The sequence below is a fragment of the Rhizobium sp. EC-SD404 genome (assembly GCF_902498825.1).
In the GTDB taxonomy this organism is placed as follows: Bacteria; Pseudomonadota; Alphaproteobacteria; order Rhizobiales; family Rhizobiaceae; genus Georhizobium.
On the sequence record NZ_LR701459.1, the window covers coordinates 2,964,779 to 3,079,164 of the forward strand.

Sequence of the window (114,386 nt, forward strand, 5' to 3'; positions counted from 1 at the left end):
GCGACGGCGCGAACGATCTCGCGATGATCGAACGGGCCGGCGCAGGCGTGGCACTCCACGCCAAGCCCTCGGTCGCCGAGCGCGCGCGCTACCGTATCAACCACGGCGACCTCACCGCCCTCCTCTACATGCAGGGCTACCGTAAGACGGATTTCGTGACATGACACCCATCGAGACCGACCGCCTGATCCTCCGCAACTGGAAAGATAGCGACCGTGAGCTCTTTCACGAGATCAATTCGGACGAAGCCGTCATGCGGTTCTTCGAGTTTCGGCGTGACCGCGCCCAGGCTGACGCCAAGATGGACGAGATCAAGGCCGAGATCGACGAACTCGGTTACGGCTTCGCAGCGGTGACGGTAAAGACGACCAGCGAGCCGATAGGATTTGCCGGCATAAGGCCTTGTTCGAGCCTGCCCCATTATGCAGCGGATTGCGTGGAAATCGGGTGGCGTCTCGTCGAGCGGTTTTGGCGCAAAGGTTATGCCAGCGAGGCAGCGGAGGCCTGGTTGCGCTACAGCTTCGAGACCTTGCGTCTCGCCGAGATCATGTCCTACGCCGTCCATGACAACCACGCCTCGACCGGCGTGATGCGTAAGATCGGTATGCGGGCCCTGCCGCAATACACGTTCGATTATCCGGGTATTCCCGACGAGCTGGCCCATCTGCGCCAGTGCGTCGTCTACCGCATCACCCGCGAAGAATGGGCCGAGCGCCGGCCAATTCCTGCTTCCTGACAGGTAAAACCCACCAAGCCCTGCTGGTGGCTTGGATCAGTCCATCCGCAAGGTCACGAACCGCAGAGTCCCGTCCGCCTGCGCCACCATCAGAAGCGCATTGCGCCGCCCCTCTTCGCGCAGCTCGGAAATGCGCGCCTCGACATCCGCCGGCGTCGCCATCGTTTCCTGGGCGATTTCGACGATGACCTCGCCGGCCACGACGCCCTTCTCTTCGGCTTCCGAACCTTCGGACACTTCGGCGATCAGCACACCGTTGACGGCCGCATCGATGCCGAAGGCATTGCGATGCTCGTCATCCAACTCGCTGAGCGTCAGTCCGAGAAGATCGACGGTGGCGCTCGGCTCCTCCGCGCCGTTTTCGTCGCCTTCGGTACCGAGTTCGGCCTCTTCCTGACCGCTTTCAAGTCGACCGAGAGTGACCTCTACGGTCTGCTCCTCGCCATTGCGGAGGATCAGCACGTCGACCACGTCACCGACGGGGCTTTCAGCCACGATGCGCGGGAGATCGCGCATGTCGTTGATCGGCTGGCCGTTGAACTCCAGAATGACGTCCCCCGGCTCGATCGTGCCGTCGTCAACGGGTCCGCCATTAATCACACCCGCCACCAGGGCACCGCGTGCGCGGTTCATGTCGAGGCTTTCCGCGATCTCGTCGGTCACTGGCTGGATACGAACGCCCAGCCATCCGCGGCGAGTTTCGCCGAAATCACGCAACTGGTTGATGACGTTGACGGCGAGGTCAGCCGGCACGGAAAACCCGATGCCGATGGAGCCACCGGTCGGCGAAATGATGGCCGTGTTGATGCCGATCACGTCGCCATACATATTGAACAATGGTCCGCCCGAATTGCCCCGGTTGATGGCCGCGTCCGTCTGGATGAAATCGTCGTAGGGGCCGGCGTTGATGTCGCGGCCGCGCGCCGACACGATGCCGATCGATACGGAGCCACCGAGACCGAACGGATTGCCGATGGCCATGACCCAGTCGCCTATGCGCATGGCGTCGGAATCGCCGAACTCGACATGATCGAGCGGCTCGGCCGGCTCGACGCGCAGCAGCGCAAGATCGGTCTGGGGATCGGTGCCGACGATTTCAGCCGATAGCGAGGTGCCGTCGGCGAAGTTCACCTCGATGTCGTCGGACTGCTCGATCACGTGATTGTTGGTGACGATCAGGCCGTCTGCAGAGATGACGAACCCCGATCCGAGGGAATTGACGCGACGGGACCGTGGAACCGGCGGCGTCTGGCCGTTCTCTTCACCGAAGAAGTCGTTGAAGAAATCCTCGAAGGGGGACCCTTCCGGAATCTGCGGCATCGGCGATGTCTCGTCGTCGCTGACGCGCTGCGATGTCGAGATGTTGACGACGGAATCGAGCAGGCCTTCCGCGAGGTCCGCCACGGAAGCAGGACCATCGACCGGCGCACGCGGCGGAACCGGGTCCGCCATCTCCTGTGCTGCGGCCGGAGCCGCAAGGATCGAGACGGCTGCAAGCAGCGAGAGCGAACGCGCCCATTTCGACGCTACGCTGATCGTGTTGGTCATGGCCGCCTTCTCCCTGCGATTGCATCCGGCGAGCCTGCCGGTTGCCTTGTTTGACTAAAGCATTCCGCCGCTGCCTTGCGGCGGAAATAGGGCTTGGTTACGTCAGCCGCGCACCAGCCAGATCACAAAGACACCCGCCGCAAGCGCCACCAAACCAGAAAGCCGGAGCGTCTGGTCAGACAGCTCCGGCAATCGTTCGGCCATTTTACGCATGGCAGTGGGGGCTGCAGCATAGACCAGGCCCTCGATAACGAGGACGAGACCTATGCCGACGAGCAGATCGCTCATGGAGCCCGCTTACTCGGTTGCGCCTGTCGAAGGCTCGATGGAGACCGGAGGCGCCGAAGGCTGAGGCGCTGCAGCCGCATCTCCTGCAGCATCTGCACCTTCGTCGGCAGGCTGCGTGACGGGCGGCTCGGCGCCATCTGCGACGGGGACAGTCCCGCCCGAAGCATCGCGGAAGTAGCGGAAGAATTCCGAGTCCGGCGACAGCACCATGGTCGTGTCCGAATCCTGGCTCAGGGAGACCGCATAGGCCGACATCGAGCGGTAGAAGTCGAAGAAGTCTTCATCGCGTGAATAGGCATCGGCGTAGATGCGGTTCCGTTCCGCGTCGCCCTCGCCTCGGAGGATTTCGGAGTCACGGGTCGCTTCCGAGACGATCTCGACGACCTGACGATCGGCAACGGCGCGCAGACGCTGCGCCCCTTCCCGACCGCGGGCGCGGATGAGTTCGGCTTCGGCCAGACGCTCGGCGATCATGCGTTCGTAGGTCTGCTGCGAAACCTGCTGGGTCAGATCGGTACGGCGGATGCGGACGTCTTCGATGCGCAGGCCGAGATTTTCGGCATCGGTGCGAAGCTGCGAAGCGACTTCATCCATCATCGATTGCCGCTCTTCGGAAAGAGCAGCCTCGAAGCCACGCAGACCGTAGGCCCGACGCAGAGCCGAATCGAGACGTGTTCTCAGCCGTGCTTCCGCCGAAACGATATCGGCCGAGACGGCCTGACGGAAACGCTCGGCGTCCTGGATGCGGTAAACGACGAAGGCGTCGACGTCGTAGAACGCACCGCCGGAGACCTGAACGCGGATGTCGTCGAGATCGAAGCGCATGGCGCGGTCTTCGACGAATTGCACCGTGTCGGCTCCGGCGAACGAGAACGGCAGCTTGAAGTAGAGGCCAGGCTCGGTGTGAACCGCACGAATTTCACCGAAGCGGGCGACGATTGCCTGCTCGCGCTCGTTCACGACGAAGATGGAGGAGAACACCGTGAAGACGATGACCGCCAGGACGATAATGATAGCGGGAAGCTTGTTACCCATTACTGGTTCCCTCCCTGATTTTGCGACTGCTGCGCTTGGCGATTGACCTCAGGAAGCGGCAGATAAGGAACCACGCCCTGACCACCCGTCTGCTCGACGATGAACTTGTTGGAATCGCGGAACACGTTTTCCATCGTTTCGAGGAACATGCGCTTGCGGGTCACTTCCGGTGCGGCAGCATATTCGTTGTAGATCGACACGAAGCGCTGCGCTTCACCTTCTGCGGCATTCACCACCTGATCGCGATAGGCAGCGGCCTCTTCCCGGACCTGGGCGGCTTGACCGCGTGCCTGACCGAGCTGCTGGTTCGCATACTGGTTGGCTTCTTCGACGAAGCGATCTTCGTCCTGCTCGGCGCGCTGCACTTCGTCGAAGGCATCGGCCACCTCACGCGGCGGCGCCGCATCCTCGATCGAGACCGTGTTGACCGACATGCCGGAGCCGTAACGGTCCATCGTCACCTGGATGACGTCGGTGACTTCCATGGCGATCGCTTCACGATTGTCACGGAAAACGTCCTGTGCAGGACGGCGACCGACGATCTCACGCATGGCGCTTTCGGCAACCTGACGCAGGGTCTCTTCCGGACGCTGCAGGTTGAAGAGATATGCCGCCGGGTCGGTTACGGAATAAAGAACCGAAAACTGCACGTCGACGATGTTCTGGTCGCCCGTCAGCATCAGACCGAGCGCGCTGTTGGCCTGGTCGCCACCGCCCACATTGATCTGGCGCTCGACGATCGTGGCGCGTTCAACCGTTTCGAAAGGCCAGAAATGGAAGTGTAGGCCAGGCATCGACATTTCGTCCTTCGGGGCACCGAAGCGAAGCTCGATTCCGCGCTCATCCGGTTGGACGGTGTAGATGGACTGGAACAGCCACAGTGCAAGAATGCCGACGCCGATCAGGCCGAGCACGGCCGGCGTGGACCCACCACCGCCCGGAATCGCATTCTTCAACCGATCTTGGCCACGCCGAATGATTTCTTCGAGATCCGGCGGACGATTGCCACCGCCGCCGCCTCCGCCGCCGTTGGGACGCTGAGGCCCCTGACCCCATGGGCCCTGGTTGTTGCCTCCTCCTCCACCGCCGCCGCCCCAAGGGCCGCCGCCGCCATTCTGATTACTCCAGGGCATTCAGTCCTCATTCTGTTGGAAGCGTCCTGCCGACTGTCGGGAACCACACGCCGGAACACGCATTTTTATCGTTATGTCTCAAATGCGTTATAGGTGTGACTGGGCCCTCTTTCAACGCGCTGGGCCAAAGGCGGCGGATGATTTCGGGCAGACTGTGCCGTGTCTAGCGCTGCTTGCGACGGTAAACCGCATAGCGGGTCGGTTCCGAGTCTGACGGTCCGACGGGAATGGACACTTCTTCCAGGCATTCCCAGTCCTCGGCATCGATATCCGGGAAGTGGGTATCGCCGTCCGGCATCGCTTCCACATGGGTCACATGCAGACGGTCGACATAGGGCAACGCGTGATCATAAATCTCGCCGCCGCCGATGACGAAAATCTCGTCGGCTCGTTCGGAATGGGCAGCCTGGCGCGCGAGGCGCAGCGCCTCCCGCATATCGCCGGCAGGGGTCACATCTTCGGCATGGAACGTGCCGTCGCGCGTCAGGACGATGTTGGTGCGGCCCGGTAGCGCCCGCCCGATCGATTCATGGGTGCGCCGCCCCATGATGATCGGCTTGCCCATCGTCAGCGATTTGAACCGCTTGAGATCGGTCGACAACCGCCATGGCATCTCGCCTGCGCGGCCGATGACGCCGTTCGAGGCCACGGCTACGATGATGGAGACGATGGGATCGGTCACACGGCAACCTTTGCGCGGATGTGCGGATGCGGATCGTAACCCGACAAGGTGAAGTCGTCGAAAGTGAAGGCGAAAACGTCGGCGACGCTCGGGTTAAGTTCCATCTTCGGCAATGGCCGCGGCGCGCGCTGCAACTGCTCGCGTGCCTGGTCGAAATGATCGGAATAGAGATGTGCGTCGCCGAGCGTGTGAACGAAGTCCCCCGGCTTCAGGCCGCAGACCTGCGCAATCATCATCGTCAACAAGGCATAGGAAGCGATGTTGAACGGCACGCCGAGGAAGATGTCGCCGGAGCGCTGGTAGAGCTGACAGGAGAGCTTGCCTTCCGCCACGTAGAACTGGAACAGGCAATGACAGGGCGGCAAGGCCATCTCGTCGACCAGCGCCGGGTTCCAGGCCGATACGATCAGGCGGCGCGAATTGGGGTTCGTCTTGATCTGGTGGATGAGATTGGAGATCTGGTCGACATGGCCGCCATCGGGCTTCGGCCAAGAGCGCCACTGATATCCATAGACAGGACCGAGATCGCCGTTCGCGTCCGCCCAAGCGTCCCAGATGGAGACGCCGTTGTCCTTGAGATAGGCGATGTTGGTGTCGCCTTTCAGGAACCAGAGCAGCTCATGGACGATCGATTTGAGATGCAGCTTCTTGGTCGTCAGCAGCGGAAAACCCTCCACCAGATCATAGCGCATCTGGTAGCCGAACACGGCACGCGTTCCGGTGCCGGTGCGATCCATGCGGTCGACGCCGGTTTCCAGCACGTGCTCGAGAAGATCCTGATACTGCTTCATGCCACTCACCGCAGGTCGCTTGTCGGGGTTCGACTATAGAAGCTTAGCGCCGCGAACGCACGAATTCAGCCCGTGCCATCAACAGGAAACCAAAGCTCACTCCGAAAGCGCCGGCCAGTTCGTCTGCGCCGAGCGGACATAGCCTGGAATATCGCTCTGCCAGGTTCGCTGAACGCCGCGACTGTAATTGAGATAGAGCCGGCCATCGACGATATCCCACACTTCCGGCTCACCCTTGGCTGTGTAGCCTTCAGCGACGGCGTAGGCGCAATAGCCGCCGAACTGCGGCGCGTAACGATCGGGATCGGCGCTGAAAGCCTGCCGGTTCTCGACGGTCGCGAAGTGGAAGACGGCGCCCTCATGCGTAAGCGCAATCGCCGGATCGCCACGCCGGGGCTGGCCTTCGGTGAAATAGGCCACGGGATCATAGCCGCCGACAGCGACACCGTCGACGAGCCCGGTGAACCAGCGATCGACCTTCTCGGCCTGCGCCTTCTGCATCAACGACCAGATGGCACCGACAGTCAAAGCAGCAAGGAGCATGCGACGTTTCATGACGACATCCATCCGCGACGAATTCCTCGACCATGGATGCCATCTCTTCGTGCGATATGCATCACACGACTTTTCACGAGCGCGTCACGTGCGATCTGCCGGGATGCAGGCGCATTCCCTCTTTCAATCGAGCGGCGGAAACCCTATATCTCGACTGTCGTCGCAAGGCGACTATGGCAATAAACGGGCGGTGTAATAAGCTCTTCGGACCCGGGGGCGGTACCCGGCGCCTCCACCATGAACCGACGGTCGCATGCGTACATGCCAGGCCGGTTGATGATGGGGGCGAAATAGGATCGACGGGAGTGTAAAGATCGACTTTTTGCCCGGCATGATACCACCGTTATCGGGTCAAACTTGTAGTTGCAAACGACAACTATGCAGAAGCTCGTCTCGCCGCCTAACGGCAGCGCGACAGTTTCAATTCAAGTCCTAGTCGGTATGCTCGGCTAGGCGGGGTCCGGAGGCACCTGGCAACAGAAGCCTCCACCTTCTCAACGATTTGGTCTATAGACGGCGCATACCGACTCGCACGGTCGGCCGAACCAGCGAATAAGAAAGACATGGCCCCATGGTGCAGGACCACATCCGGTACGACATCCTTGCGCAGGACGCGCTTCGCGGCGTGATCCGCAAAGTGCTGACCGAATGCGCAGCCACGGGCTCCCTGCCCGGCGAGCACCATTTCTTCATCACCTTCATGACGAACGCTCCGGGCGTGCGCATTTCGCCGGCGCTGCGCAAGAAGTACCAGGACCAGATGACCATCGTCATCCAGCACCAGTTTTGGGACTTGAAAGTCACCGAGACGCTGTTCGAGATCGGACTGTCGTTCTCCGACACGCCCGAAAAGCTCGTGATCCCGTTTTCGGCCGTGCGCGGCTTCTATGATCCTTCGGTCAATTTCGAGCTCGAATTCGACAGTGCACCGGGCGAGATGACGCTGGTCGGTGAAGATGACACTGCTGAGACTTTCGACCCCGTCGCTTCGTTGACGGAAGAGCTGATGGAAGGCCCCCTCGACGATGCGCCCGCAGCATCGGGAGAAGGCGACGACGACAAGCCCAAGGGCGGCAAAAAGCCTGGTGCCGACGTCGTTTCGCTCGACGCTTTCCGCAAGAAGAATTGAGCCGCGCCATGTCCGGCGATATCGTCAATCTGCGCCAGGCTCGAAAGCGTCGTAAGCGGGCAGAAGACGAAAGCCGCGCCGCTCAGAACCGCATCACGTTCGGCCGCACGAAGAGCGAAAAGCAGGCGACCTCTGCGCTGAACACGCTCGCCGAGAAACGCTTCGAGGCCGGCCGCCGCGAAGGGTCCGAGCCCGGCAATCATGAAGATGGAAGCTGACCCGACGGGTTTTCATTACGCTTCGGGCGCCACGGCATGATCCGTAAGCACTCGATTTCGCTGAGCGGCCATCGAACTTCGTTCTCTCTGGAAGACGCGTTCTGGACGGAGCTTCAGGTCCTCGCCAAAGCCCGTGGATTGCCGGTTGCAGCCTTGATCGGTGAGATCGATGCGGAGCGGGCTGCAGACTGCAATCTGTCCTCCGCGATCCGGCTTCACGTGCTGGCTTCGCTCAAAGCTTCAGCCGGCCACTGATCCGCCAATCATTCGACAGCGTTGAGATCGACCCCGGGAAGCGTCTGAAAATCAAGCGTCGGCGCAGGGTCCGCCGGCAAACCGTTTGCGGGTATGTCGCCCTGCGGTTGCGGGCTGATCGCCTGACCATCGAAGCTCTGTTCGTCGAATGGTTGATCCCATCCCTCAAGTGCCGGCTGTTGGCCCGGCACATCGGTCGCGGGCGGCTGAACAGGTGGCGGTGCGGGTAGCGGCACATCTGGTGGCGGAGCATCGCGCAATGCGTCTTCCGCTGCCTGTGCCTCAGTTGCACGCCGTGCCGCTTCTTCCGCCTGCCGCTCCGCTTCCCGCGCCAACCGCTCGGCTTCGGCTGCGGCGCGCTCTTCACGCTCGGTCGCCCGTGCGGCGATGTCGGCGCGCAGAAGCGCGGCTTCCCGGCGAAGCCTCTGCTTTTCAAGCGCCGCCGCCTGGACACGCTCGACCCGGCGCCGCTCGCGCTCATAAGCCCGCAACGACAGGAAGTTGGCCAGATCGATCGCCGTCAGTGAAATCTCCGGCGCTTCTATGGTGCCGCGCACCGCAACGTCGACAGCAGGCTGTGCGCCGGGCAGCGCTTCGTCTCCAGCTTCGAAGGCAAGATCGAAGGTCGCGTTGATTGCCATGGTGCGAAGATCGAAGGCGCCGTCACCTGATAAGGTTGCCCCTTCGCCACTCATCACGATGCTGGATGCGCGAGCAACGCCGCCGGCAACATTGACCGGCACGGCCAGAGGATCGGCGGTGAATGCGCCTGCGTCCAGCGCTTCAGCGGCCAGATCCGCCGCCGTCGTCTCATCGATGATGAAGCCTTGCGCATCCGCGCCGGCGAGAATGGCGGCAAGCGCGTCTTGATCGAAGCCGTCGATGCTGAGGCCGTCGAGCTGAAGTGTCGCCGATCCGCTGAGCGCTCCCACCACCGCCTGTGGACTTTTCCCGGTTCCGTCAAGCGCGATGGCCATACCCGCCCGACCGGAAAGGTTCGCGAGCGCGGGCTGGTCGGCGAAGATCCGCGAGATATCGGCGTCGACCAGTTGCGTCTGCAGCCGCACGACGCCGGTATCGTCGGCAACGCCGAAGGCCACATCGCCCGAAATGCTCCCGCCCAGCCACTCGCCCTCGGTCTGGGAAAGCATCAGCGTCCCGTCTTGGTAGCCAAGCCGCGTCGAGAGCGCGCGAGCAAGCTCGGCATGCCCCAACTCTGCCTCATCGGCCGTGAGGGTGACGTCCAGAATGAACGGATAAGGTGCCGTCTGCAGCAATTCCTGATCGGACCACTCCCCGGTTTCACCGGCACGAAGCGGAGCACCTGCCAGTGCTTCGGCGAGCCAAGGCAGGTCGAGGGTGCCGATGTCCAGCGAGCCGTCGATGCGGACATCTTCCTCTCGGCTGACGGTCAAGCTGGCCGATAGCGGGTTGTCCGCCACCTGTCCTTCGAGTTGCTCTATCGTCCAGAGATTGTCGTCGATGGTGACGCTGGCCCTGAGCTCGGCAGGCAGACCGCTGCCGAGTCCCGGCAGGCCAAGACCTGTCAGCAGCAGATAGGAATCGAGATCTTCCGCAGCGAGCACCACATCGAGCTGCCCCGCCGTGAGCCGCGACTGCGCAAACGAAGTGGCGCCATCGACACGCAGGGACAATCCCGGGCCGGCGAGCGTCGCTTCTATCGCCGCATCGTCCGCAAGAACACCGTCCAACGCAACGTCGATGCGCATCGGTCCGCCGACGTCGAACGGCAGAACCGGCAATCCGATCTGCGCCAAAAGATGATCGGACCGGGGGTGCTCCGCTTCAAACGTCACATCGAGCGGGACGTCAGCGCTGAATGTCGATGCATCGCTCGAAACGCTTGCCGCGATGGAGCTACCGCCGCTCAGCCCTTCGATATCGAGCGAATAGCCGCTGCTGCCATTCTGGCTCAACGCCTCGCGGGCCGAGCCGAGCGTGAGTTCGACCGTCAGGTCGGTCTCGCGGAAAAGCGCGGCGTTCTGGCGGAAATGCGACAGGTCGATCACGCCCCGCAACCGGCGCTCCGCCAAAGCCAGTGCTGCAGCCGGGTTGTCGGAGGAGACACGGATGTCGGCACGCCCCTGTGGCTCGATGAGCAGATCGGAGAAAACGCCGACGGCGGAAATCGTTGCGCCTTCGATGTCGCCGACCGACAACCGCTCGATGTCGAGAAGCCCGCTGCCATAGGTGAACGCGGTGTCGACATCGGACATCGCGATCCCGTCGGCCGTGAAATTCTCGGCCCGGAACCGCGCCGCAAGATCGTGTCCCGCGATGCCGGGCTGGCTCTCGCCATCTCCGAACAGCCCAACCAATGCCGATAGCGCGTCGAGATCGAGCGTATCGCCTGAAAGATCGACCGCCAGCGACGGCACTTCCGATCGCGTCACGCGCTCGAAGCGGCCCTGAAGCGTCGCCGGTCCGATCGCGAGTTCCAGGTTCTCGAAGCGCTGGAAACCCGTCGTCAGGTGAACGTCGGCCTGGAAGCCAGCAGCGGTGAGCCCGCGAATGGCAGGAGGCACGGAGCCGCGCAACCAGGATGCCAGACCACTCGGCTGGCTCGATGCCACGACGAGAGCGCCGGAAAAGCCGAAATCCTGTCCAAGCGCCAAGTCTCCCGACGCTTCGATCAGCGTTCGGCCCGGCAGCGATGCGCGGAACCGATCGACCCGCCAGGCGTCGCCATTGTCCGGCGCCGCCTCGATGCTCACATCGCGCAGCGTCGTCTCGCCGGCCACGACGGCGGGAAGGTTGAGGCTGACGCTGCCCGGAAGATCAGGGATGGGGATCTGTGCGATGATATCGCGGAAGGTCGCGACGCGTTCGGCGGCCGAAAGCGCGACCACAGGCACCTCGGTCTCGGACTCAGTCGCTGGAGTGTCAGTAGCCGCATCGCCGTCTGCCAGCGGGGCCGCATCGCCGATCCGGTCGACATCGATCTGCTGCCCGTCCGCGATAACCAGGAATTCAGGCTCGGGCCCGGTGTCGAGCGTCGCCTCGCCGGTAACAACATAGGGATCGTTCGCGGCACCGACTTCGAGGCGGTAATCGGGAATGCGAAGCCGGTCGCTCTCGGCCTCGAACCGGCCGCTTCCGCGTAGAGCCGCCGCTGCCGGCCCAGCCGCCACGGGCTCGGAAGCGCCTGCCGGCGCTTGCGCTCGCAGCATCTGGACCACGAAGTTGCCGGCATAGCGGGGCTGGCCATCGACGAAGCGCGCATCGCCATCGAGCTCGAGCGAGATCGGATGGCTGTCGGGCGAAAGCCGCGTCGTGACGCGGATCGCGCCCTCCTCGTTCGCGGGACCGGTTGTCACGGAGAATGCAGCACTTTCGTCGCCTCTCCGAGCCGTGCCGGTTACGCGCCATGGACCGACCAGCGCATCCGCCGAGACAGTCGCCTGGACATCCTCGATCTCGTGGACGCGTCCGTTCTGCCTGTCCTGGACGGTCAGATGGCCATTGGTGATCGCAACCCGCTCGAGAACGACGTTGGCTGTCGGCAGCGCCTGTTCAGCTCTTTGCGCCCAGTCGATCACGCCATTTTCGTCGAGTTGCACGGTCAGATGCGGATCTTCGATGCGCATGTCGAAGATCCGCACTTCCCCACTGAGGAACGGCGCCAGTTCGGCATCCATCGAGAAGCGCGCGATCCGCATCATCGCGTCTTCTGCCGGAACGCCCTCGCCGGCCGATCCGCCGACTTCCACATCGTTGAAGGTGACCGAAGGAAACGGCAAAAGCCGAGCGTCGGCGCTGCCGTGAACCACGACGCGCTGGCCGAGAATACGGCTCGCCTCACGCTCGAATTCAGCGCGATAATTGCTCCAGTCGACGAAGGGAGGAACGATCAGCGCCGCAAACAGAACGACGACGATCAGGCTGCCGATAAAGACGAACAGACGAGCCAGCGCAAATGTCTCCTTGAACCGCGGGTAACAATGACGATCCGTGACCGGCTACCGGTCAGATCCGGCTCCGCACTGATACGGGAGAATCACGTCAAATCAAAGATTTTACCGGGGTTCATGATATCGTGAGGATCAAGCGACCGCTTGATGGATCGCATCAGGTCCACACTGCCGCCGAGTTCCAAGGGCAGATAACGTTTCTTGCCCTGACCGATACCGTGCTCGCCGGTACACGTACCGTCCAAAGCGAGCGCCCTTGCGTTCAACCTTCCGATAAAGGCTTCCGCGCGCTCGATCTCATGGGCATCGGCCATGTCCATCAGCACCAGCACGTGAAAATTGCCGTCCCCCGCGTGGCCGACAATCGGCGCGATCAGGCCTGTCTCGATGATGTCGCGTTGCGTTTCCTCGACGCATTCAGCCAGCTTGGAGATGGGAACGCAGACATCGGTTGAGACGGCACCCGCACCCGGCCGAAGCTGCAGCGCTGCCCAATAGGCATTGTGCCGCGCCTTCCAGAGCCGCGCCCGCGCCTCCGGGTCCGTTTCCCAGGCAAAAGTGCCGCCGCCGCACTCTTCGGCGATGTCGGCGAACAGGGCTGCCTGCTCGCGCACGCCAGCTTCCGTGCCGTGAAATTCAAGGAACAGTGCCGGGGTCTCGGGGTAGTTGAGCCCTGAATACGCGTTGCAGGCCCGGATCTGCAGGGCGTCCAGCAACTCGATGCGCGCGACGGGTATCCCCATCTGGATCGTCATGATGACCGCCGAGCAGGCATCATGGATGGTTTCAAACGAGCAGACACCGCCGGACACGGCCTGCGGGATGCCGGCGAGCCGCAGCGTCACCGAGGTCAGCACGCCGAGCGTGCCTTCAGCACCGACGAAGAGCCGGGTCAGATCATATCCGGCGGAGGATTTGCGCGCGCGGCGTGCCGTGCGTATCTCTTCCCCACTTGCCGTGACGGCCGTCACCGCAATGACATTGTCCCGCATCGTGCCGTAGCGCACCGCGTTGGTGCCGGACGCACGCGTCGATGCCATGCCGCCGATGCTCGCATTGGCGCCCGGATCGATGGGAAAGAACAGGCCCGTATCGCGCAGTTGCGCGTTGAGCGCTTCCCGTGTGATGCCGGGCTCGACCGTGCAATCCATGTCTTCGGGATTGACCTCGATGATGCGGTTCATCCGCGACATATCGAGCGAAATCCCACCATTCGGTGCATTCACCTGGCCCTCCAGCGAGCTGCCGACGCCGAAGGGAATGATCGGGATGCGGTGTGCTGCCGCGACCTGAACGACTGTCCTCACGTCGTCCGCGCTCTCGGCGAACACCACGCCGTCGGGCAGTTGCCCGGCGATATAGGTCGTCGTGTGGGCATGTTGCGACCGCATCGCCTCGCCTGTCTGCAGTCGATCGCCAAACCGATCGCGCAAGGTCTGGAGCACGGCCCCGATCGCTGTCTCGTCGCGCGCACCCGCACGGATATCCGCCAAAGCCACTGATCTTCCTCCACCCGAATGCAACTGCCTGCCTTGCCGACACGGCCTCGACCGTTAAAGTGTCTTATGCACCTTGATACAATCGAAGCAGCGGGACGATCCATGCTTTTTGATAGTCCTGTCCTCGCGCCGCCCGAGGAAGTGCGCCAGGAGTGGATCGACTTCAACGGTCATCTCAATATGGCCTATTACAACGTCCTCTTCGATCATGCGGTCGACCACCTGTTCGGCCAGCTTGGGTGCGGAGCGGACTACGTGGAGCGGCGAAAGATGAGCTTCTTCACCGCTGAGGCGCATGTCCGATATGTCCGGGAACTGCATGCCGAGGACATGACGAGCTGCACGCTGCAAGTCGTGAACAACGACGCCAAGCGCATCCATCTTTACCAGGAACTGCTCCACGCCGATGGCTGGCTTTCCGCCACCAGCGAAACGCTGCTGCTGCACATCGACATGACAATCCGCAAGGTGACGGCGTTTCCGGACGACATCCGCCAGAAGATCGAAGTTCTCGCCGCCGCCCATCGATCGCTACCGCAGCCGACCACGATAGGGCGCGGCATTGCATTGAAGCCGCAGCAGCCTTGATGATGATTGCTCCAGAACGCCGGCGGAGACCGCGTTGAGACCCCTGCTGCCCGATTACGTCGCCGGACTTCCGCGTCTGCTGAAAAGTTGGGTCGCACCGAACTTCAACGCCTTTCGCCGCGATCGCTTGTCCCTCATCTGGCTGCTTTCGCTTTTGATCGGTATCGGCGTTGCGCTTGCGGCGATCGCCTTCCGCGAGGCGATCGGGCTCGTTCAGCTGTTATGGCTCGGTGATCGATCAGAGCGCGTCTTGAGCGCGGCGCGTGAGATCCCGCTTTACGTCATCTTCCTGGCACCAGTGGCCGGCGGCTTGGTCGTCGGGCTGATGTTGCAATACCTCATGCCATCAAAGCGCACTCAGGGCGTGGCCGATGTGATCGAGGCACGCGCGCTGTCGGGACGGCAGATCGGCTTTCGCGAGGGGCTTCTCTCCTCGATCATCACCGCGATCTCGCTTGGCAGTGGTGGCAGTGCCGGACGCGAAGGGCCAGTCGTCCACCTCGGCGCGACCCTTGCAAGCGGCATCGCGCGGCATCTGGCACTGCCGGAATGGACCCGACGTACATTGCTGGGCGCCGGAGTTGCGGCAGCCGTGTCGGCAAGCTTCAACGCTCCGATCGCGGGCGTCCTTTTTGCCCACGAGGTCATCCTCGGCCACTACGCCATGCGTGCCTTCGTACCGATCGTCATCTCGTCGACGGTCGCAGGCGTTCTGTCGCGTGTCTATTTCGGTGATACCGCTGCCTTCATGCTGCCGGCCTATGGCATCACCTCCTATTGGGAGTTCCCGGCGTTTGCCCTCCTTGGCGTCGTCTCGGCCCTCGTTGCCATCGGCTTTCAGTTCACGTTGTTTTCGGCGGACTTCCTCGCGCGGCGGATGACCGTGCCGCTCTGGACGAGACCCGTCATCGGCGGTGCTGCGATCGGCTTGATCGGCATGGTGCTGCCGCACGTGCTCGGCGTCGGTTACGAAGTCACCGATCTTGCGCTGTGGGGCCAGTTGCCGCTTGCTCTGATGCTGGTTCTTATCGTGGCGAAGACGGTCACGACCGCAATCACGCTCGCGTCCCGGTTCGGCGGCGGCATCTTCTCGCCGGCTCTCTATCTCGGGGCGCTGACCGGCGGTGCGTTCGGCATCGTGGCGGCAGCCCTCTTTCCGGACCTCGCATCAAGCCGTTCCCTCTACGCCATCCTCGGCATGGGCGCAGTCGCCGGCGCCGTGCTGGGCGCGCCGATCTCAACCACGGTGATCGTCTTCGAACTGACCGGCGGCTATGCGCTATCGGTCGCGCTCCTGCTGTGCGTCGCGATCGCCCATGGCATCAACCATGCGCTCCACGGCCATTCTTATTTTCAATGGCAATTGGCGAGCCGCGGTATCTTCGTCCAGGACGGGCCCCACCAGACCTTGCGCCACGCGATCAAGGTCATGGACTTCATGACGCCGATCGAGCCAGACGGCGAAGCGCCGTTCGACCGAGAAAAGCAGCAGGATTCCCTGAAGTCATCCGACACCCTGGAGCACGCCTTGCGCCTGTTCGATCAGGGCGGACACGCGCGCCTGCCGGTCCTCGACGAGAAAACCGGGACCGCCATCATCGCATGGGCAAGCCAGGTCAAGGCGCTCGAATATTACAACGCCCGGCTTGTCGCAGCGAGCGAGGAGGAGCACCGCTAGTCGGCGGCGCTCCCGCCGAACTTTCCTACACGTTGCGCATAGCAGCGGCGGCGTCGAGTTCGCCGAGCAATTTGGCTTCCTCGGCCGCGCGCGGCTTGCTGAACCGGGCAAGCAGCAAATAGGCGACCGGCGTGACGAACAGTGTCGCCGCAACGGCAAGACCGAGCCCGCCGACGATGATCCAGCCGAGAGCGATGCGCGCTTCCGCGCCCGCGCCCGATGCCACCACGAGCGGCACGCCACCGATGATCGTCGCGATCATCGTCATCATGACCGGGCGCAGGCGAATGGCACAGGCTTCCTCGATGGCTTGGCGGACGTTGCGACCCTGGTCGCGGAGCTGGTCCGCGAACTCGACGATCAAGATACCGTTCTTCGCCATGATCCCGACCAGCAACACCAGACCGATCTGGCTGTAGATGTTCAGGCTGCCGCCGGTGAGCACAAGGGCGAAGACAGCACACGCCAGACCGAGCGGCACGGTCGCCATGACGATCACCGCGCTGACGAAGCTTTCGAACTGCGCCGACAGCACCAGGAAGATGATCAGGATTGCGAAGCCGAAGGTGATGAGCATGCCGCTGGAATTCTCCTGCAGCGTCGCAGCTTCCGCGAGCGGGATGATGCGTTCTCCTGATGGGAGTATCTCGTCCGCCATTGCCTGAACTTCGGTCAGCGCTTCGCCGAGCGGGAAATCACCGACAAGGCCTGCATTGATCGTGATCGAGCGGAGCTGGCGTTCTCGGTCGAGAGAAGGCGCAATCGCGCGCTCTTCCACCGTGGCGATGGTCGCCATCGGCACGTTCTTGCCGTCAGCGGTACGGATGAAGATGTTTTCCAGATCCGTCGGGTCGTTGATCGGATTGGTGGTCGACTCGATCAGAACCGGGACGGCGCGGCCATCGACGAACACGTCGGCAAGTTCACGGCCGTCGACCATTGCCTGGATCGTGTCGGAAAGGCCCGTGATGTCGATGCCCAGATCGTAGGCACGATCGCGGTCGATCGACACGTAAAGCTGTGGCTGCGTCGTTTCGAACGACTGTCGGACCTGGTTGAAGCGCGGATCTCCTTCAAGTCGACGAACGATCTGATCTGCGGAGTCGGCCAGCGATTCGTATGTGTTGCCGACGATCGCGAATTGAAGGCCATTGCCGGCGCCGCGGATGCCGAGGCTGTTCGGTTGGATGGCGAAGGCGCGAACCGATGGAACCTGCGAGACGGCCGCGTTGATATCGGCCACGATCATGGCCTGGGTGCGCTCGCGCTCACTCCAGGGCGCCAGCGTCATCACAACGAACGCGCTGTTGGGCTCGCCGCCCTGCCCGGTATTGGTGAAGATGTTGCGGATTTCACCACTGTCCATCAGCGGCTGCAGCGACTGCTCGATCTTGCGCACCTGCACGCCCATGTAGTCGAGGCTGACACCCTGCGGCGCCGACACGCGCATCAGGGCGAAGGAGCGATCTTCCGCCGGCGTGAGTTCCTGCCGGACGCCCCCGAGCGCCAGGAGCGAAGCTCCGAGAAAGAGCACTGACACCAGGACCACGATGAACGGAGCGTTGAGGCAGGCCGCCAGCGCACGGTTGTATACCCTGGCGCTTGCCCCGGCGAAGCGCATCTTCAGCGACTTGCGGCTGCCCTCCATGTGAGGGAGTGAATCCTTCGTCAAAAGCAGCGATGCCAGCATCGGACACAGCGTCAGGGCGACGATCGACGAAAGACCGACAGCAATAGCGAGAACAAATCCGAATTCACGGAAGAGACCGCCCGTCTGGCCAGGCAGGAACGAGATGGGCACGAACACAGCCGCCAGCGTCGCGGTCGTCGCAACGACGGCGAAGAACATCTCGCGCGTTCCGATGACCGCTGCGGCGCGTCGGCCGACACCCTGGGCCCGGCGCCGCACGATATTCTCGAGAACGATGATCGCATCGTCCACCACGAGACCAGTGGCGAGCACAATGGCGAGCAAAGTCAGGATGTTGAGCGAGAATCCTGCGATATACATCGCGGCAAGCGTACCGATCAGTGCCACAGGCAGCGTCAGCATCGGGATCAGCGTCGCACGCCAGTCGCCGAGGAAAAGGAAGATCACGATCAACACAGCGACGATCGACACGACGAGCGCAATCTCTACCTCGTGAAGCGCGCCTTCCACGAAGACGGCATCATCACTGGTGATGGCGATCTGAATGTCTTCCGGCAACACATCCGCCGTCAGCTGGGCAACGGCAGCTTCGACGCCGGCGGAGATGTTCAGCGTGTTTGACTGTGCTTGGCGAATGATGCCGAGGCCGACCCCTGTGCGTCCATTGGAGCGCAGGCCGCTCGATCCTTCATCGGCCGCCAGCGTTACGGTTGCCACATCGCCGAGCCGCACGCGACCATCGATATAGAGCTGCTCGAACTGCTCCGGCGTCGTGACATCGGCCGTCGCCCGCACGACGAGATCCTGGTTGGCACTCGACAGCGAACCGGCGGGCACGTCGTAGGACACGGAATCGAGCACCGTCCGCATGCTGCCGACCGTCAGGCCACGCGCGGCCAATTCTGTCTGATCGACGTCAACGCGGAAGATCTTCTCCCGGTCACCATAAACCTGAACATCCGCCACGCCTTCGACGGCCGCGAGACGGTTGACCACCTCGTCTTCCACCAGAACCGTCAGGTCTTCGATACTCATCGTGTCGGCGGTCACTGCCAATCGCATGATCGCCTGCGCGTTGGCGTCTGCCTTGACGATGATCGGATCTTCCGCGTCGTCGGGAAGCTGGCCGAGCGCTCGACCCATGGCGTCGCGCACGTCTGACGCCGCGACATCCAGATTGACGTTGTCGTTGAATTCGATCGTTACACGGCTGTCGCCGAATTCCGAAGACGACGAGATGGACCGCACGCCCGAAACACGCGCCACCGCGCCTTCGACGACTTCAGTGACCTCGCGGTCCATAGTTTCCGGAGCGGCACCGGTAAACGACGTGCGCACCGTGATGACGGGACGGTCGACATCCGGCAGTTCGCGGATCTCGATGCCGACGAAGGCTGCAAGGCCGGCAACGATGATCAGCGCATTGAGCACGAAAGCGAAGATTGGACGACGGACAAAAAGCGCGATCCCACCGGTAGAGCGATTCGCGAAGAGAGCGTCTTCTTCGTGGTCGGCCATCGCTTCGGCTGCACGTTTTTCGTCGTTGGAACGGATTTCCGTCGGGCTCATCGGATGCGCTTTCTCGGAACAGTGTCTCAGGGCAAATTCTGGGACCTAAGCGTGCCCCGGAACAGCGATGCGAACGCGGGGTTCTCAGGAACCCGAAGGTGCGGCCGAAGGCTCGGCCGGGATGTTGCGTGCCACCGGCAGCCCATCGAGACCGACGGCGACAGCGTCGCCAGCCTCACCGGCATCGTCCGTCACAGTGACCACTTCGGCACCATCGCGCAGCTGCATCAAGCCTTCGACGACCACGTCGTCACCCTCTTCCAACTCTGCGTCGACGAGGATCGAGTCCGAATTGCGCTGAACGATGCGAACAGGGACACGCTGGCTGCGACCATCCACCACGCGCCAGACGAACGAGCCATCGGCACTCCACTGCAGAGCAAGCGGATCGACCGTGGGGAAATCATCGCCGTCGAAGGTCAGCTCGACCGAGAAGGACATGCCGGCGCGCAGACGATCGTTCTCATTCGGGATCGAAGCACGCACCCAAAGTGTGCGGCTCTGCAGGTCCACGCGATTGTCGACGGCACTGATCTCTCCCTCATGCGTCTGGTCGGGGCTCGAAATGGCGTTGGCCGTGACAGGAAGACCGACGGCGATCATGCTTGCGAAACGCTCAGGCACCCAGAAATCGACAAGCAGTTCGGAACGGTCGTCGATGCGTACAATTTCGGTCGTCGTGGTGACGTAGTCGCCCGGGTTGACTGAAACGATACCAATCACGCCACCGATCGGAGCGGTGATCGAGCGGCGCGAGAGATTGAGCTCGGCTTCACGCAGTTGGAGACGCGCCGTCTGAACGGCGAGTTCCGCCTGGGTGATCTCGACATTCGCGATCGCAGAAGCCGATGAATCTCTTAGGGTCTGACGTCGCTGCAACGTGGTCTCGGCGTCTTCCAGGTCCAGTCGAGCCCGTTCGACGGCGATCACCTGTTCGTCCGATGCAAGCTCGGCGATGACATCGCCCTCCTCGACGGACTGCCCAGATTCGACCAGCACTTCTTCCAGGTTCCCTGTCACGTAGGGCGTTACATTGACCGTCCGTACGGCCTCGCCGTTGCCAATCGCCGAAAGCCTGTCGTTCACCTGTGCCCGACCCGTGGGTTCGGTGATCACAAGACGCGCCTGAGAGGCCATACCGCCGCCACCTGCGGCACCAGCCGGAGCCCCGCCTGGTCCGCCCGCAGGCGTAGCTTCGTCGGCGCCGGTCGCTGCAAGCGCTGTCAGAGCCGGATGCGACACACCAACTTGCTCGAGCCTCGTCACCGCGTTCGGATCGAGCTTCAGCCAGGCAAAACCAGCCCCCGCCACGATGATGAGAGCGAAAGCCCCCTGCTTGAATGCTGACATCGATGATCCTCAAACCGCGAAATCGAATAAAAGTTTTCGTTTGCTGCGCTGCAAACTTAACACGCAAATGAATTTGTACAGATGTGCGATAGGGCAGCGAACCTGAACGCACCCTGAAGGAACATAGCCCGCCAAACTGAAAACCAAGTTGACGACGGCCTTACGCTGGCACTGGAGCGCTGGTTCAACGGGGATAATGGTCGATTTACCGTCGAATTGGCAATCTATCGATCAAATCCCGGCATTCGAAGACATTCAGAAATCTCTTCAATTGGTATAACTTTTTCGTGAGTCAAACGACGGATGCGTTTCAACTGTGCGGTCCGGCGTCGAATTGCCGTCGGAAGTCGCGAAAACTGGTTCGGTCCTTAAAGCTTATCCGGAGAAAGCCTTAAGCATGGTCTTGGTCAGAGACTGGCGCCAGGCTGCCGCGTCCGCCCAAGGGTCGGGCGCCTCGAGCCGCGCCGGCATGTCGTGCAGCCGGAACGCACTCGCCTCTTCCAGATCGGCCAGCTCATCCCATGAAACGGGCGTCGCCACAGGTGCCCCTTCGCGCGAACGCGTCGAATAGGGCGCAATCGCCGTCGAGCCCCGCTCGTTTCGAAGCCAATCGATGAAGATGCGGCCCTTACGCTTCGCCTTGGACATGGTCGCGACGAACCGATCTGGCTCTTCCTCGGCGAAAGCCGCGGCGAAGCTTTTCGAAAAGCCCTTCACTTCCGGCCACGTGGCACGCCGCTGCAACGGCACGATCACGTGCACGCCCTTGCCGCCGGTGACCATTGGCACGCTCTGCAGCTTCAGGTCCGCGAGCCGGTCACGCATCGCAAACGCGGCCTCGCGCACGTCGTCAAAGGTCAGCCGCTCATCCGGGTCGAGGTCGAACACCATGCGAACCGGCTTCTCCAGATCGGTCATGTTCGAACCCCAGATATGGAATTCGAGCGTCCCCATCTGAACGGCGGCGACCAGAGCTTCGGCGCTGTCCAGCACCATGTAGTCCTCGGTATCGCCAGAATTCTCCTTGATCGGCACGCGCTTGATCTCGGCTGGGAAGCCATCGCTGGCGTGCTTCTGGAAAAAGCACTGCTTGGTACGTCCCTGCGGACAGCGCACGAGCGACACGGGATGCCCGGCGACGATGGGCAGCATCCGTTCAGCAGCCACGGCGAAATAGCGCGCCAGATCGATCTTGGTGACGCCCTGCTTCGGGAAGACGACGCGGTACGGGCTGCTGATCTTGATGCCAAGCACCTCCTCCGAAGCGGCGCTTTTGGCGCGCGCGCTACCCTTTGGCGTGACGGGCTCGTCTTCCGAACTCATGTCCGTCTCCTTGTCTGAAGTGGCGCTTTCTAGGGTGATGTCGTCTGCCGCCTTGTCTTCGCGAAGGCCGAGATAGGAGCCATGCCGGATATGGCCGTCGTCGGTGAGCTCCGCATAGTCGACCTCCGCCACGAGATCCGGCGTCACCCAGACTGCATCACGCCGGAACTGCGCGTCGACGCTCTCGAAGGGCATCGATTTGCGGGTACGCGCCTTCAGGAGCGCGCCCAGTTCGTCCAGCGTGTCGCCCGTGAAGCCGGTGCCGACCCGGCCGCGATAGATCAGCTTGTCGCCTTCCCGCGTCCCGAGAAGAAGCGAGGCGAAGGCCCGGCCGCGCTTGTCGGATTTCGAATAGCCGCCGATGACGAATTCCTGCCGCTTCGTGCATTTCACCTTCAGCCATTCGCGCCCGCGCCGGCCTCGATACGGCGCATCCGCCTTCTTGGCGATGATGCCTTCCTGGCCTGCTTTGCAGATGGATCGGAAAACGCTCGGGCCGTGGCCGCGCACATGCTCGCTGTATTGCACCACCGGCGAGGCCGCGCTTTCCGAGATCAGCTTCGAAAGCGCCGTCTTGCGATCGATCAGCGGATCCTTCTTCAGATCCTTGCCGTTCAGCGACAACAGATCGAAAGCGAAGAAACGCTTGGCATCGCCGCTCTTGATCGCCTTTTGCAGTGCCGAAAACGCGGAGCCGCCATCCCTAATGTCGCTCGCCATGACCTCGCCGTCGATGAGCGCGCTTTTGCAGTTCAGTCCTTCGAGCGCCTTGGCGACGTCCGGAAATTTCTCCGTCCAGTCCAGCCCGGTGCGCGTATAGAGGGCAACGCCCTTTCCGCCGATCGCAGCCATCAGACGATAGCCGTCGAACTTCACCTCATGCAGCCAGTCCTCACCCTCGGGTGCGGCATCGACGAGCGTCGCCAGCATCGGAGGCTCAAAGTCCGGCATCGCGATGGAAGAGGACCGCTTCGGGCGTTTCGCTTCCGCCGCTTCGGCCTTCGCGGTCTTGAGAGCGGGTTTCTCACTGGACGACCAGACCGCATCGGCGGACGCTGCGATCTCCTCCATCGACCGGCCGGACGTGATGCTGGTCATGTTGGCGGTGGTGATGATGTCGCCCGTTTCGCCCTCGAAGCTTTCGGCGACGGCGTCCCGCTCCTTGATCAGAAGCCAGTTGTCGCGCTTCTCGCCCTTGCGCGGCTTGATCCGGACGAGAGCCCAGCCTCCCGTCATCCTCTCGCCGTGCAGGTTGAAGTGCAGCTTGCCTTCCTTGAGGCCCTCTTCCGGGTCGTGCAACGGCTCCCACGTGCCTTGGTCCCAGAGCATCACGGTGCCGCCGCCATATTCCTTCTTGGGGATCACGCCTTCGAAGTCGCCGTAGGACATCGGATGATCCTCGGTCATGACCGCGAGCCGCTTGTCGCCCGGATCGACGCTCGGCCCTCGGGTGACGGCCCAGCTTTTCAGGACCCCTCCCCACTCAAGACGGAGATCGTAGTGCAGACGCGTCGCATCGTGCTTCTGCACGAGAAAACGGAGCTTGTCCTTCCGCGTCCGCGCCTTCTTGCCCTTGGGTTCGCCTGTGCGGGTGAAATCCCGCTTGGCGTTGTAGGTTGAAAGCGGATCAGCGGACGCCATCGATCAGGGCCCTCAAGCCGATTTCTTGCGTGGAGCGGTCTTGGGTTTCGCCGCAGCTTTCGACTCGGTCTTGGTGGACCGAGAGGCGCTTGGTTTCGCGGCCGCGGCCTTCTTCTTGCCGTCGGACGTTTCCAGGCTCTTCTTCAGAGCCGACATGAGGTCGACGACATTGTCGCCGCCCTTGGCCGGCTTGTCGTCGTCGCCCGTATCGACGCGCTTCGACGTCTTGCTCTTCGTCTTGGAATCGATGAGATCGCGCAAGGCGTCGGCATAGTGGTCCTTGAAGACTTTCGGATCGAACTTCGCGGTCTTCCGGTCGATCAGCGCAGTCGCCACTTCGAGGAGTTCCTCGTCGGCGCCCGCTCCGCTGATTTCAGAAAACAGTGGGTCCGCCTTTCGGATTTCGTCGGCATAGTGCAGCGTCTCCAGCAGCAGACCATCGCCGCACGGTCGGATTGCACAGAGATATTCGTGGCCGCGCATGGCCAATTGGCCAAGGCCCACCTTTTCGGATTTGCGAAGCGCATCGCGCACGACGCGGTAGGCATCCTCGGCAAGTTCGTCGGTCGGCACAACGTAATAGGGCTTGTCGTAGTAGAGCGGCGAGATCTCGCACGACCCGACGAATTGTACCAGTTCGAGCGTCTTTCGCGTCTCGAGCTTCACCGCTTCGATCTCGTCCGGATCGAGCAGCACATAGTTGCCCTTGTCGTATTCGAAGCCTTTGACGATCTCGTCAGCATCGACCGGCCCGTGCCCGTCCACCACCTTTTCATAGCGGATGGGCTTACCCGTCGGTTCATGGATCTGGCGGAAACTGATGCGGGCGCCCGTTTTCGTGGCGCTGTACAATTCGACCGGGATGGAGACGAGGGAAAGACGCAGTTGGCCTTTCCACATAGCGCGCGCGACCATGGCATTCCTCTTGACGCAACACAGTTTTCAACAAAACGCTAATGTGACGCGCTCGTTCCCTCGGCTTGTTATAGGCTGAAGTTCAGCCCTTCTTCTTGTTCGGCAGCTTTTTGCGCTTCGTCTCCGCAAGCTCTTCCAACTCCTTCTCCGTCATGGATTCCACCATGTCTTTCGAAGCACCCTTGAGGTCGGATTTCTTGGTGTCGCCACGCTTTGCGGAAAGCGCCGCACCGGCGGCCTTCTGCTGTGCTTTCGATTTCGCAGGCATCGTCGATCTCCAGGAAGCAATTGCGATCTGCTGAAAATCGGCAATGTCGCGAATGTTCCCACGCCCCGATGGAACAATCGATGCGATGCTGAATTTCAGCGGCGAATGGATAGCATCATCGCCGACATGACCCAGCCCACCTTTCTGCCCGCTCCCGTCATCTGGGCGCGGTTCGTCGGAGCGCTGATTTTTGGGGCGGTTATCGGCTTCGAGCGGGAATTGCGGGCGCGTCCCGCCGGCCTGCGCACTCATGCACTTGTGGCCGTCGCTGCCAGCGCCTTCGCCATCCTCGCGACCGAGGTGATCCACTCCGACAATCTCGGCGACAATGCCGTCCAGATCGATCCGCTGCGCGTCATCGAAGCCGTCACGGCAGGCGTCGCGTTTCTCGCCGCTGGCTTCATCGTCTTTGCCAGGGGCGAAGTGAAAGGCCTGACGACCGGGGCCGGCATCTGGCTTGCAGCAGCGATCGGTCTCTCCATCGGCTTCGGCTACTGGACGATCGCCGTGCCGGCGACGGTTCTCGGCGTCGTCGTCCTCGCCCTGCTCCGCCGGTTCGAAGGCTTCGTCGATTTGAAAGCACCGCAATGATCGAGCGTATTTCAGCCGAAGAGCACGCCAAGGCGGCGCGTCTCATCTATGTCAGCGACGAGGCGCCCGGCTTTCGTCGCCGCAAGGCCGGGCGTGGCTTCTACTACCTGACGCCCGATGGCGATAAGCTTGGCGCCGGCGATCACATCGACCGCATCCGTTCGCTCGCGATCCCGCCCGCCTACCAGGATGTGTGGATCACGATCGAACCGCTCGGCCACCTTCAGGCAACGGGACGCGATCAGCGCGGGCGCAAGCAATATCGCTATCACCCGAAATGGAGTGAGTCCCGCGATGCGACGAAGTACGGCGAGCTCGCCGCTTTCGCGCAATTGCTGCCCACGATCCGCGAGCAGGTGGATTCCGATCTCCGCCGCCGGTCGCTGTCCTACGAGAAGGTCACTGCATCTGTGGTCTGGATGCTCGACAATCTTCTGATCCGTGTCGGCAACGAGATTTATGCGAAGCAGAACAAGAGCTTCGGCCTGACTACGCTGAAAAAGCGTCATCTCGACATTTCGGGCTCGGTCATGCGCTTCCGGTTTAAAGGCAAGTCCGGCAAAGAATGGAACCTGACCCATACCGATCGCCGGATCGCCAAGATCATCCGCACCATCCACGAACTGCCAGGCCATCAGCTCTTCCAGTACGAGACGGGCGATGGTGGACGCTCGACCGTCAAATCTGACGACATCAATGCCTATCTGCGCGAGATCACCGGCTCGGAGCTGAGTTCGAAGCTGTTTCGGACATGGTCGGGCACGAGGCTTGCCGCCATTGCCCTGTCGGAACTGGACGCACCAACCTCGAAGACCGATGCGTCCCGCAAGATCAATGCCGCGGTCGACGCTGTCGCATCGCGGCTCGGGAACACCCGTGCCGTCTGCCGGCGCTGCTACATCCACCCGGCAGTGGTCGACGCATTCGAGGCAGGCTCTCTTAGGGAGCAGTTGAAGGCCGTGCGTCCCTCACGCGGGGCCGCTTCGGAATGGATGGACGACACAGAGCTGCGCCTGATGCGCTGGCTCGAAAGCCAAGGCGACTGATCAGGAAAATGGATTCCTGTTCAGTCGCTTGGGCCAGTTCCCGGAATCAAAATCCTAGTCTGGGTTGATCGTCAGGCGGGCGTGGCGAGCTTCTCGTTAAAGAAATCCAAAGTCCGCTCCCACGCGACCGCTGCCGCGACGGGATCGAAGCGTGCGCTCGACGTATCGTTGTTGAAGGCGTGGTTGGCGCCTTCGTAAACGAACAACTGGTATTCGACGCCGTGTTCCTTGAGAGCAGCCTCATAGGCTTCGATGCCGGCATTGATGCGATCGTCGAGGCCGGCATAATGCAGCATCAGCGCGGCGCGGATATTCGGCACCTGCTCGACGGCTGCCTGCCGACCGTAATAGGCGACCCCCGCAGCGAGATCTTCCGAGGCGACGGCCAGATCGTTGACCATGCCACCACCCCAACAGAATCCTACCGCCCCGACTTGGCCGTTGCCGTTCTCATGGGCTTGGAGGAAGGCGACGGTCGCCGTCGCGTTGGCGATCGTGGCGGCACCATCGAGAGCACCGATCATCTCGCGTGCGCGTTCTTCATCCTCCGGCGTTCCACCGTCCGGCGAAAGGAAATCGGGTGCAAGCACGAGGAAACCCTGGAGCGCCAACCGCCGCGCAACGTCGCGGATATGGGGATTGAGGCCGCGGTTCTCATGGATGACGATGACGGAGGGCATGGGGTTCGCGGTATCGCGCATGTGCACCAGATAGCCCTGCATCTCCCCGTCGCCGCCCGGATAGGTGACGTCTTCCGCAACCAGGCGATTGTCGTCTTCCGGCACCTGCTGCGCCGCGGCGTTGCTTGCAGCCAGCATCGGCGCGATGGCGGCAGCCGCCGCTCCCGATCCCGCAAGCTTGGTCAGCTTCTCCATGAACCCACGCCGGTCGAGCGTGAGATGGGTGTATTCGTCATAAGCGGAAATCATGTCTTGGGTGATGGTCGGACGGGTCATGCTGTTCCTCCTGCGCGCTTCATGACGGCAAGCATAGGCTGCAATTAGGGCCACATCCCGATCCGGCCAGGATAGATGATTGGCGAGCCGCCCTATCGACAGATGCCTTCCGTCTGGACCAGACCCCACCCGAAAACGTCGTCACGCCCGGGATCGCCGAGATCGGCGGCTTGCGCCGCAAGGGCCGAAACCAACTGGGTGCTTGGCGTGTCCGGCTCGCGTGCACGCGCGACGGCCAGCGCAGCCGAAACGAACGGCGCAGCGTAGGACGTTCCGGACCGGAAGCGCCCGCCACTCACGGAGGCGGCCGTCCAAAGCTGGACGCCCGGACCTGCGAAATCGATATGCGGGCCGTTGACCGCGCGCCGATAGACCTGTCGCTCGCCGTCCACCGCAGTCACCGCCACGACGCCCTCATAGGCTGCGGGGTAGAGCGGCTCCGACTGAGGCCCGGCGTTGCCAGCAGCGGCAACGAGGATGACGCCGCGTTCGATCGCAGCATCCGTCACACGTTCGAGCACGCCGTTGGCCGGCCCGGCAAAGCTCATATTGATGACGGAGACGTCCTGCTGGACGAGCCGGTCGATGGCCCGGGCGATGTCGAATGTGTCGGCACGGTCCTCGCCATCGGTCGCCCTATGGAACGCTTCTGCCGCCACCAGCCTCACACCGCTCAGGAGGCCTGGCGTGCGCGTGTCGGTGCCACCGGCGAGAAGGATCGCGATCGCGGTGCCGTGAACGGCGCTGCCGACCGTGCGATCGGCGGCCAGGACCGGCACCTTGTCCAGTGCGACACCGGCCAGCGCCGCATGCTCGGCATTGACCGTCGTGTCGATCATCCCGATCGTCACACCCGCCGGACAGGCCCGCGCATCGTCGGTCCAGCCGATCAGTTGGAATGCCTGGCAATCGCCATCGGCGCAGGTGAGTTCGCCAGGCTCATAGAGATGATTGAGATCGAAGATCGCGCCCGGCACGAGCCCGGTGATCTCAGCCTCCGCTTCCACGACAGTACGGTTCGGCGGCAGCGTGAAGCGCCCCAACTCGAGCGTCACGATACCGATCGAAGCACGTTCGACCAGTGCGTAGCCTTGGGCTGCAATAAGATCGAGACCGCCCGCATCCGGCGTCGCGACGACGATTTCCGGTCGAGGCGGTGCTGGACGCGCCGCAACGCCCGAACCACTGCCGGATCCGGCCGAGCCACCTGAGCCGTCTGATGCGCGGGCACGAGTCACGCCGGTCAGCATCGGAGCCACGTAGACCGCCGAAGCGGCAATCCCCATGCGCCGCAGCAAGGTCCTGCGCGTTACGCGCGCCGATCGAGAGAAAGGCGATGAGGTCATGCAATCTCCTGTAGCCGTCTTGACGGCGCTCCGACCGACTTGGAGCCCGGACGAGAACGGATGACGAGGGACGTTTATTCCCCGTCTTTTTCCGCACTCAACCCAAAACGATCGACGACGCTCGGTTGGATCAGCTTGGAGTGAAGGGTGAGCAGGATCAGATCCGCATCCACACCCTCCCCCGCGTCGAGCGCGACACCGATGCGATCCTCGACCTGGCGGGCGCGATCGGGGCCGACCTCTCCCTCGAAGGTATCGTGGCCAAGCAGGCAATAGGCAATGAGGTCCGCGACGTGCGGATAGGTTGCCGGATCCGCGTAGCTTCCGCCGTTGTCGTCCTTCAGGAGATTGGAGATCGCGAGTTTGGCGCCCTCTGGAACAAGCGCAGGATGGAGACCCGCCCCACGCAAGGCCACATCCAGCTGGCGAAGATCCTCGGAGCGACCGAAAAGACCGAAAAAACCCATCGATGATCCGCGTCGCGTCAATTCGGCTTCCTCAGTGACCTCTAAATGGCGCCTCTGGCGAGCGGACGTAAAACGCTACCTAAGTCGCTCAATCGAGTAAAGTTCCGTGATAAATTGTTTCAATCCGTTACCTTCAATTGATCGAACGTCTGCCGAACCAAGTCCGATGTGCGCCGTTCCTCCACCATCGATCTGCCGATAACAAAATCGTGAAATCGCATCTCGACGGGTGCCGGCCGATCATAAAGAGGAGAAGACCATGAAACGCACGCTTCTTACATCGGTCGCCCTGGGGGCAATGTTCGCCGGCGCAGCCTTCACCAATCCCGCGATCACAGACAGCATCGTAAGCCCTGCAGCGGCTCAGACCGAGCCTGCTCCAGGTTCGGATGCAACGACTGACGAGCCTGCAGAAACGATGGACGACGCCACCGACAGCATGGGCGAAGCCGCCGATGATGCCGGCGACGCAGCCAGCGATGCAGCTGAAGATGCTGCCGACACGGTCGACGATGCGACTGAGTCCGATGCAGACATCGAAGACGGTGACGCAACCTCTCCTGTAACCACGACCGGCGATACGAACGACGCCAACAGCGGCACCATGGATGACGCCGATTCAACGGAAGAAGCTGACGACATGCTCAGCGACACCGACGATACGACGACCCCTGACACGGACGCAGATGCTCCGATGACGGACGACAGCGCCTCGATGGACGCTCCGTCCGGCGAGATGTTCATCACCATGCAGGAAGAGAACGAAGTCTCGGCCAACACTTATGTCGGCCAGTCGCTCTACAACATGGAAGACGAGTCGATCGGTGAGATCACCGACCTGATCTTCTCCGATGACGGCGGTGCACGCACGGCAGTCGTGGGTGTTGGCGGCTTCCTGGGCATTGGCCAGAAGGATGTCGGCGTGAACTTCGACATGATCACGATCGAGCAGCAGCCTGACTCGAGTGATGTTCGCCTCGTCATCGAAGCGACCCGCGAAGATCTGGAAAACGCTCCGGAATTCATGGACCTTGATGACCAGATGGCCGAGCAGGACGTTGCTACGCCGCCGGCCACCGACACCGGCGGAGCGATGGACCCTGCTCCGGCGCCGGCACCGGCTCCCGCGCAGTAACACTGCACTGATATGCTTGATTAAAACCGGCGGTCGCAAGACCGCCGGTTTTTCTATGTAGCTGGTCATTGAGGTCGATTGCTGGCCTTAGACGCCCGAATCACTACATTGGTGGCCATGATCGACAGCAGTAACGATATTCCGTTCTTCGGCGACAGCGAGCCTGTGAAGCGCCCCTCCGGGCTGGCGGCACGCGCGATGGCGGCGCGCAACCAGTCCGCACCCACCCCCGATTATCTCGTAGGTCTCAACCCCGAGCAGAGGCAGGCCGTCGTCACGACCGAGGGCCCCCTGCTGGTTCTGGCCGGCGCCGGAACGGGAAAGACGCGCGTGTTGACGACGCGTATCGCCCATATTCTGGCTACCGGCCTCGCCTTCCCTTCACAGATCCTGGCGGTGACCTTCACCAACAAAGCGGCGCGCGAGATGAAAGAGCGCGTTGGCATGCTCGTCGGCGGTGCCGTCGAGGGCATGCCATGGCTCGGCACCTTCCACTCCATCGGCGTGAAGCTTTTGCGCCGCCACGCCGAACTGGTCGGGCTGCGCTCTGATTTCACCATTCTTGATACCGATGACGTTATTCGCCTGATCAAGCAGCTGATCCAGGCCGAGGGACTCGACGACAAGCGCTGGCCCGCGCGGCAGTTCGCGCAGATGATCGATGGCTGGAAGAACAAGGGGCTTGCGCCGCACGAAATCCCCGAGGGCGATGCACGCGCCTTCGCCAACGGCAAGGGTCGCGAGCTTTACGAAGCTTACCAAAACCGCCTGAAGACGTTGAATGCCTGCGATTTCGGCGACCTGCTCTGCCACCCGATCCGCATGCTGAGGGCGAACCCGGACGTGCTTGCAGACTATCATCGCAAATTCAAATATCTGCTCGTTGACGAGTATCAGGACACCAACACAGCCCAGTACATGTGGCTGCGCCTGCTCGCCCAGCGCCCGCAATCGAAGGAGACCGGACAGCACGGCGGCAGCGTGAATGTCTGCTGCGTCGGCGACGACGATCAGTCGATCTATGGCTGGCGCGGCGCAGAAGTCGACAACATCCTGCGCTTCGACAAGGACTTCCCGGGCGCGACCATCATTCGTCTGGAGCGCAACTACCGATCGACCGAGCACATTCTCGGCGCGGCTGGCCATCTGATCGCCCATAACGAAGGGCGGCTCGGCAAGACGCTGTTCACCGAGCAGTCCGACCCGGAGCACGAAAAGGTTCAGGTCCACGCCGCCTGGGACTCCGAGGAAGAAGCGCGCGCGGTGGGCGAGACGATCGAGCAGTTGCAGCGTCCCGACGCCAATGGCCGCCGACACAATCTGAATGACATGGCGATCCTCGTTCGCGCGTCGTTCCAGATGCGGGAATTCGAAGATCGCTTCGTGACGATGGGCCTGAACTACCGCGTCATCGGTGGCCCGCGCTTCTATGAGCGGCAGGAAATCCGCGATGCGATGGCCTATTTCCGCGCAGTCTGCCAGCCCGCCGACGATCTCGCATTCGAGCGTATCGTCAATGTGCCGAAGCGCGGCCTCGGTGACGCGACGGTCCGCCAGCTGCACGATTACGCCCGCGCCCGTGACATTCCAATGATCGCCGCCGCACGCGACCTCGTCGAGACCGAAGAGCTCAAGCCCAAGGCGCGCAAGAGCCTCCGCGACGTCGTGGAGGGTTTCACCCGCTGGTCGGCAGCGCTCGAAAACACGCCGCACACCGAGTTGGCCGAACGGATCCTGGAAGAATCCGGCTATACGGAGATGTGGCAGAACGACAAATCCGCCGAAGCGCCGGGACGCCTGGAAAACCTGAAGGAACTCATCCGCTCGATGGATTTCTACGAATCCATGCGCGGTTTCCTCGAGCATGTGGCGCTCGTCATGGACGCCGAGCAGAAGGAGGAGATGGACGCCGTCAGCATCATGACGCTCCACTCAGCCAAGGGTCTTGAGTTTGAGACGGTGTTCCTGCCGGGCTGGGAAGAAGGTCTTTTCCCGCATCAGCGCTCGCTCGACGAAGGCGGCCGTTCCGGCCTCGAGGAAGAGCGGCGCCTCGCCTATGTGGGACTGACCCGCGCCAAGAAGCGTGTGCATCTCTGGTTCGTATCCAACCGCCGCATCCACGGACTGTGGCAATCGACCATTCCATCCCGCTTTCTCGACGAATTGCCGGAAGCGCACGTCGAGGTCGCCGAAGCCGAAATGTCCTATGGCGGCTACAATCGCTATGGAGGCGGCTCGTCAGGCTTTTCGTCGGGACGACAGAATCCCTATGGTGCGTCCCGCTTCGACAACCCGGAAATATTCGCCTCGACCTATGAGACGCCTGGCTGGAAACGCGCTCAGGCGAACCGCACCGACGCGACCAGCCGCAACTGGGGCAGCCGCTCGGGCCATCAGGTCGAGCGCGTTGGCTATGGCGAGAGCGGGCCCCGCGGCGTGCGGACGATCGAAGGCGAACTCGTCGCAAAATCGACCACAGATACGCCCAGCGCCTTCTCCATCGGCGACCGTGTCTTCCACATGAAATTCGGCAATGGCAACGTCGCGGCGATCGAGGGCAACAAGCTGACGATCGACTTCGACAAGGCCGGCCAGAAGCGGGTGCTCGACGGTTTCGTCACACCCGTCTGAGAGGAAGCTTCGCGAGAGACTTCCACATCCTCAGTTGGAACCGGATGCGCCAAGGCGCGTTCTTGAGCACTTCATGCTAAAATAACTTCTTAAGGACCACCGACCATGAACCGTGCCCTTCCCATTCTCCTTGCAGCGCTTGTCGGACTTGCCGCCTGCGGCGACGATCCCGACCAGGCTGGCAGCACCACGGCTCCGGGCATCGAAGAAAACGACACGTCGCGCGAAACCGGCGAAGCCATGGACGCGATCGGAAACGCCGCTCGCGAAACGGGCGAAGCAGCACGCTCGGCAGCTGAAGATGCCGCCGATGCCGTCGGCCCCGCTATTGATCGCGCTGGCGAAGCCGCGCGCGATTTCATGAATTCGGCCGAAGACACGGTCAACGATGCGACCCGCTCGGCAGCCTGCCAAACGGCGCGTGCTGCCGAAGACCAGGAAGGCATTCAAGCCAACTGCTGATCGTGATGAAGCGAAGGCGACCACAGATTTGCGGCCGCCTTTCGCATCTCATTCAGGGTGTAGAAGTGCGACTAGCTTTCGACCGCGCGCAGCGGGGGAGCCGTCCGCGGTGCCTCGCGTCCCAATCCCATTGATTTCGCCAGTTGCGAACGCTTAGCCGCGTAGTTCGGCGCCACCATCGGGTAGTCGGCGGGGAGGCCCCAGCGAGCACGATACTCCTCGGGCGAAAGGCCATACTGAGCAGCCAGATGGCGCTTCAGCGATTTGAACCGACGGCCGTCTTCCAGTGAGATGATATATTCCGGCGTGACCGATTTGGCGACCGGCACGGCAGGAACCAGCGGCTCGACCGGCACCTCGCCGGCGGACAGCTGATCGAGCGATGCGTAAACGTTTTGCAGCAGAGCCGCCAATTCCGACGACGGAATAGAATGTTTGCCGACATATGCGCTCACGATCGCGCCTGTCAGTCTTAGTTTATTTTCATTATCAATCTCGGACATGCCGGGACTCCCAATATGACGCAGCATTCCGCTCTAGAGTACTCGTCACAGTTTAGCCGCCCAGCCCGACAGCATAGATTTTATCACCAGCACCCCAGGATGGACACCCATCAAATATAGCGGGTTACCAAAGGTTTATCTTGAACAGGCCCGCTTGGCCGATCGGTCCCGATTCGGGACATTTCAGCCACGATTTTGCTTCGACTTGCCCTTGAACCGCGCCGTTTCGCCCGAATCATCGGCACATTCGGCCAAGTTCGCCTGGCGATAGCTCTCGACGTGCGCGCCGCCCTTCGCGAGCTTGTACCAAAGCGGAAGATTAATCGCCTTGACGGGTTCCGCGAAGTGGCTGCTTATTCGTCCGCCCGGTGGTGGAGCACCGGTCTTGGGAGGAAAACATGAAGACCAAATTGATCTGTGCCGCCTTGGCGGCGAGTGCTGCCTATTCTCTGCCCGCTTTCGCACAATCCGACGACACGCTGGAGCGGCTTGGCAGCTTCCGTACGACGGGTACCACCGAATTCATCACTGTGGATCAAAACAGCGAAAGCGCCGATGCGATCCGCTCGACGCTCGAGCGCATCGAATTGCCCGATGGATTCTCCATCGATCTCTACGCCCTCGTTCCGGATGCTCGCCACATGGCGGTCGGGCCGCAGGGCATCGTCGTCTTCGTCGGCACCCGCAAGACCGAAGTCTGGGCCGTCACCGATCGCGACAAGAACCGCGTGGCCGATGAAGTGAAGAATTTCGCGCCTTCGCTCGCCAAGGCGATCCCGAACGGCCCGTGCTTCTCGCCTGAAGGCGTCCTGTTCATCGCCGAGCAGAACCGAGTCCTGCAATACCCGGCAGCAGAGTTCTTCTACGAAAGCCCGGACGTCGTTGCCGTTCCGGTCATCGCCGATGGCGAACTCGTGCCGGAGGAAGAAGTCAGCTACAACCACACGGCGCGCGTCTGCGACATCGGCCCGGATGGCAAGGTCTATGTGTCGCTCGGCCAGCCCTATAACGTGCCGCCGGCTGAAAAACTGGAACTCTACAACGAGCAAGGCATCGGCGGCATCATCCGCGTCAACCAGGATGGGTCGGATCGCGAAGTCTATACCCACGGCGTGCGCAATTCCGTCGGCCAGGACTTCCACCCCGAGAGCGGCGAACTCTGGTTCACTGACAACCAGGTCGACGGCATGGGCGACGACATTCCGCCCGGCGAAATCAACCGCCAGACCGAGGCCGGCCAGAATTTCGGCTTCCCTTGGTACGGCGGCGGATCGATCCGCACCAACGAGTTCAAGGACGCAGAAATCCCGGCCGACGTCGTGATGCCTGCCGTTGAGATGCAGGCGCACGCAGCCGATCTCGGGATGATGTTCTACAGCGGAAACCAGTTTCCGGATGAATACAAGAACGGCATCTTCTCGGCTCAGCACGGCTCCTGGAACCGCACGGAACCGGTTGGCGCACGGGTGATGTTCACCCCCGTCGACGCCGAAGGCAATGTCGGTGAGACGGTGGCCTTCGCCGAAGGCTGGCTGGACGAGAACGGTGAATATCTCGGACGTCCGGTGGATGTGGCACAGCTGAGAGACGGCTCCATTCTCGTCTCGGACGACTTGGCAGGCGCGATCTACCGCATCTCGTACGAAGCACCCCAGGCACAGTAATGCGTTCCGGCGGCGGGCAGGATCATGCCCGCCGCCATTCTCAGCCAGGATAAGACAAATGCGTTACATCATTGCTTTGACAGCCCTTCTTGCCGCCTCTTCGATCGTTTCTCCTTCACTGGCACAGGATGCAGCATCCGGCCGCACGCTGGCCGGGCAATGCCGGACCTGTCATGGCCTCGACGGCATTGCGCAGATCCCGATCGCGCCGAACCTCGCCGGCGAAAGTCAGATCTATCTCGAAAAGCAGCTGAAGGCGTTTCGCAGCGGCGAGCGCGAGAACGAGATGATGAGCGTCGTCGCAAAAAATCTGAGCGACGAGCAGATATCGGACCTTTCTGCCTGGTATGCCTCGATCAAGATCACCGCGACGATGCCGGAATGAGACTTGCGATCCAGCGCCAAAATCGCCACATGCGATAGACACGTGTTTACGCGAGGCGCTTGGAAACCATGGCAGAGACCGTCACCGTCGAGATCCCCCACCGTCTGACGAAGCTTGAGGCACGGCAGCGCCTGGAAGGCGGCCTTCAGCGCGTCCACGAGCAGGTGGCCGGTCGCGCCGTGAACGTCGAGCAGGAATGGTCCGGCGATCATCTCGATTTCAAGGCCGGCATGATGGGCCAGACGATATCGGGTCGCCTCGACGTCGAGGACAACGTCGTCAAGCTTGAGCTCGACCTGCCGTGGCTCCTCGCCTCGCTCGCCACCACGATCAAGGGCCGGCTTCAGAAGGAGGGCACGCTGCTTCTCGAAAAGAAGTAGTGCACGCCCTTCCAAGTCGATTTGCCGCCAAGGGTTGTGCCCCATGGCTGCTTCCTGCAGTCTTGCGCCCGATTTCAGGCCAGACAGCGAGGAAGACCATATGATCGACCAGACGTCGACGCCCACCTCTGCGAACTCCACCGCGAATGGGCAAACCGACATCACGCCAAACGGCTTCAATCTTGCCGACCCCGATCTCTATCGGGACCGTTCGTTCGTCGGCGGCCGATGGATCGACGGCCAGGACGGTGCAACGCTGGACGTGCGGAACCCTGCCGATGGGTCGACGATCGCCACCTTCCATGTCCTCGGCCCTGATGGCGCCCGCGCCGCGGTCGATGCGGCCGACGCGGCCTTCGATGGATGGGCCGACCTCCTTCCCCAGGACCGCATGGCGATCCTGCGGCGCTGGTACGATCTCGTCCTCGCGCACAAGGAAGATCTCGCCCGCATCATGGTGCTCGAACAGGGCAAGCCGATATCGGAAGCCCGAGGCGAGATCGACTATGGCGCGTCCTTTCTCGAGTTCTTTGCCGAGGAGGCCCGGCGGCCCGACATCATGAGCGTGACATCCCATCTGCCTTCGGCGGAAGTGGAAGTCTGGCGCGAGCCGGTCGGCGTGGCAGCACTGGTCACCCCGTGGAATTTTCCCATCGCCATGATCACGCGCAAGGCCGCCGCAGCGCTTTCGGTCGGCTGCACCGTGGTGGTCCACCCATCCAAGGAAACGCCGATCTCGGCGTTGGCGCTCGCCGTTCTGGCCGAACGCGCCGGGTTTCCATCCGGCGTGTTCAATGTCGCCATCGGCGAGCCGGCACCGATCGTGGGCACGTGGACGAGCGACGCGCGCGTCCGAGCCCTCTCCTTTACGGGATCGACGGAAATCGGCCGGTTGCTCTACGAGCAGAGCGCCCCGACCATCAAGCGGTTGAGCCTGGAACTCGGCGGCCACGCGCCGTTCATCGTCTTCGCCGATGCCGATCTCGACAAGGCCGTCGACGAGGCGATCAAGGCCAAGTTCGCGACATCGGGACAGGATTGCCTCGGGGCCAACCGGTTCTATATCGAACGGTCGATCTATGGCGCGTTCTGTGAGCGCTTTGCCGAACGTACGAAGGCGCTGACCGTCGGCTTCGGCATGGACGATCCCGACATCGGGCCGCTGATGAACGAGGCCGCCGTCGCCAAGCAGGTCGAACAGGTCGAAGACGCCATCGCCAAAGGCGCAAAAGTGCTCTGCGGCGGCAAGAAGCATGCAGCCGGCTCCCTCTTCTTCGAGCCGACCGTGCTCGTCGATGTCCCGGCCGATGCGAAGATCACGAGCGAGGAAACCTTTGGTCCTGTCGCTGCCATCACTGCATTCGATAGCGAGGAAGAGGTCATTCGGGCAGCCAACGCTACGGAATACGGGCTCATCGCTTATGTCCACACGATGAAGCCCGCCCGCATCTACCGGCTGTCGCGCAAGCTGCAATACGGCATGATCGGCGTGAACCGGACCAAAGTGACCGGCGCGCCGATCCCCTTCGGTGGCATGAAGCAATCCGGGCTTGGACGCGAAGGCTCGCGCCATGGCATCGAAGCGTTTTCGGACGTCAAATATGTCTGCCGCGACTGGTCGTAGAGCTTCTCCGGGCAAAGCGATCCGAAGCGTCGCCATACGACCCTAGCGACCGGCCTCTTCCCACTTGTCGAGGAATGCGTCGATGGCAAGCGCCTGCATGTCCACAATGGCAGCGTGCAGGCGCTCGTCCGGCCAGTCCCACCACGCGAGAGCAAGCAGCCGGTCGATGACGGCGGGCTCGAAGCGCGTCCGGAGCGGCTTCGCCGGCATGCCGGCGACGATGGTGTAGGGATCGACGTCGCGCGTGACGACCGCATTCGCGCCGATGACGGCACCCGTCCCGATCGTGATGCCCGGCATTACCACGGCCCCGTGACCGATCCACACATCATGGCCGATCGTCACCCGCTTCGAGCGGCGACGATCGCGGAAGCCGTAATCGATGCCGTGAAAGCGCAGGAACTCGTTCGGGCGATAGGTCACCTTGTGCGTGGTGACCCGCTCCATCGGATGTTCGAGCGCGTTGATCCGCACATTGGCGGCGATCGAGCAGAACCGGCCGACATCGGTGTAGATCGCTTCGCCATGGCGCTCGAAATAGGAGAAGTCGCCGACCGTGACATCGCGCATCACCACGCGCTCGCCGATCACAACGAACCGGCCGAACGTGCAGTCCTGCGCGGTGGCGCTGCCATGCACCTTCGGCGTCGGGTCCTTGAGGAGATCATCGTCTTCGTCCATGGCCGGCCTTTAGTGGCTCCACGGAGCGTCGGCAAGAGCGCACCAAGTCTGGCGCGAAGGCGTAAGCCGCGGTAGGCTACCGATATGGACGGAACCAACATCAACAATCGGGTGCTGATCGTAGCGATCGCGTTCTCGGCGATCATGACGGGCGCAGCCTTCGCCGGCTGGTCGGCCTATGGCACCGATATGTTCGTTTCGATGGTTCAGAGCGGGCTCGCCTGGTGCCTGTAGCGCGCTTGTGAACGGCTGCGCCCATTTATCCTACTGACATCACAAAGCGTTGTCTCTAAATCAGGCTCCACACACCAGCCTCAAGTGAAGGCATCGACGCGCATGGTTTTCTTCCGCACCGCCCTCTGGGCACTGGTCATCATCTTCGCAGGCGTTCTTGCCTGGGTCAGCTACCAGTTCACACGCACGGCCGGGCCCGGCGGCGAGGAACCCTACGGCGTGGACTTCGCGCTCGTGGACACAGCGGGCCAGGAGATCACCCAGGAGGCGTTCCGCGGTCAGCCGACAGCCGTCTTCTTCGGCTTCACCCACTGCCCCGATGTCTGCCCGACGACGCTGTTCGAGTTGGATGGCTGGATGCAGCAGGTCGACCCCGAGGGTGACGACCTCAACGCCTACATGGTGAGCGTCGACCCCGAGCGTGACACGCCCGAGCTTCTTTCCGGCTATCTCTCCAACGTTTCGGATCGCATCGGCGGCATCACCGGCGAGCCGGGCGCGGTCGCCGAGATGGTGCAGGGTTTCAATGTCTATGCGCGCAAGGTCCCGCTCGACGACAGCGATCCGAACGGCGATTACACGATGGACCATACCGCATCGGTGTTTCTGCTGGACGAGGAAGGCCGCTTCCGCTCGACCATCGCCTATGGCGAAAACGCCGACACGGCTGTACAGAAACTGCGCAATCTCATCGGCGGCTAAGCCCTAAAGCGACGCCCGGACGCAGGATCTTCATGTCGCAAAAGCGCCTATTCGTGAAAACGAGCGAAATCCAAGCTTCGCGCATCCTCGACATCCTCTCCAATGCCTTCGAAGAGGATGGCTTTCCGGTCGCCACGTCGGAAATCGATGAACGAGCGGGCATCTGGGAAGCATCGATCTACGCAGATGAAACCGAGATCGACGCCCTGCGCGATCGCGTGGCCGCCGTCCTCCTGCCCGACTTCGGCGCATTGACGATCGAGTACGAAGACGTCCCGGACATCGACTGGGTCCGCAAGTCTCTGGAAGGCTTGAAGCCCGTGCGCGCCGGGCGCTTTCTGGTGCATGGCTCGCATGATCGGGGCGCGATCAGGCCCGGAGACCTCCCGATCGAGATCGACGCCGGCCAGGCGTTCGGCACGGGCCATCACGGCACCACGTCCGGCTGCCTGGAAATGATCGACGAGGTCGTGCGGCGCAGGAAGCCGAAGCGCGCGCTCGATCTCGGGACCGGCAGCGGCGTTCTCGCCATCGCAGTCGCGCAGCTTTCAAATGCGCGTGTCGTCGCAACCGACATCGATCCAATCGCGGTGAAGATCGCGGCTGAAAATGCGCAGCTGAACGAAGTTGGAGCGCGCATCAAGATGCGCACGGCACCCGGCTTTCAAGCCCGGATTTTCAAAGACGAAGGCCCGTTCGACCTCATCGTCGCCAACATTCTGGCGAGACCGCTGATTTCGATGGCTCCGGAACTGGTGCGCCATCTCGCGCCAGGTGGCAGCGTGATCCTATCGGGCATTCTCGCAGAACAGCGCTGGAAAGTGCTGTCCGCCTATAACGGCCAAGCCCTCGCCCACAGAAAAACGTTGTGGCGCGAGGGCTGGGTCACTTTGCATTTGAGCTGAGGCCTGCCGGAGGCTCCGCCTTGTCCGAGCCGGAGCGTTTCCAGGTGAAATGGATACCGGTTCACCGTACGGAAACGCGCCAAAACACAAGGTCTTAGAACGGGAAGGAAGAGGAGCCTTCGCGAACCATGTCTTCACGGCGGCGACCAAGCGTCTTCAGCGTTTCGTCGTCGAACGAGAGCAGAGCGCCGTTGACGTAGCGGCGCACCTGGCGCTCACGAGCTTCGATGACGCGATCGAATGCAGTACGGAAAATGTTCTTGGCCATTTGTCGGTGTCCTTTGGTCCGGCGTTGCTTGGCCTCCCATGCTTCTCAAGATAGAGATTCGTTTCGGTTGTGGCAGGCCTCATGGCGCATGGGAGCCTTGCATTTATCGCAACTGCGAAATGGCCATGCTGCAACGCAATATTAACGATGGCCCGGTTTGCCAATTGGCGCCGGCCGTTTCAGGTCGAAGGTTGGACCATGTTTCAGAATTTCTCCGTGCTCTCGTCACCTGAAACCGGAAAGAATCGCGTCGCGAAACTGCGTGAAAAATTCGACGAGCACGGCATCGATGCCTTCATCATTCCGCGCGCCGATGAATTCCAGGGCGAATATGTGCCTGCCTCGGCTGCGCGCCTGCAGTGGCTGACGGGATTTACCGGCTCCGCTGGCTCCTGCGTCGTCACCCGGGAGGAAGCCTTCATCTTCGTCGACGGACGATACACGACGCAGGTTCGCATCCAGAGCGACATGAATGTCTTCCAGCCGATGGACCTCGTGGACAACCCGCCGCCGGAATGGATCATCGCCAACGCGCCTGCAGGCATGCGCATCGGCTACGACCCATGGCTTCACACGACGGGCGAGGTCGCGCGTCTCGAAAAGGCGGCAAAGTCGGCAGGCGCCACGCTCGTTGCCGTTTCGTCCAATCCGCTCGATGCGATTTGGGATGATCGTCCGGCCTTCCCGATGGGCCGTGTCTCGATCCAGTCCCGCGATCATGCCGGCAAGCTCGCGCGCGAAAAGATCGCCGAGATCGATGCCGCCGCGACTGCCAAGAAGGCTGACGCCTTCGTCATGACCGATCCGTCCTCCGTCGCCTGGACCTTCAACATTCGCGGCGCCGACGTACCGCACACGCCGCATCCCCTTGCCCGCGCGATCTTCAGGCCAGACCAGCGCCCGCAGCTCTTCGTCGATGACGCCAAGCTCGGCATCGAGGAGAAAGCCTATCTGACGCAGCTCTCGGATCTGATGGCGCCGGACAGCTTTGCCGCTGCGCTCCGCAGCCTTGGAAAAAGTGCCGCTAAGGTGCTCGTGGATCCGGCTCTGACGCCAAAGGCAATTGCCACGGCCATCACCGAAGCAGGCGGTCGGCTGGTAGAAGACTCAGATCCCGCCCGCCTGCCCCGCGCCGTCAAGAACGCGGTGGAGATCGCGGGATCGAAACGCGCCCACCTCGTCGACGGGGCCGCGATGGTGACGTTCCTCGCCTGGCTCGACCGCCAGCAGCCGGGTTCGCTCGACGAGATCACGGTGGCGAAGACCCTTGAGGCGACGCGCAGCCGAATCGGACAGAGCCACCAGTTGCCGCTGAAAGATGTTTCGTTCGAAACGATCTCCGGCGCCGGGCCGAATGGCGCGATCATCCATTACCGCGTCAACGAGCAGACCAATCGCAAGCTGCAGGCCGGCGACCTATTCCTGCTCGATTCCGGCGGGCAGTATGTGTCCGGCACGACGGATATTACCCGCACCGTGGCGATCGGCGCGCCGACGGACGAGATGCGGCGTTTCTTCACGCTGGTGCTCAAGGGCATGATCGCGATCTCGATCGCCCGCTTCCCGGAAAACACCAAGGGCAGCGAGCTCGATCCGCTTGCCCGCATCGCCCTGTGGAAGGCTGGGGCGGATTTCGGCCATGGCACCGGCCACGGCGTCGGGTCGTATCTGTCGGTGCACGAAGGCCCGCAATCGATCTCGCGGCGTGGCACGCAGGCCCTTCTACCTGGCATGATCTTGTCCAACGAGCCCGGCTACTACCGCGAGGGCGCGTTCGGCATCCGCATCGAGAACCTCATCTATGTCCATGAGCCTCGCGCGATCGAGGGTGGCGACAAACCGATGCTCGGCTTCGAAACGCTGACGCTCTGCCCCATCGACCGCAGGCTGGTCGAGCCAGCGCTCCTGACGGATGAGGAACGCGACTGGCTGGACGCCTACCACGCCCGCGTCCGCCATGAGCTCACACCGATGCTGGAAGGTGCGGAGGATCGCGCCTGGCTCGACGCAGCGACAGCGCCGCTCTGATCAGCCGGTCAGAGCGTTTCCAGGTGAAGTGGATTCCGGTTCACCGTTCGGAAACGCGCCAGATCAGAAACTTAATGTCATTGAGCTTATCGAAGAAAAGCGAAATCACATTAAAGCGCGCAGCGCCACGACTATCGCCGTGCCGATGAAGACGGTCGCCAGCATCGGCAGGCGCAGTCCGATCAGGATGGCGGCAGCCATCGTCAGGGCTTCTGCAGGGCCGTTGAAGACGGCAGCCGGCGCGAAGAGCGTCGTCAGGACGGCTGCCGGAACGGCGTTGAGCGCCGCCTCGACCCGAGGATGAAGCCGTTCGAAGCGTGACAGGATCAGATGGCCGCCGACGCGCGTCGCATAGGTGGCGAGCGCGGCCGCGAGGATGATCCAGAAGTTGACGCTGAAGCCGTCCATCACCGGGAAGCCTCCCTGCCGCCGGTGGCCTCGACGCTCTGTGGCGGCCTCGTATCCGCGATGATCGCGGCGACGGCGATGCCGATGATCGCGCCGATCGACACGTGCCAGGGCGAGCCGATGAAATGGAAGCCGGCGATCGACCCCAGCCCGCTGGCAAGCACGACCGGCAGCCAGTTCTTGCGCGACCGGAAACCGAGCACGAGCGCCATGAAGTAAAGCGGCAGAAGGAAGTCGATGCCGAATTCTTCCGGGTTTTCGATAAGGCCACCGAAGACGGCGCCGAGATACCCTTCCGCGACCCAGGAGACATAGACCGGCAAACCTATGCCTAGATACCAGGCGAAGGTCATCGACTTGCCGGCTTCGCTGCGCCGCTCGGTCTCGGCGTAAACCGGATCGATCAGCAGGAAGAAGGCGACCGCCTTTTGCCAGAACGAGAAATGGCTGATGCGACGGCCCACCGCTGCCGAATAAAGCACATGCCGGAAATTGACCGCGAAGATCGACAGCACGATCAGCCAGGGCGCGGCCGACCCGTCGAAAAGATCGATCCCGACCATCTGGCTCGCGCCCGCGTAGATCGTCGCGCTCATCAGCACCGCTTCGCCGACGCTCAGTCCGTTGTCCACGGCTAACGCTCCAAACAGGAGGCCGAAGGGAGCGGCGGCCACCACCACCGGCACGCATTGGCGCATGCCGGCGAGGAAATCGCGCTTGAACGAGACGGTCATGATGGTCCGATCGAGAATATCAGCGGGAGGCGAGGCTTCATCGGTGAACCCTCGAACGGCGCATAGCCGTGAGCATGCGCACTATCTTTCCGTCGCCACCGTCAAGTCAAATGAAAAGGCCTGACCCTAGCTTGCATATTTCTGATGACCGTCACCTGCAGATCAGGCACCGATCAGCTTGAACCAGCCATCTTCGTCGGTCGTCTCCACACCCAGCTCCTGCGCCTTTTTCAGCTTAGATCCGGCGCCCGGGCCCGCAACCAGCAGATCGGTTTTCTTGGAGACGGAGCCGGCGACTTTCGCACCGAGCCGTTCGGCCATCGCCTTCGCCTCGTCACGGGTCATCCGCTCCAGAGCACCCGTGAAGACCACCGTCTTGCCGGCAACCGGCGAATCGCTTTGCGGCTTCTCCGCCTCTTCGATGTCGAGCTCCGCGACGAGGGCATTGACCATCGCGACATTGTGCGCCTCGCCGAAAAAGCGGCCGACGGCGTCGATGACGGCGGGGCCGATATCGTCCAGCGCGTCCATCTCTTCGCGAGCCTGCGCGTCCCCGGCCGCGACCGCATGCGCCGCCTGCTGGAACCCGTCCCAGTCCCCGTAGGCCCGCGCGAGCGTCTTGGCGGTCGACTCACCCACATGCCTGATGCCGAGCGAGAAGATCAGCCGCTCGAGCGGGACCGTCCTGCGCGCCTCGATCGCATCGAACAGCTTCTGCGCAGAGGTGGCGCCATAGCCTTCGCGGTTCTTCAGCTTGCGCAGATCTTCCGCAGCGTCGCGGGCCTTGAGCGTAAAGATGTCAGCGGGCTGGCGCACGAACAGCGTCTCGTCGTCGAAGAAATATTCGATCTGCTTTTCGCCGAGCCCGTCGATATCGAACGCCTTGCGGGAAACGAAGTGCTTCAGGTGCTCCTTGCGCTGGTAGGGGCAGGCAAACTCGCCCGAGCAACGACGCACGACGCCCTCGACGCCGCCCGCCGTCTCTTCCCGCACGATCGACGTCTTGAGGTGGCAAGGGCAGATGGTTGGAAACTCGAATGCGACTGCGTCGTCGGGACTTTTTTCGACCCGCAGCACCTGGGGGATGACATCGCCGGCGCGCTGAATCTCGACCGTATCGCCGATCTTGACGCCGAGCCGCGTGATCTCCTCGGCATTGTGCAGGGTGGCATTCGTTACTACGACGCCGCCGACGGTGACCGGCTCGAGCCGTGCGACCGGCGTCAGCGCGCCGGTGCGGCCGACCTGGATGTCGATGGCGTTGAGGATCGTGAAGGCCTTCTCGGCCGGGAACTTGTGCGCGATCGCCCAGCGCGGCGAGCGCGAGACGAAGCCGAGGCGCTGTTGCAGCGCGATCTCGTCCACCTTGTAGACGACGCCGTCGATGTCGTAGGGCAGTTCGGCGCGCACCCGCTCTATGGCGTGATAGTGCTCCAGCAGGTCCTCGACGGTGGCGAGCCGTCGCATGAGATCGTTGGTGTGGAAGCCATAGTCGGCCAGTGTTTCGACCATGGAATACTGAGTATCGGCAGGCAGCCCCGGCAACACCTCGCCCCAGGCATAGGCGAAGAACTTGAGTGAGCGTTCCGCCGTCAGCGACGCATCGAGTTGGCGCAGCGACCCGGCAGCCGTGTTGCGCGGATTGACGTAGGTCTGCTTTCCGAGCTCCGCCTGGCGCTGATTGAGCGCGACGAAATCCTCGCGCGTCATATAGACCTCGCCGCGCACCTCCAGCACAGCCGGCGCGCCTTTCGGCAGCGTGACGGGGATGTCCTTGATCGTTCGGGCATTGGCCGTGACGTTTTCGCCGACGGCTCCATTGCCGCGGGTGGCGGCGGTGACCAGCTCGCCCTCTTCATAACGCAGGGAAAGTGACAGGCCATCGATCTTCGGCTCGGCCGTGAAAGCCAGTTCGGTGTCGGCACCGATCCGCAGGAAGCGCCGCACCCGCTCGACGAAGTCGGACACGTCCTCGTCCGAAAAGGCGTTGTCGAGCGACAGCATGCCGACGCGGTGGACGACCTTGCCGAAGCCCGATACCGCCTCCGCGCCCACCTTGTCGGAAGGCGCCTCGACGGGCTTGAGATGCGGAAAAGCAGCTTCGATTGCGAGATAGCGCTGCTTCAGCGCATCGTAATCCGCATCCGAGATGACCGGGGCGTCTTCCTGGTGATAGCGCTTGTCGTGCTCGGCAAGCTCGGCCGAGATGCTTTGGAGAAGTTCGGCAGCCTCGGTCTCATCCATCTTGTCGACCGGGGTCTTGCGGACATTCGGATCGAACGAGGTCGGCATCTGCTGGCGCTCCACTGACAGGTCTGGACGCCCATTCCATATGGCAGGTCAGGCCGCGAAAACAGCCCTCGGCGTCTCAAGCTTCAGGCGTTTTCCGACAGCAGGCGTGCCGCTGCCGCCCTCGCCTCGGTCGTCACGGTAGCGCCGGCCAGCATGCGAGCGATCTCCTCCTGGCGGCCATCTGCGTCGATTTCGGTGACGCGTGTCGCAACCGAATTCGAATCGTTCGGCCCCTTGGCGATGAGAAGATGCGTCGAAGCGCGCGCGGCCACCTGCGGCGCGTGCGTCACCGAAAGCACCTGGACCTGCCCGGCCAACCGGCGCAGGCGCTGGCCGATCGCATCGGCGACCGCACCACCTACGCCGGTATCGATCTCGTCGAACACGAGCGTCGGTGCCGATCCCCGGTCCGCCAGCGCCACCTTCAGCGCAAGCAGGAAGCGCGAAAGCTCACCACCGGAGGCCACCTTCATGATCGGACCGGCGCGCGTGCCCGGGTTGGTGCGCACCTGGAACTCGACACGATCGATACCGTCAGCCGTCGGCTTCTCCGGATCGCTGTCGACTTCGATAAGGAATTCGGCCCGCTCCAGCTTCAGGGCCGGCAGTTCGGCCATCACGGCAGCGGCAAGCGCCTTGGCCGTATGACCGCGCTTGTCGGACAGCGAGCGCGCGGCCGCATCGAAAAGCGCGCGGGTTTCCCCTACGGCTGCTTCGAGATGCTGCAATTTCTCCTCGCCAGCATCGAGATCGGCAAGATCATCCATCATACGCTGGGCAAGAGCCGGCAAATCAGAAACCGGCACATTGTGCTTGCGGGCAGCGGCGCGCAGCGCAAACAGGCGCTCTTCGGTCCGCTCCAGTTCGGCCGGATCGTAGTCCGCCTTCCGCATGGCGGCCTCGATGGCCATCTGCGCCTCGCCGAGCGCCGAAAGGGCCGTATCGAGCGCGAGCACGGTTTCTTCCAAAAGCCCCGGCGCTTCCTGGGCCTTGCGCTCCAGGCGCCGCACCAGTGAACTCAAGAGCGGCACCGGAGAGCCCTGCCCGGAAAGCACGTCCTCGGCTTCCTTGATGTCGCTGGCGATGCGCTCGGATTTCATCATGTCTGCCCGGCGACCGGCCAATTCGTCCTCCTCGCCGTCGAGAGGCGACAATTGATCGAGCTCGGCAAAGGCGGCGCGCAGATAATCCGCCTCGCGTGCCGCGGCCTCGACCTTGGCGCGATGGATATCGAGCGCCCGGACGGCATCGCGCCAGCGCCGATAAAGACCGGCAAGCGCTTCCGCCTCACTGCTTAACCCGCCGAACGCATCGAGAAGAAGACGGTGCCCATCTGTGTCGATCAGAGCTCGATCATCGTGCTGGCCGTGGATCTCGACGAGCAGACGGCCGATATCGCGCATGGTTGCGACGCTGGTCGGCTGGTCGTTGACGAAGACGCGCGTGCGGCCATCTGCACTCTGGATGCGCCGCAGGATCAGGTCGCCTTCGTCATCGAGGCCGCTATCCCTGACCAGCTGGCGCGCCGGGTGATCCTGTTCCACGTCAAAGACGGCAGTCACCTGACCGCGTTCGGCACCCTGGCGCACAAGGCTGCCATCGCCACGCGCACCGAGCGCGAGCGAAAGGGAGTCGAGAAGAATGGATTTTCCGGCGCCGGTTTCCCCGGTCAGCACGGACAGGCCGCGCTCGAAGTTCAGGTCGAGCCGCTCGATCAGAACGATATCGCGAATCGACAGCTGTGCCAGCATGAACCTTCGCTCAGGGGGTCGGGCGGGATGCGGATCAACGATCAGCAGACAAAGAACCCACCAAACCCTTCTTGGGCCGGTGGGTTCCGAAGATCAAGCGTCCGGGCCGAGGATCGCCGCACCGGCACGGGAAATCCACGAGCCGGAATTCTCGCGCGGCTGAAGCCCGCCGGTCTGCAGCAGTGCGTAGGAGTCCGCATACCACTGGCTGTCCGGATAGTTGTGGCCAAGCACTGCGGCGGCCGTCTGCGCTTCATCGGTCAGGCCGAGCGCATAATTGGCCTCGACGAGACGCGCGAGCGCTTCCTCGACCTGGCGCGTGTTGGGATAGCGCTCCACAACGTTGCGGAAGCGATTGATGGCGGCCACATACTCGCGGCGCTCGAGATAATAGCGGCCGACCTGCATTTCCTTGCCGGCGAGCTGGTCGCGCGCGAACCGGATCTTCGCCTGTGCGTCCTCGACATATTCGGAGTCGGGATAGCGATCGACCACCGTCTGCATCGCCTGAATGGCGCGCGCCGAGTCGCGCTGGTCCTGCGTCACGTCACGGATCTGGCGAAAATAGGCAAGACCGATGATGTACTGTGCATAAGCCGCATCCTCATCGCCCGGATATAGGCTCAGATAGCGGTTGGCGCCGTTCACTGCTTCATCGTAGTCGCCCTGGCGATACTTGACGAAGGAATTCATGACGAGCGCACGCCGCGCGAATTCCGAATAGGGATGCTGGCGATCGATCGCTTCGAATTTGCGTGCCGCCTCGGTCAGACGACCGCCCTGCAGGTTTGCAAGGCCCTGATTGTAAAGCACATCCGGCGGATCGACTTCACTTGCAAGCGCCGTGATGTCGATATCGGGCTCCGTCTGGCAGCCCGCAGCGACGCCCGCGACGGCGACCAAGAGACCAAGCGCCGCGCTTCTCGCAAGCGAGCTCCCGGACTGTTGCCGAACCTTGACTGTCATGCGCGCCAAAACCCTTTCAAGATGTCCAATACGAACCTTGGCCTTCTAGCGGCATTCGCCGCCAGCCTCAATGCCTGAGCCGGCCTGTAACTGTGCCGATAATGGCGCATTTTTGTGACGGGGGCGGCTGTAGGCCGCGTCTAATGCGCCCATGGCGCGAAAGAGGGGGAAACTGACACCAGATCGGCTCTGCGGAAGCGCTGTGCGCCGGCCGAAGGAGCTTCCACGATATCATAGGCGGACAAATCGTCGAGGAGCGCCTTGAGCGCGATGGCGTTGAGCTTGTGCCCGCCGCGATAGGAACGGAAGCATCCGATGATCGGCGCACCTGCCAGTGCCAGATCGCCGACGGCATCCAGCGTCTTGTGCCGCACGAACTCGTCGGAATAACGCAGGCCTTCGGCATTGATGACGCTGTCGTCATCGGAAACGACCACGGCGTTCTCGAGAGATGCGCCCAGCGCGAAACCGGCTGCCCACAGCTTTTCGACGTCACGCATGAAGCCGAATGTCCGCGAACGTGCGAGTTCCGCGCGGAAAATGCCGGCAGTGATGTCCCCTGCCCAGACCTGACGGCCGATCGCGGCGCTGTCGAAGTCGATCGTCACTTCGTAGCGTGTCGTTTCATGCGGCAGGAACTCGCCCCAGGATCCACCCATCTCCACGCGCACAGGCTTGCGCACTCGGATGAAGCGGCGGCGTGCCTCCAATTGGACGATGCCCGCCTCGTCGATGGCTTCGACGAATGCGCGGGCCGAGCCGTCCATGATCGGCATCTCAGCGCCGTCGACTTCGATGATGATGTTGTCCACATCGAGGGCGGCAATGGCTGCCATCACATGCTCGATCGTGCCGATGGTCGCACCGCTCGCGCTGCCGATGACGGTGCAGAGATCGGTGGCAACGACTTTGGAAGACACGGCGCGAATGTCTTCGCGGCGACCGTCGGAGAAGACGCGGCGAAAGACCACGCCGCTGTCGATGTCACCCGGGTGGAGACGAACCGCGACTTCGGCGCCGCTGTGGACACCAATGCCCGAAAGCGAGACGCGGTGCGCAATGGTGGTCTGGTTGCCGGAAGAAATTGAGATCATAAAATTGCCCGCTGCGTTTCGCGATCGATCCCGTTGCGGCTCGATCGTCTGTATTCCCAAGGGCATTCACGCAGTTCGAACGTTCGTCAGCCCCAGCCTCCCGGTGGATGCGGAAGATACGGGCGGGGCTCAAACCGGCAAAATCACGGATTCTTTCGAAGTCTTACAAGCATGAGTTCGAAAGTTCGCTTGTGTTTTCCGTAACTTGCGGGCTGAAGACCTCCCGGCAGCATCGAACGGAGATGCCGCCGGGAGGCAATATTGTGGCGCGACTCAGTTGGCCTGGCGGCGCAGGAAGGCCGGAATTTCCAGCTGGTCGTCATCCTGGGAAACACGCTTTGCCTGAACCGCACGGCCCTGGTCGTCGAGCTGGCCACGACGCGGCGCGTAGAGGCTAGCCTCAGGCGACAGGTTGCGGCGTTCTTCGGCGACAGGCGCACGGGGCGCCGCACGCGGTGCTTCCTCTTCGTCGCGGCGGCCGAGGCTGTTCGACAGGCGCTTCAGAAGGCCCATCGGACCACGCTCGTCGGCAGCAGGCTCGGTGCGTGGAGCCTGGCGATGCTCCATCTCGGCCTGGACGACGGGCGGAAAGTCTTCGACCCGCGGCATGCGTGCAGACTCGACTGGAGCCATTGCCTCCGGAGCCGGCGCCTCGACGGGACGCGGCGTCGGCGGGACGTGATATCCAGCCATCGGGCGCGGTGCCGGAGCTTCGGGCTGCTGCGCATTCGCGAACAAGCGGCTTTGCGGCACGAAGTCGTCTGCCGCAGCAATCGGCTCGATGCGCAGTTCGCGCTCGATTTCGGCTTCCGCAGTCTTCAGCGAGGCTGCGAGCGTCTGCTCGGACACGGTTTCGCGAACCGGTGCGGGCTGAAGCTGGACAGGAGCCGGAGCTGCTGCGCGCGGAGCGATCGGCTGGGCGGCCTGCGGAGCGGCGACGCGCTGGGCAGGACGGACTTCCTGGCGCTGCTGGCCACCGCCGATTTCAGCCGCAGCCTTGTCGATGCCGGTGGCCACGACGGAGACGCGGATGAGACCTTCGAGTTCTTCGTCGAACGTCGCGCCGAGGATGATGTTGGCATCCGGGTCGACTTCTTCGCGGATACGGGTCGCTGCCTCGTCCACTTCGAACAGCGTCATGTCGCGGCCGCCGGTGATCGAGATCAGCAGGCCCTGTGCGCCCTTCATGGAGGTTTCGTCGAGCAGCGGGTTGGCGATCGCAGCTTCGGCAGCGGCCATTGCGCGGCCTTCGCCCGATGCTTCACCCGTGCCCATCATCGCCTTGCCCATCTCGCGCATCACCGAACGAACGTCGGCGAAGTCGAGGTTGATGAGGCCTTCCTTGACCATGAGGTCGGTGATGCAGGCAACGCCCGAATAAAGCACCTGGTCGGCCATGCCGAAAGCGTCTGCGAAGGTCGTCTTTTCGTTGGCGATCCGGAACAGGTTCTGGTTCGGGATGACGATCAGGGTATCGACGCAAGCCTGAAGCTCTTCGATGCCGGCATCAGCCACGCGCATGCGGCGGCCGCCTTCGAAGTGGAAGGGCTTGGTGACGACGCCGACGGTCAGGATGCCCTTCTGGCGGGCGGCCTGCGCGACGACGGGTGCCGCACCGGTACCGGTGCCGCCGCCCATGCCTGCGGTGACGAAGCACATATGCGTTCCGTTGAGATGATCGACGATCTCGTCGATGCACTCTTCAGCAGCAGCGCGGCCGACTTCCGGACGCGAACCTGCGCCGAGGCCTTCGGTGACTGCAACGCCCATCTGGATGATGCGCGTGGCCTTGGTCATCGACAGCGCCTGCGCGTCGGTGTTGGCGACGACGAAGTCGACGCCTTCAAGGCCTGCATTGATCATGTTGTTGACGGCATTGCCGCCGCCGCCGCCGACACCGAAAACGGTGATCCGTGGCTTCAGCTCGGTGATGTCCGGCTTCTGCAATTTGATGGTCATGGCACCCGATCCTTTCCGTTTTCGGCCAAACGCCGCTTTGGCCAAAGCCCTGATTAAAAACTTTCTTTAAGCCACCGCCCCATGCGGGCGATCGTGCCTGTTCCTTCGCCGACAAAGCCGGCCCTGCCGGAAGCGTGGTCTTCGAGACCTGCAACCTGCGGATAAATCATCAGCCCCACCGCGGTGGAGAAGGCCGGGCCCTTGGCCGCCGCGGGCAGACCCGCGACCCCCATGGGCCGACCGATTCGGACATTGCGGGCGAGGATGCGTCTTGCCACGTCCGCCATTCCCGTCAGCTGGCTTGCGCCACCTGTCAAAACGATGCGCTTGCCGACCGCGCCGCTATGGCCGGATTTCTGCAGGCGATCGCGAATCATTTCCAAGGTTTCCTCTACCCGCGCCCGTACGATCTTGACGACTAGAGCACGCGGAACCTGCGTGGGCATGTCGCGTTCGTCGTCGCCGATCGGAGGAATGGTCACCACATCACGGTCGTCGGTGGAGGTGGTGACGGCCGAGCCGTGCACGACCTTGAGCCGCTCGGCATCTTCGACCCGTGTCGAAAGACCACGCGCAAGGTCCATCGTCACGTGATGGCCGCCGAGCGCGATGGCATCGACATGAACAAGCCGACCCTCGGAAAACAATGAAATGGTGGTCGTGCCCCCGCCGAGGTCGATGGTGACGCAGCCCATTTCAGCCTCGTCGTCGACCAGCGCAGCAAGCCCGCTCGCATAGGGCGTCGCGACCATGGCTTCGACGGAGAGGTGAGCCCGGTTGATACAAAGCTCGAGATTGCGCAGCGGTGCGCGTTCGGCCGACAGGATGTGCATGTCGACCGACAGACGATCGCCGAACATGCCCGTCGGGTCTTCGATGCCGCGCTCGCCATCGAGCGTGAAAAGAGTCGGAAGCGAATGGATGACGCCGCGATCGGCAAGCGCCGACTTCTGCGCTGCGGCAGAGAGAACCTTCCGCAGATCGGCGGAATTGACTTCGTGCCCACCGAGATCGATCGAACCGGAATAGGTATCGCTCTTCAGCCGGCCTGCCGAAACGTTGACGATCAGCGATTCGACCGTCAGCCCGGCCATCCGCTCGGCAGCGTCGACCGCGAGCCTGACCGCGCCCTCGACGGCGTCGAGATCGGCGATCACGCCTGCCTTCATGCCGCGGGACTTCTGGTGGCCGATACCGACAATTTCTATCCGGTGCGTGCGGCCCGGCAGAAGCTGGCTCTCCGTACGCGGCGTCAGCCGGCCGATCATGCACACGACCTTGGACGACCCGATGTCGAGCACCGAGACCGTGGTCGTACGCTTTGCCGAAAGCGGACGCATGCGCGGGACACCGAAGGAGCTGGACCCGAAGATGCTCATGTACGCCGCTCCATAGCCTTCAATGCCTTGCTGCGCTCTTCCCAAGCGGCCTGCCGGCGCTCGAGCGCATCCGGCGTCAGGCGGATGGCGATACGATCGGACAACCGAAGATCCACCGCGGCGATATCGCGCGACAGAATCTCTTCGGTACGGTCGAGTTCGGCGAGCGTCGCCAATGCTTCCTTGGTGCCGCGCTCGGGAAGTCGAGCCACGATGCCGTTGCGGAAATACAGGTCCCAGCGGCGCTCCGCGACGCGGACGGCAGCGCGCATGCGGCCTTTCAGATCGGGATGATCCGACAGCATCTTGTCGAAACCGGCAGCGCCTGAATCGGCGCCGAGCCCGACGAACAGCGGCAGCGTGTTGAAGCGCGCATCGTTCATCGGAATGATGATGTTGCCGTTCCGCTCGATCAGGAACAGATCCTTGCCGTTCTGCCAGATGCCGAAGGCCTGCCGTTCCTTGATCTCGACCGTCACGCCGTCCGGGTAGACCTTGCGAACCTGAGCGTCCCGAACCCATGGAAGCTCCAGGAGAGCCGTTCGTGCATCAGCCGCATTCATGGCCATGACCGACGTCGCGCCATCGAGGCCGAGCGTGGTGAGAATGTCGATCTCGGATGTCTGGATGTTGCCTTCGACGCTGACATTGTCGATCGCGAAGCCGAGGGCGGCCGTGCCGTCATTGACGACCGCAGGGCCGTGTCCGCCGACGACCGTTCCGTAAACGATTGCCGAGCTGAGGAAAGCCAGCGCGAGAACCGATCCCAGATGACGAGGGATCGCAAGCTCTTCAAGCGCAGGCGATTCGAGATAGCGCACCACCCGGCGAAATGGGCGCGGCAGTACCGGAACGACACGGGCCGACGCAGCCGCAACCGCCGCCGAACTCCTCCACGCACGTTTACCGATCAACGCAAACAAGATGCGTCCTCCACCATCCAGGCCAAGAATTCGCCGAAGTCATGCCCTGCATGCTGGGCGAGCTCGGGCACCAGCGAGGTTGGTGTCATTCCCGGTTGAGTGTTGACCTCCAACCAGATGACCTCGCCCTCTTCGGAAAATCGGTCGTCGTAACGGAAGTCTGATCGACTGACGCCGCGACACCCGATTGCCCTGTGTGCCTTGAGCGCCAATGTCTGTATTTTTTGGTAAATATTTGGTGAAATTTTTGCCGGGTACTCGTGTTTTGATCCACCAGGTACGTATTTGGAATCATAATCGTAGAAGGTGTGGCCCTGCGGGATGATTTCGATGACCCCAAGCGCCACATCACCCATCACGGCACAGGTCAACTCGCGCCCTTCGATGAATCGCTCGACCATGATTCGGTCGCCATATTTCCACTCCGACGAACCGATCACCTGCGGAGGATGCGTCTGCCCCTCACGCACGATGACGACCCCGAAGCTCGATCCTTCGCTGACCGGCTTCACCACATAGGGTGGCTTCATCGGGTGGTTCGAGCCGATTTCCCGGCGGTCCATCACGCGAGATTCGGCCACTGGCACGCCACCGGCCTTCGCCACCTTTTTGGCCTGGTCCTTGTCCATGGCGAGTGCGGAGGCGAGCACGCCGGAATGGGTATACGGGATCTGCAAATATTCGAGGATGCCCTGGATGGTTCCGTCCTCGCCGAAAGGCCCGTGAAGGGCATTGAAGACGACGTCGGGCTTCAGCTCATGGAGAACGCTTGCAACGTCTCGATCGACGTCGATGCGGGTCACGCGATAGCCGACGCCTTCGAGCGCATCCGCACAGGCGGCGCCCGACGACAGGCTGACCGGGCGCTCCGAGGAGAACCCGCCCATAAGAACGGCCACGTGGCCTTTCGACATACTGATCCCCTCTGATCATCCCTCTAAGCACAGGACGCACCGAAGCCACGCGCGACAAGGCAGCCGGCCCCGGACCAGCAAACCTTGGCGACGTCATGTCGCGACTCAGTGAACGAATGTGCTTGATACCAAGGAATCAGAACGGGGATTCCGTGACAACCCCAGATGGACGCCCCTGGAATCACATGTGATTTCAAAGGGGCTGAGGCCGAAGGTCGGAGACCGAGAAATTCAGGGTCTAAACGGAGCCGAGAAAGGGCTGAACGGCCCGGCCGCCAGCGAATTCGCCGAGGCGACGGATTTCCCAATGCAGACGCACACCGCTCGTTTCGGCAACACGCGCGCGGACGGTCTCGCCCAAAAATTCGAGGTCGTAGCCGCTCGCCTGCCCGGTGTTGATCATAAAATTGCAGTGCATCGGCGACATCTGCGCGCCGCCGATCGTCAGACCACGACAGCCTGCCCGGTCGATTTCCTTCCAGGCCGACGAATCCGGCGGGTTCTTGAAGGTCGAGCCACCGGTCTTTTCGCGGATCGGCTGCACCGTCTCACGGTGATGCTGGACCGCGTCCATCTCCGAACGGATCACCGCCTGGTCGGCCGCGTAACCCTCGAAGATCGCATGGGTGAAGATCAAATCGTCGGCAGCCCCGCTGTGGCGATAGCTGTAGCCCATGTCCGCATTGTTCAGCACATGGATAGTGCCCTGCCGATCCAGCGCATGGACTTCGACGACGCGGTCCTTGGTCTCCACGCCGTTGGCGCCCGCATTCATCCTGAGTGCGCCGCCGATGCCGCCCGGTATGCCGTGGTAGAAATGCAGGCCACCGATCGAAGCATCGAGCGCCGCTGCGGCGACGCGCTTGTCGGGCGAGGCCGCACCCGCTTTCAGCCGCGTCTCGCCCACCTGTTCGATGTCACCGAAGCCCTTGGCAGACAGTCGCACGACGGCGCCGCGAATGCCGCCATCGCGCACCAAGAGGTTCGAGCCGATGCCGACGACCATCAGTGGCACGTCTTCGGGCAGCGCCTTCAGGAACGCGGCAAGGTCGTCACGATCGGCAGGCTGAAACAAGAGATCGGCCGTGCCGCCGGCCCGAAACCAGGTGATCTTGTCCATTGGTGCATCGGGGGTGATGCGCCCGCGAAGGCCATCGAAAGCCGGGCCGAGGGAGTCCAGAAGTTTCGCACCGTATTGTGGCTGCTGCATCATGCGTCTCCGGACAATGCTGCGAGCTCACCTCCGAGCGCGGCCGCCCAATAGGTGATGGATCCTGCGCCGAGGCAGACCACATAGTCGCCCTGCGAAGCCGTCGCCGCAACGATGGCCGCCAGCTCGCCCGGCGCCTCGATCAGGCGCACGTCGCGGTGCCCGCCGGCCTTCATGCGCTGTGCCAGATGCGCCGAATCGATGCCCTCTATCGGTTGCTCGCCAGCCGTGTAGACCGGAGCGAGGATGACCGTGTCGGCATCGTTGAAACATGCGGCGAAATCGTCGAAGAGGCTCGCCAGGCGCGTGTAGCGGTGCGGCTGGACGATGGCGACGATGCGACCGTCACACGCGTCCCTGGCCGCTCTGAGCACTGCCTTGATCTCGACCGGGTGATGCCCGTAATCGTCGAAGATCTCCACGCCCTTCCAGCTGCCCACATGGGTGAAGCGCCGCTTCACGCCGCCGAAGGAGCCAAGTCCGGTCTTGATCTGCTCCGGCGAGACACCGAGTTCGATCGCGACGGCGATCGCGGCTGTGGCGTTGGATACGTTGTGGCGGCCGGGCATCGGAAGACGCAGGTCGCGAATGTCGATAGTCTCGCCGGTCTTGCGACGGCGAATGAGAACGTCGAACACCGAGACCGGGCCGTCCATGCGATGGTTGAAAAAGCGCACATCGGCTTGAGGGTTCTCGCCATAGGTGACGACGCGGCGATCCTCGATCTTGCCGACGAGCGACTGCACTTCCGGATGATCCAGGCACATGACGCCGAAACCATAGAACGGCACGTTCTCGACGAACTGCGCGAAGGCCGCGCGAACCGCATCGAACGAGCCGTAATGATCGAGATGTTCGGGATCGATGTTGGTGACCACGGCGACGTCGGCGGGCAGCTTGAGGAAGGTGCCGTCGCTCTCGTCGGCTTCCACCACCATCCAGTCGCCTGCCCCCATGCGGGCATTGGTGCCATAGGCGTTGATGATGCCGCCATTGATGACAGTCGGGTCGAGATTGCCGGCGTCGAGCAAGGCGGCAACCATCGATGTCGTCGTCGTCTTGCCGTGCGTACCGCCGATCGCGACCGCATTGCGGAAGCGCATCAGCTCGGCGAGCATCTCGGCGCGGCGGACGATCGGCAGCAGCTTTTCTCGCGCCGCAACCAGTTCCGGGTTGTCCTTGCGGATCGCCGTCGACACCACAAGCACCTCGGCATCGCCGAGATTTTCGGCCGCGTGACCGACGCTGACCGGAATGCCTTTCTTGCGCAGGCGCTCCACATTGGCGCTTTCCGACTGGTCGGACCCCTGCACGCTGTAGCCAAGCGTATGAAGCGCTTCTGCAATACCGCTCATGCCAATGCCGCCGATGCCGACGAAATGGACGAGGCCGATGGTCTGCGGCATCTTCATGCGCGGTTTTCCTTGAATTTCCCGATGCTCATGCGGCCCGCAATAGCCTCTGCAAGATCGGCGAGCAAGGCGGCGGCATTCGGCCGCCCGGTCGCCTTGGCACTAGCAGCCGTTGCGGCAAGCCTGTCAGGCTCGTTCATGGCGTTTGCGATCAGGCCGGTTAGACGCGGCTGGTCGAGCGCTGATTGGTGAATGACCTCGGCACCGCCCTTCGCCATCAGGGCGGCCGCGTTGGCGGCCTGGTCGTGGTCAAGCGCGTGCGGATACGGAACGAGGATGGCCGGTCGACCGATGACGGCAAGCTCCGACACGGTCGACGCGCCCGAGCGGCTGATGACGAGATGCGCGGCAGCGATGCGCGCCGCCATGTCGGAGAAGAACGGCGAGACCTCTGCCGTGATGCCAAGCGCCCGGTAGGCCGCAACGACCTGGTCCGCATCCTCCGCCCGCGCCTGCTGGGTGATCGTCAGCCGTGCGCGCAGATCCGGTGCGAGCTTCTCGATGGCGGCTGGCAGCGCTTCGCCGAAGAAGCTCGCGCCCTGGCTGCCGCCGAAGATGACGAGATTGAAGGGTTCACCAGATCCGGACGGCGCATAGGGCACGTGCGACGCGTCTATCACGGCAGGGCGGACGGGATTGCCCGTCGTGACGGTCCGCGCCGAATGCGGCCCCTCTTCCGGAAGGAAGCCGCCTGCGATCGCATCGACCCGCGGCGCGAGCAGCCGGTTGGCCCGGCCCATCACCGCATTCTGCTCATGGATCAGTGTCGGCGCACCGAGCCGCGTGGCAGCGTAGACCGGAGGCAGTGTCGGATAGCCTCCGAAACCGATCACAGCCGCCGGCTTCAACCGGTTGATCAGACGCTTGGCTTCGCCGACGCCCTTAACCAGCGTGATGACCGACTTTGCGACGTCGATCGGATTGCGCGAACCGATCGTCGCGGAGCGAACCACATGCACCGCATCCGCTGGAAACTGTCCTGCGAACCGTTCAGCGCGGGTGTCGGTCACGAGGTCGGCCCGGTGACCCCGGCGTCTCAGCTCATGAGCGAGCGCTTCGGCTGGAAAAAGATGTCCCCCGGTTCCCCCGGCCGAAAGCAGAAACAGTTTGCTCAAGAAGCGATCCCTTCAGGTCTTTGCTATTCGGCCGGCACGCGGAAGCCGAAATCACCGAACAGGCTGCGTTCGGATGAGCGTTTTTCCGGCCTGCGCCGCGTGAGCGCCAATAGGAAGCCGACGGAGATCGCCACCGCGATCATCGACGAGCCGCCATAGGAGATCAGAGGCAGGGTCATGCCCTTGGCCGGTGCGAGCTCGAGATTGACCGAAATGTTGATCAGCGATTGCAGCCCGATCAGGAGCACGAGGCCGGAGATCGCGAGCCGGGTGAAGTCATCGCGCTCGCGGCTCGCATGGGTGAGACCACGCAGCACGATGAAGGCGAAGATGACGACCAGCACCATGCAGAAGATGATGCCGAACTCTTCGGCCGCCACCGCGAAGATGAAGTCCGTATGGCTGTCGGGCAGGATCCGTTTGATGGTGCCCTCGCCCGGACCGCGACCAAACCAGTCGCCGCGAATGATGGCTTCGCGGGCAGTATCGACCTGGTAGGTGTCGCCCTCGCCCGTCAGGAAGCGATCGATGCGGCCCTGAACGTGCGGAAATGCCGTATAGGCGCCCAGAATGCCGCCGACGCCGACGACGCCGAACAGGATGATCCAGAACCAGGGCATCCCGGCCATGAAGAACATGCCGCCCCAAATCGCAGCCACCAGGATCGTCTGCCCTAGGTCAGGCTGCGCCAGCAAAAGTGCGGAAATGACGACAAAAAGGATGATGGCGAAGAGATTGCCAGGGATCTCGGGCTGGCGGCTGTGCTCGGAGAACAGCCAGGCGCACAGGATGACGAAGGCCGGCTTCATGAACTCCGACGGCTGGATCGATATGCCTGCAAGCGCAATCCAGCGGCGCGAGCCCTTTACTTCCACGCCGATGAAGAGCGCCAGCACCATCATCAGCGTCGCTATGCCGAAGATGAAAAGCGCTGCCCGCCGAACCTGTCTCGGCGTCAGGAAGGAGACGCCGATCATTACGGCCAGCGTCGGAAGCAGGAACACCGCATGACGCTTCACGAAATAGAAGCTCTCCAGCCCGATGCGCTCGGCGACGGCCGGGCTGGCGGCGAAAGACAGCATGAATCCGAGCGCCATCAGGAGGACGAACGCGATCAGGAACACGCGGTCGATCGTCCAGAACCAGTCGGCAACAAGTCCCCGTTCCGCTCGGCTTACCATCTCAGTCGCTCTCCTTGGCGAAAGGCACCAGCATCTCGACACCGTCGAGACCAGCTACGGCCGCAACGAAGGCATCGCCGCGCACCTCGAAATTTCTGTACTGATCGAAACTTGCGCAAGCCGGGCTGAGCAGCACGACCGGCGCGCCGGCAGAATTCTCCGCGGCGTCGCGTGCGGCATGAAGAACGGCGAGGTCGAGCGTGCCGGATATCTCATACGGCACGGCTTCACCCAGCGTAGCGGCGAAATCGGGCGCTGCCTCACCGATCAGATAGGCCTTGGATATCCGGCTGAAGAACGGCTGCAGTGATGTGATACCACCCGCCTTCGGCAGGCCGCCCAAAATCCAGTGGATGTCGGTGAAGCTCGAGAGCGCCGGTGCGGCCGCATCCGCATTGGTTGCTTTGGAATCGTTGACGAATACGACCGCGCCACGACGGCCGACCGGCTGCATGCGATGCTTGAGGCCTGGGAAGGTGCGGATGCCGGCTTCGATCTCTGCCTCGGTCAGGCCGACGGCGAGGCAAGCGGCGATGGCAGCCGCCGCGTTCTGTGCGTTGTGTGCACCCTTCAGCGTCGGGTGACCGGCAAGATCGACGACCGTGCGTTCCCCTGCGCTGCCCGCCTGTACGATGCGGCTCGACTGCGCAAACAGGCCATCGGCGAGCGCACGCTCCTTCGAGATTCGCACGAGCTTTGACCCGGACGTCCCGATCCGGTCTGCAATGGCCGTCGAGAAATCGTCGTCGACACCGACGATCGCAACGTCGGAACCGGCCAGGAGCCGTTCCTTGATCGCCGCGTAGTTGTCCATGCCGCCATGTCGATCGAGGTGATCCGGCGACAGATTGAGAAGGATGCCAGCCGTGGGATCGAGGCTGGGCGCAAGATCGATCTGATAGGAGGAGCATTCGACGACGAAAAAGCGGTCCGCCGCGGGCGGGTCGAGCGACAGCACGGCCGTGCCGATATTGCCGCCAAGCTGCGTGTCGCGGCCGGCGGCGCCGAGAATATGCGCGATCAGTGCCGTCGTCGTGGATTTGCCGTTCGTGCCGGTGATGGCGATGAAAGGCGCATCGGGCTGGGTCGCGCGGCGTTCGCGGCAGAAGATTTCGATATCGCCGATGATCTCGACCCCGGCCTGGCGGGCAAGGTCCACGCTCCAGTGCGGCTTCGGATGGGTGAGTGGAACGCCGGGCGAGAGCACGAAGTAAGCGATTTCGGACCAGTCGATCTCGCGCAAATCACCCGTGATGATGCCCTCATCGCGTGCCCGCTGCACCGATTCCGGATTGTCATCCCACGCAACGAGATTGGCGCCGCCGGCGACGAGGGCGCGGGCAGTGACGATGCCCGAGCCGCCGAGACCGAACAGTGCAACCTTCTGATCGTTGAATGTGGTGGCCGCGATCATGGCTCAGCGCAACTTCAGCGTTGCAAGGCCGACGAGGGCCAGAATGATGGCGATGATCCAGAACCGCACGACGACCTGGCTTTCGGTCCAGCCCTTCTTCTCGAAATGATGGTGGATCGGCGCCATGAGGAAGACGCGCTTGCCGGTAAGCTTGAACACGCCGACCTGGATCATGACCGACAGCGCCTCCATGACGAAGAGGCCGCCGATGATCGCCATGACGATCTCGTGCTTGGTGGCGACTGCCACCGTGCCGATCAGTCCGCCGAGTGCGAGCGATCCCGTGTCGCCCATGAAAATGGCGGCGGGCGGCGCGTTGAACCAGAGAAAGCCGAGCCCCGCCCCGATGACCGCGCCGAGCACGACGGCAAGCTCACCGGTGCCGGGCACGAAATTGATTTGCAGATAGTCGGAGAACATCGCGTTGCCGGTAAGATAGGCAATCACGCCGAAGGCGCCTGCCGCGATCATCACCGGGCCGATGGCGAGCCCGTCGAGGCCGTCGGTCAGGTTCACCGCATTGCCGGCGCCCACGATCACGAACGCGCCGAAGACGATGAAGAAGAGCCCGAGATCGAGGAAGAAATCCTTGAAGAACGGAAAGGCGAGCGATGAGCCGAAGGTCAGGCTGTCGGCGGCGGTCGATGCGAGCGTCGTGCGCATGATGAAGTAGACCGCGATGCCGGCGATGACGAACTCTATGCCGAGGCGCGCCTTGCCCGAGAACCCCATATGCGACTGCTTCGTCACCTTCAGGTAGTCGTCGTAGAAGCCGATGGCACCGAAGCCGATCGTCACGATCAGCGTCACGAGCACGTAGATCGACGACAGGTCCGCCCAGAGCAGCGATGCCCCGATAATGCCCGAAAGGATCATCAGCCCGCCCATGGTGGGCGTGCCGGCTTTCTTGAAGTGCGTCTGCGGTCCGTCAGCACGGATCGGCTGCCCGCGACCCTGGCGGATGCGGAGCGATGCGATGATTCGCGGTCCGAACAGGAAGACGATCAGCGCCGAGGTGAAGAGCGACCCACCCGTTCTGAACGTTATGTAGCGGAAAAGATTGAAGACTTGCAGTTCATCCGCCAGTCCTACAAGCCACATCAGCATGGGGGTGTCGTCCTTTGCCTCTTCAATCGCCTGAATCGGCTTCCGGCACGGCCGGAAACTTGTCAAGCAAGGCGGAAACGACCGCGCCGAAGCCGATCCCGAGTGATGATTTGACCATGATGGCATCGCCCGCATGGACGGCCTTGGTCACGAGAGGCACGAGTGACGCGGTGGTCTCGCGATACTCGCATGCGATTTCCGGCGGCAGCGCCTGTTCCAGCGCCTTCATTTCAGGTCCGGCAAGATAGACCCGGTCGATCTTCGCCTTCTTCAGCGGCTCGACGAGCTCTTCGTGAAGCTTGGGCGAGAAGCGGCCGAGTTCCAGCATGTCGCCGAGCACCGCGATCCGTCGCCCCTTTGCATCGACTGCTGCATGGCCGAGCAGCGCGATCGCCGCCCGCATGGAGGCCGGATTGGCGTTGTAGCTTTCGTCGATCAGCGTGAAGTTGCCGGCCCCGTTCTTCAGACGATACTGCGCGCCGCGCCCCTTCTCTGCCCTGAAGTCGGCGAGCGCGCCCGCAACCTTCGCGAGATCGGCACCGACGAGATACGCCGCGCCGAGCGCGGCCAAAGCATTTTCGACGACGTGCCGGCCGGGCGTTCCGATCTTGACGGCGACGTCCTCGTCACCGATCCGAGCCGTGAGGCAGGAACAACTGGCATGCAGCTGCACGCGCTCGAGCCGGAAGTCGGCATCGCGGCTTTCGCCGAAGCTGTGGACATGCGCCACGCCGGCTTCGGCGGCTGCATCCTGCAGAACATTGAACTTCTCATTGTCACGGTTGAGAACCGCATGACCATCCGGCACGATGCCTTGAAAGATCTCCGCCTTCGCAGCGGCGATCTCGTCGAGGTTCTTGAAGTTGCCGAGATGCGCCGCGGCAATCGTCGTGATGATCGCCACATGCGGGCGCACCATCTTGACCAGCGGCGTGATCTCGCCCGGATGGTTCATGCCGATCTCGAACACGCCGAAGCGGCAATCGGCCGGCATCCGGGCAAGCGTCAGCGGCACGCCCCAATGATTGTTGAACGAAGCCACGGCCGCGTGGGTCGTTCCGACGGCCGAGAGGCAATGCTTAAGCATGCCCTTGGTCGTCGTCTTGCCGACAGACCCGGTGACGGCGACGATCTTGGCCTTGCTACGCGCCCTTGCGGCCTCGCCGAGCAGGCGGAGAGCCTCCAGAACATCCTCGACCACCACCATCGGCGCCTGGATGTGCCCGAGCGCCGGCAGCTTGTCCTCGCCGACGACCAGCACGGCGGCACCGTTGGCGACGGCCGCGCTGACGAAATCATGTCCGTCGAACCGGTCACCCTTGATCGCGAAGAACGCATCGCCCTCGCCCGCCGTGCGGCTGTCGATGGAAATGCCGGTGATGCCGCTCGGCATGTCGCCGACGGGGCGCCCGTTCGTTGCTTCGATAAAAGTTTTGAGCGTCCAGAGCGGTGTCATTGCGCATGCGCTGCGAGTGCAGCCCTTACCTGTTCGTGATCCGAGAATGGCAGTATTCTGTCGCCGATGGTCTGGCCGTTTTCATGACCCTTGCCGGCGACGATGAGCGTGTCGCCCTTGCGGAGCAGGTCGACGGCGTCGCGGATGGCGTCCGCCCGGTCGCCGATCTCCATTGCGCCAGGGGCCGCCGCCAAGATTTCGCCGCGGATTTCGGCAGGCACTTCCGAGCGTGGATTGTCATCTGTCACGATCACCACGTCGGCAAGCCGTGTCGCGATCTCGCCCATGATCGGGCGCTTGCCTCGATCGCGGTCCCCGCCGCAGCCGAAAACGACGACGATGCGGCCCGTCGTGAACGGCCGAACGGCTTCCAAAACGTTCTTCAGCGCTTCGGGCTTGTGCGCATAATCCACGTAGGCCGGCGCTCCTTCCGGCGTCGTGCCCACGAGTTCCAGGCGTCCGGATGCACCCTCCAGCCGCTCCAGCGCGGCCATCGCCCGCTCGGGAGCTACGCCGGTCGAGATCGCGAGACCGGCTGCAACCAGCGCGTTGGACAATTGAAAATCGCCAGCGAGCGGCAGGTCGATCTCGTAGATCTTGCCGGCATGGTGGACCTCGGCGAGCTGCCGCTGGCGCTGATGCTCGACGCGCTTCAGAGCAAGAAAATTCCCACCCCGGCCAACGGTGCGCACATCGAGCCCTGCGTCACGGGCAGCCGAAATCACGGGATCCGAATAGACGTCGTCGGAAAAGATGATTGCCGGTGCTCCCTTCGGCAATAAAGCCGTGAACAGGCGCAGTTTGGCGTTCAGATATTCCGTGATGTCGGCATGATAATCGAGATGGTCACGGCCGAGATTGGTGAAACCGCCGGCCTGCAGCGTCACGCCGTCGAGCCGGTGCTGATCGAGGCCATGGCTCGAAGCCTCCATCGATGCGTGCGTCACTCCCTCGGCGGCAAGCTCCGCCAACAGACGATGCAGCTCGACGGGATCCGGCGTCGTGAGAGATCCGTAGTCGTTGCGGGTCGGCGAGACGACGCCGGTCGTTCCGATCATCGCAGCCGGCAATCCGACGCTTGCCCAGATCTGCCGCGTGAAGGAGGCAACGGACGTCTTGCCGGCTGTTCCGGTGACGGCCACCATCGTCTTCGGTTGTGAGCCCGCGATGCGTGCCGCGGTCTTTGCCAGAAAGGCACGCGGTTCCTTGACGCGGATGGTCACCGCCTCGCTTGTAAGGACCGAACTGTCGGCTGCAACGATGCCAATTGCGCCGCGCGCAAGCGCATCGGCAACATAGGTCGCACCATCGGCCTTGGAGCCGGCAAGCGCCGCGAAAAGATAGCCGGGCTGAACCTTCCGGCTATCTGAAGCGATGCCGGCAATCTCCGGATTCCCGTCCATCCCCTCCGGCGTTTCGATACGCGCTTGCGCGTCGATGCCGACGAGTTCGTGAAGTCTCATAGCCCACGTCCACTGGTTGCCGCCCCGCTCGATGCGCGTCGCGATCCGCGCGACGGGGCGTAAGTCTTGAAAGATCCGACCGCTTGATGCCGTCAGATCATGTACGCGTCAGGGCGCCGTTCATTGGCGCTCAATAAGACACCAGCATGGCGGAGCCATCCTGTCCGTATTTGGGCTGCACGCCGAGCAGCGAAGCCGAGCGGCGAATGATCGCCGAAACGGTCGGCGCGGCATTCAGACCGGCGGTCGCAGCGTGCTGTCCTTCCTCTGGCTTTGGCTCGTCGATGACCACGAGCACCACATATTGGGGCGCATCCATCGGGAATGCGGCCAGATACGCGTTGAAGCGCACGTCGCTGGAATAGCGGCCGTTCACGACCTTTTCCGCCGTGCCCGTCTTGCCGCCGACTCGGAAGCCTTCCACGTCGGCGCGCCGACCGGAACCTTCGAGCGAGTTCAGGCGAAACAGTTCGCGCATGTCGGCGCTCGTTTGCGCGTTGACGACCTGAACGGCGTGCGCTGTCGCTTCCGCCTCGGTGCGCGGCAGGAAGGTCGGCTGGATCAGCTTGCCGCCGTTCATCAGCGCAGCCGCGGCCACTGCCGTCTGCAACGGCGTGGTGGTGACGCCATGGCCGAACGAGATGGTAATCGAGTTGATCTGCTTCCATTCGCGCGGCTGAAGCGGCATCGCGACTTCGGGCAGTTCCGTCTGCATGCGGGTCAGGAGACCCATGCGGGTCAGGAATTCCTGATGGCCCTGAACGCCGACGACTTCCGCCATCTTCGCGGTGCCGATGTTGGACGAATAGATGAAGATTTCCGGCACGGTCAGCACGCGGTGCTTGCCGTGGAAGTCGCTGATCGTATGGCCGCCGATCCGGATCGGCCGAGACGCATCGAAGCTGTCGCCAAGCCGCACGCGGCCGCTGTCGAGCGCCATTGCGGTCGTGAAGGTCTTGAAGGTCGACCCCATCTCGTATGTGCCCGCCGACATGCGGTTCATGCGATCCTTCTCGAGCGCCTGAGAAGGAATGTTCGGGTTGTAGTCGGGCAGCGACGACATCGCGACGACTTCGCCCGTATGGATATCGAGCACCACAGCACCGGCCGCGATCGCATCGTACCGCTCCATCGCAGCAGCCAGCTCGTCGCGCACGATGTGCTGCACGCGCAGATCGACTGAAAGCGCGACCGGCTCCATTTCCTCATCGACCGTCATGCCGAGATCGAAGAGATCGGATAGCCCCTGACTGTCGACGTATTTCTCCATGCCGGCGATGCCGCGATTGTCGACATTGACGTGGCCGACGATATGAGAAGCCGTGGTCCCACCGGGATAGAAACGGCGCTTCTCCGGGCGAAAGCCGATGCCGGGAATGCCGAGCGCCATGATGTCGGCTTGCTGTTTCGGCGTAAGCTGACGACGCAGCCACTGAAAGCCGGAGTCAGACGACAATTTGCGGTACGTCGTTTGGATGTCGAGATCAGGCAGAACGGTCTGCAGCCGCTCGATTGCTTCGTCCGTATCGACGATGCGGCGCGGCTCCGCGTAAAGCGAAACGGTGCGGATGTCGGTCGCCAGGATTTCGCCATTGCGATCGACGAGGTCGGGGCGCGACGCAAGAAGCATATCCGCGCGTGGAATGCTTGCCGTCGCCTGATCGTCGGCCATGCCGTACTGCACGAGACGTCCGCCGATAACGACGTAGAACGCGCAGAAGCAGAACATCGCGATCATGACGCGCGACTTGGCTTCGCGGCCGCTGCCCTTGCGCGCCGTCAATGCAGCCTGAGGGCGTTTTGCAAGCATGCGGTTGAAGATGTCGGGCTTCTTCATCAGCGCACCACCGAGCCTGTGATCGTGGGATCAGCAAAATCATCGAAGTCCTGCGCGATCAGCTCCTCGATCTGCAGCAGTTTCTGCGGCAACTCGTTCGGCTGCGCGATCTGCGGTGGGTCGATGTTGCCGAGCTGCAGGTCTTCTTGGAAGCGCTCGACGAGTCGCTCGAGACGGACCGGCTGGTTGAGCAGACTCCAATCGGCTTCGAGCAGATCGATGGTTTGCCGCTCCAGCTGGATCTGCGCCTGCAGGCTGCGCACTTCACCGAGTTTCTCCTCGGCATGATGCTTGATCTGATAGGTGACGGTCGCCGCCCCGATCATCGCCACCAGCAAGAGAAAGTTGAAGGGCTTCAGCATCGTCTCATCCACCAATCGCATCAAGTTCGGCAAGGTTGGGCAGGCCGAAGACGGAGATGTCTGCGCGCTGCGCCTTTGCGTCGGTCCGTTGACCACATCTGAGCTTCGCCGAGCGCGCCCGCGGGTTGTCTGAAAGTTCCTCGTCGCCGGGCGTAACGAGCCCCTTGCCGACGGGAACGAAAGTCGCGGCTATGATCTCGACCTGCGGCAGATGGCGGGAGCCGCTGGCTTTGCCGCTGCGCTCTGCGAAGAACCGCTTCGCGATCCGGTCTTCCAGCGAGTGAAAGGTTACGACCGCAAGCCGTCCACCGGGTTTCAGCGCGCGTTCAGCGGCGATCAATGCCGCCACCAGTTCGCCAAGCTCGTCATTGACGTAGATGCGCAGCGCCTGGAACACGCGGGTCGCCGGGTGGATCTTGTCCTTGGCTTTACGCGGCGTCACCGTTTCGATCATTCGGGCGAGATCGCGCGTCGTGCGGAACGGCTCTTCGGCACGCCGCTTTTCGATGGCGCGCGCGATGCGCCCGGCCTGGCGCTCTTCGCCGAGAAACCCGAAGATGCGAGCGAGATCACCGGCCTTCAGCCGATTGACGACATCTGCCGCCGAAACGCCTGCGCGCTCCATGCGCATGTCGAGCGGGCCGTCCTTCTGAAAGGAGAAGCCGCGGTCTGCCTCGTCGATCTGCATGGAGGACACGCCGATATCGAGAACGACGCCGTCGAGGCCGCCGTCAGGCGCAAATTCGTCGAGAAGCGAGAAACGGGACTGGTGCAGCGACAGCTTGCCGTTCGAGGCGTCGACTAGCGGCTGGCCGCCTGAGATGGCAGCAGGATCACGGTCAAGCGCGATGACGTCCGCGCCGCCGTCGAGCAATGCCTTGGTGTAGCCGCCCGCCCCGAACGTGCCGTCGAGGATTACTTTTCCGGCTTCAGGCTGCAGCGCATCCAGCACTTCCTGAAGAAGAACCGGGGTGTGACGGACCGGTCCGCCATCGGCATCCGGCCGGCTGGAGCCAGCTAAATCGCCTGTGCCCGCCATTACCCCGTAGCTCCCGCCGACGCGATCTGCGCCCGTGCTGCATCCTGCATGCGCTGGAAAGCCGACGGCTCCCAAAGCTGGAAATGATCCGACCGACCGACGAAGGTGACCTCGTCCGAAAGATTGGCATAGTCGCGAATGAGGTCCGTGATCATCAGCCGCCCTTCCCCGTCCAGTCGAAAGAACGAACCGCCGCCGTGAATGAGCAGCGACAATTGTTGTGCCCGCGGCGAGAAGGGATCGAGCGTCGCGATCTGCCGTTCGTAGCGGTCGAGAATATCCGGCCCGCCGAAGCAGAACGCCGGATAAAGAAAATCCTGAAAGCCGTAGAGATCCTCGATCGACTGCTTCGCCATGACCGTACGAAAGATCGCCGGCACGGATACCCGCCCCTTCGCGTCGATCTTCTTGGTCTGGCTGGACAAGAACCGGTTCATCGCTTGCCGCGTTCATGTCCTGCTGCACGGCCCATGCCATAAGTCCCCCGAAACGCCGACGATGACACACGCAAACGAAATCACCCGAGACACTCGCAAGCCTCGGCCGCCCCAACGCATCCGTACGGAATGTGAACAATGATCGGGCAGCGACGCGCCCTTCAAAACTGTGCATTTGGGATAACATGGGACATTTTGGGCGTCAATGGGAACGCTCCTTGAAGTGGCGACGCGACAGCACGGATTCCGGCATCGCTGATGATGCAAAAACATGCTTAAGGAACGGTTACGAAACGCCCACGGGCCTTTATTCCGACGATGTTTGACGTCGAAGTCGCAACGCTGATGCGCTCGTGTTTTGAGGAAAAATGCCAGTCGGCCTGTAAGCCGGGTTCTGTATGGCCCGACGCCCGTTGGGACGCCGAACGCGGCAGCCATTCATCTGGGACGAAACTTGCGTTCCGCCTCGCGCGACCCACCCGGATGACCGGCCCGGAAACGGGCTGGCAGCCTTTGCAGGCGGCCGCGTCATCCCTATTCGGTCTTGCTCCCGGTGGGGTTTACCGTGCCGTCCCTGTCGCCAGCGACGCGGTGGGCTCTTACCCCACCCTTTCACCCTTACCCCGCGTGAGCGAGGCGGTTTGCTTTCTGTGGCACTTTCCCTAGGGTCGCCCCCGCCGGACGTTATCCGGCACCGTGTTTCCGTGGAGCCCGGACTTTCCTCACCCCGCGGCCTTTCGACCTTTTGCGGAGCGCGGCTGCCCGGCCGACTGGCGGCTCCTGATAGCCTTTAAAACCCCTCTCGGTCCAGCGCGTTACAGGCTTCCTCGCCCCAAAAAGGAACCGGGCCCCTCCGTAAGGAGAGACCCGGCCTGTTGCCCCAGACATCCGAACGAAAAGCGGTTAAGCCTCGCGCCCGAATTCGGGAATCGAAAATCTGCCAGAGATCACTGAAGAAGCGCACTTACCTTGCTGCAGTAGCGCGCTGAAATCGGGTTCATGCTTTTAGCACCATGGCCGGCATTATACTTCAAGATCGTCCCGCAGGTCGAGCCATCGCTCAAACTCTGCGCCTTCGCGAGGTAACGCATTCCATACTTGATGTTGGTTTCCGGATCGTAAAGAGCGCTACGCGAACCGGAGTAGCCCATCATCCGCGCCGTGGACAATTTGAGCTGCATGAGGCCGATCTCGCCCGCAGCTCCCGTTGCATCCGAACGGAAGTTGCTTTCGACGCGGACGACCGCGTGGGCGAGACCTTCCGAAATACCATGTGCTTCGGCATAGCTCGAGATCAGACCGGCATGGGGATTGGCCGCATAGCCGGAAACGCGGGTCTGCTCCTGGATCGGCTTCTCGGTCGTTTCGGCAGATGTGTCTTCATTTGAGGCAGCTTCGGTCGCTGCTTCGGCTTCTCCGGCATCCTCACCTTCAGCAGCTTCCTGCTCAGGCTCGGCAGCGGGACGGGTCGGACGTTCAACGTAGCTGTCCATGACAGGACCGTGCTGCGACTGGTGGAACATCGGCTTGGCGGCCCGTGCTTCGGAGGACGCCGTTGCGGCGGTTTCTTTCGCTTCGCCGGCAGCATCGGTCTCCGCCAATGCCCAGCCTGCGACAAGCACGTTCAAAAGCGCTGCCGACGTTGCCGTCAGTACAAATTTCATCAGTAATATACTCCACAAGACAGGAACGAGCCTGCCCTATGGCAATAGGCAACGCCCCCGAAACACCCAGTTTTGACCAACCACGACCACGATGCCCCGAGGTCTCGTGACGGCCACGACAATGGCGACGGATGTATAGGGCTCTGAAGGGCGAGTTTATGACCCGCCAAATAACAACATGTTGCAGAATGTTAAATCGTCTATTGAGCATATGACGATGCGGCGAATTATCTGTATTTCGGCAATGCCTGAAGCAAGCGATGCAGCGTATCTATCGTTGAGCTGTCGGCGATGCCGTCAACCAGAGCGGGTCGGAAATGACGCTGGAAGGCCGTGGTGACCTGCTCCGTTGCATTTCCGAACACGCCATCGATTTCAACGCTGTAGCCGTAAAGCGCAAGCATGGACTGGTACGCCTCGATGGGCGCGCCAGCGTCGCCACGCTGAAAGAAGCGTCCACCGGTGATCGGCGCCGGCTCGACATAGTGCCCGATGCCTGCACGATACAAATCACCCCAGGGAAATTTTTCGCCGGGATCCTGTTTGCGTGATGGCGCCACGTCGCTGTGAGCCAGAATCCGCTCGGCTGGAATGTGGCGGCGCCTGCCACAGTCGAGCGAAAGCGCCTTGATTGTCTCTATCTGAGGCGCGGTAAAATCGGGGTATCCGAAATCATGCCCGGCATTTGCGATCTCGACGCCGATCGACCTGCTGTTGATATCGGGAACACCATGCCAGGCACTGATCCCTGCATGCCAGGCACGTTTCTCCTCCGGCAGGAACTGCAACAGCGTGCCGTCCAGCTTCACGAAGTAATGGCAGGAGACCGAGCTCTCTGCGATCGTCAGCCGCTTGATCGCGGCGTCTTCATCTTCCATCCCCGTATAGTGGAGCAGCAGGACATCGATCGGCCCGCCATCCACCCGGTCGTTGAAATTCGCTGCAGGACGAACTGCGCTGACGAGATCGCAGTCGGGAGCGAAGGAGCCAAGAAGCGATTCACTCATGCAGCGATACGGTCTCGCTCGATCGCTTCGAATGCTGCGTTGAGCGTCGCGGTGCGGTCCGTGGCAATGGTGATGAACTCTTCCGGAACGCCACGCGCCAAAAGCCGGTCCGGGTGGTTTTCGGCCACTGCACGGCGGTAACGCCGCTTGATCTCGGCAAGATCGGTATCACGGGCCACGCCCAGGATCAGATAGGGATCGAAGCCGTTGACATGGACGTGCCGCGCCATGATGCGGGCGAACTGATCTTCGTCGATCCCGAAGATCTCAGCGACGCGCTGCAGAAACCCGAGCTCGCGCTCGTGGACTGCGCCATCGGCCTTGGCGATGTGGAACAACCCATCGAGAATGTCCTCGAGAATGAGGCAGCGCTCCTCGCCGCCCTCGCAAAGCCCCCTCAACCGCCGGGCATAATGCTCAAAGCCCGCAACGTCCTGCTTGGCGAGATTATAGAGCCGGGCTACGTTCTCCTCTTCCTGCTGGGGAATCGAGAAGATATCCCGGAAGGCCTGCACTTCGGCATTGCTGACAACGCCGTCGGCCTTCGCCATTTTGGCGGAAAGCGCGATCATGGCCACCGAGAAGGCGACGCGTCGGCGCGTCTCCGGGTCGCCCTCGAACAGCGTGCGCACGGCCTCGATGACGCGTGAAATGGCGTCAGAAGCGGCGTCGCCGACGAGTTCGATGAGTCTGGCCCAGAAAGACATCGCCAGAAACTATTCGATTTGAGGGGACGAATCGAGACGGAAAGTTGTCTCATCTGCCGCAACGCAGCAGAGCGAGAAAGCGCAACAAAAAAGGCCGGCGAGAACGCCGGCCTTTTTGGCTATCCGCAACTGCGGAGAGCGGGAGGGATTACTGTACCGGTGCCGGTGTTACGGCAGGCTCATCAGCCGGTGCGGCCGGAGCTGCTGGCGTTTCCATCGGCGCGGTATCTTCAACCGAACCAGTGGCATTTTCATCGACGTTGTCGCTGCAGGCAGCAAGGCCTAGGGTGGAAACGACAAGCGCGGTAGAGATCAGAAACTTACGCATTTTATTGCTCCTTTTTCTGTATTCGATAGCGCTACAACGGGAGATGTAGTGAAGCGTTCCCTTTGAAAAAGCCTGTTTATCAACAACAGAGGTTACTCGCCGTAATATTTCCTAAAGTAACATCGCGTGAGAGTTTTCGCTGCTTTACCGCACCGCTGGACAGGCGAAGCTTGGCGATGCATCACAAGCAAAAGCATCGAATGTGGGACAATGGCTTATGCAGGCTGAGTGGGACTTCTGGATCGATCGCGGCGGCACGTTCACGGACATCATCGGTCGGTCGCCGGATGGCGCGCTGGTCCAGAAAAAGCTCCTCTCGGAAAATCCCGGCGCCTATGCCGATGCTGCGATCGAAGGCATCCGCCAGTTGCTCGGGCTTGAAGCCGGATCGCCCCTGGCCGCTGATCGCATCGGCCGGGTCAAGATGGGCACCACGGTGGCGACCAATGCCCTTCTGGAACGCAAGGGCGACCGCACCGCACTGATCATCACCAAGGGTTTTAAAGATGCGCTGCGCATCGCCTATCAGGCACGGCCGGATATCTTTGCCAAGGAAATCGTTCTGCCCGAGCAGCTCTACGCGCGCGTGGTCGAAGTTGACGAGCGCGTGCGCGCCGATGGTACCGTCGAGCGTGCATTTGATCCTGCATCGCTCGAGGCTGAGCTGAAGGCGGTACGCGACGACGGGATCGAGGCCGTTGCGATCGTCTTCATGCATGCCTGGAACTACCCGGATCACGAAGCGGCTGCCGAAGAGCTCGCACGGTCCATCGGCTTTTCGCAGATATCGGTCAGCCACAAGGTCTCCCCGCTGGCGAAGCTGGTCGGCCGTGGCGATACGACTGTCGTGGACGCCTACCTCTCGCCGATCCTGCGCCGCTACGTCGACCGCGTCGCGGGCGAGATCGCGGCCGGAGACGGCGCCGAGTTCGACCGGATGCGCCTGCAGTTCATGATGTCCTCAGGCGGGCTCGCCGCAGCGGATTTCTTTCAGGGCAAGGATGCGATCCTGTCCGGGCCGGCCGGCGGTGTCGTCGGCATGGTCGAAACGGCGAAAGTCGCTGGCTTCCGGCGGGTGATCGGCTTCGACATGGGCGGCACCTCCACCGACGTCGCCCATTATGATGGAGAATATGAGCGCACCTTCGATACGGAGGTGGCCGGTGTGCGCGTGCGCGCCCCGATGATGCGCATCCATACGGTGGCCGCAGGCGGCGGATCGATCCTTCATTTCGAGGCCGGCCGTTTTCGTGTCGGCCCGGATTCGGCAGGCGCCGACCCGGGGCCGGCGTGCTATCGCCGCGGCGGGCCGCTTGCGGTCACCGACGCCAACGTCATGCTCGGCAAGCTCCAGCCCGATCATTTTCCGTCGATCTTCGGTCCGAACCAGAACGAGCCACTGGACGTCGACGTGGTCGCCGCTCGGTTTGGAGAACTGGCCGACGAGATCGAGCAAGTGACGGGCGAACGCCGTTCGCCGGAACAGATCGCCGATGGCTTCGTCAAGATCGCGGTCGAGAACATGGCCAACGCGATCAAGAAGATTTCGGTCCAGCGCGGCTATGACGTGACGCGCTACCTGCTCAATTGTTTCGGCGGGGCCGGCGGCCAGCACGCCTGCCTCGTTGCCGATGCGCTTGGCATGGAGTCGATCCTGATCCATCCCTTCTCGGGGCTTCTATCGGCTTACGGCATCGGACAGGCGACGCTGTTCGCATCGCGCGAACAGGCACTGATCGTGCCGCTCGCCGCAGAAAGCGTCGGCCGCACGACACAGGAGATCGAACGACTTTCGGCCGAAGCCACGAAGGAAATGATCGCGCAGGGTGCGACCGAAGACAGGATCGAGACCCGCGCGCTGCTGCATCTTCGCTACGATGGCACCGACACTGCGCTGCCGGTCGTCTTCGGAAACGATATCGATGCCGCACGCAAGGACTTCGAGCAGGCGCACAAGGCGCAGTTCGGCTTCATCTATCCCGACAAGCCGGTGATCATCGAGGCGGTCGCCGTGGAAGCAAGCGAGCGTCCGGCGATTGCCACGACGATCGAGGCAGCAGCAGCAACGACCCTTGCCGTCGGCGATGGCCCCACCCGCCGGCTCTATTCGTCGGGCACCTGGCATGACGCCCGCATCGTGCGCCGCGAGGAGCTTGCCCCCGGTGCCAGCCTGCGCGGCCCCGCACTTCTGATCGAGCCCAACCAGACGATCATCATTGAAGATGGCTGGAGCGCGACCGTCACGCCCGGCAACGACGTTCTCCTGTCGCGTCATGAAAAAATGCAGCGCGCAGACGCGATCGGAACCGAAAAAGCCGATCCCGTCATGCTTGAAGTGTTCAACAACCTCTTCATGGCGATCGCGGAAGAGATGGGCATCACGCTGCAAAACACGGCCTATTCCGTCAACATCAAGGAACGGCTCGATTTCTCCTGCGCCATCTTCGATCGCAGCGGCGCCCTCGTCGCCAACGCGCCGCACATGCCGGTGCACCTCGGCTCGATGGACCGGTCCGTCGAAACGATCATCCGGCTGAACGGCAGTGCGATGCGGCCGGGCGACGTCTTCGCGCTCAATGCACCTTATAATGGCGGCACCCATCTGCCGGACATCACGGTCGTGACGCCTGTCTTCGACGATGCCGGCGAGGAGATCCTCTTCTACGCGGCATCACGCGGCCACCATGCCGATGTCGGCGGAACGGCGCCGGGCTCGATGACGCCTCTGGCCACGACCGTGGACGAGGAAGGAGTGCTGATCGACAATTTCAAGCTGGTCGACCAGGGGCGCTTCTGCGAGGACGAGCTCGTCGAACTCCTGACAAAGCACCCCTACCCGGTTCGCAACGTCCACCAGAACGTCGCCGACCTGAAGGCGCAGATCGCCGCCAACGAAAAAGGCGTCGCCGACCTGCGCCGGATGATCGCCAATTTCGGGCTGGATGTGGTCGAAGCCTATATGGGCCACGTGCAGGACAACGCCGCCGAAAGCGTGCGTCGCGTCATCGAAGCGCTGTCCGACAGCGAGTACGCGTATCCGACCGACACCGGCCAGGTGATCAAGGTCAAGATCAGCGTCGATCGGGAGAAGAGAGAGGCGACGGTCGATTTCACCGGCACGTCTCCGGTGATGGCCAACAACTTCAATGCGCCGGAACCCGTGACGCGGGCAGCCGTGCTCTATTGCTTCAGGGTGATGGTCGAAGGCTCGATCCCGATGAATGCTGGGTGCCTGCGCCCGATCAACATCATCATCCCCGATGGCTGCATGCTGAAGCCCGCCTACCCGGCTGCCGTCGTTGCCGGCAACGTGGAAACGTCGCAGCACGTGACGAATGCGATCTTTGGTGCTTTGGGGGCCTTGTCCAACAGCCAGGGCACGATGAACAATTTGACCTTCGGCAACGAGACCTACCAATATTACGAGACGATCTGCTCCGGCTCGTCTGCCGGGTACCGCGCCGATGGGAAGGGCTTCAACGGAACGTCCGGCGTCCATACACACATGACCAATTCACGCTTGACGGACCCCGAAATCCTGGAAATGCGCTTTCCGGTGCTGCTCGAGGATTTCCACATCCGCCAGGGATCCGGTGGCAAGGGCGCGTTCCATGCGGGCGATGGCACCAAGCGGACCCTGCGCTTTCTGGAGACGATGGACTGCGCGATCCTCTCCTCGCACCGCAAGAACCCGCCACGCGGCATCAAGGGCGGTGGCGACGGCGAATGCGGCAAGACCGAAGTCCGCCGCAAGGACGGGACGGTCGAAACGTTGCGCGCTTGCGATCAAACGGTGCTGCAACCGGGAGAAGCCGTGATCGTCACGACGCCGACGGCAGGCGGTGCAGGCGGCTAAGCTTAAGCTGGCTCAAATGACGATGGAACTCGCCACGAGCTCGTTGCCCGTGGCGTTGATCGACGTTTGAAGCGCAATCTCGCACAGGAAATCGCGCCAGATTTGCTTTCAGCGCGCGCAGCCGTTCACATAGGTCAGTGCGGGCCACTGACCGCGGCGGACCACCTGTTGGCGAATCCACGCGCCCGTGTCGGCCACTTGGGCACGGCACCAGCGGCCATCGGAGGCCTCAAGGCACTGCTCGAGCGCCACGCACGTGTTCTGCGGAATGGTTGCGACGACATTCGCATCCGGTCGCGCTTCGGCGCGGGCATTGAGGTCCACGAGCACCCGCGCCTGAGGCAGGCCGTCCTCATCCCATTTCGGCGCATCGAGCGCGCTGACTTCCGCACAGGACGCGGTGTAGCCGAGATAGATGCAGGTGCCGGATGAGATGCGCGCCGAGGTGATCGCGCGGCCTTCCGTGCCGGACCGCTCGAAAATGACGGCGACTATAGAAGCCGCTTCATATGCCCCCCAAAGCGCCCAATCATTGGGCATGTACTATAAAAAACCGCCAGTACTTGATGATGTAAAGCGCTCTACCGAGCTTCAAGTCAATATGAGACTGATTGAACGGCGCTGTGTTAATTGAGCCACGGTTAATTACCGGGCGTTCAGCATCATGCAGCGGGAGTATGCAACGGGGCTTCTGCCCGGAGACCTGCAATCTAGACCTGGTAGCGCTTGGGGAGTTGGACGACGGCCGCGCTGCCGGCAGCCGGCACCGCATCGCTTTTGCGCAAGCGGTGGCGCGTCTCGGCGATGATCGACGGCACCTGGTCGACGGGCACAGGCCGCGAAAACAGGAACCCCTGGACATCGCCGGCACCGGCCTTGCGGATGAACTCCAGCTGGCTTTCGGTCTCGACGCCTTCGACCGTGGTCGAGATGTCGAAGGCCTGTGACAGCTTCATGATGACACCGACGAGCTCCGCCTCGCGCTCGTCCGTCAGCATCGATTCTGTAAACGACCGATCGATCTTCAGTGTATCGAGCGGGAAGGATCGCAAATGGCTGATCGACGAGAAACCAGTGCCGAAATCGTCGAGCGCCAGCCGCACGCCGAGTGACCTGAGCCGGGCAAGACTGCCGCGAACCACATCGACGTCGACACTGAAGAGGGATTCGGTGAACTCGATTGTAAGGCGCCTTGCGTCGAGGCTGGTTTCGCTGAGCGTCCGCTCCACCATCGCCACGAAGCCCGCATCCTTGAACTGTTCGCCCGCGACGTTCACCGAAACACCGACATCGGCAGGCCACAAGCTCGCATGGCGGCACGCCTCCACAAGCACCCATTTGCCGAGCGGCACAATCAGCCCCGACTTCTCCGCGACGGGGATGAACATGTCGGGACGCACGACGAGGTCGCCGCGCTGCCAGCGTACAAGGGCCTCGAACCCTTTGACCAAGCCGGTCTCGAGGTGGACGATCGGTTGATATTCGAGGAAGAACTGCTTCTCCTCGATCGCCAGCCGCAGATCCTTCTCCATCATCATGCGCTGCTCAGCCTCGTAGGCGAGCGCGCTGTCATAGAGGACGAAATGGCTGCCCGGCACTTCCTTGGCGCGATAAAGCGCAAGATCGGCGCGGCGCAACGCATCCGACATGGTGCGATCGTCCGGGCTGAGCCAGGTCACCCCGATGCTGCCGCCGGTTGCGAGGCGCAGGTCTCCCAGTTCGAACGGGAACGAGATCAGCGAAACGAGCGCATCGCAGAACGCGTTGATGATTTTGGCGGACGGTCCGCCATTCCAAAGGATGACGAATTCGTCGCCACCCAGCCGATAGATGCCCTGCTCCGACCCGATGGCGGCCCGCAGCCGATCCGACAGCGCAAGCAGGATCGCATCGCCGACATTGTGGCCCATCGTGTCGTTGATGAACTTGAACTTATCGAGGTCGAGCAGCATCAGTGCCGGGCGGTTGTTCGGTCCGATGCCCTGCGCGATCCTGTCCAGAACATCGCATTCCAGTGCGTGCCTGTTCTTCAGAGATGTCAGGGAGTCATGAAATGCATTGTGCTCGAGCGTGTGCTCAGCTTCGATGCGACGCTCCAGCTCATTGACGAGACGCGCGCGGGATTCGCCGACCTTGAAAAAGGTGTAACCCATCATGGCGGGAAAGAGCGCCATGGCCGTGTAGACGGGATTGGTCTGGATCAGCGACGTGAATGGTTCCGAACTCTGGACGAACGTCGCGTCATACGCGAAGGCCGCGGACGTAAAAATCGAGCCGAAAGCAGTGCCGGCAAAGGCATAGCGTGCTCTGATGCTCGTAATGACGTCCGATAGCATGCACCATCCCGATCTTCATGATCCCGATCGTGAAAAGGCTACCATTTCAAGCATTAAGCATTGGTTATCGAACAAACTGCGTAAAGTTTGACGAACTGTTAAAACGCAGCCCAAAATTTTAGAGGATGCTTGGGCATCGATTTGGCTTGAACCGTCCCGGTCGTGCCGTCACAGGCCTGTAATGTCGCCCGGCTAGGCGTCTTCCCATCGAAGAGAGAGGGAGAATCGCCTGCCATGACCGGTATCACGCGAGGCCTGCCCGGCCGGAAGACCCGACATATCCGCGACGCGGTGTTGCGTCATTCCCCGATCAGCAAGGCAGGTTTTTCCGAGCGCCTTTTTGCCTTCGTATTTTCGGGTCTCGTCTATCCCCAGATCTGGGAGGACCCGGACGTCGACATGAAGGCAATGGATCTGACGCCGGAGAGCCGCATCGTGACGATCGGTTCGGGCGGCTGCAACGTTCTCTCCTATCTCACCCGTTCACCGGCGCGCATCGATGTGGTCGACTTGAACCGGGCCCATATCGCCTTGAACAAGCTGAAGCTTGCCGGTGTTGCCCACCTGCCAAGCCAGAGCGACTTCTTCCGGTTCTTCGCAGGCACGGACCAAGCCCATAACAGCCTCGCCTACCGACAGTTCATCGCGCCGCATCTCGATGCGCAAAGCCGCGCCTATTGGGAAGGCCGTGGGCTCAACGGTCGCCAGCGCATCACTGTGTTCGATCGCAATTTCTACCGAAGCGGACTTCTCGGCCTCTTCATCTCTGCCGGTCACCTGGCCGCACGGCTGCATGGCGTGAACCCTGCGGAAATCATGCAGACGCGCTCGCTGCGCGAACAGAGACGCTTCTTCGACGATCGCCTAGCCCCGCTGTTCGACAAGCCGCTGATCCGCTTGCTCACGCGCAGCAAGGCGTCGCTGTTCGGGCTCGGCATCCCGCCAGCCCAATATGAAGAGCTCGCAGCGGCGGATGCGGAGATGCGCGTCACCAACGTTCTGCGGGCGCGTCTGGAGAAACTCGCCTGCCAGTTTCCTCTGAAGGACAATTACTTCGCCTGGCAGGCATTTGCTCGGCATTACCCGGCACCGGATGAAGGTTCTTTGCCGCCTTATCTGGAAGCCCAGTATCACGGGGCCCTACGCGAGAATGCCGATCGCGTCTTCGTTCACCACCAGAGCTTCACGACTTTGCTTGCCGAAAAGCCCGCTGCGTCCGTCGATCGCTACGTCCTGCTCGATGCCCAGGACTGGATGAGCGATGCGCAGTTGAATGCGCTCTGGACGGAAATCTGCCGGACGGCCGCGCCCGGTGCGCGCGTGATCTTCCGCACGGCCGGCGAACCATCCATTCTTCCGGGCCGCCTCCTGCCCGTCCTTCTCGATCAGTGGGACTATAATGGGACCGCCAGTGCAGAAGGGCATGCGCGCGATCGATCCGCCATTTATGGCGGCTTTCACGTCTACGAGCGCAAAGGCGCGTGATGAGGATCGAACGGACGCATTCCGCGGAGCACGCGGTGTTGATGGACGGGGTCTACCGCTACCAGCGTCACATCTACGACCTTACGCGCAAATACTACCTTCTCGGACGGGACCAGATGCTCGATGAGCTGGACGTCCCGGCTGGCGGCACGGTGCTCGAACTCGGCTGCGGCACCGGCCGCAATCTGCTGGCAGCCGCAAAGCGCTATCCCGATGCACGCTATTGCGGCATCGACATTTCGCCGCAGATGCTCGAGACCGCTAGAAACAACATCGATCGCTCCGGTCACGCCCGCAAGATCGTGGTGGCGGAAGGCGATGCGACGAACTTCGACTGCCAAGCCCTTTTCGGCATCAATAAAGCCGATCGCGTGTTCATCTCCTATGCGGTCTCGATGATCCCGAGCTGGCAGCAGGCAATCGTCGGCGCGCTCGCGGCAACCAAACCCGGCGGCTCTGTCCATATCGTCGATTTCGGCCAGCAGAATGGTTTGCCGTCGGCATTCCGGAAACTGCTCGTGGCCTGGCTTGCGCGTTTCCACGTCACGCCGCGCGCCGATCTCTTCGAAGCAGTCAAGCTGGCCGCGGTGGACAGCGACGCGCGCGTCGAACAGCGCTCCATCTTCCGGGACTATGCGCGGGTCGTCGTCATCAAGCGGCCGAATGGTCGCTGACGTTCGGCTTTAGTCGGCGGGATCGAGCGGCTAGGAAGGGAGCGACGATCCTCTCCTGATTCGCGGAGCCTAAATGATAAGACGCGCCGGCATTCTCCTGATTCTGGTCATGACGGCCGCCCTCTCCGCATGCAGCACAACCGCAACCGACATCCTTCAAATTTCCCCGGTCAACGCACCGCGCTTTGGCGACAGCGACCCGCAGGATTTCGCGCGGTCGCCGTCTACGTATGCCGTCCACGGGATCGACGTGTCGAAATACCAGGGCACGATTGATTGGAATGCCGCCCGGGCCGCGGGTGTCTCCTTCGCCTTCATCAAGGCAACGGAAGGGGGCGACATGTTCGACCCCAAGTTCCAGGAATACTGGGCTGGCAGCCGCGCTGCCGGCATTCCGCGCAGCGCCTATCACTTCTTCTATTTCTGCCGTCCGGCGATCGAGCAAGTGCAGTGGTACATCCGCAATGTCCCGCGCGAGAACGACGCGCTCCCGCCTGTCCTCGACATGGAATGGAACCACCTGTCTCCGACATGCAGCCTTCGACCGCCGCCGGCAACGGTCCGCAGCGAAATGCAGGTCTTCCTGAACGCGCTTGAACGCCACTACGGCAAACGCCCGATCATCTATACGACGATCGACTTTCACCGGCAGAACATCGAGGGCCATTTCCTCGACTATCCGATGTGGCTGCGCGCCGTTGCCGAGCACCCCGACACGCTCTACCCCGGTCACGCCTGGGCCTTCTGGCAGTATACCGGCACCGGGATCGTTCCGGGCATCAGGGGCGATACGGACATCAACGTCTTCAACGGCACAATCGAGCAATGGCGCCGCTGGCTGTCGAATGCGACGAGCTGAGGCAAAGCAGACGATCTGCCACAACTGAGCCAATATCCGCCTGCATTGCGAGCACGGGACATCGACGGATACCAGCTGGGGAACCACGCCTATGACGATCACGACATCTGCCAGGAAAAGCCTTCTCGGCATCGGAACCGGAATTCTCGCAACGCTTCTGGCAACCAGTGCCTTCGCCCAGCAATGCGGCGGTGATTTCGGGCAGTTCCTGCAGGGGGTGCGCGCAGAAGCGGTCGCGCAGGGCCTCTCGCAGGAAGCAGCCGACCGTGTTCTCGGCAGTGCACGCCAGGACCAGCAGGTCCTCAACCACGATCGCAGCCAAAGCGTCTTCCGCATGAACTTCATCGAGTTCTCGCAGCGGATCATCAGCAACAACCGCATGCAGCAGGGTCAAGCCATGCTGCAGCGTAACGCCTCGGTCTTCGCACGCGCCGAACAGGAATTCGGCGTGCCCGGCCCGGTAATCGCGGCGTTCTGGGGCCTTGAAACCGATTTCGGCGCCGTTCAGGGCGACATCAACACCGTCAACGCACTCGCCACACTCGCCCATGATTGCCGCCGCCCGGAACTCTTCCGTCCGCAGCTGATCGGCGCAATTTCCATGGCCGAGCGGGGCGACCTTGACCCCGCTACGATGACCGGCGCCTGGGCCGGCGAAATCGGCCAGGTGCAGATGCTGCCGGCCGACATCATCGAATTCGGCGTCGATGGCGACGGCGATGGCCATGTGAACGTCAAGACGAGCAGCGCCGATGCGATCCTGACGGGCGCGAATTTCATCCGCAGCCTCGGCTGGCGGCCGGGCGAACCCTGGCTCCAGGAAGTCACGATCCCCGAAAACCTGCCTTGGGATCGCACCGGCCTCTCCGGCAGCGCCACCGTCGGCGAATGGCAGTCGCTCGGGGTTTCACCCCGCAACGGCTCTTTGCCCGATGCCGGCATGCAGGCGCGGCTGATCATGCCTCAGGGCCGGTTCGGACCCGTCTTCCTGGCCTACCCGAATTTCGACGTCTATCTCGAGTGGAACCAGTCCTTCATCTACACGACCTCGGCTGCCTATTTCGGCACCCGCCTTGCTGGAGCCGATCGCTATGCAGCCGGCAATCCTCCTGCTGGCCTGAGCCCGGAACAGATGATGGACCTACAAGGGCGCCTCCAGGCGCGCGGTTACAATGTCGGGGACATCGACGGCATTCTGGGTGCGGGCACCCGTGATGCGGTGCGCGCCGAACAGCTTCGCCTCGGCCTCCCGGCGGACGCGTGGCCGACGCCGGAGCTGCTTTCGCAGCTCTGACGGAGCGTCATTCCATCTCGAGCAGAAGCGGCCGGTGGTCTGAAACCTCCGGCCGTTCGACCACGTGGAAGCCGACGACCTGCACCGCGGTATTGGTCAGCATATAGTCGGCGAAACGCACGTCCTTCGAATAATGGGAGGTGCGCGTGTCGGTGAAACCATTCGCGGTCACCAGATCGGCGAGCCCGGCCTCACCGAGGATCTCGAAGGTGCGGCTGCCCGGCAAGACGTTGAAATCGCCGCAAACGACCAGCGGTTCACCCTCTGCCCAGACCTGCCGGACGAGACGCAGAAGCGATCGCGCCTGCGCGTCGCGTTGTTCCGTATCGGACTTGCCGGCCAGATCGCGCAGGCCATGCACGTGACAGACGGTGAGCGTGCGACTGCCCGCTGCATCGTAAAGCCGAACGCAATGGGCGTTGCGAGGCCTTGGATGAGCACCGAAGCCCTCGGCAGAAAACGAGCCATGTACGAAATCTACGCCTTGGCTGACCACGGCCAACGAGCGGCGCACGAATGTCGCAAGTCCGAAGAGTGTCGGCACCCATTGGTCACCGACGAACAGGTCGCCGGTCGCGTTGGGTGCAAAGAAGGCATCGTGCTCGGGCAGCGCCGCGCGGATCTCCTCAAAGAGGTTCGTGCGCTGGGCAAGTTCGTTATCGCCGTCGCGATAGGCGGACCATCGGGACACCGTCGAAGCCGGGTCTCGCACGATCTCCTGCAGACAATAGATATCGGCGTTACATGCAGCGAGATATTCGAGAAGCGGCTGGTGCAGTCGGCCGCCCCAGGCGTTGAGCGAGACGATCCGCAGCGTCATGGCTCAAGAGGCCATCGTTTCCAGGCTGGCGAAGCCTTCGGGGGCGCCTTCGTCTCCGAACGCGGTCGTGACTTCCACGAAATCGTCCGGATAGAAACCGTTGAAGCGCGTGCGCAGCGACAGTGAGTAAGCGCCGATATGGCCGATCTCGATCCAATCGCCCGTATCCACCGTTTCCGGCAACCAGAACGGCCGCGACAGGATGTCGACGCTGTCGCAGGTAGCGCCGCAGACCTTGAAGGGCACCACGTTCTCGGGATCGCCATTGCGTGATTTGCGCGCGGGGTCCGGGATGAAACGGGCTGGCAGCGTGATCTTGCCGGTCCAGCTGTCCGACAGCGAAGCCCAGATGCCGTCATTGATATAAAGCCGCCGTCCCTTGCGCAGCAAAACCCTGACGACCAGCGAAAAGGAACGCGCGACGATCGCTCTGCCCGGCTCGGCGACGAGCGGCAGTGTCTTGAAACCCCAATCGGTCAGATTGACGTCGAGGCGCTCCAGCAGTTCGTCGATGCTTGGAAAGTCGGGCTTCTTGCGATTGGGGTCGTGACCATATTCGGCAGGAAAGCCGCCGCCGACGTCCAGGCCGGCGAGCGAGACACCCGCACGACTGCGCACCCAATCTGCGGATGCCAACGCGCGCTCGTAAGATTCCGATTCGGCGATCTGGCTTCCCACATGGAAGCACAGCCCAACCTTGAAGCCGATGCGATCGAGGCGCTGGACCAGTTCCACCGCATGGCCAGGCGCGGCGCCGAATTTCTTCGAAAGTTCGTAGGCCGCGTGCCCCTTGGTCTGAAGCCGGACGAATATGGTGAAGTCCGCCGGATCGAGATCGAGCGCCCGCACGATGCGCAGCACCTTGGCGATCTCGTCTTCATGATCGAGCGACATCACCCGTATGCCGTAGGTCTCGAGCGCAAGGCGGATGTCCGACTGCGCCTTGACCGGATGCATGTAGAGCATCTCGGCATCCTTGGAGGCGGCGCGAACGGCCGCAAATTCGGCGGGGGACGCCACGTCGAAGATTTTCACGCCCGCCTTGACCAGGGTTTCGAGCACCATCGGCTCGCCATTGGTCTTCACCGCATAGGCAGTCTCGCCCGGAAACTGGCGCATGAAGCGCTGCGCATCCTCGACGAGAACTTTCGGCCGAAAACAATAGAGCGGCGCGTCTGGCCTCAGCGTGAGCGCCGCCTCGGTTCCGGTCGTGAATCGCTGCATGGGGTCGGCTCCTGATGATGGCGGACGCTATCAGTTTGTCACTGAGGGTAAAGGTCGGCGGTCGAATCCACTCCAGGCGGTGCGGCGCGAACACGTTATCCACCCTTCCTACGCCTGCGACGATGGCAACAAGATGAAAACAAAACAGCGCGCTAGCGGCAAAATTGAAATCATTCGTATCGCGCCGTATCGCAGTGCAGCAACGAATTCCCTTTTCGCGCTACGTGTTAACACCTATTATCAGGAGGTTAACTGCGAGGAGGTGACTATGAGACTGACGCAACAGTTCAATGTCGTCATGATCTGTGCCGCGTTCGCTTTCATCGGGGGCATGCTCTTCATCTGAAGGGACATTCGCCTGAAGGGACTAGGGCTCGAAAGCGCCTTCATTACGTAGACCCAGCAAGAATAGGAAAAGGGGATCGTCTCGTCGGCGATCCCCTTTTTCCTTTTTCCGACTAAGCCGCCGGTGAAAGCTTCCTAGCCCCAGATCATGCAGCTGCGACGGACTTGTCTTCCGCCTGCGGCGCCCGGCTGCGCAAGCCGAGCAAATGGCAGATCGCATAGACGAGCTGGGCCCGGTTCATCGTGTAGAAATGGAAGTCGTGAACGCCGCGCTCGACGAGGTCCATGACCTGATCGGCAGCAAGCGCGGCGGCGATCAGCGAACGGGTCTGCGCATCGTCTTCCAACCCATCGAACCGTTCGGCGAGCCATGCCGGGACCGACGCCCCGCACATGCCGGCAAATCGCGCCACCTGCCCGAAATTGTGGATCGGCAGGATGCCGGGAACAATCGGAATGTAAATCCCCGCGCGACGGACGCGCTCGACGTAACGCTCATAGGTATCGTTGTCGAAGAAGAACTGCGTGATCGCCCGCGTCGCGCCGTTGTCCACCTTGCGCTTCAGCATGTCGATGTCGGTCATGAAATCCGGGCTTTCCGGATGCTTTTCCGGATAGGCGGAAACGGAAATCTCGAAATCGGCAAAAGCTTTCAAGCCGGCCACGAGCTCTGCCGCGTTGGCATAGCCATCCGCATGTGGCTTGAAGCGCGTGCCGATGCCGCCGGACGGATCACCACGCAGCGCCACGAAATGGCGGACGCCTACGTCCCAAAACTCACGAACGACCGCATCGACCTCTTCCCGGCTAGCATCGACGCAGGTCAGATGCGCCGCGGTCGCCAACGTGGTCTCGCGATGAATGCGACTGACGGTGTTCAGCGTCGGCTGCTTGGTCGAGCCGCCGGCCCCGTAGGTCACCGAGACGAAATCCGGATTGAAAGGCGCGAGCTTCGACACGCTTTCGAAAAGCTGCGTCTCCATGTCCCCAGTCTTCGGCGGGAAGAACTCGAAGGAGACATTGATCCGGTCGGCGCTGAGCGAAGGGCTTGATCTTCTAAGGAGCGACATGGTCAGGCAAGTCCCTTGGTGACATCGGCGCTCTCGTCGCCGGCAATGAGAAGACGCGGATCGCGTGCGAGCCAGATGGTGACGGTCAGCGTTTCGCTGCCCTCCTCTTCCGGCTCAAGATCGACGATCCGTTCGATGGACAGACCGGCCGAGCGCATGGCATCGCCGATCGTCTGGTGCGCAAATCCGAGGCGGACATGGGCATGCTCTTCCCGCAGCCGCTCCAGTTCGTGCGGCGCGAAGTCGACGATGATCAGCCGCCCGCCGGGCCGCAGCATGCGCGCTGCCTCCGCAATCGCGTCGTCTGGTGACTGCAGGTAGTGCAGAACCTGATGGATCGTCACGAGATCGAAGGTCTCGCGGTCAAGCGGCAGGTTAAAGATGTCGCCATGGCGCACCGAGGCGTGGCTGAGCCCGTTGCGATCGAGGTTCGCACGCGCGACGGCAAGCATGTCCCGGCTGGCATCCACGCCGATACCGCGACGGTAAAGCCCTTGGAAAAGCTGGAGGATGCGCCCCGTACCAGTACCGAGATCGAGCATGGAATCGAAGGGCGTCGTACCGACCAGCTCCGTTAATGCCGCCTCGACGCGGTCGTCGCTCACATGCAGCGAGCGCAGATCGTCCCAGCTTTCGGCGTTGCGGGAGAAATAGGACTGCGCCTTTTCGGACCGGATTTTCTGGACTGCGCGAAGACGCTCCGCGTCGCGCGCCAGAATGGCATCATTGGCCGAGATGGCATCGATCAGAAGTCGGGCAAGACCGGCCGCCCGCCCCTCGCTCGTCAGCCTGAAATAGGCCCAGGCGCCTTCCTGATACCGCTCGATCAGGCCCGCTTCGCCAAGAAGCTTGAGATGGCGCGAAATACGGGGCTGCGATTGGCCGAGAATGTCGGTAAGATCGGTCACCGTAAGATCGCTCGTCGCCAGCAGCCAGAGCAAGCGCATGCGCGTCTGCTCACCGGCGGCTTTCAACAGGTCCACGATTTCGTCGAGACCGAGTTTGTAGTGATCGAGCATTCGGGACATCCAAAAACGATATAAAGATATCTTTATATGTTTCTGAGGCCGGTTGCAAGCCGGTCGAAGCCTCTGTCCGCAGCGATATCGTTCAGGCGCGATAGATCCACTGTTCCGGAACCTGCACCTTCACGCCTTCGCCCGCACTGATCCGACCGGGCTTCTCCACCCAGGCGACGAGCCCGCGGCGACGCTTGGCGGCATCCTTGAAAGACAGCGCGAGTGCGGTGTGATCGTGATCTGGAAAATGATCCGCGATCGAGTTGCCGGACAGCCGGCAAGGCGCGTTTTGCCCGTCGATCTTCAAGGTGACGCCGTTTGCGAAGAACAGCAGTGTGCGCGGCGGCAGCATGGAAAGCTGCGGGATGCCTTCGAGCGCGAGATTGGCGCCGATCCATTCAGGGCGGATGCGATCGATGCCCATGTCGACCGCCGCCATCGCCAGTTCGTCCGCAGCGACGATGCTGACCTGCCGTTCGTTTCGGATTTCCGTCCCGCGCGGATACCAAGGCTCACGCCCGCCGGAACGCCGCGTTGCCCCCGCATGAAAGTCGCCGGCAATGCCTTCGAACGTCAGATCGAGGGTCTCGACCGGCTGGGATACGAAGTCGTCGCCGACGGCCGCGAACAGACCCCCAACCACCGCGGAAAGCCGCCGACCCGATGTGACGTCATAGGGCAGGTCAAACATTTCGCTTTGCATAGTCATGGAAACTCTCTCACCCGCTTCGATAGGAATGCACGGCTACCAAGCCAGCTCACTGCCGTCATAAGCCCAAAACCGTCCCGAACGCTTCAAATCGAGATCTGCGGCAAGTTGAAGAATACCCGAGGCACTGGTTGCCGCATCGATATCCGCACCGGTACCGCCCATGTCGGTCCGAACCCAACCGGGATGAACTGCCGCGACCGCAATTCCGCGGGGCAACAGGTCTGTAGCAAGCCCTTGGAGAACCTTGTTCAAGGCTGCCTTGGACGCACGATAAGCGATGTGATCGGATTTAGCGTAGGACAGGGAACCCATCCGACTGGAAAGAACCAGAATCCGGCCGCGCTCAGATGCCCTCATTTTCGGTAGGAACGCTTGAATGACGTGCAAAGGCGCGAGCGTGTTCACGATCAAAGTGTGCTCAAACCCGGCAAAATCCATATCCAGCGTCGACTGTCGCTCCGGACCGATGATGCCAGCACAATGGATCAAACAATCGATCGGCCCGCTGATAAGCGAGGCAGCCCGCTCGATCGCCGGCCGATCGGTGACGTCGAATAAGACCGGATCGAACTGCGAGCCTAACGAAGATCGCAGTTCTTCGGCCTGCTCTGCAGTGCGAACCGAACCGATCACGCGGGCTCCGCTTGCCAGCGCCTGACGCGCGAGTTGGAAGCCGATCCCTCTCCCAACCCCCGTGATCAGATAGGTCTCCATTGGTCTTTTACCGTGTCAGGCGCTTGTAGGTCACCCGGCGAGGATTGACGCTTTCGGCTCCGAGACGGCGGACCTTGTCTTTCTCGTAGTCTTCGAAATTGCCCTCGAACCATTCGACGTGGCTATCGCCTTCGAACGCCAGGATGTGGGTCGCGAGCCTGTCGAGGAACATGCGATCGTGGCTGATGATGACGGCGCAGCCGGCGTAGCTTTCCAGCGCATCTTCGAGCGCGGCCAGCGTTTCGGTGTCGAGGTCGTTCGTCGGTTCGTCGAGCAGCAGCACGTTGCCGCCGGTCTTCAGCATCTTGGCAAGGTGCACGCGGTTGCGCTGGCCGCCGGAGAGGTTGCCGACCTTCTGCTGCTGGTCGCCGCCGCGGAAGTTGAACGACGAGCAATAGGCGCGCGTGTTGGCTTCATGCTTGCCGAGCTTCACGACTTCGGCGCCGCCGGAGATTTCCTCCCAGACGGTCTTGTCCGGATCGAGCGCATCGCGGCTTTGGTCGACGTAGCCCAGCTTGACCGTGTCTCCGACGCGGATGGAGCCTTCATCGGGCTTTTCCTGACCGGTGATCATCTTGAACAGCGTGGTCTTTCCTGCGCCGTTCGGGCCGATGACGCCGACGATGCCGCCGGGCGGCAGCTTGAATTCGAGGTTTTCGATCAGTAGCCGATCGCCGAACCCCTTCGACAGGTTCTCCACCTCGATAACGACGTTACCCAGCCGATCGCCATGCGGGATGACGATCTGCGTATCGGTCGGGCGACGATTGTCGGCAGCTGCCAGCAGATCCTCGAACGCGGCGATACGGGCTTTCGATTTGGATTGCCGCGCCTTCGGGCTCGATCCCATCCACTCGCGTTCGCGGGTGATCGCCTTCTGGCGGGCATCGTCCTCACGGCCTTCCTGCTTGAGCCGCTTGGCCTTGGCTTCGAGGTATTTGGTGTAATTACCCTCGTACGGAATTCCGCGGCCGCGATCGAGTTCGAGGATCCAGCCGGTGACATTGTCGAGGAAGTAGCGATCGTGGGTGATGATCATCACGGCGCCTGGATACTGACGCAGGTGCTTTTCCAGCCACGCGGTGGTCTCGGCGTCCAGATGGTTCGTCGGCTCGTCGAGCAGAAGCAGGTCGGGCTCGCGCAGCAGAAGCTGGCAGAGCGCAACGCGGCGGCGCTCACCGCCCGACAGGCTCGTTACGCTGGCCTCCTTGGGCGGGCAGCCGAGCGCTTCCATCGCCATCTCGACCTGTTGTTCGAGATCCCAGAGGTTCAGTCGGTCCATCTCGTCCTGCAACTGTGCGGACTCGTCGGCCGTCTCGTCGGAATAGTTCATCATCAGTTCGTTGTAACGGTCGATGATCGCGGTCTTGCGCGCCACGCCCGTCATGATGTTGCCGAACACGTCCAGTGCCGGATCCAAGTCAGGCTCCTGCGCCAGGTAGCCGACGGTGGCGCCTTCAGCGAGCCAGGCTTCGCCGGAATATTCCTTGTCGATGCCGGCCATGATCTTGAGCACGGTCGACTTACCGGCCCCGTTGGGACCGAGAATGCCGATTTTCGCATCGGGGTAGAACGACAGGTGCAGGTTCTCGAGCACCTTCTTTGCACCGTAAGCCTTGTTGAGGCCGGCCATGTGGTAGATGAATTGACGTGCCATGAGGGCGCGATCTTTCCTGTAACGAACGTGGATCTGTGGGGGCGCTTTGCGATTGGCCCGCTTTTATGCAATCCGGGCGCCGCTATCAATGCGTATCGGCAATTAGCTCGCCGACTGCATCTCCGCCATCAGCGCATCGTCCTTTTCGTTGGCGCGCTTGTAGGCCGGACGATCGGTCATCCGCGTCGCGTAGTCCGCGAATTCTGGCCGCTGCTCGAACGTGCCGAACTGGATACCCCAGACGACCTGCGCGCCAACATAGACATCCGCAGCGGTAAATTTCTCGCCAGCGACGAACGGCCCGCGGGAAAGGGCATTGGCAAGGGTGGTCATCACGGCGTCGAAATTCCCGTACCCGACGAAACCCTGCTTGTCCTCGGGCACCGCCACTTCCAGGCTCTTGTTCGTGACGGCGGCTTCGAGCGGCCCGGCTGCAAAGAAGAGCCAGCGATAATAGTCCGCCCGGTCGTCCAGCGCCGGCGCCAGACCGGCTTGCGGAAACGCATCGGCGACATAGGCGCAAATCGCAGCGCATTCGGTGACGATACGATCCCCATGCTTGATGGCGGGTACCTTCCCCATGGAGTTGATGGCGAGATAGTCTGCGCCCTTCATGGCCGGACCGTAGCCCAGCGCCCGCGTCTCGTAGTCCACGCCGGCTTCTTCGAGCATCCAGCGCGCAATGCGTCCGCGCGACATGGGATTGGTGAAAAGAATGAGATCGTCGGTCATGGCATAACCTCTTCTGCGATGGAGCGAGTGTTAGCTTCTCGCGCTTTGAACCTCAAGCGAGAGCACTCGCGACCCTAAGCTGACGATTGCGACCGGAGGACGGCTCGCCTATGCATGGCGGCCATGACCATGAGTTTCGAACAGTCATACTCCATCGACAGTCCGACTGGCGCCACACTGAGCCTGCGTCGCCAGCCGGCGGACGGCACCGCGCGCGGTATCCTCGTTCTGTCGCATGGCCTCGCGGAACACTCCGCGCGTTATGGCGCATTCGCGCGATCGATGGCTGCCACTGGACTTGAAGTCTACGCCCACGATCATCGCGGCCACGGGCAGACCGTCGCTTCCGACGCGCCGATCGGTCGCTTTGGGGCAAACGACGGGCGGCGCAAGGTCGTGGCCGATGTGATGGCGGTCCGTGCCCATGCGCTTACGAACCATCAGGGGCTGCCGGTGATTCTCTTCGGGCATTCCATGGGCGGCCTCATTGCGTGGAACAGCGTCATCTCCAACCCGGCTGCTTTCGACGCCGTGGCGGTCTGGAATTCCAATTTCCAGGCGGGCGCTGCCGGCCGTGCGGCACAGGCGATCCTCGCCATCGAAAAGGCGATGAAGGGTTCCGACGTGCCGAGCGGGATGCTGCCGCGACTGACTTTTGAGGCCTGGGGCAAGGCGGTGCCGAACCGCCGGACGCTGTTCGACTGGCTGTCACACGATCAGACCGTGGTCGACGCCTATATCGCGGATCCGCTTTGCGGCTTCGATGCGTCCGTGTCGCTCTGGCAGGACCTTTTCGGCCTGATCTATCGCGGCGGAAATGCCGCCAACTGGTCGGGGATCGATCGACATCTGCCGATCCATCTCGTCGGTGGCGCGGAAGATCCCGCGACGAACGGCGGAAAAGCCGTCGATCGGATGGCGGACGATCTCCGCCGGGCCGGCTTTCGCGACGTGACGCTTGCCCTGCTCTCCGGCTTTCGCCACGAAACGCTGAACGAAATCGGCGCTGCGCAACCGATCGAGGCATTTCAATCTTGGGTCGATCGCGTCCTCGAGCATCGGCGCCCGCAAGAACAATAAGAAGGAAGTGATGATGAGAACCGGCGGACAGCTGATTGTCGACGCATTGGTGGCCAATGGCACGAAGCAGCTCTTCTGCGTCCCGGGCGAGAGCTATCTCGCCGTCCTCGACGCGCTGGTCGATGCCGATATCGGCGTGACCGTCTGCCGCCAGGAAGGCGGCGCAACAATGATGGCCGACGCCTGGGGCCGCTTGACCGGCGAACCCGGCATTTGCTTCGTGACGCGCGGCCCCGGTGCCACCAACGCCTCCGCCGGCCTCCATATCGCGCGGCAGGATTCCACCCCGATGATCCTCTTCATCGGCCAGGTGCAGCGCGAAGCGCGCGAACGCGAAGCCTTCCAGGAAATCGAGTACCGCCGGGCCTTCACCGAATACGCCAAATGGGTTGGCGAGATCGACGACGCCCGCCGCATTCCTGAATTCGTGACGCGCGCCTTCGCCGTCGCCACATCCGGCCGGCCCGGCCCGGTGGTCCTGACGCTTCCGGAAGACGTGCTGCGCGATATCGTGGACGCGCCCGAGCCGAAGCCTTACACGCCCGTCGAGACCTATCCTTCGCCCCACCAGATGGAGGAGGTCGAGCGGCTGATCACAGAGGCCGAACGCCCCTTCGCCATTCTCGGCGGATCACGCTGGAGCGCCGATGCGGTCAGCCGGTTTGCGAGCTTTGCCGAGCGACATGAACTGCCCGTCGGCTGCTCCTTCCGCCGCCAGGCGCTCTTTGATCACCTGCACCCCTGCTATGCGGGCGATGTCGGCATTGGCATCAACCCAGTCCTTGCAGAGGCGATCAAGGAGTCCGACCTCGTTCTGCTTCTGGGCGGGCGGTTCTCGGAGATGCCTTCGTCCAACTACACGCTTCTCGAAAGCCCCTACCCGCGCCAGAAGCTGATCCACGTGCACCCGGATGCCGGCGAGCTTGGCCGAGTCTACCGGCCGGACATCGCGATCAATGCCAGCCCGGCAGCCTTCTGCGCCGCCCTGCCTTCGACGGCGCACAATCCGGCGCCCGCAGGTGCGGACCGCGCTGCGGCCCTCCACGATGCCTACCGAACCTGGTCCACGCCGCCCACGGAAGGTCCCGGAAAAGTTCAGATGGGCGCCATCATGAACTGGCTCGAAGAGAACGCGAAGGCCGATACGATCTTCACCAACGGTGCCGGCAACTACGCCACATGGCTCCATCGCTTCCACCGCTTCCGCGGCTTCGCGACCCAGGCCGCGCCGACTTCGGGATCGATGGGTTACGGCATGCCGGCCGCAGTCGCCGCGAAGCAACTCTTCCCCGAACGCGACGTGATCTGCTTTGCCGGAGACGGCTGCTTCCTGATGCATGGCCAGGAATTCGCGACCGCCGTGCGCTACGACCTGCCCGTCATCGTGCTCGTCATCAACAACGGCATGTACGGCACGATCCGCATGCACCAAGAGCGTGAATATCCAAGCCGCGTCAGTGCGACGGATCTCACCAACCCCGATTTTGCCGATTACGCCCGCGCCTTCGGCGGCCATGGCGAGGTGGTCACCGAAACATCGGAATTCGAAAGTGCCTACGAGCGCGCGAAGGCGAGCGGCAAGCCCGCCATCATCGAAATCCGCATCGACCCCGAAGCGATCACGCCGACGCGCTCACTGAGCGACATCCGCAACGCGGCCAAAGGATAAGGTCGAATCGGTCAGGGCTTCACAGCGAATGCGATCAGCGTATCGGTGGCGTCGATGCGCGCCAACGCATCGGCGTAGGCCGCGGTCAACGCCGGTGTATCGATGACTGAAAGCGATGATTTGTGCCCGCCCGGCTTACCCTTTGACAGCCATTGCAGGTGATTCGAGACCGGGTAACGCTGCACACCTTCGACAATGATCTCGGTAAAGCCGGCATGGCCAATCAGGCGCGCGAGCGAGTGGCGCGTGTGAAGGACAAGGTGCTGGCTCCAGAGCGTGAACCGCCGGTAGGCATGACAATCGAGCTGGTTCAGCAGGAATTCCGACGCGTGTGGCACCTCCGCGATCAACTGGCCGCCGGGCTTAAGCTTGGCGAACATGCGATCGAGGATAGCCAAAGGATCAGGCAAATGCTCCAGCACGTGGAAGGAAAAGAGCGTGTCGAGCGACGCATCCGCGATGTCGTCGAGCGAATGAAAGCAGTCGATATCGTCATCACGGAGGGCCTGGGCATAGCCTTCCTCAAGCTCTATCCCCGTGACCGAGGCGGCTTTGGATCGGACGGCCCGGAGAAAATCGCCTCGTCCACATCCGAAGTCGGCGATCCGCCGGCCGACATAGAATGGCTGCAGGGTTTCAACACGGCGCTGGCAGAGGACAGAGCGCTCGTAATCCGGCACGCCGAAAAAGCTAGTATTGGCTTTCTTGAAGCCACCGTCTGCATAGGTCTCGTCGCCGACATAGAACCCGTCGATATAGATGACGCCGGAATGGCTGTCGCGGTAAACGGTGAGATCATCGCGATCACGCGTTGCCGTCGCGAAGACGGTCCGGCTGTCTTCGCTCGCAAGGCCAAGCGCTTCCAAAGTTTCGAAGATCCGGTTCGCCCTCAATTGCGGATGTGCCGGGTCAGTTCGTAAATCTTCGTCGAGCGCGCGCCGGAGCGGCAATAGCCGAGCATCGGGCGGGGCATTTCGTCCAGGCAGTCGACGAAGGCGTTGATCTGGTCTTCCGAAACGCCCTCCGCGCCGAAAGGCACGTGGCGAATCTCAAGGCCGAGCTTTTCGGCTTCGGCCTTCACGGAATCAAATTCCGGCTGGCCCTCCGCTTCGCCGTCCGGACGATGGCAGACGATGGACTTGAAGCCCATCTCCTTGATCTCCTTGACGTCCTCGACAGCGATCTGGGCTGCGACGGAGTACTCGTCGTTGATCTGGCGGATGTCCATCGGGCGACCTCTCATTCCTGCAGCGCGAAAGCGCGGCTTGCTCCATGGCGTCAGTGATAAGCGGCCTTCGGGCGCGAAATCAAGCGATGGATCGATTGACCAGGCGCAAGATCGCCGCGAAGACTGCAGCGAGGCGCACAAAGGAGACCGAGATGCTGAAGTCCATCCCGACGATGATCGACGCGGAATTGCTGTGGATCCTGCGCTCGATGGGCCATGGGGACACGCTCGTCATTTGCGATGCAAACTTTCCGGCGACATCGGTGGCGCTGCATACGGTGACGAAGAAGATCGTCCGGCTCGCAGGCGTCGACACCACGGAATTTGCCGACGCGCTCTTCAAGCTCTTCCCGCTCGACAGCTTCGTCGATCATCCGATCGCCCACATGCAGGTCGTCGGCAGACCCGATGAACGCCTGCCTATCCATGAGGAATTCAAGGCAGCCGCAGACCGCGCGGAGGCCGGCGACATCGGCATGACGTCGACCGAACGTCATGCGTTCTACGATGCGGCCCGAAAAGCCTATGCCGTCGTGCAAACAAGCGAAGAACGGCCCTATGGCTGCTTCATCGTCACCAAGGGCGTGATCTTCGACTAGCCCAACGCTTCAGCGGTCACTGGTTTCCCAGCGTGGATTGATCCAGGGCTCGGCATTTTCCGGTGCGAGCGGCTGGCGGCCGAGAATGTGGTCCGCAGCCTTTTCACCGACCATGATCGACGGGCCGTTCAGATTGCCGTTGGTGATCTGCGGGAAGATCGAGCTGTCGGCCACGCGCAGACCGTCGACACCGATGACACGGCATTCGGGATCCACCACCGCCATCAGATCGTCCGCGCGGCCGATGCGGCACGTTCCGCAAGGGTGATAGGCACTCTCCGCATGGTCGCGAATGAAGCCGTCGAGATCGGCATCCGACTGAAGGTCGACGCCGGGCTGAATTTCCTTGCCGGCGTGATCGGCAAAGGCCGGCTGCCCGAAAATCTCCCGCGTCAGGCGGATACAGTGCCGGAAGTCCGCCCAGTCCTTCTCATGGCTCATATAGTTGAAGCGGATCACCGGCTTGTCCTTGGCCTCGCTGCTGCGCAACGTCACCGAACCGCGCGAAGGCGAGCGCATCGGCCCGACATGAGCCTGGAAGCCGTGGCCTTCGGCGGCTGCCTTGCCATCGTAGCGCACCGCCATGGGCAGGAAGTGGTACTGGATATCGGGATACTGGACGCCGGGAGCCGAACGCAGGAAGGCAGCACTCTCGAACTGGTTCGATGCTCCGAGGCCCGACTTGAACAGCAGCCATTGAAGGCCGACGAGGCCCTTTCCGATCAGATTGTAGTGCTTGTAGAGCGTGATCGGCTGCAGTGATGCATACTGGATGTAGAGCTCCAGATGATCCTGCAGATTGGCGCCGACGCCCGGACGATCGGCGATCGGCGCGATGCCGTGCTCGGCAAGATGCGCGGCCGGACCGATGCCGGAGAGCATCAGGAGCTTCGGTGAATTGATCGACGAAGCGGCGATGATCACTTCGCGCCGCGCCTTCACGATTTCGATGGCGCCGCCGCGTTCGATCTCGACGCCGGTCGCCCTGCCATTCTCGATGATGACGCGACGGGCGAAACAGCGGACGATCTCGGTATTCTTTTTCTTCAGCGCCGGACGCAGATAGGCATTCGCCGTGGACCAACGGCGGCCTTTCCAGACCGTCTGCTCCATCGGGCCGAAGCCCTCCTGCTTTTCGCCATTATAGTCGTCCGTCGTCTCGAAGCCGGCCTGCTTTCCGGCCTCCACGAAGGCACGGTAGAGCGGGTTCTTGCGCGGGCCGCGGGTGATGTGCATCGGGCCGGAGCGGCCCCGCCAGGACGGATCGCCTGAACCGGCATCTGCGAAGGGCCCGCCGGCGTGCCAGTGCTCCATGCGCTTGAAGTAGGGCAGCACGTCCGTGTAGGACCAGCCTTGCGCGCCGAGTTCCGCCCAGGCGTCGAAATCGCGCGCATGACCGCGCACATAGACCATGCCGTTGATGGAGGACGAGCCGCCGATAACCTTGCCGCGCGGCGTTGCGAGCCTGCGATTGCCCAGATGCGGCTCCGGCTCGCTTTCAAAGCCCCAGTCGTAGATGCCCATGTTCATGGGATAGGACAGTGCTGCCGGCATCTGGATGAACGGGCCCATGTCCGTTCCACCAAATTCCAGCACGAGCACGGAATGGCGCCCGTCCTCGGCCAGCCGATAGGCGGTGGCGGCACCGGCCGAGCCGGAACCGATGACGACGAAATCCGCTTCCATGGTCATGAGCGCAGCCCTGTCAGTACGGTGCGTCCTGCGGGCCGAGGCCCACATAGACGCTCTTGATCTGGGTGTAGTGCTCCAGCGCGGCACGACCGTTCTCGCGACCGACGCCGGACATCTTCATGCCGCCAAAGGGCATTTCCACCGGCGTCAGATTGTAAGCGTTGATCCAGCACGTTCCGGCATCGATACGGCCGATGACGCGGTGGCCGCGGGTGAGATCGGCCGTGTAGACCGCGGCCGAGAGCCCGAACTCTGTGCCGTTGGCACGGGCGACAACCTCGTCCTCTTCCTCGAAATCCAGAACGCACATGACCGGCCCGAAGATTTCCTCGCGCGCGATCGTCATGTCGTCGGTCACGTCGGCAAAAATGGTCGGCGCGATGAAGGCGCCGTCCTCAAGCCCTTTGGGCGAAACCCTTTCGCCGCCTGCGATCAGGCGCGCGCCTTCTGCCTTGCCCTTCTCGATATAGGCTTCCACCTTCGCGCGCTGGGCGTGCGAGACGAGCGGCCCCATCTGGGTCTCCTCGTTTCGCGGATCGCCGAGCACGATCGAAGCGGTGCGTTCGGCAAGACGGCTCAGGAATCGATCCTTGATCGAGCGATGGACGAAGACGCGGGTGCCGTTCGAGCAGATCTGCCCGGTCGAATAGAAGTTGCCGAGCATGGCGCCGCTGATGGCATTTTCGATATCGGCGTCGGCGAAAACGATGATCGGCGACTTTCCGCCCAGTTCCATCGTCACGTGCTTGATCCTGGCAGCCGCGGCTGCGTAGACCTTCGACCCCGTCGGCACCGATCCCGTCAGCGACACCTTGTCGACCGCGGGATGGGACACGAGCTTGGCCCCCACTGCGCCCAGGCCCTGCACGACGTTGAACAGACCTTTCGGCGCACCGGCTTCGATGAAGATTTCCGCGATCTTCAGCGCGCAAAGCGGCGTCATCTCTGAAGGCTTGAAGATCATGGCATTGCCGCCGGCCAGCGCCGGAGCGGCCTTCCAGCATGCGATCTGCGTTGGGTAGTTCCAGGCGCCGATCCCGACACATAGGCCGAGCGGATCGCGCCGCGTATAGGCGAAATCGCGCCCGAGCGGGATCGTCTCGCCATTGAGGGTGGCGGCGAGCCCGCCGAAGAATTCCAGGCAATCGGCTCCCGAGGACGCGTCGGCGACGGTGGTCTCCTGAATCGGCTTGCCGGTATCCAGCGTCTCAAGTTCCGACAATTCGCGATTGCGAGCGCGGATGATATCGGCGGCCCGCCGCAGTACGCGTCCACGCTCCACGGGCGCGAGTGCCGCCCATTCCTTCTGGGCGCGCCGACCCGACGCGACAGCCTCCTCGATGATCGCATCGGTCGCGGCATGCAGCTTGGCGATTACCTCGCCGGTCGCCGAAAAGACGCTTTCGAAAGCGTCGCCTGCCGTATCCTCGACATAGCGTCCGTCAACGAAATGGGATGCTTGGGGTTGGGCGCGCATTAATCACCTCGGGGAAAGCGGTTGTCGTGTTCGACGACGTTCAGGTCCATGTGGTTGCGCATGTAGCGCTCGGATGCCTTGCGCAATGGCTGGTAATCCCAGGGATAGTAGCTGCCGTTGCGAAGCGCCTCGTAGACGACCCAGCGCCGCGCCTGGCTTTGGCGCACGGATGCATCGAAGGCAGCCAGATCCCACTTGGCGGCGACCACCTCGGCAAGCCGCGCGGCCGTCTCTGCATGGACGGGATCGGCAGCGAGATTGCTGAGTTCGTGCGGGTCGTTCTCAAGGTCGAAGAGTTGCGGCGGATCGGCTTGGCAATGCACGTATTTCCACTGGCCATCCCGGATCGCGACAAGCGGCGCGATGGACGCTTCCGCCGCATACTCCATCGGCACCGGGCGAGAGCGTTTGGTTCCTGCCGCGACGGGCACGAGGCTTTCGCCGTCGGTCCACGGCATGATGTCGTCCAGCGATATCCCGGCAAGGTCGGCCAGCGTCGGCGTGACGTCGAGCGTCGAGACGGGCTCTTCAACGAGGCCAGCCGTCAGACCGGGCGCCGCGATCATCAGAGGCACGCGCGCCGAGCCCTCGAAGAAGTTCATCTTGTACCAGAGCCCGCGCTCGCCGAGCATGTCGCCGTGGTCCGAAACGAAGACGACGATCGCTTCCTGGCGCGTGGCCTCCAGCGCATCGAGCAGCGCCCCGATCTTTTCGTCGAGATAGGAGAGGTTGGCAAAATAGGCCTGCCGCGACCGGGCGATGTCCGTCTCGGTAATCGCATAGGACCGCCAGTCATTGGCATCGAAGATGCGCTTGGAGTGCGGGTCATGCGCCTCGTAGGGCATGGCCGGCACGTCCGGCTGCAGATGCTGGCAGTCCTCGTAGAGATCGAAGAAGCGCTTGCGCGCGACGTAGGGGTCGTGCGGATGCGTGAAGCTCACCGTCAGGTGCCAAGGCCGATCGTCCTTGCCACGCCCGAGATCGTAGATCTTGGCAAGCGCGTGATGGGCGACCTCGTCGTCATATTCGAGCTGGTTGGTGATCTCGGCCACACCCGCCCCAGTGACCGACGCCATGTTGTGGTACCACCAGTCGATCCGCTCACCGGGCTTGCGGTAATCCGGCGTCCAGCCGAAATCGGCCGGATAGATGTCCGTCGTCAGCCTTTCCTCAAATCCATGCAGCTGATCCGGGCCAACGAAGTGCATCTTGCCCGAAAGACACGTCTGGTAGCCGGCGCGACGCAAATGATGCGCAAATGTCGGGATGTCGGAGGCGAACTCGGCCGCATTGTCGTAGACGCGGGTGCGGCTCGGCAGCTGGCCGGACATGAAGCTTGCTCGACCGGGCGCACAGAGCGGCGAGGCCGTATAGGCATTGCGAAAGCGCGCGGAGCGCGCGGCAAGCCGCTTCAGATTCGGCACGTGCAGCCAATCCGCCGGTCCGTCCGGGAAGAGCGTCCCGTTCAGCTGATCGACCATGATGGTGAGAATGTTCGGCCTCATCGGGCGCGCTCCGCGATCAGAAGGTTGTCGATGAAGTTCTCCACAAGACGGATGGCGTCCTTCGGCGATGCCGGACCTGGCTTGAGCGACTGGCGAATGTAGAGACCATCGATCAAAGCGCCGATCATTTCGGCCGTGTCTTCAGGGCGTTGGCTGAGTTGCCTCAGCGCATGCAGGAGATTGCTCCGCAGGCGACGGGTATAGACGTTCAGGAGCGTGTAGGCCTCCGACGACTTTCGGGTCTCCGCGTAAAAGGCGAGCCAGGTTGCGACAGTCGCGTCGCTGAACTGTTCGACGCCGAAGCTCGCTTCGACGATTGCGCTCAGCCTTTCGCGCGGGGTCTGCCCAGCCCGCATTCGCCCCTTGGCGACCACGTTGAACTCCCGCAAAAGATGACGCATCGTCTCGATCAGGATCTGCTGCTTGTTGCCGAAATAATGATGCGCAAGTGCGGCCGACACACCTGCCCGCTTGGCGATCTGGCCCACAGTCACGTCGAGGCCGCCCTTCGCCCCGATTTCGGCGATGGCAGCGTCGATCAACGCGCGGCGGCGGATCGGCTCCATTCCCAATTTCGGCATCACCAACTCCAAAAATGCAAAAAAGCACTTGCAATCCGGGGCTAATTTATTTTGATTGATGCGTCAATCAAGAAAAAATCGGCGCTTTTTGCCGGAGCAGCGGAATGCTAACGTCCATCGCTTGCGCTGCCGAAGCGCTTGATGCAATTCCAGAAAAAGGGAACAGATACCTATGGCACGCCACGCGAAATTCGCCGGAGCCCTGCTTGTCTCGACCGTCCTCGCCGGGCCGGCATTGGCGCAGGATGCCTGCTCCTCGCTGACCTTCTCGGATGTGGGCTGGACCGACATTACGGCCACCACAGCCGCCACGACGCTCGTTCTCGAAGCGCTGGGCTATGAGACACGCACGAACATCCTGTCCGTCCCCGTCACGTTCCAGTCGATCGCCGATGGCGACACCGACATCTTCCTCGGCAACTGGATGCCTGCTCAGGAAGGCGCCATCCGGCCTTATCTGGATGAAGGCACGATCGAGGAAGTCGCCACCAATCTGGAAGGCACGCAATACACGCTCGCCGTTCCGAAATACACCTATGACAAGGGTCTGACGACCTTCGAAGACATCGCCACGTTCCAAGAAGAACTCGATGGCCAGATTTACGGCATCGAGCCAGGAAACGAAGGCAATGGATATATCATCAGCCTGATCGAGAACGACACGTTCGGCCTTGGCGAATTCGAGGTCGTCGAAAGCTCCGAGCAGGCGATGCTGGCCCAGGTCGGCCGTGCTGTGAACTCAGAGGATGACGTGGTCTTCCTCGGCTGGGCTCCGCATCCGATGAACAGCAACATCGAGATGGAGTATCTGACCGGCGGTGAGGAATGGTTCGGCGATGTCGGCACCGTTCACACCGTCACGCGCACTGGTCTCGCCGAAGAATGCCCGAACATCGGGAAATTCCTTACCAACCTGACGTTCACGCTCGAGATGGAAAACCAGATCATGGGCGCGATCCTCGACGATGGCGAGGATGCCCGCGCCGCCGCGCAGGCCTGGATCACCGAAAACCCCGACACACTAGACGCATGGCTCGATGGCGTGACGACGGCCGATGGTGAAGAAGGCCTGGCTGCCGTTCGCGCCGAACTCGGTCTCTGACACCGCATTGGCCGCCGGGCGTTCCCTAGGGTCCGCCCGGCGGCCACCTTCAAAATGAGACGTCGCGCAGTTGGGAGGTGAGGGCCAGCCGCCGCGACGAATATATGATCGGCGAACGCCGTAGGCCGACCCACCGCTCAGGTTATGGTCGGCAGGACTGGGGACACTTCGATGGAATGGATAGCCGACAACAAGATCCCCGTGGGACAGACGGCAAGCGACGTCGTCAACTGGTTGACGCGCAATGCGTCCTGGATCTTCGACTTCATCGCCAGCGTCATGGAAAGCATCATCGACGGCGTATTATGGGTTCTTCAGACACCCCATCCGCTGGTGATGGTTCTCATCTTCACGGCGCTCGCCTATGTGCTGCAGCGCTCGTGGAAAGTGGCAGCGCTGACGCTCGTCGGCTTCCTGTTCGTCATCAATCAGGGCTATTGGCGCGAGACGACCGAAACCCTGACGCTCGTGCTTTCGGCTTGCGCGCTTTGTATGGGAATCGGAGTCCCGATCGGCATCGCGTCCGCCCATCGGCCGAAGCTCTACGCCTGGGTGCGCCCCATCCTCGACCTGATGCAGACCTTGCCGACATTCGTTTATCTGATTCCCGCAATTGTCTTTTTCGGCATCGGCATGGTGCCAGGCCTCATCGCTACGGCCATCTTCGTCATCCCGGCGCCCATCCGCCTGACCCATCTCGGCATCTCGTCGACGCCACCGGCGCTGATCGAGGCCGGCCGTGCATTCGGGGCGACGTCGCGCCAGATGCTTTGGAAGATCGAGCTTCCCTATGCCCTGCCCCAGATCATGGCAGGCCTCACCCAGACGATCATGCTGTCGCTGTCGATGGTCGTCATCGCAGCGCTCGTTGGTGCCAGCGGCCTTGGTGTGCCCGTCGTCCGGGCGCTGAACTCCGTGAATACGGGCCTCGGCTTCGAATCCGGTCTCGTCATCGTCGTCGTCGCCATCATCCTCGACCGCATCTTCCGCCGGGAGAACGAGGCATGAGCAATCAACCGATGATCCGCTTCGAAGACGTCTGCATCGTCTTCGGCGACAATCCGAAGGTGGCCCTGCCCCTGATGGACAAGGGCATGAAGCGCAGCGAGATCCAGCAACAGACCGATCAGGTGCTGGGCGTCCACAACTGCTCGCTGGAAGTTGGCGAAGGCGAGATTGCCGTGCTGATGGGCCTGTCGGGATCTGGCAAGTCGACCTTGCTGCGCGCCGTGAACGGCCTCAACAAGGTTGCCCGCGGTTCGGTCAAGGTCGAGACCGGCAAGGGCATGGTCGATGTGGCCAAGGCGGACCGCAAGACTCTCCGGCAACTGCGCACCGAGCGCGTATCCATGGTGTTCCAGCAGTTCGGCCTCTTGCCTTGGCGGACGGTCGCCGAGAATGTGGGCTTCGGCCTGGAGCTTTCGGGTGTACCCGCAAACGAGCGCAAGGAGCGTGTCGCATCGCAGCTCGATACGGTCGGTCTCACCGATTGGGCTGACCGCAAGGTCCATGAGCTTTCCGGTGGCATGCAGCAGCGCGTCGGCCTCGCCCGCGCCTTTGCGACGGGCGCACCGATCCTTCTGATGGACGAGCCCTTCTCCGCGCTCGATCCGCTCATCCGCACGAAGCTGCAGGATGAACTGATCGAACTGCAGCAACGCATGAAGTGCACGATCCTCTTCGTCAGCCACGACCTCGAAGAGGCGGTGAAGATCGGCGACAAGATTGCGATCATGGAAGGCGGCCGCATCATCCAGGCCGGGCGGCCGGAAGAGATCGTGCTACGTCCGGCGAACGACTATGTCGCCGAGTTCGTCGCCCACCTCAATCCGCTTGGCGTGCTGTGCGCGGAAGACGTGATGCGGCCCGGACAGGCAGGCGCGAAGGAAACCGTCGGCGGATCGGTCAAACGCCGCACGCCTGTCAGGGAAATGCTGGAAACGCTTGCCAACCATTATCCAAGTTCGCTGGCCGTGGTGGAGAATGGCGGTATCGTCGGCGTCGTCAGCCCGGCCGACATCCTGAGCGCGCTCGTCAAGCGATAGCGGGGTTTCTCGCCGACACCTGCTCTATGAGACGCACGAAAGCGCGGCCGGCAATTTCCGGGGCGCCATTGTTGTCGATGATCGTCAGGTCCGGCGTGTCGAGCGCGAACCGCTCCGCGCGCTGAAGCCGCGCCGCGATCTCAGCCTGGCTTTCTCGCCCACGAGCAGCGATGCGTGCAGCCAAAACATCCGGAGCGACCGCCAGTGTCACCGGCACGAGCGTCGGATAGCGTCGCCGCAGATCGGGCAAAGTCGCACGCGATCCGTTGGCGATCGCGATGCCGCCTGAGGCAAGATGGCCGTCCATCGAGCTCGGCAAGCCGTAACTCAGGCCATGGGCCCTCCAGGTGAAGGCGAAGGCGCCCGCCTGTTCGGCTGCCAGGAACGCGGCCTCGTCAAGCGTGTCGTGATCTTCAGCCTGAACGGCAGCGTCGCGGGTCACCACCCGGCGCACGAACAAGACATCGCTTCGTCCGCGAAGCGTTTCACGCGCGAAATCGATGATCGTATCCTTGCCCGACCCGCTCGGACCGAGCACGACGATCAAGGTTCCCGCAGGATCTCCCAGCGACCGTTCCGCCATCAGATGACGCGGCGTCCCTGACGCCACACGGTCCGGACGATCGGCAACTGATCGAGATTGCGCACGCGCAGCAGATCGGCCCGCTTGCCGACCGCGACGACGCCGCGATCGTCCATCCCGACGGTCCGCGCCGGCGTGGATGTGACCAGTGCGACCGCTTGCGGCAGAGAAATCGCGTCCACATCATCGGCGAGCTTGAAGACCGCCTGCAGCAGGCTCGACGGCACGTAGTCGGAGGACAGAACATCGAGAATGCCGGCTTCGGCGAGATCCCTTGCGGCGATGTTGCCGGAATGCGATCCACCGCGCACCACGTTCGGCGCACCCATCAGCACGCTCATGCCGGCTTCGTGCGACGCGCGAGCGGCTTCCTTCGATGTCGGGAATTCGGCAAGGCCGACGCCATCGGCAATCGCCTCGTCGACATGGTCGAGCGTCGCGTCGTCGTGGCTGGCCAGCGTCACGCCGGCGCCGCGGCAGTGCTCGGCGATTGCGCGACGATGCGGGGCGGAATAGCGGGCCGACTGCTCCTGCCGCTTGGCGACGAAGACCTCGAACTGCTCGTCGGTCAGCCCGCGCTTCGTCTTGTAGTAGAGCGTATACTGATCCATCGTCTGGAACTGCCGCTGGCCGGGGGCATGATCCATCAGCGATGCCAGTCGCACACGATCGTCGCTGCGGAACTTTTCGAAGGCATCGAGGACATCCGCCGCCGAAACCTCGCATCGCAGATGCAGAAAGTGATCCGACCGCAGCCGATCTTCGCGCTGCGCCTGCTCGATCGCATCGGCAAGGCTGCGCATCTCGCCGGGCTTGAAGCCGCCATCCTCATCTGATCCCATGCGCAGGCAATCGAAGACGGTGGTGATGCCGGATGCGGCTATCTGCGCGTCATGCGCCTGAACCGCCGCGATCGCATTCCAGCGCACCCCCGGCCGTGGGCCGTAGTGGCCCTCGAGGTGATCGGTGTGAAGTTCGACGAGGCCCGGCATCAGGTAATCGCCCTTGAGATCGTCGCCAGGAGCCGACGTCGACCCCTCGCCGATCTCCGCGATCACCCCGTCGCGGATGACGAGATGGCCCTCGACCACCCGATCGGCCAGTACCAGCATCGCATTCTTCAGGATCGTCTCGTTCACCGTGCTCATCCGTACCTGCAAATTCTTGTCGTGAAGCGTCATTGTGCGGCCGCCCGTTTTGCGGCTCTGAAGGATCCGAGTGGATGCAGTGAATCCACCGAAAAGTTGGCCCCCTTTTCCGGTTCCACGAACAGCGCCAGATTGCTGACGGTGACAGGCTTGTCCAGTAAAGGCGCAAATACCTGGTGCAAAGCCGCCTCGATCCGGTCTGCGTCACCGGCATCGACGGGCCCCGTCAGCGTCATGTGAAAGCGGAATTCCTCGAAGACATAGGGGTAGCCGAACCTGTCCAGATACGCCACTTGCCGTTCCGTCAAACGATCGACATTGCGCCGCGCCCGATCAGCCTCGCTCAGCGGAGCATGGTACCGGTCGAAGCGGCGAACGACCGCGTCGGCAAAGTTCTGGAGGGCCGGCGATGGAGCGCTTGGCGTCAGGGCGAAGAACGGGCCGAGTCGTTCGATGTGGAGCGGCGGCAGATCGAAGGGCTCCAGTTCACCGCAAAAATGCATGATCTCGGACAGGAGATCGGCTTTCGTCAGGCCGTCCGCCAGAGCAAACGGCGCTTTGATGGTCGCGTGAAAGCCATATCGGCGCGGCGCCGCCGTGATCGCTATGATTTCATCGAGAGCGAGACCCAAGCCGTTGGGCTGGCTGAGCGATGCACCCGAAAACGCGTTCCGGCCGAGCCAGCGCGACGCGGTTCGCTGCAACGCGTCGCTCATCGGCGGCGTGAAATAAAGCGCATAGCGCATGGTGAATCAGTCTCCGAATTGGTCTTCGATGACACGAAAGCCGAGCCTATGACCGATAAGCATGACAGCTTGACGAAAGGAAGGACGGAAAACGACGTCACTCACAATCGGTGCTTGCCGAGACGGCTAGCGAGCCAGTCCCGTCAGCCTGTAGGCATCGCGCAGATCAACCATCTGGCCGAGCGCCTCGTGGAAAGCGCTCCAATCGTCGTCGGAATCAATCCCGGACCAGATCCGCTCGACGTCGTCGATCAGCATGGTGACCGGAGTGATCGCGGCCAGTGACGGATGCGCGAGATCGATATCGGCGCGGGTTTGGTAGCGATCGATGAGCGCGCGGACTTCGGCGAAGTTCTCGCGCGCATATTCGGCCGCGACAGGGCTTCGACCAGCGCGATCCGGAACGCCGCCGAACCAGTCGAAGAAAGCCTGTTCGAACGGCATGGCACTGGCGGCGAGGAACTTCCAAAAACCTTCCGCAAGTTCCCGGTCAGTTGCGGCATCGAGTGGTTCGAGGCCGAGACGTGCAACGATCTGCCGGTCGAAGGCTGCGCGATAATGATCCGGGAATGCGCGCACGACCGGCTCGATGTCTTCCAACGGAGCGAGCGCCAGCAGGCATTCCGCCAGCCGCGCAAGGTTCCAGAAAAGCGTCTCCGGCTGCCGCCCGAAGGCATAAAGCCCCGTCTGGTCGAAATAGGCGGCGGTAAAGGATGGGTCGAGGATTGGCAGGAACCGCCACGGGCCGTAGTCGAAGCTTTCGCCCGTGATGTTGATGTTGTCGGTATTCAGCACGCCGTGCACGAAGCCGGCAGCCATCCACTGTGCCCCGGTGCGCGCCACGTTTCGACAGACCCTGTCCAGGAACGCGATCGCTGTGGCTTTCGTGTCGGCGCGGGCGCAGTCGGGCATGTAGTTGCGAACCGCATGATGCAGCAGCGCCTCGATGCGGTCGGGCTGTTCCAGATAGGCGAAGCGCTGGAAAGTCCCGATGCGGATGTGGGAATGGCTGAGCCGCACCAGAACCGATGAGCGCGTGGGCGATGGCTCGTCACCCCGCATCAACTCTTCGCCGGTTTCGATGAGACTGAACGAGCGTGAGGTGTTGACGCCGAGCGCTTCCAGCATCGTCGTCGCGAGGACCTCGCGCACACCGCCCTTCAATGTCAGGCGGCCATCGCCCTGGCGCGACCATGGCGTCTGGCCGGATCCCTTCGTGCCGAGGTCGAGCAGACGATCGTCCCGGTCCAGAAGTTGCGCAAAGAGAAACCCGCGACCATCACCGAGATCGGAATTGTACTGGCGGAACTGGTGGCCGTGATAGCGCAGCGCCAGCGGCTCCGGCAGATTGTCCGGAAGCGGCTCGAAACGCCCGAAATGATTCACCCATTCTGCGTCGGTCAGAGCCGTCAATCCTACGTCGGCAGCGGCGTCGCGGTTCCGGTATCGCAGTGTCGTGGACGGAAAATCGGCAGCTTCGACCGGGTCGAAGAAGTCCTGGCCAAGAGCCTGGTGGCGCGGTGCGGCGCGGTAGGTCGGATCAAGCGGCATCAAAAACTTCCGGGTTCAGGTGGCAGTCGCTGGACGTCCAAGCCTGCGAGCGGCCATTCGTTCCAGTGCGCTCATGGCGTCATAGGACAGAACGGCGATGATGGCGACGATCAACCCTCCCTGCAGCACGAAGGCCGTGTTGCTCGAAAGCAGGCCGGCGATGATCACTTCGCCCAGGGTGGGTGCGGCGACAGTGGAGCCGATCGTCGCCGTTCCGAGCGAAATCACGAAGGCAAGCCGCACGCCGGCGAGGATGACTGGAAAGGCCAGCGGGAGTTCGACGCGCATCAACCGCTGCCAGCCGGTCATGCCCATGCCCCGCGCCGCTTCCCGCACGCTCGAAGGCAGCGTCGTCAATCCCGTCAGAGCGTTCTCGAAGACCGGCAGGAGCGCATAGAGGAAAAGCGCGATCAGCGTCGGCCTGGTCCCGAAGCCGACGATCGGCACTGCGAGGGCGAGCACGGCGACGGGCGGAAATGTTTGACCGATGTTGGCGATCGAGCGAGAAAGGGGCAGGAACTCCCGGCCGAAATCGCGGGTCACGACGACCGCAAGCGCGACGGAAAGCACCGTGGCGGCCAGCGTCGCGGCGATCGTGATACCGATATGGCTGAGGGTTAGCGAAAGCAGGCTGCCCTGATTGTAGATGGCCGGCGCGCGCGCGCCAGCCAGCGGCCGCAGCAGCGGCTCGAAAAGCGACGGCGCAAACAGGAAGGCGAGCAACAGGATCAGCGCGACGAACCGCGCCACCATGGCAACCGTAAGCCTCATGCCGGACGCGCTGCCAGACGGGAAATCGCAGCAAGGCGGACCTGACCCATCGCGGCACCCGATGCATCGACGACAGGCAATGCCTCCCTGCCCTGCCACAGCATGTTCGCATAGGCCTCGCGCAGCGACGTGGACGGCTGGACGGGCTCGCCTTCGGCTCCTCCCGGTTCCATCACGTCGTCGACCTTGCGCAGCGAGAGAAGCCGGAACGGCCGATCCGCCGTACCAACCAGGTTGTCGACGAAATCGGTCGCAGGCTTCACCAGCAGCGTCGCCGGGTCGGCATACTGGACGACCTTCCCGTCAGCCATCACGGCGATCCGGTCGCCGAGCCGCATGGCCTCGTCCATGTCGTGGGTGACGAGGAGCACCGTGACGCCCGTCTTGCGTTGGATATCGAGCAAATCGTCCTGCGCTTTCGCACGAATGATCGGGTCGAGTGCGCCGAAGGGTTCGTCCATCAACAAGACGTCGGGTTCGGCAGCCAATGCACGGGCGACACCGACGCGCTGCTGTTCGCCTCCCGACAGCTGAATGGGATGGCGGTCGCGATATTGCTGCGGCTCCAGTTGGAAGAGGCTCAACAATTCATCGACCCGCGCATCGATGCGGGCACGGTCCCAGCCGGCGAGATATGGCACCGTCGCGATGTTTTCCGCCACCGTCCGGTGCGGGAAGAGCCCGTGGCCCTGGATCGCATAGCCGATCTTCCGCCGCAGCTGGTAGGCCGGCATTTCGCGCGTATCGTGGCCATTGATCAGGATACGCCCTTCGCTCGGCTCGACCAGCCGGTTCACCATGCGCAGGAGCGTGGTCTTGCCTGAGCCGGACGTGCCGACGATGACGGCGACCTGCCCCTTCCCAACCTTGAGGCTCACGTCGTCGACGACGGTATTGTCGCCATAGCGCTTGGTTACGTTTTCGATCTCGATCATCGAGCGGTCTCCTTGAGCCCGGCAGGCCGGACCATGTCGATGATGGCGTCGAGCAGCACGGCCGCCGCGAGAGCGAGCCCCACCGTCGGCAGCGCACCGAGCAAAACGAGATCCATCGCCGTCTGCCCGACGCCCTGGAATACGAACACGCCGAATCCGCCGCCGCCGATCAGCGCCGCGATCGTCGCGAGCCCGATATTCTGGACGAGCACGATGCGGATACCGGTCAGGATCACCGGAAAGGCGAGCGGCAGCTTGATCCGAAAGAGCCGCTGCCGCTCCGTCATGCCCATGCCGGCCGCCGCCTCCGTCACAGCAGTCGACACGCCGGCCAGGCCAACCACCGTGTTCGCCACCACAGGGAGCAGCGAATAAAAGAATAGCGCGATAAAGGCAGGCGCCGCCCCGATGCCGCTGATTCCGATTTCGCGCAGCACCGGCACCGTGTCTGCCAACCAGGACAGAGGCGCGATCAGAAGCCCGAAAAGGGCGATCGAAGGCACCGTCTGCAAGATGTTGAGCACGCCCAGCACCGGGCCACGCACAGCTTTCACCTCATGGCAGACAATTCCGAGCGGAATGCCAACGAGCGCGGCGACCCCGAGCGATCCGAGAGCCAGGAACAAGTGGCGCTCCGCTTCCCGACCGAAGCTTGCGGCGCGGTTCTGATACTCGCGCATGACCGACAGATCGTCCCACAGGCCGCTGGCAAGGCAGACTGCCAAAGCCGCGGCCGCGAGACCGACCAGCAAGATGCGTTTGATCGGTGCGAGCTTCAACCGGGCCAGCGCATCCATGGCGAGCAAGCCGAACAATGCGAACAGGAGCCAGAAACCGGACGCCGGCGAGACCCGCGCGACCGTGTCGCCCTCTTCCACCAGCCCCGATGCCGCCATGCCGACGCAGACCGCCAGCAAAGCGATGCCTGCGCAACTGGCAAGCAGCCGCAGCCATACCGGGCAACGGACGACGGCGATGACGGAAATGGCGACCGACGCAACCCAGAGCGCATAGGCCCAGGGCCCGGGGAGCGCCTGAGCCATACCAAGACCTTCACCGAGAACGATCCGGTTCGCAGCAAACGTCACGAACGGCGCGAAGAACAGCACCAAAACGATGCCGGCAAAAATCAAGACGCCGAGCTTGTCCAAACGGACCCGTCCCGGCGTCTCCTCATCCAGGGCAAAAGCCGATGCGGTCATTGCGCCTCGCAATCCATCTCAGCTGCCGCTACGGCAAACCGCATCATCATCTGCCCATGACGTGACGGCCGGAGCCGTGCGCCGTCGATCAATCCAGAAAGCCGTTCGACGTCAGGTAGTCTTCAGCGACAGCATTCGCCGCTTCACCGCCGACCTGTACGCGTCCGTTCAACTGCTGCAGGGCTTCCAGCGAAAGCGACTCGAAAACCGGCGTCAGCACTTCCTCGATCTGAGGATTGGCCTCGAGGATTTCTTCGCGGATGATCGGTGCGGGGTTATAGACGGGCTGAACGCTCTGGTCGTCTTCCATGACGACGAGGCCCGAAGGCGCGATGCCGCCGTCCGTTCCATAGACCATGGCAGCGTTCGCCCCGTTGGTTTCGCGCGCAGCCGCCTGGATGGTTGCAGCCGTATCGCCGCCCGAAAGCGTGATGAGCTGGTCACCGGTCAGTTCGAACCCGTAGACCTCTTGGAAGGACGGAAGCCCGGCTTCGGAATTCACGAATTCGGCGGAGGCTGCGAGTACGGCTTCGCCGCCACCATTCACCCAAGCCGCGAAATCGCTCATCGACGCGAGACTGTTCTCGGTCGCCACATCCTCGCGGATAGCGATCGCCCACGTGTTATTGGCAGGTGCAGGCGTCAGCCAAACGATCTGGTTCGCCTCGTAGTCGAGCGACTTTGCTTCCTCGAAGCCGGCATCGGCGTCACGCCAGATGTCGTCGTCCGCACGGTCGAAGAAGAACGCGGCGTTGCCGGTGTATTCCGGATAGATGTCGATTTCGCCGGCCGTAATCGCTTCACGCACGACAGGCGTGCCGCCCAGTTGCAGGCGATCTTCCGTTTCGATGCCGGCATGTTCGAGGACCTGGATGATCATGCTGCCGAGGACGCCGCCCTCGGTATCGATCTTCGATGAGACGACGACCTGCGCATGGGCTGTTCCCATGAGGAGCGTAGCCCCGAAAAGGCTTGCGGTGACAAGTGCGAGACGGGTCATGAACGGCTCCCTGTAGCGTGAATTTCGGCCCGACGATGCGTGGCTATGAAAGGTGCGGTTGGCCGGCTGGTTCGGCACCGGAACAAACGATCGAAGAGCCATTATGTTGCGGAAGCTTCCGCAGGTTCAAGGCGCACGCCACGAATTTGCCGCGAGGACCCCTGCATGCAAGCGCCTCCACATAGCACCGGCTCATCTCGATTTCGCCCAGCACACACACCCGAACTCGACCACGCCGCGCGGGCAGTACGGAGCGGAAATTCATCTTTCGTCAATATCTCCAGCAACCTAGCGGCGTTTGCTCATCACGGGTCGCTAACCATCCGTAAACTTCCCCACGTCAGCATCGTCGGCGAGCAGAATGCGATTCGCAGCCGCTTGGAAGTCGGATCGTGCGGGTAAGAAGTGGGCACGCTTCCGGCAGGAATGGCATGGGCAGTTCAGCGTTTTAAGGAATGCGAAGCGGCTCCTTGTGTTGGGTATGCCTCGGCATGATTGTCGGGCGTTTTGGGGCGATGACGATGACGACGATGACGAACGAGAGCACTGCGGGCAGCTTCGGTGAGCTGGCGCTTTTCCCGCTGACGAGCCAGGCGCGCCGCGTGCGCGACGCCGCCGCACAATTGCTCAAGCGACGCACGACTGCAGCGGCCAACCGCTACCGCCAGGAGTTGGCGGGCGGGATCTTCAACGAATTGGCAGCGCTTGGTTTCAGTGAAGAGCAGCAGGACGAAGCGGTCGGCGCGTTCCTCACCGAGGTTGAGCGCGAACTGGCCGAAATCCACTATCAACGCATCCGTCTTCTGGTCTAGCCACCGCTGATCGCGGTGATCACGAACACCTCGTCATTCGACGACAGGGGCGTATCGAGCGTCGCCCTCTCGCCGTCGACGAACACGTTCATGTGTCGCCGGATAGCCGGGCGGCTGTCGCGGATCCGATCTCCCATTCCGGGAAACAGCTGATCGAGCGCATCGATCATCTCTCCGACATAGCGCGCTTCCACGGTCAACTCGCGCGGCGCACCGGGAAAAAGATCGGCAAGCACAGCCGCGATCTTCACCGTCACTGCCGGACGTGCCGCTGACACATCCATGGCCGGTTACGCGACCAAGGTTTCAACGGACACGACCGGTGGAAGGTTCTGCGCGATCAGCGTCCAACCTTCACCCTCATCGGCGCTGCCATAGATCGCGCCCGAGGCCGCGCCGAAATAGACACCGGCCGGCGACAGGCTGTCGGTCGAAAGCGCCTGGCGAAGCACGTTGAAATAGACGCCCTCCTGCGGCAATCCATCGCGCAGGTCTCGCCACGTCTTCCCGCCATCGCGCGTGCGCCAAACTGCGGCTTTGGCATCCGGCATGTAGCGCCCCTTGGTATCGCCGTTCAGCGGCGCCATGAACACCGTATCGGGGTCCCGCGGATGCGCAGCCGCCGGAAATCCGAAACTCGACGGAAGACCATCCTCGATGCTTTGCCAGGTCTTGCCGGCATCGTCGCTGCGGTACATGCCGCAATGGTTCTGCTGGTACAGCCGCCCGTTTCCGCCGGCCGCCCTAACGAGATTGTGCACGCACTGGCCAACTTCGGGAAAGCGCTGGTCCTCGGGCAGGTAATCGGCCCGCGTGCCCTTGTTGCGCGGCTCCCAGCTCTTGCCGCCATCGGCGGAATGAAAGACGCCGGCAGAAGAGATGCCGACATGGATCGATTGCGGGTCGCTCGGA

Annotated in this window: 104 protein-coding genes, 2 other RNA genes and 1 pseudogene (2 of these 107 running past the window's edge); 34 read left to right on the plus strand and 73 right to left on the minus strand. The window is 62.5% G+C overall.

What is annotated here, in order from left to right; all coding sequences use genetic code 11:
• Positions 1-164: the end of a phosphoserine phosphatase SerB gene (gene serB / locus GC125_RS15120; RefSeq protein WP_151986403.1), read on the plus strand. It extends 724 nt beyond the left edge of the window; the window shows 164 of its 888 coding nt (coding positions 725-888); its start codon lies off the left edge, out of view; its stop codon occupies positions 162-164.
• Positions 161-736: a GNAT family N-acetyltransferase gene (locus GC125_RS15125; RefSeq protein WP_151986404.1), complete on the plus strand. Its 576-nt coding sequence runs from the start codon at positions 161-163 to the stop codon at positions 734-736. Before serB ends, GC125_RS15125 begins: the two co-directional genes overlap by 4 nt.
• A gap of 36 nt (positions 737-772) precedes the next feature.
• Here GC125_RS15125 and GC125_RS15130 read toward each other — a convergent pair whose 3' ends face one another.
• From GC125_RS15130 to GC125_RS15160, 7 genes are all read right to left on the minus strand, one after another.
• Complete coding sequence (locus GC125_RS15130; RefSeq protein ID WP_151986405.1) at positions 773-2,284, minus strand: DegQ family serine endoprotease; 1,512 nt, start codon at positions 2,282-2,284, stop codon at positions 773-775.
• 102 nt (positions 2,285-2,386) lie between these two features.
• Positions 2,387-2,572, minus strand: coding sequence for a DUF2065 domain-containing protein (locus GC125_RS15135; protein WP_151986406.1), 186 nt, complete (start codon positions 2,570-2,572; stop codon positions 2,387-2,389).
• Between the two features lie 9 nt (positions 2,573-2,581).
• A complete protein-coding gene (gene hflC, locus GC125_RS15140) occupies positions 2,582-3,607 on the minus strand; it encodes a protease modulator HflC (protein WP_151986407.1) in 1,026 nt (341 codons plus the stop codon).
• Entirely contained in the window at positions 3,607-4,740 is a 1,134-nt protein-coding gene (gene hflK / locus GC125_RS15145; protein ID WP_151986408.1) for an FtsH protease activity modulator HflK, read from the minus strand. The genes hflC and hflK overlap by 1 nt, the downstream gene beginning before the upstream one ends.
• Positions 4,741-4,903: 163 nt before the next feature.
• Positions 4,904-5,353, minus strand: coding sequence for a dihydrofolate reductase (locus GC125_RS15150; RefSeq protein WP_502706102.1), 450 nt, complete (start codon positions 5,351-5,353; stop codon positions 4,904-4,906).
• A gap of 65 nt (positions 5,354-5,418) precedes the next feature.
• Positions 5,419-6,213 (minus strand): thymidylate synthase, encoded by a 795-nt coding sequence (locus GC125_RS15155; protein WP_151986410.1) that lies wholly within the window; start codon positions 6,211-6,213, stop codon positions 5,419-5,421.
• A 96-nt stretch (positions 6,214-6,309) separates the two neighbouring features.
• Positions 6,310-6,768: a YHS domain-containing (seleno)protein gene (locus GC125_RS15160; protein WP_199864599.1), complete on the minus strand. Its 459-nt coding sequence runs from the start codon at positions 6,766-6,768 to the stop codon at positions 6,310-6,312.
• A 117-nt stretch (positions 6,769-6,885) separates the two neighbouring features.
• Here GC125_RS15160 and ssrA point away from each other — a divergent pair.
• The 4 genes from ssrA (at position 6,886) to GC125_RS15180 (ending at position 8,370) form a co-directional block, all read left to right on the plus strand.
• Positions 6,886-7,259: a transfer-messenger RNA gene (gene ssrA, locus GC125_RS15165) on the plus strand.
• Positions 7,260-7,339: 80 nt separating this feature from the next.
• Positions 7,340-7,897 (plus strand): SspB family protein, encoded by a 558-nt coding sequence (locus GC125_RS15170; RefSeq protein ID WP_151986412.1) that lies wholly within the window; start codon positions 7,340-7,342, stop codon positions 7,895-7,897.
• An 8-nt stretch (positions 7,898-7,905) separates the two neighbouring features.
• Entirely contained in the window at positions 7,906-8,115 is a 210-nt protein-coding gene (locus GC125_RS15175; RefSeq protein ID WP_151986413.1) for a DUF4169 family protein, read from the plus strand.
• 36 nt (positions 8,116-8,151) lie between these two features.
• A complete protein-coding gene (locus GC125_RS15180; protein WP_151986414.1) occupies positions 8,152-8,370 on the plus strand; it encodes a ribbon-helix-helix domain-containing protein in 219 nt (72 codons plus the stop codon).
• A gap of 8 nt (positions 8,371-8,378) precedes the next feature.
• Here the strand turns inward: GC125_RS15180 and GC125_RS15185 are convergent, their stop codons facing one another.
• Both GC125_RS15185 and GC125_RS15190 read right to left on the minus strand, forming a co-directional pair.
• Positions 8,379-12,302: an AsmA family protein gene (locus GC125_RS15185; protein ID WP_353617108.1), complete on the minus strand. Its 3,924-nt coding sequence runs from the start codon at positions 12,300-12,302 to the stop codon at positions 8,379-8,381.
• Between the two features lie 86 nt (positions 12,303-12,388).
• Positions 12,389-13,801 (minus strand): FAD-binding oxidoreductase, encoded by a 1,413-nt coding sequence (locus tag GC125_RS15190; protein WP_151986416.1) that lies wholly within the window; start codon positions 13,799-13,801, stop codon positions 12,389-12,391.
• A gap of 102 nt (positions 13,802-13,903) precedes the next feature.
• On the opposite strand from GC125_RS15190, the gene GC125_RS15195 reads away from it, so the two are divergent.
• Together GC125_RS15195 and GC125_RS15200 are read left to right on the plus strand one after the other, a co-directional pair.
• Positions 13,904-14,389, plus strand: coding sequence for a thioesterase family protein (locus tag GC125_RS15195; RefSeq protein ID WP_151986417.1), 486 nt, complete (start codon positions 13,904-13,906; stop codon positions 14,387-14,389).
• Between the two features lie 43 nt (positions 14,390-14,432).
• The gene (locus GC125_RS15200; protein WP_502706103.1) at positions 14,433-16,067 is read left to right on the plus strand and encodes a chloride channel protein; all 1,635 of its coding nucleotides are present in this window, start codon (positions 14,433-14,435) and stop codon (positions 16,065-16,067) included.
• Between the two features lie 25 nt (positions 16,068-16,092).
• Here GC125_RS15200 and GC125_RS15205 read toward each other — a convergent pair whose 3' ends face one another.
• The 5 genes from GC125_RS15205 to GC125_RS15225 form a co-directional block, all read right to left on the minus strand.
• Positions 16,093-19,236, minus strand: a complete 3,144-nt coding sequence (locus GC125_RS15205; protein WP_151987959.1) for an efflux RND transporter permease subunit — start codon at positions 19,234-19,236, stop codon at positions 16,093-16,095.
• Between the two features lie 135 nt (positions 19,237-19,371).
• Positions 19,372-20,637 carry an efflux RND transporter periplasmic adaptor subunit gene (locus GC125_RS15210; protein WP_151986419.1) on the minus strand — a complete coding sequence of 422 codons (1,266 nt, stop codon included), beginning with the start codon at positions 20,635-20,637 and terminating at the stop codon, positions 19,372-19,374.
• A gap of 375 nt (positions 20,638-21,012) precedes the next feature.
• Positions 21,013-23,601 (minus strand): DNA ligase D, encoded by a 2,589-nt coding sequence (ligD, locus tag GC125_RS15215; RefSeq protein ID WP_151986420.1) that lies wholly within the window; start codon positions 23,599-23,601, stop codon positions 21,013-21,015.
• Between the two features lie 12 nt (positions 23,602-23,613).
• Positions 23,614-24,516: a non-homologous end joining protein Ku gene (gene ku / locus GC125_RS15220; RefSeq protein ID WP_151986421.1), complete on the minus strand. Its 903-nt coding sequence runs from the start codon at positions 24,514-24,516 to the stop codon at positions 23,614-23,616.
• An 82-nt stretch (positions 24,517-24,598) separates the two neighbouring features.
• Positions 24,599-24,784, minus strand: coding sequence for a DUF3008 family protein (locus GC125_RS15225; RefSeq protein ID WP_151986422.1), 186 nt, complete (start codon positions 24,782-24,784; stop codon positions 24,599-24,601).
• Positions 24,785-24,889: 105 nt separating this feature from the next.
• On the opposite strand from GC125_RS15225, the gene GC125_RS15230 reads away from it, so the two are divergent.
• Both GC125_RS15230 and GC125_RS15235 read left to right on the plus strand, forming a co-directional pair.
• A complete protein-coding gene (locus GC125_RS15230) occupies positions 24,890-25,375 on the plus strand; it encodes an MgtC/SapB family protein (protein ID WP_151986423.1) in 486 nt (161 codons plus the stop codon).
• The gene (locus tag GC125_RS15235) at positions 25,372-26,421 is read left to right on the plus strand and encodes a DNA topoisomerase IB (RefSeq protein WP_151986424.1); all 1,050 of its coding nucleotides are present in this window, start codon (positions 25,372-25,374) and stop codon (positions 26,419-26,421) included. The genes GC125_RS15230 and GC125_RS15235 overlap by 4 nt, the downstream gene beginning before the upstream one ends.
• Positions 26,422-26,492: 71 nt before the next feature.
• Here the strand turns inward: GC125_RS15235 and GC125_RS15240 are convergent, their stop codons facing one another.
• The 3 genes from GC125_RS15240 to GC125_RS15250 all read right to left on the minus strand — a co-directional run bounded on the left by GC125_RS15240 (position 26,493) and on the right by GC125_RS15250 (position 29,190).
• Complete coding sequence (locus GC125_RS15240) at positions 26,493-27,377, minus strand: dienelactone hydrolase family protein (protein WP_151986425.1); 885 nt, start codon at positions 27,375-27,377, stop codon at positions 26,493-26,495.
• Positions 27,378-27,469: 92 nt separating this feature from the next.
• Complete coding sequence (locus GC125_RS15245) at positions 27,470-28,723, minus strand: S8 family serine peptidase (protein WP_151986426.1); 1,254 nt, start codon at positions 28,721-28,723, stop codon at positions 27,470-27,472.
• Between the two features lie 74 nt (positions 28,724-28,797).
• Complete coding sequence (locus GC125_RS15250; protein ID WP_286165530.1) at positions 28,798-29,190, minus strand: hypothetical protein; 393 nt, start codon at positions 29,188-29,190, stop codon at positions 28,798-28,800.
• Positions 29,191-29,449: 259 nt separating this feature from the next.
• Here GC125_RS15250 and GC125_RS20290 point away from each other — a divergent pair, with 259 nt between their 5' ends.
• The 3 genes from GC125_RS20290 (at position 29,450) to GC125_RS15265 (ending at position 33,418) form a co-directional block, all read left to right on the plus strand.
• The gene (locus GC125_RS20290; RefSeq protein WP_286165531.1) at positions 29,450-30,325 is read left to right on the plus strand and encodes a PRC-barrel domain-containing protein; all 876 of its coding nucleotides are present in this window, start codon (positions 29,450-29,452) and stop codon (positions 30,323-30,325) included.
• Positions 30,326-30,442: 117 nt separating this feature from the next.
• Entirely contained in the window at positions 30,443-32,956 is a 2,514-nt protein-coding gene (locus tag GC125_RS15260; RefSeq protein WP_151986428.1) for an ATP-dependent helicase, read from the plus strand.
• 105 nt (positions 32,957-33,061) lie between these two features.
• Positions 33,062-33,418 (plus strand): hypothetical protein, encoded by a 357-nt coding sequence (locus GC125_RS15265; protein ID WP_151986429.1) that lies wholly within the window; start codon positions 33,062-33,064, stop codon positions 33,416-33,418.
• A 71-nt stretch (positions 33,419-33,489) separates the two neighbouring features.
• Here GC125_RS15265 and GC125_RS15270 read toward each other — a convergent pair whose 3' ends face one another.
• Complete coding sequence (locus GC125_RS15270) at positions 33,490-33,921, minus strand: Ros/MucR family transcriptional regulator (RefSeq protein ID WP_151987964.1); 432 nt, start codon at positions 33,919-33,921, stop codon at positions 33,490-33,492.
• A 398-nt stretch (positions 33,922-34,319) separates the two neighbouring features.
• Between GC125_RS15270 and GC125_RS15275 the strand changes: the two genes are divergently transcribed.
• The 4 genes from GC125_RS15275 to GC125_RS15290 all read left to right on the plus strand — a co-directional run bounded on the left by GC125_RS15275 (position 34,320) and on the right by GC125_RS15290 (position 37,974).
• Positions 34,320-35,585: a PQQ-dependent sugar dehydrogenase gene (locus GC125_RS15275; RefSeq protein ID WP_151986430.1), complete on the plus strand. Its 1,266-nt coding sequence runs from the start codon at positions 34,320-34,322 to the stop codon at positions 35,583-35,585.
• A 58-nt stretch (positions 35,586-35,643) separates the two neighbouring features.
• Positions 35,644-35,970, plus strand: coding sequence for a c-type cytochrome (locus GC125_RS15280; protein ID WP_151986431.1), 327 nt, complete (start codon positions 35,644-35,646; stop codon positions 35,968-35,970).
• A gap of 68 nt (positions 35,971-36,038) precedes the next feature.
• Positions 36,039-36,350 (plus strand): polyhydroxyalkanoic acid system family protein, encoded by a 312-nt coding sequence (locus tag GC125_RS15285; protein WP_126009474.1) that lies wholly within the window; start codon positions 36,039-36,041, stop codon positions 36,348-36,350.
• A 43-nt stretch (positions 36,351-36,393) separates the two neighbouring features.
• Complete coding sequence (locus GC125_RS15290; protein ID WP_286165532.1) at positions 36,394-37,974, plus strand: NAD-dependent succinate-semialdehyde dehydrogenase; 1,581 nt, start codon at positions 36,394-36,396, stop codon at positions 37,972-37,974.
• 42 nt (positions 37,975-38,016) lie between these two features.
• On the opposite strand, the gene GC125_RS15295 is transcribed toward GC125_RS15290, so the two are convergent.
• Positions 38,017-38,655: a DapH/DapD/GlmU-related protein gene (locus GC125_RS15295; RefSeq protein ID WP_151986432.1), complete on the minus strand. Its 639-nt coding sequence runs from the start codon at positions 38,653-38,655 to the stop codon at positions 38,017-38,019.
• 84 nt (positions 38,656-38,739) lie between these two features.
• Here GC125_RS15295 and GC125_RS20060 point away from each other — a divergent pair, with 84 nt between their 5' ends.
• The 3 genes from GC125_RS20060 (at position 38,740) to GC125_RS15305 (ending at position 40,496) form a co-directional block, all read left to right on the plus strand.
• A complete protein-coding gene (locus GC125_RS20060) occupies positions 38,740-38,889 on the plus strand; it encodes a hypothetical protein (protein ID WP_199864600.1) in 150 nt (49 codons plus the stop codon).
• A 102-nt stretch (positions 38,890-38,991) separates the two neighbouring features.
• Positions 38,992-39,591, plus strand: coding sequence for an SCO family protein (locus GC125_RS15300; RefSeq protein WP_151986433.1), 600 nt, complete (start codon positions 38,992-38,994; stop codon positions 39,589-39,591).
• A gap of 32 nt (positions 39,592-39,623) precedes the next feature.
• On the plus strand, positions 39,624-40,496 hold the full coding sequence (locus GC125_RS15305) for a 50S ribosomal protein L11 methyltransferase (protein ID WP_151986434.1): 873 nt from the start codon (positions 39,624-39,626) through the stop codon (positions 40,494-40,496).
• 94 nt (positions 40,497-40,590) lie between these two features.
• On the opposite strand, the gene GC125_RS20065 is transcribed toward GC125_RS15305, so the two are convergent.
• Entirely contained in the window at positions 40,591-40,764 is a 174-nt protein-coding gene (locus GC125_RS20065) for a hypothetical protein (protein ID WP_164527824.1), read from the minus strand.
• Positions 40,765-40,962: 198 nt separating this feature from the next.
• On the opposite strand from GC125_RS20065, the gene GC125_RS15310 reads away from it, so the two are divergent.
• Positions 40,963-42,792: an aminopeptidase P family protein gene (locus GC125_RS15310; RefSeq protein WP_151986435.1), complete on the plus strand. Its 1,830-nt coding sequence runs from the start codon at positions 40,963-40,965 to the stop codon at positions 42,790-42,792.
• A 105-nt stretch (positions 42,793-42,897) separates the two neighbouring features.
• On the opposite strand, the gene GC125_RS15315 is transcribed toward GC125_RS15310, so the two are convergent.
• The 27 genes and pseudogenes from GC125_RS15315 to GC125_RS15445 all read right to left on the minus strand — a co-directional run bounded on the left by GC125_RS15315 (position 42,898) and on the right by GC125_RS15445 (position 72,951).
• Positions 42,898-43,200: an AzlD family protein gene (locus GC125_RS15315; protein WP_151986436.1), complete on the minus strand. Its 303-nt coding sequence runs from the start codon at positions 43,198-43,200 to the stop codon at positions 42,898-42,900.
• Positions 43,200-43,934 (minus strand): AzlC family ABC transporter permease, encoded by a 735-nt coding sequence (locus GC125_RS15320; RefSeq protein WP_151986437.1) that lies wholly within the window; start codon positions 43,932-43,934, stop codon positions 43,200-43,202. Before GC125_RS15320 ends, GC125_RS15315 begins: the two co-directional genes overlap by 1 nt.
• Before the next feature lie 162 nt (positions 43,935-44,096).
• Positions 44,097-46,226 (minus strand): NAD-dependent DNA ligase LigA, encoded by a 2,130-nt coding sequence (gene ligA / locus GC125_RS15325; RefSeq protein WP_151986438.1) that lies wholly within the window; start codon positions 46,224-46,226, stop codon positions 44,097-44,099.
• Positions 46,227-46,309: 83 nt separating this feature from the next.
• Complete coding sequence (recN, locus tag GC125_RS15330) at positions 46,310-47,977, minus strand: DNA repair protein RecN (protein ID WP_151986439.1); 1,668 nt, start codon at positions 47,975-47,977, stop codon at positions 46,310-46,312.
• A 93-nt stretch (positions 47,978-48,070) separates the two neighbouring features.
• Positions 48,071-48,943, minus strand: coding sequence for an outer membrane protein assembly factor BamD (locus GC125_RS15335; RefSeq protein WP_151986440.1), 873 nt, complete (start codon positions 48,941-48,943; stop codon positions 48,071-48,073).
• 140 nt (positions 48,944-49,083) lie between these two features.
• A complete protein-coding gene (lpxC, locus tag GC125_RS15340; RefSeq protein WP_151986441.1) occupies positions 49,084-50,037 on the minus strand; it encodes a UDP-3-O-acyl-N-acetylglucosamine deacetylase in 954 nt (317 codons plus the stop codon).
• 273 nt (positions 50,038-50,310) lie between these two features.
• Positions 50,311-51,996 carry a cell division protein FtsZ gene (gene ftsZ / locus GC125_RS15345; protein WP_151986442.1) on the minus strand — a complete coding sequence of 562 codons (1,686 nt, stop codon included), beginning with the start codon at positions 51,994-51,996 and terminating at the stop codon, positions 50,311-50,313.
• 53 nt (positions 51,997-52,049) lie between these two features.
• A complete protein-coding gene (ftsA, locus tag GC125_RS15350; RefSeq protein WP_151986443.1) occupies positions 52,050-53,375 on the minus strand; it encodes a cell division protein FtsA in 1,326 nt (441 codons plus the stop codon).
• Positions 53,372-54,298 (minus strand): cell division protein FtsQ/DivIB, encoded by a 927-nt coding sequence (locus GC125_RS15355; protein WP_199864601.1) that lies wholly within the window; start codon positions 54,296-54,298, stop codon positions 53,372-53,374. The genes ftsA and GC125_RS15355 overlap by 4 nt, the downstream gene beginning before the upstream one ends.
• Complete coding sequence (locus tag GC125_RS15360; RefSeq protein ID WP_151986445.1) at positions 54,286-55,212, minus strand: D-alanine--D-alanine ligase; 927 nt, start codon at positions 55,210-55,212, stop codon at positions 54,286-54,288. Before GC125_RS15360 ends, GC125_RS15355 begins: the two co-directional genes overlap by 13 nt.
• 238 nt (positions 55,213-55,450) lie before the next feature.
• On the minus strand, positions 55,451-56,422 hold the full coding sequence (murB, locus tag GC125_RS15365) for a UDP-N-acetylmuramate dehydrogenase (RefSeq protein ID WP_502706064.1): 972 nt from the start codon (positions 56,420-56,422) through the stop codon (positions 55,451-55,453).
• Positions 56,422-57,834 carry a UDP-N-acetylmuramate--L-alanine ligase gene (murC, locus tag GC125_RS15370; RefSeq protein WP_151986447.1) on the minus strand — a complete coding sequence of 471 codons (1,413 nt, stop codon included), beginning with the start codon at positions 57,832-57,834 and terminating at the stop codon, positions 56,422-56,424. The genes murB and murC overlap by 1 nt, the downstream gene beginning before the upstream one ends.
• A complete protein-coding gene (gene murG / locus GC125_RS15375; protein ID WP_151986448.1) occupies positions 57,831-58,949 on the minus strand; it encodes an undecaprenyldiphospho-muramoylpentapeptide beta-N-acetylglucosaminyltransferase in 1,119 nt (372 codons plus the stop codon). The genes murC and murG overlap by 4 nt, the downstream gene beginning before the upstream one ends.
• A gap of 23 nt (positions 58,950-58,972) precedes the next feature.
• Complete coding sequence (ftsW, locus tag GC125_RS15380; protein ID WP_151986449.1) at positions 58,973-60,130, minus strand: putative lipid II flippase FtsW; 1,158 nt, start codon at positions 60,128-60,130, stop codon at positions 58,973-58,975.
• Position 60,131: 1 nt separating this feature from the next.
• The gene (gene murD / locus GC125_RS15385; RefSeq protein ID WP_151986450.1) at positions 60,132-61,544 is read right to left on the minus strand and encodes a UDP-N-acetylmuramoyl-L-alanine--D-glutamate ligase; all 1,413 of its coding nucleotides are present in this window, start codon (positions 61,542-61,544) and stop codon (positions 60,132-60,134) included.
• Positions 61,545-61,547: 3 nt separating this feature from the next.
• Positions 61,548-62,651: a phospho-N-acetylmuramoyl-pentapeptide-transferase gene (mraY, locus tag GC125_RS15390; protein WP_151986451.1), complete on the minus strand. Its 1,104-nt coding sequence runs from the start codon at positions 62,649-62,651 to the stop codon at positions 61,548-61,550.
• Positions 62,652-62,673: 22 nt separating this feature from the next.
• Complete coding sequence (locus tag GC125_RS15395) at positions 62,674-64,107, minus strand: UDP-N-acetylmuramoylalanyl-D-glutamyl-2,6-diaminopimelate--D-alanyl-D-alanine ligase (RefSeq protein ID WP_151986452.1); 1,434 nt, start codon at positions 64,105-64,107, stop codon at positions 62,674-62,676.
• The gene (locus tag GC125_RS15400; protein ID WP_151986453.1) at positions 64,104-65,570 is read right to left on the minus strand and encodes a UDP-N-acetylmuramoyl-L-alanyl-D-glutamate--2,6-diaminopimelate ligase; all 1,467 of its coding nucleotides are present in this window, start codon (positions 65,568-65,570) and stop codon (positions 64,104-64,106) included. The genes GC125_RS15395 and GC125_RS15400 overlap by 4 nt, the downstream gene beginning before the upstream one ends.
• A gap of 130 nt (positions 65,571-65,700) precedes the next feature.
• Positions 65,701-67,380 (minus strand): peptidoglycan D,D-transpeptidase FtsI family protein, encoded by a 1,680-nt coding sequence (locus GC125_RS15405; RefSeq protein ID WP_286165667.1) that lies wholly within the window; start codon positions 67,378-67,380, stop codon positions 65,701-65,703.
• A 26-nt stretch (positions 67,381-67,406) separates the two neighbouring features.
• The gene (gene ftsL, locus GC125_RS15410) at positions 67,407-67,769 is read right to left on the minus strand and encodes a cell division protein FtsL (RefSeq protein ID WP_151986455.1); all 363 of its coding nucleotides are present in this window, start codon (positions 67,767-67,769) and stop codon (positions 67,407-67,409) included.
• 4 nt (positions 67,770-67,773) lie between these two features.
• Entirely contained in the window at positions 67,774-68,808 is a 1,035-nt protein-coding gene (gene rsmH, locus GC125_RS20295; RefSeq protein ID WP_151986456.1) for a 16S rRNA (cytosine(1402)-N(4))-methyltransferase RsmH, read from the minus strand.
• Positions 68,808-69,245 (minus strand): division/cell wall cluster transcriptional repressor MraZ, encoded by a 438-nt coding sequence (gene mraZ / locus GC125_RS20300; RefSeq protein ID WP_151986457.1) that lies wholly within the window; start codon positions 69,243-69,245, stop codon positions 68,808-68,810. The genes rsmH and mraZ overlap by 1 nt, the downstream gene beginning before the upstream one ends.
• A 367-nt stretch (positions 69,246-69,612) precedes the next feature.
• Positions 69,613-70,019: RNase P RNA component class A (gene rnpB / locus GC125_RS15425), an RNA gene on the minus strand.
• Positions 70,020-70,192: 173 nt separating this feature from the next.
• Positions 70,193-70,543, minus strand: a pseudogene (locus GC125_RS20430) (lytic transglycosylase domain-containing protein); the annotation flags it as partial.
• Positions 70,544-71,136: 593 nt separating this feature from the next.
• The gene (locus GC125_RS15435; protein ID WP_151986458.1) at positions 71,137-71,916 is read right to left on the minus strand and encodes an N-acetylmuramoyl-L-alanine amidase; all 780 of its coding nucleotides are present in this window, start codon (positions 71,914-71,916) and stop codon (positions 71,137-71,139) included.
• Complete coding sequence (locus GC125_RS15440; protein WP_151986459.1) at positions 71,913-72,623, minus strand: J domain-containing protein; 711 nt, start codon at positions 72,621-72,623, stop codon at positions 71,913-71,915. The genes GC125_RS15435 and GC125_RS15440 overlap by 4 nt, the downstream gene beginning before the upstream one ends.
• 148 nt (positions 72,624-72,771) lie before the next feature.
• The gene (locus GC125_RS15445; RefSeq protein WP_151986460.1) at positions 72,772-72,951 is read right to left on the minus strand and encodes a hypothetical protein; all 180 of its coding nucleotides are present in this window, start codon (positions 72,949-72,951) and stop codon (positions 72,772-72,774) included.
• A 217-nt stretch (positions 72,952-73,168) separates the two neighbouring features.
• On the opposite strand from GC125_RS15445, the gene GC125_RS15450 reads away from it, so the two are divergent.
• Entirely contained in the window at positions 73,169-76,807 is a 3,639-nt protein-coding gene (locus tag GC125_RS15450; RefSeq protein ID WP_151986461.1) for a hydantoinase B/oxoprolinase family protein, read from the plus strand.
• A 108-nt stretch (positions 76,808-76,915) separates the two neighbouring features.
• Here GC125_RS15450 and GC125_RS15455 read toward each other — a convergent pair whose 3' ends face one another.
• Both GC125_RS15455 and GC125_RS15460 read right to left on the minus strand, forming a co-directional pair.
• A complete protein-coding gene (locus tag GC125_RS15455; RefSeq protein ID WP_151986462.1) occupies positions 76,916-77,347 on the minus strand; it encodes an SH3 domain-containing protein in 432 nt (143 codons plus the stop codon).
• Between the two features lie 170 nt (positions 77,348-77,517).
• Entirely contained in the window at positions 77,518-79,143 is a 1,626-nt protein-coding gene (locus tag GC125_RS15460) for a putative bifunctional diguanylate cyclase/phosphodiesterase (protein ID WP_151986463.1), read from the minus strand.
• A gap of 234 nt (positions 79,144-79,377) precedes the next feature.
• Between GC125_RS15460 and GC125_RS15465 the strand changes: the two genes are divergently transcribed.
• From GC125_RS15465 to GC125_RS15480, 4 genes are all read left to right on the plus strand, one after another.
• Positions 79,378-80,628, plus strand: a complete 1,251-nt coding sequence (locus GC125_RS15465; protein ID WP_151986464.1) for a BtaA family protein — start codon at positions 79,378-79,380, stop codon at positions 80,626-80,628.
• Positions 80,628-81,302 (plus strand): class I SAM-dependent methyltransferase, encoded by a 675-nt coding sequence (locus tag GC125_RS15470; RefSeq protein WP_151986465.1) that lies wholly within the window; start codon positions 80,628-80,630, stop codon positions 81,300-81,302. The genes GC125_RS15465 and GC125_RS15470 overlap by 1 nt, the downstream gene beginning before the upstream one ends.
• 73 nt (positions 81,303-81,375) lie before the next feature.
• Positions 81,376-82,161 (plus strand): glycoside hydrolase family 25 protein, encoded by a 786-nt coding sequence (locus GC125_RS15475; protein ID WP_151986466.1) that lies wholly within the window; start codon positions 81,376-81,378, stop codon positions 82,159-82,161.
• A gap of 97 nt (positions 82,162-82,258) precedes the next feature.
• A complete protein-coding gene (locus GC125_RS15480; protein WP_502706104.1) occupies positions 82,259-83,455 on the plus strand; it encodes a lytic murein transglycosylase in 1,197 nt (398 codons plus the stop codon).
• Positions 83,456-83,462: 7 nt separating this feature from the next.
• Here the strand turns inward: GC125_RS15480 and GC125_RS15485 are convergent, their stop codons facing one another.
• Together GC125_RS15485 and GC125_RS15490 are read right to left on the minus strand one after the other, a co-directional pair.
• A complete protein-coding gene (locus tag GC125_RS15485) occupies positions 83,463-84,275 on the minus strand; it encodes an endonuclease/exonuclease/phosphatase family protein (protein WP_199864603.1) in 813 nt (270 codons plus the stop codon).
• A gap of 3 nt (positions 84,276-84,278) precedes the next feature.
• Positions 84,279-85,499 carry an alanine racemase gene (locus tag GC125_RS15490; RefSeq protein WP_151986468.1) on the minus strand — a complete coding sequence of 407 codons (1,221 nt, stop codon included), beginning with the start codon at positions 85,497-85,499 and terminating at the stop codon, positions 84,279-84,281.
• Between GC125_RS15490 and GC125_RS15495 the strand changes: the two genes are divergently transcribed.
• On the plus strand, positions 85,498-85,845 hold the full coding sequence (locus GC125_RS15495; protein ID WP_151986469.1) for a hypothetical protein: 348 nt from the start codon (positions 85,498-85,500) through the stop codon (positions 85,843-85,845). The two genes, GC125_RS15490 and GC125_RS15495, sit on opposite strands and share 2 nt — an antisense overlap.
• 145 nt (positions 85,846-85,990) lie before the next feature.
• On the opposite strand, the gene metF is transcribed toward GC125_RS15495, so the two are convergent.
• The 6 genes from metF to GC125_RS15525 all read right to left on the minus strand — a co-directional run bounded on the left by metF (position 85,991) and on the right by GC125_RS15525 (position 91,748).
• Positions 85,991-86,914, minus strand: coding sequence for a methylenetetrahydrofolate reductase [NAD(P)H] (gene metF, locus GC125_RS15500; protein ID WP_151986470.1), 924 nt, complete (start codon positions 86,912-86,914; stop codon positions 85,991-85,993).
• Positions 86,915-86,916: 2 nt separating this feature from the next.
• Complete coding sequence (locus tag GC125_RS15505; RefSeq protein WP_151986471.1) at positions 86,917-87,933, minus strand: ArsR/SmtB family transcription factor; 1,017 nt, start codon at positions 87,931-87,933, stop codon at positions 86,917-86,919.
• Positions 87,934-88,024: 91 nt separating this feature from the next.
• On the minus strand, positions 88,025-88,636 hold the full coding sequence (locus tag GC125_RS15510) for an MOSC domain-containing protein (protein WP_502706105.1): 612 nt from the start codon (positions 88,634-88,636) through the stop codon (positions 88,025-88,027).
• Positions 88,637-88,678: 42 nt separating this feature from the next.
• The gene (locus GC125_RS15515) at positions 88,679-89,359 is read right to left on the minus strand and encodes an SDR family oxidoreductase (protein WP_151986472.1); all 681 of its coding nucleotides are present in this window, start codon (positions 89,357-89,359) and stop codon (positions 88,679-88,681) included.
• A gap of 7 nt (positions 89,360-89,366) precedes the next feature.
• Entirely contained in the window at positions 89,367-91,016 is a 1,650-nt protein-coding gene (gene ettA, locus GC125_RS15520; RefSeq protein ID WP_151986473.1) for an energy-dependent translational throttle protein EttA, read from the minus strand.
• Between the two features lie 102 nt (positions 91,017-91,118).
• The gene (locus GC125_RS15525) at positions 91,119-91,748 is read right to left on the minus strand and encodes a glutathione S-transferase family protein (protein ID WP_151986474.1); all 630 of its coding nucleotides are present in this window, start codon (positions 91,746-91,748) and stop codon (positions 91,119-91,121) included.
• A 123-nt stretch (positions 91,749-91,871) separates the two neighbouring features.
• On the opposite strand from GC125_RS15525, the gene GC125_RS15530 reads away from it, so the two are divergent.
• Both GC125_RS15530 and GC125_RS15535 read left to right on the plus strand, forming a co-directional pair.
• Positions 91,872-92,828: an alpha/beta fold hydrolase gene (locus GC125_RS15530; RefSeq protein ID WP_286165535.1), complete on the plus strand. Its 957-nt coding sequence runs from the start codon at positions 91,872-91,874 to the stop codon at positions 92,826-92,828.
• A 13-nt stretch (positions 92,829-92,841) separates the two neighbouring features.
• Complete coding sequence (locus tag GC125_RS15535; protein WP_151987976.1) at positions 92,842-94,497, plus strand: thiamine pyrophosphate-binding protein; 1,656 nt, start codon at positions 92,842-92,844, stop codon at positions 94,495-94,497.
• 11 nt (positions 94,498-94,508) lie between these two features.
• Here GC125_RS15535 and GC125_RS15540 read toward each other — a convergent pair whose 3' ends face one another.
• Both GC125_RS15540 and GC125_RS15545 read right to left on the minus strand, forming a co-directional pair.
• On the minus strand, positions 94,509-95,363 hold the full coding sequence (locus tag GC125_RS15540; protein WP_199864604.1) for a class I SAM-dependent methyltransferase: 855 nt from the start codon (positions 95,361-95,363) through the stop codon (positions 94,509-94,511).
• Between the two features lie 23 nt (positions 95,364-95,386).
• The gene (locus GC125_RS15545; protein ID WP_151986476.1) at positions 95,387-95,725 is read right to left on the minus strand and encodes a protein tyrosine phosphatase family protein; all 339 of its coding nucleotides are present in this window, start codon (positions 95,723-95,725) and stop codon (positions 95,387-95,389) included.
• Positions 95,726-95,877: 152 nt separating this feature from the next.
• On the opposite strand from GC125_RS15545, the gene GC125_RS15550 reads away from it, so the two are divergent.
• A complete protein-coding gene (locus GC125_RS15550; RefSeq protein ID WP_151986477.1) occupies positions 95,878-96,324 on the plus strand; it encodes an RbsD/FucU family protein in 447 nt (148 codons plus the stop codon).
• Between the two features lie 9 nt (positions 96,325-96,333).
• Here GC125_RS15550 and betA read toward each other — a convergent pair whose 3' ends face one another.
• The 4 genes from betA to betI are packed head-to-tail and all read right to left on the minus strand — an operon-like array spanning position 96,334 to position 101,579.
• On the minus strand, positions 96,334-98,016 hold the full coding sequence (gene betA, locus GC125_RS15555) for a choline dehydrogenase (protein WP_199864605.1): 1,683 nt from the start codon (positions 98,014-98,016) through the stop codon (positions 96,334-96,336).
• Between the two features lie 13 nt (positions 98,017-98,029).
• The gene (betB, locus tag GC125_RS15560; RefSeq protein WP_151986478.1) at positions 98,030-99,493 is read right to left on the minus strand and encodes a betaine-aldehyde dehydrogenase; all 1,464 of its coding nucleotides are present in this window, start codon (positions 99,491-99,493) and stop codon (positions 98,030-98,032) included.
• On the minus strand, positions 99,493-100,998 hold the full coding sequence (gene betC / locus GC125_RS15565) for a choline-sulfatase (RefSeq protein ID WP_151986479.1): 1,506 nt from the start codon (positions 100,996-100,998) through the stop codon (positions 99,493-99,495). The genes betB and betC overlap by 1 nt, the downstream gene beginning before the upstream one ends.
• The gene (gene betI / locus GC125_RS15570; protein WP_151986480.1) at positions 100,995-101,579 is read right to left on the minus strand and encodes a transcriptional regulator BetI; all 585 of its coding nucleotides are present in this window, start codon (positions 101,577-101,579) and stop codon (positions 100,995-100,997) included. The genes betC and betI overlap by 4 nt, the downstream gene beginning before the upstream one ends.
• 172 nt (positions 101,580-101,751) lie before the next feature.
• On the opposite strand from betI, the gene choX reads away from it, so the two are divergent.
• From choX to choV, 3 genes are all read left to right on the plus strand, one after another.
• On the plus strand, positions 101,752-102,681 hold the full coding sequence (choX, locus tag GC125_RS15575; protein WP_151986481.1) for a choline ABC transporter substrate-binding protein: 930 nt from the start codon (positions 101,752-101,754) through the stop codon (positions 102,679-102,681).
• Positions 102,682-102,852: 171 nt separating this feature from the next.
• Complete coding sequence (choW, locus tag GC125_RS15580; protein WP_151986482.1) at positions 102,853-103,689, plus strand: choline ABC transporter permease subunit; 837 nt, start codon at positions 102,853-102,855, stop codon at positions 103,687-103,689.
• On the plus strand, positions 103,686-104,726 hold the full coding sequence (gene choV / locus GC125_RS15585) for a choline ABC transporter ATP-binding protein (protein ID WP_151986483.1): 1,041 nt from the start codon (positions 103,686-103,688) through the stop codon (positions 104,724-104,726). Before choW ends, choV begins: the two co-directional genes overlap by 4 nt.
• Here choV and phnN read toward each other — a convergent pair.
• From phnN to osmF, 8 genes are all read right to left on the minus strand, one after another.
• Positions 104,716-105,309, minus strand: coding sequence for a phosphonate metabolism protein/1,5-bisphosphokinase (PRPP-forming) PhnN (gene phnN, locus GC125_RS15590; RefSeq protein WP_151986484.1), 594 nt, complete (start codon positions 105,307-105,309; stop codon positions 104,716-104,718). The genes choV and phnN overlap by 11 nt on opposite strands.
• Positions 105,309-106,490, minus strand: coding sequence for an alpha-D-ribose 1-methylphosphonate 5-triphosphate diphosphatase (locus tag GC125_RS15595; RefSeq protein WP_502706065.1), 1,182 nt, complete (start codon positions 106,488-106,490; stop codon positions 105,309-105,311). Before GC125_RS15595 ends, phnN begins: the two co-directional genes overlap by 1 nt.
• A complete protein-coding gene (locus tag GC125_RS15600) occupies positions 106,487-107,203 on the minus strand; it encodes a DUF1045 domain-containing protein (protein ID WP_151986485.1) in 717 nt (238 codons plus the stop codon). The genes GC125_RS15595 and GC125_RS15600 overlap by 4 nt, the downstream gene beginning before the upstream one ends.
• A gap of 126 nt (positions 107,204-107,329) precedes the next feature.
• Positions 107,330-108,754, minus strand: a complete 1,425-nt coding sequence (locus GC125_RS15605) for a protein adenylyltransferase SelO family protein (RefSeq protein WP_151986486.1) — start codon at positions 108,752-108,754, stop codon at positions 107,330-107,332.
• A 15-nt stretch (positions 108,755-108,769) separates the two neighbouring features.
• Entirely contained in the window at positions 108,770-109,525 is a 756-nt protein-coding gene (locus GC125_RS15610) for an ABC transporter permease (RefSeq protein ID WP_151986487.1), read from the minus strand.
• Positions 109,522-110,460 carry an ABC transporter ATP-binding protein gene (locus GC125_RS15615; RefSeq protein ID WP_151986488.1) on the minus strand — a complete coding sequence of 313 codons (939 nt, stop codon included), beginning with the start codon at positions 110,458-110,460 and terminating at the stop codon, positions 109,522-109,524. The genes GC125_RS15610 and GC125_RS15615 overlap by 4 nt, the downstream gene beginning before the upstream one ends.
• Entirely contained in the window at positions 110,457-111,662 is a 1,206-nt protein-coding gene (locus GC125_RS15620; protein ID WP_151986489.1) for an ABC transporter permease, read from the minus strand. Before GC125_RS15620 ends, GC125_RS15615 begins: the two co-directional genes overlap by 4 nt.
• 88 nt (positions 111,663-111,750) lie before the next feature.
• A complete protein-coding gene (osmF, locus tag GC125_RS15625; protein ID WP_151986490.1) occupies positions 111,751-112,662 on the minus strand; it encodes a glycine betaine ABC transporter substrate-binding protein OsmF in 912 nt (303 codons plus the stop codon).
• A 521-nt stretch (positions 112,663-113,183) separates the two neighbouring features.
• On the opposite strand from osmF, the gene GC125_RS15630 reads away from it, so the two are divergent.
• A complete protein-coding gene (locus GC125_RS15630) occupies positions 113,184-113,474 on the plus strand; it encodes a DUF6074 family protein (RefSeq protein ID WP_151986491.1) in 291 nt (96 codons plus the stop codon).
• Here the strand turns inward: GC125_RS15630 and GC125_RS15635 are convergent.
• Positions 113,471-113,758, minus strand: a complete 288-nt coding sequence (locus tag GC125_RS15635) for a MoaD/ThiS family protein (protein WP_151986492.1) — start codon at positions 113,756-113,758, stop codon at positions 113,471-113,473. The genes GC125_RS15630 and GC125_RS15635 overlap by 4 nt on opposite strands.
• A gap of 6 nt (positions 113,759-113,764) precedes the next feature.
• Positions 113,765-114,386, minus strand: the 3' portion of a protein-coding gene (locus GC125_RS15640; protein WP_151986493.1) for a WD40/YVTN/BNR-like repeat-containing protein. The gene runs 455 nt beyond the window's last position; the window shows 622 of its 1,077 coding nt (coding positions 456-1,077); its start codon lies off the right edge, out of view; the stop codon is at positions 113,765-113,767.

Excerpts from the sequence above, each read along its gene's own strand:
- GC125_RS15395 (WP_151986452.1), bottom strand. The coding sequence starts at position 64,107 with ATGACACCGCTCTGGACGCTCAAAACTTTTATCGAAGCAACGAACGGG.
- GC125_RS15405 (WP_286165667.1), bottom strand. The coding sequence starts at position 67,380 with ATGCTTGCAAAACGCCCTCAGGCTGCATTGACGGCGCGCAAGGGCAGC.
- GC125_RS15530 (WP_286165535.1), top strand. The coding sequence starts at position 91,872 with ATGACCATGAGTTTCGAACAGTCATACTCCATCGACAGTCCGACTGGC.
- GC125_RS15280 (WP_151986431.1), top strand. The coding sequence starts at position 35,644 with ATGCGTTACATCATTGCTTTGACAGCCCTTCTTGCCGCCTCTTCGATC.
- GC125_RS15465 (WP_151986464.1), top strand. The coding sequence starts at position 79,378 with ATGACCGGTATCACGCGAGGCCTGCCCGGCCGGAAGACCCGACATATC.
- GC125_RS15440 (WP_151986459.1), bottom strand. The coding sequence starts at position 72,623 with ATGTCTTTCTGGGCCAGACTCATCGAACTCGTCGGCGACGCCGCTTCT.
- GC125_RS15360 (WP_151986445.1), bottom strand. The coding sequence starts at position 55,212 with ATGTCGAAAGGCCACGTGGCCGTTCTTATGGGCGGGTTCTCCTCGGAG.
- GC125_RS15175 (WP_151986413.1), top strand. The coding sequence starts at position 7,906 with ATGTCCGGCGATATCGTCAATCTGCGCCAGGCTCGAAAGCGTCGTAAG.
- ftsZ (WP_151986442.1), bottom strand. The coding sequence starts at position 51,996 with ATGACCATCAAATTGCAGAAGCCGGACATCACCGAGCTGAAGCCACGG.
- betI (WP_151986480.1), bottom strand. The coding sequence starts at position 101,579 with ATGCCGAAATTGGGAATGGAGCCGATCCGCCGCCGCGCGTTGATCGAC.
- GC125_RS15505 (WP_151986471.1), bottom strand. The coding sequence starts at position 87,933 with ATGCTCGATCACTACAAACTCGGTCTCGACGAAATCGTGGACCTGTTG.
- GC125_RS15445 (WP_151986460.1), bottom strand. The coding sequence starts at position 72,951 with ATGCGTAAGTTTCTGATCTCTACCGCGCTTGTCGTTTCCACCCTAGGC.
- GC125_RS15600 (WP_151986485.1), bottom strand. The coding sequence starts at position 107,203 with ATGCGCTATGCGCTTTATTTCACGCCGCCGATGAGCGACGCGTTGCAG.
- GC125_RS15225 (WP_151986422.1), bottom strand. The coding sequence starts at position 24,784 with ATGCCTGCGAAATCGAAAGCACAGCAGAAGGCCGCCGGTGCGGCGCTT.
- GC125_RS15475 (WP_151986466.1), top strand. The coding sequence starts at position 81,376 with ATGATAAGACGCGCCGGCATTCTCCTGATTCTGGTCATGACGGCCGCC.
- GC125_RS20065 (WP_164527824.1), bottom strand. The coding sequence starts at position 40,764 with ATGGCCAAGAACATTTTCCGTACTGCATTCGATCGCGTCATCGAAGCT.
- choX (WP_151986481.1), top strand. The coding sequence starts at position 101,752 with ATGGCACGCCACGCGAAATTCGCCGGAGCCCTGCTTGTCTCGACCGTC.
- GC125_RS15150 (WP_502706102.1), bottom strand. The coding sequence starts at position 5,353 with ATGCCATGGCGGTTGTCGACCGATCTCAAGCGGTTCAAATCGCTGACG.
- GC125_RS15285 (WP_126009474.1), top strand. The coding sequence starts at position 36,039 with ATGGCAGAGACCGTCACCGTCGAGATCCCCCACCGTCTGACGAAGCTT.
- GC125_RS15630 (WP_151986491.1), top strand. The coding sequence starts at position 113,184 with ATGACGACGATGACGAACGAGAGCACTGCGGGCAGCTTCGGTGAGCTG.
- GC125_RS15335 (WP_151986440.1), bottom strand. The coding sequence starts at position 48,943 with ATGACAGTCAAGGTTCGGCAACAGTCCGGGAGCTCGCTTGCGAGAAGC.
- murB (WP_502706064.1), bottom strand. The coding sequence starts at position 56,422 with ATGCAGCAGCCACAATACGGTGCGAAACTTCTGGACTCCCTCGGCCCG.
- GC125_RS15130 (WP_151986405.1), bottom strand. The coding sequence starts at position 2,284 with ATGACCAACACGATCAGCGTAGCGTCGAAATGGGCGCGTTCGCTCTCG.
- GC125_RS15400 (WP_151986453.1), bottom strand. The coding sequence starts at position 65,570 with ATGAGACTTCACGAACTCGTCGGCATCGACGCGCAAGCGCGTATCGAA.
- ftsL (WP_151986455.1), bottom strand. The coding sequence starts at position 67,769 with ATGCTGAAGCCCTTCAACTTTCTCTTGCTGGTGGCGATGATCGGGGCG.
- GC125_RS15595 (WP_502706065.1), bottom strand. The coding sequence starts at position 106,490 with ATGACGCTTCACGACAAGAATTTGCAGGTACGGATGAGCACGGTGAAC.
- metF (WP_151986470.1), bottom strand. The coding sequence starts at position 86,914 with ATGTCGCTCCTTAGAAGATCAAGCCCTTCGCTCAGCGCCGACCGGATC.
- GC125_RS15450 (WP_151986461.1), top strand. The coding sequence starts at position 73,169 with ATGCAGGCTGAGTGGGACTTCTGGATCGATCGCGGCGGCACGTTCACG.
- GC125_RS15135 (WP_151986406.1), bottom strand. The coding sequence starts at position 2,572 with ATGAGCGATCTGCTCGTCGGCATAGGTCTCGTCCTCGTTATCGAGGGC.
- choW (WP_151986482.1), top strand. The coding sequence starts at position 102,853 with ATGGAATGGATAGCCGACAACAAGATCCCCGTGGGACAGACGGCAAGC.
- GC125_RS15265 (WP_151986429.1), top strand. The coding sequence starts at position 33,062 with ATGAACCGTGCCCTTCCCATTCTCCTTGCAGCGCTTGTCGGACTTGCC.
- GC125_RS15260 (WP_151986428.1), top strand. The coding sequence starts at position 30,443 with ATGATCGACAGCAGTAACGATATTCCGTTCTTCGGCGACAGCGAGCCT.
- GC125_RS15490 (WP_151986468.1), bottom strand. The coding sequence starts at position 85,499 with ATGCAGCGATTCACGACCGGAACCGAGGCGGCGCTCACGCTGAGGCCA.
- GC125_RS15270 (WP_151987964.1), bottom strand. The coding sequence starts at position 33,921 with ATGTCCGAGATTGATAATGAAAATAAACTAAGACTGACAGGCGCGATC.
- GC125_RS15460 (WP_151986463.1), bottom strand. The coding sequence starts at position 79,143 with ATGCTATCGGACGTCATTACGAGCATCAGAGCACGCTATGCCTTTGCC.
- GC125_RS15250 (WP_286165530.1), bottom strand. The coding sequence starts at position 29,190 with ATGGGTTTTTTCGGTCTTTTCGGTCGCTCCGAGGATCTTCGCCAGCTG.
- GC125_RS15535 (WP_151987976.1), top strand. The coding sequence starts at position 92,842 with ATGAGAACCGGCGGACAGCTGATTGTCGACGCATTGGTGGCCAATGGC.
- GC125_RS15195 (WP_151986417.1), top strand. The coding sequence starts at position 13,904 with ATGCTTTTTGATAGTCCTGTCCTCGCGCCGCCCGAGGAAGTGCGCCAG.
- GC125_RS15160 (WP_199864599.1), bottom strand. The coding sequence starts at position 6,768 with ATGAAACGTCGCATGCTCCTTGCTGCTTTGACTGTCGGTGCCATCTGG.
- mraY (WP_151986451.1), bottom strand. The coding sequence starts at position 62,651 with ATGCTGATGTGGCTTGTAGGACTGGCGGATGAACTGCAAGTCTTCAAT.
- betC (WP_151986479.1), bottom strand. The coding sequence starts at position 100,998 with ATGAGGCCGAACATTCTCACCATCATGGTCGATCAGCTGAACGGGACG.
- betA (WP_199864605.1), bottom strand. The coding sequence starts at position 98,016 with ATGACCATGGAAGCGGATTTCGTCGTCATCGGTTCCGGCTCGGCCGGT.
- phnN (WP_151986484.1), bottom strand. The coding sequence starts at position 105,309 with ATGGCGGAACGGTCGCTGGGAGATCCTGCGGGAACCTTGATCGTCGTG.
- GC125_RS15550 (WP_151986477.1), top strand. The coding sequence starts at position 95,878 with ATGCTGAAGTCCATCCCGACGATGATCGACGCGGAATTGCTGTGGATC.
- murD (WP_151986450.1), bottom strand. The coding sequence starts at position 61,544 with ATGATCGCGGCCACCACATTCAACGATCAGAAGGTTGCACTGTTCGGT.
- ettA (WP_151986473.1), bottom strand. The coding sequence starts at position 91,016 with ATGGCACGTCAATTCATCTACCACATGGCCGGCCTCAACAAGGCTTAC.
- GC125_RS15155 (WP_151986410.1), bottom strand. The coding sequence starts at position 6,213 with ATGAAGCAGTATCAGGATCTTCTCGAGCACGTGCTGGAAACCGGCGTC.
- GC125_RS15455 (WP_151986462.1), bottom strand. The coding sequence starts at position 77,347 with ATGCCCAATGATTGGGCGCTTTGGGGGGCATATGAAGCGGCTTCTATA.
- betB (WP_151986478.1), bottom strand. The coding sequence starts at position 99,493 with ATGCGCGCCCAACCCCAAGCATCCCATTTCGTTGACGGACGCTATGTC.
- GC125_RS15240 (WP_151986425.1), bottom strand. The coding sequence starts at position 27,377 with ATGACCCGTCCGACCATCACCCAAGACATGATTTCCGCTTATGACGAA.
- GC125_RS20060 (WP_199864600.1), top strand. The coding sequence starts at position 38,740 with ATGGACGGAACCAACATCAACAATCGGGTGCTGATCGTAGCGATCGCG.
- GC125_RS15435 (WP_151986458.1), bottom strand. The coding sequence starts at position 71,916 with ATGAGTGAATCGCTTCTTGGCTCCTTCGCTCCCGACTGCGATCTCGTC.
- GC125_RS15235 (WP_151986424.1), top strand. The coding sequence starts at position 25,372 with ATGATCGAGCGTATTTCAGCCGAAGAGCACGCCAAGGCGGCGCGTCTC.
- GC125_RS15515 (WP_151986472.1), bottom strand. The coding sequence starts at position 89,359 with ATGGAGACCTATCTGATCACGGGGGTTGGGAGAGGGATCGGCTTCCAA.
- GC125_RS15275 (WP_151986430.1), top strand. The coding sequence starts at position 34,320 with ATGAAGACCAAATTGATCTGTGCCGCCTTGGCGGCGAGTGCTGCCTAT.
- mraZ (WP_151986457.1), bottom strand. The coding sequence starts at position 69,245 with ATGAACCGGTTCTTGTCCAGCCAGACCAAGAAGATCGACGCGAAGGGG.
- GC125_RS15305 (WP_151986434.1), top strand. The coding sequence starts at position 39,624 with ATGTCGCAAAAGCGCCTATTCGTGAAAACGAGCGAAATCCAAGCTTCG.
- GC125_RS15205 (WP_151987959.1), bottom strand. The coding sequence starts at position 19,236 with ATGGCCGACCACGAAGAAGACGCTCTCTTCGCGAATCGCTCTACCGGT.
- GC125_RS15295 (WP_151986432.1), bottom strand. The coding sequence starts at position 38,655 with ATGGACGAAGACGATGATCTCCTCAAGGACCCGACGCCGAAGGTGCAT.
- ligD (WP_151986420.1), bottom strand. The coding sequence starts at position 23,601 with ATGGCGTCCGCTGATCCGCTTTCAACCTACAACGCCAAGCGGGATTTC.
- GC125_RS15620 (WP_151986489.1), bottom strand. The coding sequence starts at position 111,662 with ATGACCGCATCGGCTTTTGCCCTGGATGAGGAGACGCCGGGACGGGTC.
- rsmH (WP_151986456.1), bottom strand. The coding sequence starts at position 68,808 with ATGGCGGGCACAGGCGATTTAGCTGGCTCCAGCCGGCCGGATGCCGAT.
- GC125_RS15485 (WP_199864603.1), bottom strand. The coding sequence starts at position 84,275 with ATGACGCTGCGGATCGTCTCGCTCAACGCCTGGGGCGGCCGACTGCAC.
- recN (WP_151986439.1), bottom strand. The coding sequence starts at position 47,977 with ATGCTGGCACAGCTGTCGATTCGCGATATCGTTCTGATCGAGCGGCTC.
- GC125_RS15510 (WP_502706105.1), bottom strand. The coding sequence starts at position 88,636 with ATGCAAAGCGAAATGTTTGACCTGCCCTATGACGTCACATCGGGTCGG.
- GC125_RS15320 (WP_151986437.1), bottom strand. The coding sequence starts at position 43,934 with ATGACCGTCTCGTTCAAGCGCGATTTCCTCGCCGGCATGCGCCAATGC.
- lpxC (WP_151986441.1), bottom strand. The coding sequence starts at position 50,037 with ATGATCTCAATTTCTTCCGGCAACCAGACCACCATTGCGCACCGCGTC.
- GC125_RS15310 (WP_151986435.1), top strand. The coding sequence starts at position 40,963 with ATGTTTCAGAATTTCTCCGTGCTCTCGTCACCTGAAACCGGAAAGAAT.
- choV (WP_151986483.1), top strand. The coding sequence starts at position 103,686 with ATGAGCAATCAACCGATGATCCGCTTCGAAGACGTCTGCATCGTCTTC.
- GC125_RS15495 (WP_151986469.1), top strand. The coding sequence starts at position 85,498 with ATGGGGTCGGCTCCTGATGATGGCGGACGCTATCAGTTTGTCACTGAG.
- murC (WP_151986447.1), bottom strand. The coding sequence starts at position 57,834 with ATGAAGATGCCGCAGACCATCGGCCTCGTCCATTTCGTCGGCATCGGC.
- GC125_RS15180 (WP_151986414.1), top strand. The coding sequence starts at position 8,152 with ATGATCCGTAAGCACTCGATTTCGCTGAGCGGCCATCGAACTTCGTTC.
- ku (WP_151986421.1), bottom strand. The coding sequence starts at position 24,516 with ATGGTCGCGCGCGCTATGTGGAAAGGCCAACTGCGTCTTTCCCTCGTC.
- osmF (WP_151986490.1), bottom strand. The coding sequence starts at position 112,662 with ATGACCCGTCTCGCACTTGTCACCGCAAGCCTTTTCGGGGCTACGCTC.
- GC125_RS15315 (WP_151986436.1), bottom strand. The coding sequence starts at position 43,200 with ATGGACGGCTTCAGCGTCAACTTCTGGATCATCCTCGCGGCCGCGCTC.
- GC125_RS15605 (WP_151986486.1), bottom strand. The coding sequence starts at position 108,754 with ATGCCGCTTGATCCGACCTACCGCGCCGCACCGCGCCACCAGGCTCTT.
- GC125_RS15470 (WP_151986465.1), top strand. The coding sequence starts at position 80,628 with ATGAGGATCGAACGGACGCATTCCGCGGAGCACGCGGTGTTGATGGAC.
- GC125_RS15635 (WP_151986492.1), bottom strand. The coding sequence starts at position 113,758 with ATGGATGTGTCAGCGGCACGTCCGGCAGTGACGGTGAAGATCGCGGCT.
- GC125_RS20290 (WP_286165531.1), top strand. The coding sequence starts at position 29,450 with ATGAAACGCACGCTTCTTACATCGGTCGCCCTGGGGGCAATGTTCGCC.
- GC125_RS15615 (WP_151986488.1), bottom strand. The coding sequence starts at position 110,460 with ATGATCGAGATCGAAAACGTAACCAAGCGCTATGGCGACAATACCGTC.
- ftsW (WP_151986449.1), bottom strand. The coding sequence starts at position 60,130 with ATGGTAAGCCGAGCGGAACGGGGACTTGTTGCCGACTGGTTCTGGACG.
- GC125_RS15300 (WP_151986433.1), top strand. The coding sequence starts at position 38,992 with ATGGTTTTCTTCCGCACCGCCCTCTGGGCACTGGTCATCATCTTCGCA.
- hflC (WP_151986407.1), bottom strand. The coding sequence starts at position 3,607 with ATGGGTAACAAGCTTCCCGCTATCATTATCGTCCTGGCGGTCATCGTC.
- GC125_RS15210 (WP_151986419.1), bottom strand. The coding sequence starts at position 20,637 with ATGTCAGCATTCAAGCAGGGGGCTTTCGCTCTCATCATCGTGGCGGGG.
- GC125_RS15610 (WP_151986487.1), bottom strand. The coding sequence starts at position 109,525 with ATGAGGCTTACGGTTGCCATGGTGGCGCGGTTCGTCGCGCTGATCCTG.
- GC125_RS15290 (WP_286165532.1), top strand. The coding sequence starts at position 36,394 with ATGGCTGCTTCCTGCAGTCTTGCGCCCGATTTCAGGCCAGACAGCGAG.
- GC125_RS15125 (WP_151986404.1), top strand. The coding sequence starts at position 161 with ATGACACCCATCGAGACCGACCGCCTGATCCTCCGCAACTGGAAAGAT.
- ftsA (WP_151986443.1), bottom strand. The coding sequence starts at position 53,375 with ATGAGCATCTTCGGGTCCAGCTCCTTCGGTGTCCCGCGCATGCGTCCG.
- GC125_RS15525 (WP_151986474.1), bottom strand. The coding sequence starts at position 91,748 with ATGACCGACGATCTCATTCTTTTCACCAATCCCATGTCGCGCGGACGC.
- GC125_RS15170 (WP_151986412.1), top strand. The coding sequence starts at position 7,340 with ATGGTGCAGGACCACATCCGGTACGACATCCTTGCGCAGGACGCGCTT.
- GC125_RS15245 (WP_151986426.1), bottom strand. The coding sequence starts at position 28,723 with ATGACCTCATCGCCTTTCTCTCGATCGGCGCGCGTAACGCGCAGGACC.
- GC125_RS15545 (WP_151986476.1), bottom strand. The coding sequence starts at position 95,725 with ATGGACATCCGCCAGATCAACGACGAGTACTCCGTCGCAGCCCAGATC.
- ligA (WP_151986438.1), bottom strand. The coding sequence starts at position 46,226 with ATGCCGACCTCGTTCGATCCGAATGTCCGCAAGACCCCGGTCGACAAG.
- GC125_RS15230 (WP_151986423.1), top strand. The coding sequence starts at position 24,890 with ATGGATAGCATCATCGCCGACATGACCCAGCCCACCTTTCTGCCCGCT.
- hflK (WP_151986408.1), bottom strand. The coding sequence starts at position 4,740 with ATGCCCTGGAGTAATCAGAATGGCGGCGGCGGCCCTTGGGGCGGCGGC.